This is a genomic window from Polynucleobacter sp. MWH-Adler-W8, from assembly GCF_001889925.1.
GTDB lineage: Bacteria > Pseudomonadota > Gammaproteobacteria > Burkholderiales > Burkholderiaceae > Polynucleobacter.
This window is the reverse complement of sequence record NZ_LZFI01000006.1, coordinates 1-115343: the sequence shown is the minus strand read 5'-3', so window position 1 is coordinate 115343 and position 115343 is coordinate 1. Positions and strand designations below refer to the sequence as shown.

At 45.7% G+C, this 115343-nt stretch carries 112 protein-coding genes and 3 tRNA genes (1 of these 115 running past the window's edge); 41 read left to right on the top strand and 74 right to left on the bottom strand.

Annotated features, from left to right (window positions below):
* From AOC28_RS08540 to acs, 7 genes are all read right to left on the bottom strand, one after another.
* Nucleotides 1–291 carry the 5' portion of a hypothetical protein gene (locus tag AOC28_RS08540; RefSeq protein WP_202816842.1) on the bottom strand. 156 nt of this gene lie to the left of the window's left edge, so the window shows 291 of its 447 coding nt (coding positions 1–291); the start codon lies at nt 289–291; its stop codon lies beyond the left edge, outside the window.
* A gap of 20 nt (nt 292–311) precedes the next feature.
* A complete protein-coding gene (locus AOC28_RS08535) occupies nt 312–641 on the bottom strand; it encodes a hypothetical protein (protein ID WP_072583555.1) in 330 nt (109 codons plus the stop codon).
* Nucleotides 642–660: 19 nt separating this feature from the next.
* On the bottom strand, nt 661–3528 hold the full coding sequence (locus AOC28_RS08530; RefSeq protein WP_072583554.1) for a type I restriction endonuclease subunit R: 2868 nt from the start codon (nt 3526–3528) through the stop codon (nt 661–663).
* 1 nt (nt 3529) lies between these two features.
* Nucleotides 3530–4708 (bottom strand): restriction endonuclease subunit S, encoded by a 1179-nt coding sequence (locus AOC28_RS08525; protein ID WP_072583553.1) that lies wholly within the window; start codon nt 4706–4708, stop codon nt 3530–3532.
* Nucleotides 4705–6291, bottom strand: coding sequence for a type I restriction-modification system subunit M (locus AOC28_RS08520; RefSeq protein ID WP_072583552.1), 1587 nt, complete (start codon nt 6289–6291; stop codon nt 4705–4707). The genes AOC28_RS08525 and AOC28_RS08520 overlap by 4 nt, the downstream gene beginning before the upstream one ends.
* A gap of 320 nt (nt 6292–6611) precedes the next feature.
* Nucleotides 6612–6702, bottom strand: a tRNA-Ser gene (locus AOC28_RS08515).
* A 57-nt stretch (nt 6703–6759) separates the two neighbouring features.
* Entirely contained in the window at nt 6760–8733 is a 1974-nt protein-coding gene (gene acs, locus AOC28_RS08510) for an acetate--CoA ligase (protein ID WP_072583551.1), read from the bottom strand.
* A 187-nt stretch (nt 8734–8920) separates the two neighbouring features.
* On the opposite strand from acs, the gene AOC28_RS08505 reads away from it, so the two are divergent.
* The 5 genes from AOC28_RS08505 to AOC28_RS08485 are packed head-to-tail and all read left to right on the top strand — an operon-like array spanning nt 8921 to nt 13087.
* Nucleotides 8921–10444 (top strand): fumarate hydratase, encoded by a 1524-nt coding sequence (locus AOC28_RS08505; RefSeq protein ID WP_072583550.1) that lies wholly within the window; start codon nt 8921–8923, stop codon nt 10442–10444.
* 39 nt (nt 10445–10483) lie between these two features.
* Nucleotides 10484–11290: a glutamate racemase gene (murI, locus tag AOC28_RS08500; protein WP_072583549.1), complete on the top strand. Its 807-nt coding sequence runs from the start codon at nt 10484–10486 to the stop codon at nt 11288–11290.
* Nucleotides 11287–11973 carry an energy transducer TonB gene (locus tag AOC28_RS08495; protein WP_072583548.1) on the top strand — a complete coding sequence of 229 codons (687 nt, stop codon included), beginning with the start codon at nt 11287–11289 and terminating at the stop codon, nt 11971–11973. The genes murI and AOC28_RS08495 overlap by 4 nt, the downstream gene beginning before the upstream one ends.
* A 5-nt stretch (nt 11974–11978) precedes the next feature.
* On the top strand, nt 11979–12671 hold the full coding sequence (locus AOC28_RS08490; protein WP_072583547.1) for a MotA/TolQ/ExbB proton channel family protein: 693 nt from the start codon (nt 11979–11981) through the stop codon (nt 12669–12671).
* A gap of 2 nt (nt 12672–12673) precedes the next feature.
* Nucleotides 12674–13087, top strand: a complete 414-nt coding sequence (locus AOC28_RS08485) for a biopolymer transporter ExbD (RefSeq protein WP_072583546.1) — start codon at nt 12674–12676, stop codon at nt 13085–13087.
* 3 nt (nt 13088–13090) lie between these two features.
* On the opposite strand, the gene AOC28_RS08480 is transcribed toward AOC28_RS08485, so the two are convergent.
* Nucleotides 13091–13555, bottom strand: coding sequence for a hypothetical protein (locus tag AOC28_RS08480; RefSeq protein WP_237767778.1), 465 nt, complete (start codon nt 13553–13555; stop codon nt 13091–13093).
* A gap of 20 nt (nt 13556–13575) precedes the next feature.
* Nucleotides 13576–13664 (bottom strand) — tRNA-Leu (locus tag AOC28_RS08475).
* 135 nt (nt 13665–13799) lie between these two features.
* On the opposite strand from AOC28_RS08475, the gene AOC28_RS08470 reads away from it, so the two are divergent.
* From AOC28_RS08470 to purU, 4 genes are all read left to right on the top strand, one after another.
* A complete protein-coding gene (locus AOC28_RS08470) occupies nt 13800–16259 on the top strand; it encodes a penicillin acylase family protein (RefSeq protein WP_072583545.1) in 2460 nt (819 codons plus the stop codon).
* Nucleotides 16260–16326: 67 nt separating this feature from the next.
* Entirely contained in the window at nt 16327–16731 is a 405-nt protein-coding gene (locus AOC28_RS08465; protein WP_072583544.1) for a surface-adhesin E family protein, read from the top strand.
* Nucleotides 16709–17092: a hypothetical protein gene (locus AOC28_RS08460; RefSeq protein WP_072583543.1), complete on the top strand. Its 384-nt coding sequence runs from the start codon at nt 16709–16711 to the stop codon at nt 17090–17092. The genes AOC28_RS08465 and AOC28_RS08460 overlap by 23 nt, the downstream gene beginning before the upstream one ends.
* A 75-nt stretch (nt 17093–17167) precedes the next feature.
* Complete coding sequence (gene purU / locus AOC28_RS08455) at nt 17168–18022, top strand: formyltetrahydrofolate deformylase (RefSeq protein WP_072583542.1); 855 nt, start codon at nt 17168–17170, stop codon at nt 18020–18022.
* A gap of 17 nt (nt 18023–18039) precedes the next feature.
* Here the strand turns inward: purU and soxA are convergent, their stop codons facing one another.
* From soxA to AOC28_RS08395, 12 genes are all read right to left on the bottom strand, one after another.
* On the bottom strand, nt 18040–18822 hold the full coding sequence (gene soxA, locus AOC28_RS08450) for a sulfur oxidation c-type cytochrome SoxA (protein WP_237767777.1): 783 nt from the start codon (nt 18820–18822) through the stop codon (nt 18040–18042).
* Nucleotides 18819–19148 (bottom strand): thiosulfate oxidation carrier complex protein SoxZ, encoded by a 330-nt coding sequence (locus AOC28_RS08445; protein ID WP_072583540.1) that lies wholly within the window; start codon nt 19146–19148, stop codon nt 18819–18821. Before AOC28_RS08445 ends, soxA begins: the two co-directional genes overlap by 4 nt.
* Nucleotides 19145–19618, bottom strand: coding sequence for a SoxY-related AACIE arm protein (locus AOC28_RS08440; protein WP_072583539.1), 474 nt, complete (start codon nt 19616–19618; stop codon nt 19145–19147). The genes AOC28_RS08445 and AOC28_RS08440 overlap by 4 nt, the downstream gene beginning before the upstream one ends.
* Before the next feature lie 11 nt (nt 19619–19629).
* Nucleotides 19630–20070, bottom strand: coding sequence for a sulfur oxidation c-type cytochrome SoxX (gene soxX, locus AOC28_RS08435; RefSeq protein WP_072583538.1), 441 nt, complete (start codon nt 20068–20070; stop codon nt 19630–19632).
* Between the two features lie 27 nt (nt 20071–20097).
* On the bottom strand, nt 20098–22314 hold the full coding sequence (locus tag AOC28_RS08430) for a molybdopterin cofactor-binding domain-containing protein (protein WP_072583537.1): 2217 nt from the start codon (nt 22312–22314) through the stop codon (nt 20098–20100).
* A 10-nt stretch (nt 22315–22324) separates the two neighbouring features.
* Nucleotides 22325–22774: a (2Fe-2S)-binding protein gene (locus tag AOC28_RS08425; RefSeq protein WP_072583536.1), complete on the bottom strand. Its 450-nt coding sequence runs from the start codon at nt 22772–22774 to the stop codon at nt 22325–22327.
* A gap of 122 nt (nt 22775–22896) precedes the next feature.
* Complete coding sequence (locus tag AOC28_RS08420) at nt 22897–24042, bottom strand: M20 family metallopeptidase (RefSeq protein WP_072583535.1); 1146 nt, start codon at nt 24040–24042, stop codon at nt 22897–22899.
* Between the two features lie 6 nt (nt 24043–24048).
* Nucleotides 24049–24756 (bottom strand): ABC transporter ATP-binding protein, encoded by a 708-nt coding sequence (locus tag AOC28_RS08415; protein WP_072583534.1) that lies wholly within the window; start codon nt 24754–24756, stop codon nt 24049–24051.
* Between the two features lie 2 nt (nt 24757–24758).
* Nucleotides 24759–25553, bottom strand: coding sequence for an ABC transporter ATP-binding protein (locus tag AOC28_RS08410; protein ID WP_072583533.1), 795 nt, complete (start codon nt 25551–25553; stop codon nt 24759–24761).
* The gene (locus AOC28_RS08405) at nt 25550–26692 is read right to left on the bottom strand and encodes a branched-chain amino acid ABC transporter permease (RefSeq protein WP_072583532.1); all 1143 of its coding nucleotides are present in this window, start codon (nt 26690–26692) and stop codon (nt 25550–25552) included. The genes AOC28_RS08410 and AOC28_RS08405 overlap by 4 nt, the downstream gene beginning before the upstream one ends.
* A 2-nt stretch (nt 26693–26694) precedes the next feature.
* Complete coding sequence (locus AOC28_RS08400) at nt 26695–27627, bottom strand: branched-chain amino acid ABC transporter permease (RefSeq protein ID WP_072583531.1); 933 nt, start codon at nt 27625–27627, stop codon at nt 26695–26697.
* 31 nt (nt 27628–27658) lie between these two features.
* A complete protein-coding gene (locus tag AOC28_RS08395) occupies nt 27659–28810 on the bottom strand; it encodes a branched-chain amino acid ABC transporter substrate-binding protein (RefSeq protein WP_072583530.1) in 1152 nt (383 codons plus the stop codon).
* Nucleotides 28811–29027: 217 nt separating this feature from the next.
* Between AOC28_RS08395 and AOC28_RS08390 the strand changes: the two genes are divergently transcribed.
* Both AOC28_RS08390 and AOC28_RS08385 read left to right on the top strand, forming a co-directional pair.
* Entirely contained in the window at nt 29028–29375 is a 348-nt protein-coding gene (locus AOC28_RS08390) for a CidA/LrgA family protein (RefSeq protein WP_072583529.1), read from the top strand.
* On the top strand, nt 29368–30096 hold the full coding sequence (locus tag AOC28_RS08385; RefSeq protein WP_072583528.1) for an LrgB family protein: 729 nt from the start codon (nt 29368–29370) through the stop codon (nt 30094–30096). Before AOC28_RS08390 ends, AOC28_RS08385 begins: the two co-directional genes overlap by 8 nt.
* A gap of 23 nt (nt 30097–30119) precedes the next feature.
* Here the strand turns inward: AOC28_RS08385 and AOC28_RS08380 are convergent, their stop codons facing one another.
* A complete protein-coding gene (locus AOC28_RS08380) occupies nt 30120–31460 on the bottom strand; it encodes an aspartate aminotransferase family protein (protein WP_202816846.1) in 1341 nt (446 codons plus the stop codon).
* Nucleotides 31461–31549: 89 nt separating this feature from the next.
* Between AOC28_RS08380 and AOC28_RS08375 the strand changes: the two genes are divergently transcribed.
* Together AOC28_RS08375 and AOC28_RS08370 are read left to right on the top strand one after the other, a co-directional pair.
* Nucleotides 31550–32530 (top strand): tripartite tricarboxylate transporter substrate binding protein, encoded by a 981-nt coding sequence (locus tag AOC28_RS08375; protein WP_072583526.1) that lies wholly within the window; start codon nt 31550–31552, stop codon nt 32528–32530.
* Between the two features lie 22 nt (nt 32531–32552).
* On the top strand, nt 32553–34139 hold the full coding sequence (locus AOC28_RS08370; RefSeq protein WP_072583525.1) for a gamma-glutamyltransferase family protein: 1587 nt from the start codon (nt 32553–32555) through the stop codon (nt 34137–34139).
* Nucleotides 34140–34146: 7 nt separating this feature from the next.
* Here AOC28_RS08370 and AOC28_RS08365 read toward each other — a convergent pair whose 3' ends face one another.
* From AOC28_RS08365 to AOC28_RS08310, 12 genes are all read right to left on the bottom strand, one after another.
* Nucleotides 34147–34467 carry a type II toxin-antitoxin system PemK/MazF family toxin gene (locus tag AOC28_RS08365; protein WP_072583596.1) on the bottom strand — a complete coding sequence of 107 codons (321 nt, stop codon included), beginning with the start codon at nt 34465–34467 and terminating at the stop codon, nt 34147–34149.
* A 5-nt stretch (nt 34468–34472) separates the two neighbouring features.
* Nucleotides 34473–34763, bottom strand: coding sequence for an AbrB/MazE/SpoVT family DNA-binding domain-containing protein (locus tag AOC28_RS08360; protein WP_072583524.1), 291 nt, complete (start codon nt 34761–34763; stop codon nt 34473–34475).
* A gap of 55 nt (nt 34764–34818) precedes the next feature.
* Nucleotides 34819–36147 carry an AAA family ATPase gene (locus AOC28_RS11615; protein WP_072583523.1) on the bottom strand — a complete coding sequence of 443 codons (1329 nt, stop codon included), beginning with the start codon at nt 36145–36147 and terminating at the stop codon, nt 34819–34821.
* Between the two features lie 611 nt (nt 36148–36758).
* Complete coding sequence (locus AOC28_RS08350; RefSeq protein ID WP_072583522.1) at nt 36759–37793, bottom strand: XdhC family protein; 1035 nt, start codon at nt 37791–37793, stop codon at nt 36759–36761.
* A 26-nt stretch (nt 37794–37819) separates the two neighbouring features.
* Nucleotides 37820–38422 carry a TIGR02466 family protein gene (locus AOC28_RS08345; protein ID WP_237767776.1) on the bottom strand — a complete coding sequence of 201 codons (603 nt, stop codon included), beginning with the start codon at nt 38420–38422 and terminating at the stop codon, nt 37820–37822.
* 89 nt (nt 38423–38511) lie between these two features.
* A complete protein-coding gene (locus AOC28_RS08340; protein ID WP_072583520.1) occupies nt 38512–39246 on the bottom strand; it encodes a nucleotidyltransferase family protein in 735 nt (244 codons plus the stop codon).
* The gene (locus AOC28_RS08335) at nt 39246–40463 is read right to left on the bottom strand and encodes a VWA domain-containing protein (protein WP_083564277.1); all 1218 of its coding nucleotides are present in this window, start codon (nt 40461–40463) and stop codon (nt 39246–39248) included. The genes AOC28_RS08340 and AOC28_RS08335 overlap by 1 nt, the downstream gene beginning before the upstream one ends.
* A 21-nt stretch (nt 40464–40484) precedes the next feature.
* On the bottom strand, nt 40485–41399 hold the full coding sequence (locus tag AOC28_RS08330; RefSeq protein ID WP_072583518.1) for a MoxR family ATPase: 915 nt from the start codon (nt 41397–41399) through the stop codon (nt 40485–40487).
* Entirely contained in the window at nt 41399–42025 is a 627-nt protein-coding gene (locus tag AOC28_RS08325) for an SRPBCC family protein (RefSeq protein WP_072583517.1), read from the bottom strand. Before AOC28_RS08325 ends, AOC28_RS08330 begins: the two co-directional genes overlap by 1 nt.
* A 20-nt stretch (nt 42026–42045) precedes the next feature.
* Nucleotides 42046–44451, bottom strand: a complete 2406-nt coding sequence (locus tag AOC28_RS08320; protein WP_072583516.1) for an aerobic carbon-monoxide dehydrogenase large subunit — start codon at nt 44449–44451, stop codon at nt 42046–42048.
* A gap of 62 nt (nt 44452–44513) precedes the next feature.
* Entirely contained in the window at nt 44514–44999 is a 486-nt protein-coding gene (locus tag AOC28_RS08315; RefSeq protein WP_071539220.1) for a (2Fe-2S)-binding protein, read from the bottom strand.
* Nucleotides 45000–45027: 28 nt separating this feature from the next.
* On the bottom strand, nt 45028–45891 hold the full coding sequence (locus AOC28_RS08310) for a xanthine dehydrogenase family protein subunit M (protein ID WP_072583515.1): 864 nt from the start codon (nt 45889–45891) through the stop codon (nt 45028–45030).
* Nucleotides 45892–46094: 203 nt separating this feature from the next.
* Here AOC28_RS08310 and AOC28_RS08305 point away from each other — a divergent pair, with 203 nt between their 5' ends.
* Nucleotides 46095–46781, top strand: coding sequence for a hypothetical protein (locus AOC28_RS08305; protein ID WP_072583514.1), 687 nt, complete (start codon nt 46095–46097; stop codon nt 46779–46781).
* 555 nt (nt 46782–47336) lie between these two features.
* Here the strand turns inward: AOC28_RS08305 and AOC28_RS08300 are convergent.
* Together AOC28_RS08300 and dusA are read right to left on the bottom strand one after the other, a co-directional pair.
* Nucleotides 47337–47412, bottom strand: a tRNA-His gene (locus AOC28_RS08300).
* Between the two features lie 67 nt (nt 47413–47479).
* Nucleotides 47480–48574, bottom strand: a complete 1095-nt coding sequence (dusA, locus tag AOC28_RS08295; protein ID WP_072583513.1) for a tRNA dihydrouridine(20/20a) synthase DusA — start codon at nt 48572–48574, stop codon at nt 47480–47482.
* A gap of 96 nt (nt 48575–48670) precedes the next feature.
* On the opposite strand from dusA, the gene AOC28_RS08290 reads away from it, so the two are divergent.
* The 11 genes from AOC28_RS08290 to AOC28_RS11395 all read left to right on the top strand — a co-directional run bounded on the left by AOC28_RS08290 (nt 48671) and on the right by AOC28_RS11395 (nt 56245).
* On the top strand, nt 48671–49696 hold the full coding sequence (locus AOC28_RS08290) for a site-specific integrase (protein WP_072583512.1): 1026 nt from the start codon (nt 48671–48673) through the stop codon (nt 49694–49696).
* Nucleotides 49693–50073, top strand: coding sequence for a hypothetical protein (locus tag AOC28_RS08285; protein WP_072583511.1), 381 nt, complete (start codon nt 49693–49695; stop codon nt 50071–50073). Before AOC28_RS08290 ends, AOC28_RS08285 begins: the two co-directional genes overlap by 4 nt.
* 146 nt (nt 50074–50219) lie before the next feature.
* On the top strand, nt 50220–50465 hold the full coding sequence (locus AOC28_RS08280) for a hypothetical protein (protein ID WP_072583510.1): 246 nt from the start codon (nt 50220–50222) through the stop codon (nt 50463–50465).
* The gene (locus AOC28_RS08275; RefSeq protein WP_072583509.1) at nt 50462–50644 is read left to right on the top strand and encodes a hypothetical protein; all 183 of its coding nucleotides are present in this window, start codon (nt 50462–50464) and stop codon (nt 50642–50644) included. Before AOC28_RS08280 ends, AOC28_RS08275 begins: the two co-directional genes overlap by 4 nt.
* On the top strand, nt 50644–51510 hold the full coding sequence (locus AOC28_RS08270) for an HNH endonuclease (RefSeq protein ID WP_072583508.1): 867 nt from the start codon (nt 50644–50646) through the stop codon (nt 51508–51510). The genes AOC28_RS08275 and AOC28_RS08270 overlap by 1 nt, the downstream gene beginning before the upstream one ends.
* A 353-nt stretch (nt 51511–51863) precedes the next feature.
* Nucleotides 51864–52466, top strand: a complete 603-nt coding sequence (locus AOC28_RS08265) for a hypothetical protein (protein WP_158009050.1) — start codon at nt 51864–51866, stop codon at nt 52464–52466.
* Between the two features lie 92 nt (nt 52467–52558).
* Nucleotides 52559–52870 carry a hypothetical protein gene (locus tag AOC28_RS08260; RefSeq protein ID WP_072583506.1) on the top strand — a complete coding sequence of 104 codons (312 nt, stop codon included), beginning with the start codon at nt 52559–52561 and terminating at the stop codon, nt 52868–52870.
* 244 nt (nt 52871–53114) lie between these two features.
* A complete protein-coding gene (locus tag AOC28_RS08255; protein WP_072583505.1) occupies nt 53115–53459 on the top strand; it encodes a hypothetical protein in 345 nt (114 codons plus the stop codon).
* Between the two features lie 267 nt (nt 53460–53726).
* Complete coding sequence (locus tag AOC28_RS08250; RefSeq protein WP_072583504.1) at nt 53727–54755, top strand: phage major capsid protein; 1029 nt, start codon at nt 53727–53729, stop codon at nt 54753–54755.
* Nucleotides 54756–55331: 576 nt separating this feature from the next.
* On the top strand, nt 55332–55613 hold the full coding sequence (locus AOC28_RS08245) for an HNH endonuclease signature motif containing protein (protein WP_158009049.1): 282 nt from the start codon (nt 55332–55334) through the stop codon (nt 55611–55613).
* Nucleotides 55614–56098: 485 nt separating this feature from the next.
* The gene (locus tag AOC28_RS11395) at nt 56099–56245 is read left to right on the top strand and encodes a hypothetical protein (protein WP_158009048.1); all 147 of its coding nucleotides are present in this window, start codon (nt 56099–56101) and stop codon (nt 56243–56245) included.
* Nucleotides 56246–56342: 97 nt separating this feature from the next.
* On the opposite strand, the gene AOC28_RS11305 is transcribed toward AOC28_RS11395, so the two are convergent.
* The 3 genes from AOC28_RS11305 to AOC28_RS08235 form a co-directional block, all read right to left on the bottom strand.
* Entirely contained in the window at nt 56343–56537 is a 195-nt protein-coding gene (locus AOC28_RS11305) for a hypothetical protein (RefSeq protein WP_143143915.1), read from the bottom strand.
* A 239-nt stretch (nt 56538–56776) separates the two neighbouring features.
* Entirely contained in the window at nt 56777–57037 is a 261-nt protein-coding gene (locus tag AOC28_RS08240) for a hypothetical protein (RefSeq protein ID WP_072583502.1), read from the bottom strand.
* Between the two features lie 25 nt (nt 57038–57062).
* Nucleotides 57063–57446 carry a translational machinery protein gene (locus AOC28_RS08235; RefSeq protein ID WP_072583501.1) on the bottom strand — a complete coding sequence of 128 codons (384 nt, stop codon included), beginning with the start codon at nt 57444–57446 and terminating at the stop codon, nt 57063–57065.
* Between the two features lie 162 nt (nt 57447–57608).
* Here AOC28_RS08235 and AOC28_RS08230 point away from each other — a divergent pair, with 162 nt between their 5' ends.
* Nucleotides 57609–59249, top strand: a complete 1641-nt coding sequence (locus AOC28_RS08230) for an FMN-binding glutamate synthase family protein (protein ID WP_072583500.1) — start codon at nt 57609–57611, stop codon at nt 59247–59249.
* 26 nt (nt 59250–59275) lie between these two features.
* Here AOC28_RS08230 and AOC28_RS11590 read toward each other — a convergent pair whose 3' ends face one another.
* The 10 genes from AOC28_RS11590 to AOC28_RS08185 form a co-directional block, all read right to left on the bottom strand.
* Nucleotides 59276–59512, bottom strand: a complete 237-nt coding sequence (locus AOC28_RS11590; RefSeq protein WP_072583499.1) for a diguanylate cyclase — start codon at nt 59510–59512, stop codon at nt 59276–59278.
* Nucleotides 59513–59567: 55 nt separating this feature from the next.
* Nucleotides 59568–60113, bottom strand: coding sequence for a diguanylate cyclase (locus AOC28_RS11585; RefSeq protein ID WP_072583498.1), 546 nt, complete (start codon nt 60111–60113; stop codon nt 59568–59570).
* Entirely contained in the window at nt 60110–60427 is a 318-nt protein-coding gene (locus AOC28_RS11300; protein ID WP_143143914.1) for a hypothetical protein, read from the bottom strand. The genes AOC28_RS11585 and AOC28_RS11300 overlap by 4 nt, the downstream gene beginning before the upstream one ends.
* Nucleotides 60428–60525: 98 nt before the next feature.
* A complete protein-coding gene (locus AOC28_RS08215) occupies nt 60526–61428 on the bottom strand; it encodes a pseudouridine synthase (protein ID WP_072583497.1) in 903 nt (300 codons plus the stop codon).
* 59 nt (nt 61429–61487) lie between these two features.
* The gene (gene scpB / locus AOC28_RS08210) at nt 61488–62276 is read right to left on the bottom strand and encodes a methylmalonyl-CoA decarboxylase (protein WP_202816840.1); all 789 of its coding nucleotides are present in this window, start codon (nt 62274–62276) and stop codon (nt 61488–61490) included.
* 34 nt (nt 62277–62310) lie between these two features.
* Nucleotides 62311–62526: a hypothetical protein gene (locus AOC28_RS08205; protein WP_072583496.1), complete on the bottom strand. Its 216-nt coding sequence runs from the start codon at nt 62524–62526 to the stop codon at nt 62311–62313.
* Nucleotides 62527–62538: 12 nt separating this feature from the next.
* A complete protein-coding gene (phaZ, locus tag AOC28_RS08200) occupies nt 62539–63756 on the bottom strand; it encodes a polyhydroxyalkanoate depolymerase (RefSeq protein ID WP_072583495.1) in 1218 nt (405 codons plus the stop codon).
* A complete protein-coding gene (locus tag AOC28_RS08195; RefSeq protein WP_072583494.1) occupies nt 63753–64091 on the bottom strand; it encodes a hypothetical protein in 339 nt (112 codons plus the stop codon). The genes phaZ and AOC28_RS08195 overlap by 4 nt, the downstream gene beginning before the upstream one ends.
* Nucleotides 64082–64519, bottom strand: coding sequence for a cupin domain-containing protein (locus tag AOC28_RS08190; RefSeq protein ID WP_072583493.1), 438 nt, complete (start codon nt 64517–64519; stop codon nt 64082–64084). Before AOC28_RS08190 ends, AOC28_RS08195 begins: the two co-directional genes overlap by 10 nt.
* Nucleotides 64520–64521: 2 nt before the next feature.
* Nucleotides 64522–65181 carry a glutathione S-transferase family protein gene (locus AOC28_RS08185; RefSeq protein ID WP_072583492.1) on the bottom strand — a complete coding sequence of 220 codons (660 nt, stop codon included), beginning with the start codon at nt 65179–65181 and terminating at the stop codon, nt 64522–64524.
* A 173-nt stretch (nt 65182–65354) separates the two neighbouring features.
* Here AOC28_RS08185 and AOC28_RS08180 point away from each other — a divergent pair, with 173 nt between their 5' ends.
* The 3 genes from AOC28_RS08180 to AOC28_RS08170 are packed head-to-tail and all read left to right on the top strand — an operon-like array spanning nt 65355 to nt 72305.
* Nucleotides 65355–68750: a transglutaminase family protein gene (locus tag AOC28_RS08180; protein ID WP_072583491.1), complete on the top strand. Its 3396-nt coding sequence runs from the start codon at nt 65355–65357 to the stop codon at nt 68748–68750.
* Between the two features lie 11 nt (nt 68751–68761).
* A complete protein-coding gene (locus AOC28_RS08175) occupies nt 68762–71374 on the top strand; it encodes a circularly permuted type 2 ATP-grasp protein (RefSeq protein ID WP_072583490.1) in 2613 nt (870 codons plus the stop codon).
* A complete protein-coding gene (locus AOC28_RS08170) occupies nt 71352–72305 on the top strand; it encodes a transglutaminase family protein (protein WP_237767775.1) in 954 nt (317 codons plus the stop codon). Before AOC28_RS08175 ends, AOC28_RS08170 begins: the two co-directional genes overlap by 23 nt.
* A gap of 48 nt (nt 72306–72353) precedes the next feature.
* Here AOC28_RS08170 and AOC28_RS08165 read toward each other — a convergent pair whose 3' ends face one another.
* From AOC28_RS08165 to scpB (AOC28_RS08125), 9 genes are all read right to left on the bottom strand, one after another.
* Nucleotides 72354–74717: a Tex family protein gene (locus AOC28_RS08165; RefSeq protein ID WP_072583489.1), complete on the bottom strand. Its 2364-nt coding sequence runs from the start codon at nt 74715–74717 to the stop codon at nt 72354–72356.
* A 110-nt stretch (nt 74718–74827) separates the two neighbouring features.
* A complete protein-coding gene (typA, locus tag AOC28_RS08160) occupies nt 74828–76645 on the bottom strand; it encodes a translational GTPase TypA (RefSeq protein WP_072583488.1) in 1818 nt (605 codons plus the stop codon).
* A 51-nt stretch (nt 76646–76696) separates the two neighbouring features.
* Nucleotides 76697–77608 carry a tRNA pseudouridine(55) synthase TruB gene (gene truB, locus AOC28_RS08155; protein ID WP_072583487.1) on the bottom strand — a complete coding sequence of 304 codons (912 nt, stop codon included), beginning with the start codon at nt 77606–77608 and terminating at the stop codon, nt 76697–76699.
* A 3-nt stretch (nt 77609–77611) separates the two neighbouring features.
* Nucleotides 77612–77992 (bottom strand): 30S ribosome-binding factor RbfA, encoded by a 381-nt coding sequence (gene rbfA / locus AOC28_RS08150; RefSeq protein ID WP_072583486.1) that lies wholly within the window; start codon nt 77990–77992, stop codon nt 77612–77614.
* Between the two features lie 5 nt (nt 77993–77997).
* Nucleotides 77998–80757 (bottom strand): translation initiation factor IF-2, encoded by a 2760-nt coding sequence (gene infB / locus AOC28_RS08145; RefSeq protein WP_072583485.1) that lies wholly within the window; start codon nt 80755–80757, stop codon nt 77998–78000.
* Nucleotides 80758–80770: 13 nt separating this feature from the next.
* Nucleotides 80771–82252 carry a transcription termination factor NusA gene (gene nusA / locus AOC28_RS08140; protein ID WP_072583484.1) on the bottom strand — a complete coding sequence of 494 codons (1482 nt, stop codon included), beginning with the start codon at nt 82250–82252 and terminating at the stop codon, nt 80771–80773.
* Entirely contained in the window at nt 82249–82740 is a 492-nt protein-coding gene (gene rimP, locus AOC28_RS08135; protein ID WP_072583483.1) for a ribosome maturation factor RimP, read from the bottom strand. The genes nusA and rimP overlap by 4 nt, the downstream gene beginning before the upstream one ends.
* Nucleotides 82741–82913: 173 nt before the next feature.
* On the bottom strand, nt 82914–84710 hold the full coding sequence (locus AOC28_RS08130) for a pseudouridine synthase (RefSeq protein WP_072583482.1): 1797 nt from the start codon (nt 84708–84710) through the stop codon (nt 82914–82916).
* Between the two features lie 6 nt (nt 84711–84716).
* A complete protein-coding gene (gene scpB / locus AOC28_RS08125) occupies nt 84717–85445 on the bottom strand; it encodes an SMC-Scp complex subunit ScpB (RefSeq protein WP_072583481.1) in 729 nt (242 codons plus the stop codon).
* 276 nt (nt 85446–85721) lie between these two features.
* Here scpB (AOC28_RS08125) and AOC28_RS08120 point away from each other — a divergent pair, with 276 nt between their 5' ends.
* Nucleotides 85722–86555, top strand: coding sequence for a patatin-like phospholipase family protein (locus AOC28_RS08120; RefSeq protein ID WP_072583480.1), 834 nt, complete (start codon nt 85722–85724; stop codon nt 86553–86555).
* 26 nt (nt 86556–86581) lie between these two features.
* On the opposite strand, the gene AOC28_RS08115 is transcribed toward AOC28_RS08120, so the two are convergent.
* From AOC28_RS08115 to AOC28_RS08095, 5 genes are all read right to left on the bottom strand, one after another.
* Nucleotides 86582–87229 carry a C40 family peptidase gene (locus tag AOC28_RS08115; RefSeq protein WP_072583479.1) on the bottom strand — a complete coding sequence of 216 codons (648 nt, stop codon included), beginning with the start codon at nt 87227–87229 and terminating at the stop codon, nt 86582–86584.
* 137 nt (nt 87230–87366) lie between these two features.
* Nucleotides 87367–89004 (bottom strand): dipeptide ABC transporter ATP-binding protein, encoded by a 1638-nt coding sequence (locus AOC28_RS08110; RefSeq protein ID WP_072583478.1) that lies wholly within the window; start codon nt 89002–89004, stop codon nt 87367–87369.
* Entirely contained in the window at nt 89001–90026 is a 1026-nt protein-coding gene (locus tag AOC28_RS08105; protein ID WP_072583477.1) for an ABC transporter permease, read from the bottom strand. Before AOC28_RS08105 ends, AOC28_RS08110 begins: the two co-directional genes overlap by 4 nt.
* Nucleotides 90023–91087, bottom strand: a complete 1065-nt coding sequence (yejB, locus tag AOC28_RS08100) for a microcin C ABC transporter permease YejB (RefSeq protein ID WP_192846863.1) — start codon at nt 91085–91087, stop codon at nt 90023–90025. Before yejB ends, AOC28_RS08105 begins: the two co-directional genes overlap by 4 nt.
* A gap of 11 nt (nt 91088–91098) precedes the next feature.
* A complete protein-coding gene (locus tag AOC28_RS08095; RefSeq protein WP_072583475.1) occupies nt 91099–92967 on the bottom strand; it encodes an extracellular solute-binding protein in 1869 nt (622 codons plus the stop codon).
* Between the two features lie 50 nt (nt 92968–93017).
* On the opposite strand from AOC28_RS08095, the gene fabI reads away from it, so the two are divergent.
* From fabI to AOC28_RS08065, 6 genes are all read left to right on the top strand, one after another.
* Complete coding sequence (fabI, locus tag AOC28_RS08090) at nt 93018–93803, top strand: enoyl-ACP reductase FabI (protein ID WP_072583474.1); 786 nt, start codon at nt 93018–93020, stop codon at nt 93801–93803.
* A gap of 8 nt (nt 93804–93811) precedes the next feature.
* A complete protein-coding gene (gene chrA, locus AOC28_RS08085) occupies nt 93812–95128 on the top strand; it encodes a chromate efflux transporter (protein WP_083564276.1) in 1317 nt (438 codons plus the stop codon).
* 22 nt (nt 95129–95150) lie between these two features.
* Nucleotides 95151–96035, top strand: coding sequence for a MaoC family dehydratase N-terminal domain-containing protein (locus tag AOC28_RS08080; protein ID WP_072583472.1), 885 nt, complete (start codon nt 95151–95153; stop codon nt 96033–96035).
* An 18-nt stretch (nt 96036–96053) separates the two neighbouring features.
* Nucleotides 96054–97430: an MmgE/PrpD family protein gene (locus AOC28_RS08075; protein WP_072583471.1), complete on the top strand. Its 1377-nt coding sequence runs from the start codon at nt 96054–96056 to the stop codon at nt 97428–97430.
* 38 nt (nt 97431–97468) lie between these two features.
* On the top strand, nt 97469–98314 hold the full coding sequence (locus AOC28_RS08070; RefSeq protein ID WP_072583470.1) for a CoA ester lyase: 846 nt from the start codon (nt 97469–97471) through the stop codon (nt 98312–98314).
* Between the two features lie 94 nt (nt 98315–98408).
* Entirely contained in the window at nt 98409–99398 is a 990-nt protein-coding gene (locus tag AOC28_RS08065) for a tripartite tricarboxylate transporter substrate binding protein BugD (RefSeq protein WP_072583469.1), read from the top strand.
* A 60-nt stretch (nt 99399–99458) separates the two neighbouring features.
* On the opposite strand, the gene AOC28_RS08060 is transcribed toward AOC28_RS08065, so the two are convergent.
* The 5 genes from AOC28_RS08060 to AOC28_RS08040 form a co-directional block, all read right to left on the bottom strand.
* A complete protein-coding gene (locus tag AOC28_RS08060; protein WP_072583468.1) occupies nt 99459–99827 on the bottom strand; it encodes a Rap1a/Tai family immunity protein in 369 nt (122 codons plus the stop codon).
* A gap of 22 nt (nt 99828–99849) precedes the next feature.
* On the bottom strand, nt 99850–101034 hold the full coding sequence (locus AOC28_RS08055; protein WP_072583467.1) for a DUF3300 domain-containing protein: 1185 nt from the start codon (nt 101032–101034) through the stop codon (nt 99850–99852).
* Between the two features lie 181 nt (nt 101035–101215).
* Nucleotides 101216–101818: a hypothetical protein gene (locus AOC28_RS08050; RefSeq protein WP_237767774.1), complete on the bottom strand. Its 603-nt coding sequence runs from the start codon at nt 101816–101818 to the stop codon at nt 101216–101218.
* 8 nt (nt 101819–101826) lie between these two features.
* Nucleotides 101827–103065: a sialidase family protein gene (locus AOC28_RS08045; RefSeq protein ID WP_072583465.1), complete on the bottom strand. Its 1239-nt coding sequence runs from the start codon at nt 103063–103065 to the stop codon at nt 101827–101829.
* Nucleotides 103062–104783 (bottom strand): phospholipid carrier-dependent glycosyltransferase, encoded by a 1722-nt coding sequence (locus AOC28_RS08040; RefSeq protein ID WP_072583464.1) that lies wholly within the window; start codon nt 104781–104783, stop codon nt 103062–103064. Before AOC28_RS08040 ends, AOC28_RS08045 begins: the two co-directional genes overlap by 4 nt.
* 165 nt (nt 104784–104948) lie before the next feature.
* On the opposite strand from AOC28_RS08040, the gene AOC28_RS08035 reads away from it, so the two are divergent.
* The 3 genes from AOC28_RS08035 to AOC28_RS08025 all read left to right on the top strand — a co-directional run bounded on the left by AOC28_RS08035 (nt 104949) and on the right by AOC28_RS08025 (nt 107152).
* Nucleotides 104949–105296 (top strand): c-type cytochrome, encoded by a 348-nt coding sequence (locus AOC28_RS08035; protein ID WP_237767773.1) that lies wholly within the window; start codon nt 104949–104951, stop codon nt 105294–105296.
* Between the two features lie 14 nt (nt 105297–105310).
* A complete protein-coding gene (locus tag AOC28_RS08030) occupies nt 105311–106585 on the top strand; it encodes an NAD(P)/FAD-dependent oxidoreductase (protein WP_072583463.1) in 1275 nt (424 codons plus the stop codon).
* 108 nt (nt 106586–106693) lie between these two features.
* A complete protein-coding gene (locus tag AOC28_RS08025; protein ID WP_143143912.1) occupies nt 106694–107152 on the top strand; it encodes a phosphate-starvation-inducible PsiE family protein in 459 nt (152 codons plus the stop codon).
* 4 nt (nt 107153–107156) lie between these two features.
* Here AOC28_RS08025 and AOC28_RS08020 read toward each other — a convergent pair whose 3' ends face one another.
* Complete coding sequence (locus AOC28_RS08020; RefSeq protein ID WP_072583462.1) at nt 107157–108566, bottom strand: TAXI family TRAP transporter solute-binding subunit; 1410 nt, start codon at nt 108564–108566, stop codon at nt 107157–107159.
* An 85-nt stretch (nt 108567–108651) separates the two neighbouring features.
* Between AOC28_RS08020 and AOC28_RS08015 the strand changes: the two genes are divergently transcribed.
* Complete coding sequence (locus AOC28_RS08015) at nt 108652–109353, top strand: pirin family protein (protein WP_072583461.1); 702 nt, start codon at nt 108652–108654, stop codon at nt 109351–109353.
* 21 nt (nt 109354–109374) lie between these two features.
* On the opposite strand, the gene AOC28_RS08010 is transcribed toward AOC28_RS08015, so the two are convergent.
* The 4 genes from AOC28_RS08010 to AOC28_RS07995 are packed head-to-tail and all read right to left on the bottom strand — an operon-like array spanning nt 109375 to nt 113111.
* Entirely contained in the window at nt 109375–110358 is a 984-nt protein-coding gene (locus AOC28_RS08010; protein WP_072583460.1) for a tripartite tricarboxylate transporter substrate binding protein, read from the bottom strand.
* Nucleotides 110359–110386: 28 nt separating this feature from the next.
* The gene (locus tag AOC28_RS08005; RefSeq protein WP_072583459.1) at nt 110387–111436 is read right to left on the bottom strand and encodes an Ldh family oxidoreductase; all 1050 of its coding nucleotides are present in this window, start codon (nt 111434–111436) and stop codon (nt 110387–110389) included.
* A gap of 6 nt (nt 111437–111442) precedes the next feature.
* Nucleotides 111443–112177, bottom strand: coding sequence for a GntR family transcriptional regulator (locus AOC28_RS08000; RefSeq protein WP_158009046.1), 735 nt, complete (start codon nt 112175–112177; stop codon nt 111443–111445).
* 1 nt (nt 112178) lies between these two features.
* Nucleotides 112179–113111 carry an SMP-30/gluconolactonase/LRE family protein gene (locus AOC28_RS07995; protein ID WP_072583457.1) on the bottom strand — a complete coding sequence of 311 codons (933 nt, stop codon included), beginning with the start codon at nt 113109–113111 and terminating at the stop codon, nt 112179–112181.
* A gap of 141 nt (nt 113112–113252) precedes the next feature.
* Here AOC28_RS07995 and AOC28_RS07990 point away from each other — a divergent pair, with 141 nt between their 5' ends.
* Nucleotides 113253–114188, top strand: a complete 936-nt coding sequence (locus tag AOC28_RS07990) for a 3-hydroxyacyl-CoA dehydrogenase NAD-binding domain-containing protein (RefSeq protein WP_072583456.1) — start codon at nt 113253–113255, stop codon at nt 114186–114188.
* Here AOC28_RS07990 and AOC28_RS07985 read toward each other — a convergent pair.
* A complete protein-coding gene (locus tag AOC28_RS07985) occupies nt 114175–115320 on the bottom strand; it encodes an enolase C-terminal domain-like protein (RefSeq protein ID WP_072583455.1) in 1146 nt (381 codons plus the stop codon). The genes AOC28_RS07990 and AOC28_RS07985 overlap by 14 nt on opposite strands.
* Nucleotides 115321–115343: the final 23 nt, after the last annotated feature.

Here is a 115343-nt window from a genome sequence, read left to right as displayed (position 1 = left end):
GATTAAGCGTTTATATGCTGGCTTACCTAGATAGTCTTTCACCCATAGCAACTTATCAGACCAAGCGCTTGGATTGCCCCATGGGGCTGTTGAAAGGATATAGGTGTCGAACATGGTAGCCAACTCTTCATATGCGGCAATTGCCCCTGGAATTGGATCCATCAAATAGAAGATGCCTGGAACTTCATCCAATCTATCTTCGTACTGGTCTTGTATATGTTCAGGGGTTCTTGCGATTCCTGATGGGAAATCCACCAGGACGTTATCCATATCTATGTAGAGTATTTTCACTATCTAAATCCTTTTAAGAACTACCCAATCCTATCAAGAACGTTGCGCTCGATACCATCAATACCAATCGTCATTTGACTTACTGACTCCTTGTACCTAAGCCAACTCTGAGGGTTAGCAAAGCGACGGTGTACGTGCATATGACATTTACGACAAAGGTGAAATTGATCGGTTTTTCCTGCCTCAAATGGCTCCGAATAATCCTCAGCATGGGCATCAATCAAACCCTCGGTCTGGCCGCAGGCACAGCATTTAGCTGGTCTAGCCAATGTACCATTTGCCCATTGCTTATTAAGCCAATTCTGAGCCTTAACTCTTTGACTCGGGGTAAATCCGTTATAGCTATTCATTTTTAAAATGAGGTCTGCCTCAACCCATACCTTCTATAAACGTATCAATAAATCGAGCAATAGCATCACCAACTCTCACTAAAGTTGATTTACGCTCCAATATTTTTGGCTTTTGTTCCAGAACCTCAATTAACTCCTCAGACCTTGGGGCTTGATTTGTAAATTCATAGCCCTCTAGTAAAGCTTGAAGCTTCGGCCCATTAACCCCCTCAGACTGACAAAGCGCATCAAAGGCTGCCTTCTTCTTCCTGGCCCAAAAGACCTCAAATTCTTCTGCAACTCCATCAGGAGATAGGCCGCTGAGGCTCTCTTCAATAAATTGCTCAATAAGGGTCCTCTTAGAGCGCAATTGAATCTCGCCAGACAGATAGTCATCAATCTGCTTTTTGATTCCCTCGCCCTTTTTGCCTTTACCACCATTCTTTAACCATTCGGTTAATAACAGAATAATGTACGCAACATTAATTTGATCCCGATGAATGAGAACAATCTCAAAGTCCACGTCATTCAGAATGGAATCTTTCTCTTTGGCATTCTCATGTTTGACGCGTTCGTAGATATCGAGGTACTTAGACTTGTAATCTTCAAAACCTTGCTCAGTAAGTGCAAGATCCCCCTCTTTATAGTCAGTAAACGAAGTGATTACGTTCTTTAATTTAAGAAGTTCTCTAAAGCGCGTTACAAATAGCAGCTGCTCATTCTCATCTTGCAAATCATCCACTGATGAAACGGTTGGAGTTAAGGCAAGGAGTGCCTCAACCGCTAGGTTATATTTCTCAACGTAATTCTCATAAGGCTCTAGCAGTACTGTTTCTTTGGCGTCCTTATTGGAGAATAAGGCAATCGCTTCATCTGTCTTTTCCTTCAGATTCCTAAAGCAAATTATATTGCCCTGTGATTTCTTATCGTTCAGGATGCGATTGGTTCTAGAGAATGCCTGAATTAAGCCATGGTACTTTAAGTTCTTATCTACGTAAAGCGTATTGAGCCTTGGACTATCAAAACCAGTGAGGAACATATTGACAACCAATAGGATGTCCACTTGCCCCTGACGCACGCGCTTAGCAATATCTTTGTAGTAGTTGTAGTAGTCCTGGCTATCTTTAGTCGAGAATTTAGTGCTAAACATCTCGTTATAGTCATTGATGTATTGATCTAGCTTGTCTCGGCTATAGGTCACCTTTTCAGGCGTCACGCCATCATCCTCAGGAATTACGCCACCGGTACCATCAGCCTCAGGATTGGCCTCATTCTGCTGATAGCTGAAGATGGTGGCAATCTTTAAGTCTGAGCCCGTTTCTGCGATTTTCTGTTTGAATAAGTCGCAGTAGCGAATCAATGAATCTACACTGTCAACGCAGAACATCGCAGTGAAATCTGGATGCTTTGTCTTTTGACGATGATGATCAATGATGTAATCAGTGATCTTATTAAGCCGGTCGTCAGCCTCCATCAACTCCTTGGTATCGATCGACTCGACGTCGATATCCAGATGGCTGCCAGATTCTTTTTTCTTATAACGCCCGACATACTCTACAGAAAAACGTAGGACGTTCTCATCCCGTATCGCATCAACAATAAGGTATTTATGCAGACAAGTGCCAAACAGATCGGCGGTTGTTTGCTTGCGTCCACCATGCGAAGATGCGTTCTTCTCCAGAATCGGCGTTCCAGTAAAGCCAAACATTTGGCAGTTACTGAAATACTGCTTAATGTTTTTGTGGTTCTCGCCAAACTGGCTACGATGACACTCATCAAATATGAAGATCACCCTCTTGTCTTTTAGGCCGTCCATCTTGATGGCATGCCTATCTCGGGTGATTGCGTTATTCAGCTTCTGGATGGTGGTGAGAACAATCCTAGAGGTTGGGTCATTCAGCTTTTTAACCAACTCTGAGGTATTTGGCGCACTGTCGACTGAACCCTCTTCGAAGTGGTTAAACTCCCTCTCCGTTTGGTAGTCCAAGTCTTTTCTATCCACAACAAAGACCACCTTATCAACCTCGGGCAATTCAGCAATGATTTGACTGGTCTTAAACGAGGTTAAGGTCTTGCCAGAGCCGGTTGTATGCCAGATATAAGCATTGGACTTACTCGTTTTTACCTTTTCAATTAGGGCCTCTACTGCGTAGTACTGGTAAGGGCGCATTACTAAAAGCAATTTGTCTACCGTCAGAACCATGTAGCGAGAAATCATCTTCGCTATATGGCAAGGCTTTAAGAATTCAGCACTAAAGTCATGCAGGTCTGAGATGCGCTTATTTTCTTTGGTAGACCAGAAGAAGGTCTGCTTGAAGGTGAACTCTTTAATACTCTTATTGTTAGAGAAATACTTGGTATTGACTCCATTGCTAATGACAAAGAGCTGAACATACTGAAACAAGCCGTAGCCCGCATCATAGGATTCATGCTTATATCGGATGATCTGATCAAAGGCGACCTTTAGATCCATACCGCGACGCTTGAGCTCTATCTGAACCAAAGGTAGGCCATTGATCAGGATCGTAACGTCATAACGATTCTTACGCTTACCTTCGGTTGATATTTGGTTGGTGACCTGAAACTCATTCTGGCACCAGTCAACATGATTTAAGAAGGTAATCCATATAACATCGCCGTTATCACGCTTTAAGGCAAATTTATCTCGAAGGATTTCAGCGCGGTCAAAGACGTTACCGGTGTTTAGCTTATTGAGAATCTGCTCATATTCCTTATCGCTAAAGCGAAGGTTGGGAATATGATGGGTGTTTTCGTTATGGACCTCAAGTTGGCGCCTCAAGTTAGCCAGCATGGCAGATTCATCCAGAATCTCTACGCGGGAGTACTCCATTGACTGGAGTTGCTTGATTAGCGCTTCTTCTAGAGCGGCTTCAGATTGGATGGCCATATTAGATAAACATCTGCTGTAAAAGGCCCTGCTTGTATTGCTTGGTTAACTCAAGCTTGGATTGCACTGAATTAATCTTCAAATCTAGCGAATCCAAGAATTTAGCAATTTCCACCTGCTCCTCAAGACATGGAAATTCAACTTTTAGACTGCGAATATCACCTCCGCTAATTGCCGTGAAGGTACTACCTTGTTCAATTGATTTCCATTTGAATGATTCAAACCAAAACAAGAGTTGATATAAAAAATCTCGGCTGGTATTTTCTTTTGGAGACATAGAGCAGACCCCTCTACCGATACAAGCTCTAGTCGTAGATTTACCGACCGAGCCAACGGGAGCTCTGACCGTAAGGATCAAATCCCCAGAATCACATGTTTTTGTGGGCTGAGAAGTCCAAATTCTCGGTACAGTTAAGCGATTGGAAATATCTGCGTTACCCTGGATAAGTGGCACCCCAACTGAATCTTCGTTATAACTGGATGATTCTGGCGATTGCCCCATATTAACAATACAGACATCATCAAATGTCTGCGATTGCCACTCCGGAAAATCCTGTCCGGCCTTATCTTTAAAACGTATTTCCTGATTAAAGATTTTTTGCATAACCCCCTTTTTGTATTGAAAAAGGAGCTCATGCTTTTTGGCCAGGAGGGATATTTTTTGATCTATTCTCGAGAGAAAATTTCCTACTTTTACCTGCTCCTTTGCGGATGGAAATTCAATTGGAATGGAGTTGCAGGCGGCCTTGTTCATATATAGAACTGCTGTCTTAGTTGCAATCTTTTCCATGTATAATTTTTTAGTTGACATGGCGTAAAGCAAAAAACTCGGAATTATTTTTTCGCAGGGAACAAATGCATGTAATTGTTGGTTAATTACTATTTCTCGACCTGCAATTCCAACAAGCCCCAAATCACCCACGCATGAGATAACTATTGAATCTTTTGGGACAATTTTTGAGCCAATATTGTTAGCTTCTTTACGGCTAATGTTTAGGCCTTTTTTTGATTCAGAAATTACCCCATTTTGCTGGATATCTGGCGTTGTTACCCAGGGGATGTCTCCATTAAAGTGGACCGGCTTATTTCGGCCAGGAACTATGGAGTCACATACATCTCCAATGGGTAACCGAGTCCATCCCTCAAAATATTGAGGAAACCTTAAATTAGGGAGGTTCATTGCGGTCTACTCCTACTAAACGGGGGCTCAATACCAAGCTCTTCGCAAAAACTAGAAATTTCCTTGTCAATATCAATGGATTCTTTATCTAACTCGACCAATTGAGCAGAAACTAAATTTAAATCAATCTCCTCTTCAGCCTCAAAGCTATCCACATACCTTGAGATATTGAGATTCCAGTCATTTTCTTTGACTTGCTCAATAGTGGCTATGGCACTGTACTTATCTTCTGCTTTACGCGCTCTGTATGTCTGAACAATCTTGGAAATATGCTCGGGGCGCATCACATTTGTTGTTTTGACTTTCTCAAAGTGCTTGCTGGCATCTATGAATAAAATATTGTCATTCTTCTTGCGGCACTTACGCATTACCAAGATACAAGTTGGAATACCGGTGCCGAAGAAGATGTTGGATGGCAAACCAATAACGACATCTAAGCAGTTCATCTTTTCTATAAGGTACTGCCGAATATGCCCCTCTGCCCCACCTCGGAACAGTGCACCATGAGACAAAACGACTGCCATGGTACCTTCTTCAGATAAGTGGTAAACCATGTGCTGTACGAAGGCCAGGTCAGCTTTACTGCTTGGCGCTAGCTTGCCATATGAGCTAAAGCGGTCATCGCTCATAAACATCGGATTGGCAGACCATTGCGTTGAAAATGGTGGATTGGCCACAATCGCATCAAACTTCATTTCTAAATGCTGAGGCTTTTCTAGTGTGTCTTCATTCTTGATATCGAACTTACTAAAGTGCACGTCATGCAAAATCATATTCATGCGGGCTAAGTTGTAAGTCGTTGGATTTCTTTCTTGCCCATAGATGTGGCCAACAAACTCTGCTTGTCGTTTTACGCGTAGTAGGAGTGAGCCGGACCCACAGGTTGGGTCATAGACATTTCTGAGTTTTGGGTTATTCAGAGTTACCAGTTCAGCAAGAAGTTGTGAGACTGGTTGTGGGGTGTAAAACTCACCCGCCTTTTTTCCTGCGCCACTGGCAAATTGACCAATTAGGTACTCATAGGCATCGCCAAGGACATCAGCCGTAGCATCGCGCAATTGGAAATTAATTTCATTTAGATGAACCAGCACCTTGGCAATAAGATCGTTTTTCTCATCCTCGGATTTGCCCAGCTTGGCTGAGGTAAGATCAATATCATCAAATAGGTGCTCAAATTCTTCAGCACTCTCGGTACCTAAAGTACTTTGCTCGATATTTTTGAGGACCTTAGTTAAGTCACTAAGAATGAAGGTATTGGAGCCTAGTTCGCCGTTTCCTTTTTTAGCCAGATGATCAAACATTTCGCTAGGCGCAAGGTAGTAGCCAAGCTCTTCTTTGCAGGCCTCCTCAATGGCCTCTAGGTATTTTTTACCTTCTGTAGATTTTTCATCAAGAGTTTCAAATGTCAGCTCTTCACCCTCTAACTGATCATTGGCAAAGTTGGCAATTTTTTCCGATAGGTACTTGTAGAAGATGAAGCCAAGGATGTAATCCCGGAAGTCGTCTGCGGACATCTTGCCTCGCAATGTATTGGCAATATTCCATAGCTGTTGCTGTAATTGACGACGCTGCTCTTCTGACATCTATTTCCCTTGATTTTGGGCTTAAAACCCAGATAACTGAATTATCAAAATGCCATTACTAGCGCTAATAATGATATTTTTTAGTTTAACTTAGCCCCAACCCTCCTTGGCTCGGCATTAGCCTGCCTACACAGGGGATTAATGGTGATTTCAAGGCGCCAATCAAAGATTTTTCTGGAATCCAGTTATTTACCCAGAATGCTCCCTCCCGATCCATCCAGAACAGCAAATTCAGACAATGTTTTAGTGGTGGGTAGAGTGGTGGGTAGAAAGCCCTCAAAAAGAAAGAGCCCCATGGATAGGGGCTCTCAGGGTGCTACTGGCGGAAGAGGCGGGATTCGAACCCGCGGTAGGCTATTAACCTACGCACGCTTTCCAGGCGTGTGACTTAAACCGCTCATCCACCCTTCCGGAACCGATGATTATACGATTCCCGAAGGGGTTTGGTCTAAATCTTGATTTAGCTTATTACAGAGACTCTTTGAGCTGGTCCAAGATATGTGGATTTTCCAGGGTTGAGGTGTCTTGAGTTACTTCCTCGCCTTTAGCAATCACACGTAAGAGACGACGCATGATCTTGCCAGAACGGGTCTTAGGCAAGTTATCACCAAAACGAACATCCTTAGGCTTAGCGATCGGGCCGATCTCCTTACCTACCCAGTTACGTAGCTCAGTAGCAAGCTTCTTGGCTTCATCACCAGTTGGGCGTCCGCCCTTCAGAACAACAAATACGCAAATGGCTTCACCAGTCAGCTCGTCAGGACGACCTACAACTGCTGCCTCAGCAACTAAAGGATTAGCCACTAAGCAAGATTCAATTTCCATGGTTCCCATACGGTGACCAGAAACATTCAATACATCATCGATACGACCAGTAATCGTGAAGTAGCCAGTCTCTTTGTTACGGATTGCACCGTCACCTGCCAGATACAAGGTACCGCCCAATTCTTCTGGGAAATAGGATTTCACGAAACGATCTGCATCATTCCAAATCGTACGAATCATAGAAGGCCATGGACGCTTCACAACCAAGATACCGCCTTGACCGTTAGGAACATCTACACCAGCCTCATCCACAATCGCCGCCTGAATACCTGGCAATGGCAATGTGCATGAACCAGGAATCATTGGGGTTGCGCCTGGCAATGGTGAAATCATGTGACCACCAGTTTCTGTTTGCCAGAACGTATCTGCGATTGGGCACTTTGAATTACCAACATGCTCGTAGTACCACATCCATGCCTCTGGATTGATTGGCTCCCCTACAGAACCTAGAAGGCGCAGTGATGACAAATCGTAGCTCTTTGGATGCACTGCTTCATCATTGCTGGATGCTTTGATCAATGAACGAATTGCAGTTGGTGCTGTGTAGAAAATAGAGGCTTTATGTTTTTGGATCATGTCCCAAAAACGGCCAGCATTTGGATAGGTTGGCACGCCTTCAAATACGATCTCAGTAGCGCCAACTGCGAGTGGGCCATAAGTAATATAAGAGTGACCCGTTACCCAACCAATGTCGGCAGTACACCAGAACACGTCATTAGGCTTAATGTCGAAAGTCCACTTCATTGTGAGAATGGCCCACAAAAGGTAGCCACCTGTTGAGTGCTGCACGCCCTTTGGCTTACCGGTTGAACCGGATGTATAAAGAATAAATAATGGATGCTCAGCGCTTACCCACTCTGGCTCACAAGTTGTCGCTTCATTGGCTACGATCTCCTGCATCCAAACGTCACGCCCTGCTTGCATCGTGATATCAGTACCAGTACGCTTGCTCACGATGACATGCCTAACCTTAGGGCACTCGCCCGTAGAAAGCGCTTCATCACAAATTGCTTTGAGTGGCAATGCTTTGCCACCGCGGAACTGGCCATCAGCAGTAATCACTGCAACTGCGCCCACGTCCATAATGCGGTCACGCAATGCTTGGGCAGAGAAACCGCCAAACACTACAGAATGAATTGCGCCAATACGCGCACATGCCTGCATAGCAACAATGCCTTCAATCGTCATTGCCATGTAAATGATGACGCTGTCGCCAGACTTAACACCCATCTTGCGCAATGCGTTTGCCATTTTGCAAACACGCTCGAGCATCTCTTTGTAAGTTACTTTAGTAACTGTGCCGTCATCTGCTTCAAAAATGATGGCAGTCTTGTCACCTAAGCCGGCCTCGACTTGGCGATCTAAACAGTTGTATGAAGCATTAGTGGTGCCATCTTCAAACCATTTGTAGAAAGGCGCCTTGGATTCATCTAAAACCTTGGTAAAAGGCTTTTTCCAATAGAGGTTCTCTTTTGCAAGACGACCCCAAAAACCGTCGTAATCTGAATTGGCTTCAGCACAGAGCTTGTTATAAGCCTCCATACCTGGAATTGCCGCACCCTTTACAAAGTCTGCAGGTGGGTTAAAAACGCGGTTTTCTTGCTTTAATGGTTCCATGCTTCACAGCCCTCTATCTAATAATCAATAATCTAAAATCAACAACAAATGCGAGAAAATGTCGCAAAATGGCATATTTAGAGTCTCAAGACCTTAGAAGATAAGTGAAAACACTGGGGATTTGCTCTATGGCAAACCCTTAAAATAGGGCAAACCTTACTAATAATGTGGAAATAAGCAGATAACCATGACCAATATCAAACAAAACGACCTGATTCAAAGCGTTGCGGACGCATTTCAATTCATCTCCTACTACCATCCCAAGGACTTTATTACCGCCATGGGCAAGGCTTATGAATTGGAACAAGGTCATGGTGCCAAAGATGCGATTGCTCAAATTTTGACCAACAGCCGTATGTGCGCCGAAGGTCATAGACCGATGTGCCAAGATACCGGCATTGCTGTGGTCTTTCTCAAAATCGGCATGAATGTTCAATGGCCTGATGCAACCATGAGCGTCACAGATATGGTGAATGAAGGCGTGCGTCGCGCATACCTTAACCCTGACAATATGTTGCGCGCTTCAGTGTTGGCAGATCCAGCAGGCAAACGAAAAAATACCGGTGATAACACCCCAGCCGTGATCCACTATGAAATCGTCCCGGGCGATGATGTTGAAGTGATTTGTGCGGCTAAAGGTGGTGGCTCAGAAAACAAAGCCAAGATGGTCATGCTCAACCCTTCTGATTCCATTGTGGATTGGGTTCTCAAGACCGTTCCTACAATGGGCGCAGGTTGGTGCCCTCCAGGCATCCTCGGCATTGGTATTGGCGGCACACCAGAAAAAGCCATGCTCATGGCTAAAGAAGCACTGATGGGTCCCGTAGATATTCAAGAACTCATTGAGCGTGGACCTAAAAATCGCGTTGATGAACTACGACTCGAACTCTATGAAAAAGTAAACAAACTCGGCATCGGCGCTCAAGGCCTAGGTGGTTTAGCCACTGTGCTCGATATCAAGATCTTGGATTACCCAACGCATGCTGCTTCATTGCCAGTAGCCATGATTCCGAATTGCGCGGCGACTCGTCACATTCATTTCCACTTACATGGCGATGGTCCTGCGAAACTCGAAGCCCCTTCACTCTCAGATTGGCCAGATGTAACTTGGACACCAGACGTTCAAAAATCCAAGCGTGTGAATTTAGACACCCTCACTGCTGAAGAAGTAGCTAGTTGGAAACTTGGTGAAACACTATTACTGAACGGCAAGATTTTGACTGGTCGTGATGCCGCTCATAAGCGCATTCAAGACATGCTCGCTAAAGGCGAAGAGTTGCCAGTGAGCTTTAAAAACCGCGTGATCTATTACGTTGGACCAGTTGATCCAGTACGTGATGAGGCAGTTGGTCCAGCAGGCCCTACTACTGCAACTCGTATGGATAAATTTACTGAGATGATGCTTGCCAAAACTGGCTTGATCTCGATGATTGGTAAAGCTGAGCGAGGACCAGAGGCGATTGAAGCCATCAAGAAACATAAGTCAGCTTACTTAATGGCTGTTGGCGGCGCTGCGTACTTGGTATCTAAAGCCATTCAAACTTCTAAAGTAGTTGGCTTTGCCGATTTAGGCATGGAAGCCATTTACGAGTTTGATGTCAAAGACATGCCAGTAACTGTTGCAGTGAACTCAGAAGGCATCTCGATGCACAATGAAGGTCCCCGTGAATGGCAAGCGAAGATTGCCGGCATTCCAGTGAAGATTGCTTAACACCCTAACAACTTCATTACAGAGCAAGCATAGTCCACATTGGCACTCATCGGGGTTTTCGATTCTGGCGTTGGAGGCTTATCCATATTGGATGAGGCTCTGCGTCAGCTGCCCCAGCATGACTATATTTATCTTGCTGATTCAGCCAACGCGCCTTACGGCGAAAAATCAAGCGAGTGGATTGCAAAGCGCAGCCTCGCTCTTTGCAACTATCTAGCTAGCAAAGGATGTGACGCCATCGTAGTTGCTTGCAACACTGCAACCGCTGAAGCGATTAAACAAATTCGGGAGTCAACCTCTGTTCTGATCATTGGGGTTGAGCCAGGCATTAAGCCAGCAGCCATGCAATCGCAAAACAATATAGTCGGCATCCTTGCTACTGAGGCGACTCTCAAGAGCGATAAGTTCAATGCGTTAATAAATACCCTGCCAAATGATTGTCAGTTCATCAAACAAGCTGGCCCAGGATTGGTGCCGTTGATAGAGTCTGGTAAAGCGGATAGCGAAGAAACCTTAGAGTTGCTAGCAAAACATCTTGAGCCCATTCAAGATGCAGGCGCTGATACCTTGGTCTTAGGCTGCACGCACTACCCTTTTTTAAGAAATGCCATTCGCAAGCTCCTCGGAGAATCAATTATAATAATTGATACTAGTGATGCCGTAGTAAGGCAACTGAAGAGACAGCTAGAGTCTCTCAATATAAAGAGCGGTGGCAAAGAACATGGATCGATGTTGTTTATCAGCAGCAAAGATGAGGCTATTCTGATGTCGATGGCGCAAGATCTCATGTCTGCCGATTTAACTTTGCATTCCATAGAAGCAAATATCCTAGGTGAAGTGCGATGAGCACTTTCCTGAAAAAATTAGATGGTTATATTCCGTTCAACAAAACTGAACGAATCATTATTGGCATCGTGGTGCTCTTGCATGCACTCCCTGCTCTCGAGTTTTTGCACTTTAGTCAGCGCCCGCCGCAAATGGATGATGAGCGCGTCATGGCAAATTTAGTTAGTCCTGAAGCCTCTAAAACTCAACAACCACCTGCTGCCACTCCGCCTAAACCAAAAGAAGAGAAGAAAGCGGTTAAAGAAACGCCAAAGGATAAGCCCTCAGAAAAGCCTAGCCCCACACAGGCACAGCCGCCAACGCCTGCGAACCAAGTTCAAAGCAAATCCGATGCACCACAACAAAATGCTGCTGTAGCCCCTGCTACTAGTGGGGGTGCTAGCGGTACACCTATTCAGACTGACATTGGTAAACTGATTGTGGTTTATCAGCCTGATGCAGATGCTTACTATCCGTCATTCTCTAAACGCTCTGGGGAACAAGGTACAGTAGTAGTGCGTTTAATTATTGATGAGGGCGGCAACGTAGAGGATGTGGCATTACTGCAATCTAGCAACCTCCCCAGACTAGATCGCGCTGCAACTGACATCGGTAGACGTTATCGCTTTAAACCTTTTTTAGTAAATGGCTCACCCCAAAGAATTTCCACCAATCTTTTAATCAAATTTAATCTCAAGAATTAATCAATATGAATACACCATTTGGCATAGCAAATCTCTGGCTTGAAGGCGATGCGATTACTCGATTTGTGGCAATTGCCCTACTGACCTGCTCTATAGTGACTTGGGTCATTTTCCTAACTCGACTTTGGGATTTACGCAATCTACGTAAACTCAAAACTGAGCTTGAGCAATTCTGGCGCGCTACTTCGTTTGATCAAGGCCTACAAGCATTTAGCAACCATGCTATGAACCCTTACTACCAAATTGCGAAGTCAGCAACCAAAGCATCTGCGCACCACCAAAGTCAATCCACCAATCACCGTGAATTACTGCAAACACTGAACTATTCAGAGTGGATGGCAAGAAGCCTTAAGAACAGCGTTGACAGCATTGCAGCGGGATTACAGAAGGGCTTAACCTTTTTAGGATCTACTGGCGCTATTGCTCCATTTATTGGTTTGTTTGGCACCGTGTGGGGCATCTACCATGCCCTGATTGCCATCAGCAGCTCAGGAAGCGCACAACTGGATCAAGTGGCTGGGCCGATTGGCGAAGCACTCATCATGACCGCACTTGGATTAGCGGTAGCGATCCCCGCAGTTCTTGCCTTTAACGCCATCAATCGCGCCAATAAATTATTTGTTGCCGACCTCAATCGTTTTGGCAATGATCTTTTGGCCTACTTCGTTACAGGTGCCCGCGTTAACTCCGGAGAATAGTCATGTCTTTTCATATGCAAGACGACCAAAACGACGACAACATCATGTCGGAAATCAACATGACGCCGATGGTGGACGTCATGTTGGTACTGTTGATTATTTTCATCATCACCCTGCCTGTGATTCAGCAAGCAGTAAAGGTTGAGCTTCCAAAGGCTAATAGCGTTCGCAATGAAGTAAAGCCTGAGTCAGTTCAGCTATCAATTGATGCCAATGGTCAAATCTTTTGGAACAGTACCCCCATTGATTTAAAGACCTTTGATGGCTATGCAGAAAAAGCGGCTCAGAAAGATCCTCAACCAGAGATCAATCTGCGAGCTGATAAATCCGTGAAGTATGAATATGTTGCGCAGGTTTTGGCTGCATCGCGCCGTGCTGGCTTAACCAAGCTCGGGTTTGTAACCGAGCCAAACTAAGTTTTATTTAGTTCTGTAGGGCGCTTTCGAGGGAAAACAAGTCTCTTCACTAGTGTGGGTGCCGTTTCCAATAGTTGCACCCAAGATACCACCCTGTATTTTCTCGACCTTCTTGAACTTACCGGTTACTGGGTCAAGCGTAATGTTGGTGATGACATTACCTGCAGGATAAGAAACCCCCATAATTTCTTCAGGCTGAAAATTCGCCTCGATCAATATCAAGATATTGGGGCGGGCCAAGGTGATACTCTTGACGTCTTGTGTTCCATACATATCTGACTGATCTAGGTCACGACCATCTAAAAAGATCTTGGCCTTTTGAGCGCCCGAGGAGAGCATCAATTTCATCTCATACTCTTCGGTGTAGCCCTTTTCCGAGCGCTTGCAATTAAATTCGAGAACATCAACGCCCCATGCAAGAGATGAAAAGATCAAGCTAGAGCAAATGAGAAGTTTAGGTAAATTCATAGATGAGGGATGAGTGTCTTTGGTGCCCGAGGCCGGAATCGAACCGGCACGACTTTTTTGAGTCGGCAGATTTTAAATCTGCTGTGTCTACCGATTTCACCACTCGGGCTCGCATCAACAATAAAGCCGTGCTAAATAAATCAAGACAAGCGAAATTTTAGCACGCAAGCCACTAATAAGACCCTGGAGCCCCTTTTGCCCCGCAATCCAAGGGCGTGACGAATAAAGCATCTAAAATATCTCCATGAATTTACCGGCTAAATCATCGGGGCTCGCCAAGCTTTTACGGGCTGGACTGTGGCTTATAGGGCTATGTCTCATTACTGGCCTAGCAGTCACTCTTGCCTATTTATATTCTGCCCAATCCAATATCTCCGGGAAACGCACAATTAAAAGTCTGGGTGATTCTGTTGCCATCACCTTTGATGAGTCTGATGTTCCGCATATTAATGCAAAAAGCCAGGCAGACGCCTACTTTGCCTTAGGCTACCTACATGCCAGTGAACGCTCCTGGCAAATGGAAATGAATCGACGCATTGCAAGTGGTCGACTTTCCGAAATCCTGGGTCATGACACTGTAAAAATTGATCGCTTTGTGCGCACCCTCGGTATCAAACGTGCAGCTGAGCGTCAATTTGATCGCTACCCTGTTTCTGCCAAACGTCTATTGCAAGCCTATGCCGATGGTGTCAATGCTGGCAATGCACAATTGGGTTGGGCTCTCCCGGTTGAATATTTCTTAACAGGTTCAAAACCAGGCCATTGGTCTCCGACGGATAGCGTTGCTTGGATGCTGATGATGGCTTATGACCTAGGTGGAAATTGGCAGAAAGAATTACAAAGGCTTGAGTTATCCCAATACCTCACAACAAAACAAGTTTGGGAGGTGATTGAGCCATATGAAAATGATGAGCCTGTCAGCAATATGGATTTTTCCAAGCTCTATAGAGATCTGCAGGTCTTTCATCCCGCTCCAGGTCCAATTGAGAGTAAGCCCAAGAACTTACCCGCAACCGAGTTGAGCCAGTTAGATCAAATGGGAGCAAGAGATGGTATTGGCTCCAATAATTGGGCTGTGGGCGGCAAGTTAAGCGCTTCTGGTAAGCCCTTATTGGCTAACGACCCTCATCTGGGACTTTCCGCACCGGCTATTTGGTACTTTGCCCATCTAGAGGCCCCTGGATTAAATGTGATCGGCGGCACTCTCCCCGGAATACCTGCAGTGGTTTTGGGTAGAACGGATAAATTTGCATGGAGCTTTACCAATACCGGAGCCGATGTTCAAGATTTATATATTGAGCAAATTGACCCAAAGAATCCAGGCATGTATCGAGGTCCTGATGGACCACTCCCATTTAAAGTGCATCAAGAGATTATTGATATCAAAGGATCCCCGTCACTGACTTTCTTGGTAAAAGAAACACGACATGGGCCTGTTATCTCTGATTCCTATGCAAAGGCCAAACGTACGATTGACACGGATCGCTTTGCTCTTGCCTTACGCTGGACAGCACTTGATCTTGAAAACCAATCAGTCATCGGATTATTGGATATGAATCATGCGGCTGATCTTGATCAATTTAAACAAGCCCTACGGAAAAATTACGCCCCGATGCAAAACGTCGTGATGGCGGATGCCGAAGGCAATATTGCTTATCAGGCAGCTGGGGTCGCCCCCAAAAGGATCTTGCACCAAGGCCTCTATGGCGTAGCCCCAGCACCAGGCTGGGAGCGTCAGTATGACTGGAACGACTATGTGCCTTTTGAGCAGCTCCCCTCTATCAATAATCCCGAACAGGGCTGGATAGCAACCGCTAATCAAAAAATTATTGCAGTCAATGATCCCAATCCTTTAACGGGCGACTGGGAATTGCCAACACGTTATGACCGAATTGTTGATCTCATCAAATCCAAAAGCATTCATTCGACTGACGATATGAAGGCTATGCAAGGCGATACCCTATCGCTTGGGGCGACACCATTATTAGAACTATTTAAGGCCAGCCAAAGCTCTCATCCCTTAAGTGCGCAAGCAATGGAAATTGGTAAAAGCTTTGATGGCAATATGAAAGTAGATAGCGTAGGCGCACTTATCTTTAACGCTTGGGCAGACCAATTGACCCGCAATCTCTTCTCTAGATTAAGTTATCTGTTTACTGAAAATTATGGAGCACGCAACTACCGCGCCCCACTAATACGCCAAGTAAAAAATCCCAATAGCCCCTGGTGTGATGATCCTAAAACCGAGAAGATTGAATCTTGTCAGGAGTCATCCAATAAGGCGCTTGATAAAGCCTTAGATTACTTAAGTAAAAAGTATGGTGACGATCCCAAGACTTGGGTCTGGGGTAAGGCCCATATCGCCATCTCTGAACATCGTCCACTGAGTAAGGTGCCGCTACTAGGAAGCTTGTTTAATATCCAAACCCCCTTCCCTGGGGATGGCTTTTCCGTCAATATGGGACGACTTGAGCTGATTCAGACGGAGAATCCCTATCAGACATTGCAAGCGTCAAGCTTACGGACAATTTATGATTTATCGGATCTTGAGAAATCACTTTTTGTATATCAGACAGGTCAATCAGGATGGGTACAAAGCAAGCTGTATCGCAATATGAACTCATTGTGGGCAAACAATGAGTACCTTCCCCTGCAGATGAGGCCAGAAAAGACTGGTCGCCAGCTAGAATTAGTTAACAAGTAGCCTCCATGCCATAGGCGTTTAAAATACCGTATACACATCACAAGCAATTACTAAGGACTGAATTCTCATGAAATCCATCACCACCCTACTCGCAATTTCAGCCTCATTACTGGTAAGCAGCAATGCTATGGCTGCCTGGCAAGATATTGGCAAAAATGATCAATCCACTGTGTATGTGGATACCGCTACCCTGCAAACTCAGGGAAATTTAGCGCAGATTATGTCGATGCTAGACTTTAAAAAGCCTGGCCAAGACCCACAAACTAAAGAGAATGTGAATTCGATTATTGGTTTAAACGAATACGATTGCAGCTCTGGAAAATATCGTCCGATTGAATTCAAAGTATTCACTGGCAATCGCGGTAAAGGCAAAGTAGTTGTAGATCAAAAAACCCCTGATAGCATTTTTGAAGCCATTCCAAACGGCTCATGGGCTGCAGGTGTATTTAATGTTGCGTGTCGTAGCAAATAATTTTCCGTATTTGCGCTTAATCCATATCCTCTGGATTGGCTTAATCTGCTTACTAGGATTTTTGAGTGCCTGCGCTGCGCCATTGGTAGCGCTTAGCAGCTCCGGTACAGCCGCAGCGAGTACGGTTGGAACCGCTGCCGTAGCAAATCCTGGAACAGCAGTTAGCCTTGCCTCAACTGTAGCAACAGGTAAATCCCCCTTAGAGCACGCCGCATCTGCTGCCACCAAAAAAGAATGTAGCTTCTTTAATGTGATTGACTCAAAGCCCATCTGTATTGAAGTTGTGCTACCCACTGTTACGGATAAAAGTGAGCCCTTCTTAGGGTCTGGAGATACGACCAAGAGTTCCACCCAGCAATAACTAGGCCACTTAGCCCCAATCAGGGGGATAAGCGTCTAAAATTAGTACTTACAAGCAATCTAATAACGAATTAATATGGCCACTGAAAACTATTACCTTACTCTTACCTGCCCGAATAAACCCGGCATTGTTGCTGCGGTCTCCACTTATATATTTGAACTAGGTGGCGACATTGAAGAAGCTCAACAGTTTGATGACAAAGCGTCAAAGCGCTTTTTTATGCGCGTCAGCTTTAGCTGTCCTGCGAATGTAGAGTCACTTAGAGCGGGCTTTGTGGAAATTGCAAAGCGTTTTGAACTTACTTGGGATTTGCGTGCAGTAAAGGATCTTAAGCGCGTATTAATCATGGCCTCCAAGTTAGACCATTGCCTGGTAGACCTCCTCTATCGCTGGCGCATTGGTGAATTGCCAATGATCATCTGCGGCATCGTCTCCAACCATCCTCGTGACGTCTATGCCAGCATTGATTTTGCGGACATCCCTTTCTACCACTTACCAGTCACGCCTGAAACCAAGCCAGCGCAAGAGGCGAGACTTCTTGAAATTGTTGCAGAGTCTAAGGTAGACATGGTGATTTTGGCGCGCTACATGCAAATCTTGTCGGATGATTTATCAACCAAGCTATCTGGCCGCTGCATTAACGTGCACCACTCATTCTTACCTAGCTTTAAGGGTGCCAAACCTTACCATCAAGCACATGCGCGCGGCATCAAACTGATTGGTGCTACCGCCCATTTTGTGACCAGCGATCTGGATGAGGGTCCGATCATTGAACAAGACGTGACCCGCGTTACCCATGGCGATACACCAGATGATTTAGTACGTAAGGGTCGAGATTTAGAGCGCGCAGTTCTCTCAAGGGCTTTACGCTACTACCTACACGATCGCGTCCTCATTAATGGAGCTACTTCAGTAGTCTTTTCTGATTAACTGAGGAAAAACCTTTGCTAAGGCCTCACCCCTGGAGATTCTAGGGGAAGGCCTCTGGCTCGCCACATCAGAAATAGCTCTAACTGCGCCATCTCTGGCGAACCATACTCAAATTGTTGCGCCCTAACTCCGCTCATGCAGTTGCGCAAACGTCTTTGCAAAGAGCCCAGGGTTTGCCACTCTAAGCGATATATGGGATAAGCGTTGGGGTGTCCTTGCGGTATTGAGCTTCCGCCAAGCTTTAGACCCGCCCTATCCTCGTGACATTGCGCACAAGATAAATTGAGCTGTCCCATGCGCTCATTGAATGACCGCCTACCCTTTTTTAAGAAAGGTGCGTTAGCAGAGTTTTCATTAACTACAATTGGCATGCCCTTGGACTGAAATGCAATAAAGGCAGTTAAGGCTAAGAGATCTTTGCTCTCGTAGACTAAGGCGGGGGCTGATTGGGTGCCGACTCTACACTGGTTGATTTGGCCTTCCAGTGTCTGGAGTTTGCCTTTTATCACTTTCGGATATTGTGTCGCTACACCCCGCATGGATTTTTTTGCATCGCCATGGCAGGTGCTACAAGAATTATTTTGTGGGCCAAGCTTCTGTTGCCATAAACTTTCACCATCACCAACCCAGAACATTGCCGGATTGAGTGAAGGATCATCCTGCATTGCCTTGTTCTCGGCAGACATTAATTCATAACTCGATTGTTGTGATGGCGGGATTGCTTTAGCCACACCCATGCATATGAAGCCAACAAGCGTGAGATAAAGACTGCTCAGAAAAAGAGATGTCTTTTTTTTCACGAAACAGTAATGTGAGACTGGTTTACCGCCTCGTACCCATCATCCCCAACCCACCTGAATTCAAGGGTTCCTGACTCAACGGCGATAGTGGTAAAGATGATTAAGGGATTAGCCCCAATTCCTGAATAGAAATCCGCTTTAAACACTTCCACAGTGTTGTAGGTGCAGGTAAAGGTACGAATGATGTCGCGAGGAATGGGCTTACCACCCTCGGTATATCGAAAACCTGACTCCATATCATGCTGCGCAATTGCGCGAATCTCAATAATGGAATCTTTTTTGGCCGTCGTCGGCATCGTGATGGATGTACGGGAAGTTTTACTCATACCACCTCCGTACATGCAGAAAGGGTTACTAAGGTTTCGGCGGAACCCTGCCAAAAACTACCATTACTCATTTGCGCAATAGCCCATACCTTCTGACTATCAGCCAAACGGACGCGCGTCGTAATATTGGCAGTTCCTGAGCGAGGGGTAAGGTACACGGTAAAGATATTCGGCAAAGGATTGCCTTCGGCAATCACATGGATGGTCTTAACGTAATCATTGGCGGTCATGGAGCTATCAACACTCACCTTCAAAACCACTAGATTACCGTTCTCCACAAGTGGAGGAATAGTTAAGGTTACCTTACCCTCCTGAATAGTGGCTCCACCAACAATCTTTTTAATAGCCTCATCAGCCTCTTGTTTTTTAGCAAAGGCTGTTAAAGGATTTGCTAGTAAGCCTAGGGCTATCAGCCCAAGACCTTGAGCTTGCTTAAGCCATTGCCGTCGATACTGACTAATATTTTTCATCTAGAGTTCAGTTAGTTTTGATTATTCAAAGTCATTAAAAAAGCGACCACATCTTCGATCTCTTGGCCATTCAGGATGGTTTGACCAACAAATTTAGGGGCTACACGATTGAGATGCCCTATTTGATAATAGGCCGGCATGATTGTTTGGGGGTTGAAGTGTGCTGCATTCACAATACGCGCTCTTAATTGAGGCGCACTTAACCTTGCTACGCTCGCCTTCAATTCAGGAGCTAAGTTCCCTTGAAAGCGCTCTTCTGGAAAGGGACCGCTATGACACAACAAGCACAAACCCGTTTGACGACTTGCCACGATTGCCCTGCCACGTAGTGGATTGCCCGCCTCAGAAGAAAGGGATTCGAAAATCGAATCCCCCGTAATCACTTGAGCGTGCACAACATTGAGATTGAGAATGACTAGCAATGAAAATGCTAGTGCAATCCTCTTTCTCATCGACACAATTTCACTATGAACTAACTCTTAGACCAACTTAATGCCGCTGTTTTTCAAGGGCACTGTGCGCAAGCGTTTGCCTGTTGCCCGGTAGAATGCATTAAGTACTGCTGGTGCAGCTACCGCAATAGTTGGTTCACCAACACCGCCCCACTCTTTACCGCCACCTTGAATGATGATGGTTTCCACTTTTGGCATTTGAGATAGGCGAATCGAGTTAAAGGTGTCAAAGTTCTTCTGTACAACTGCGCCATTCTCAATGGTAATTTCTTCTTCAAATAAAGCAGACAAGCCATAAACAAATGAGCCAGCAACCTGACGCTCGATTTGAGCTGGATTCACTGCATAACCTGGATCAGTTGCCGCTACGATACGATGAATTTTCACATCAGTACCATTGATCACTGAGAGTTCGCAAGCGGCAGCGACATAGCTTCCATAAGAATGCATCTGTGCGACGCCACGAAATACTCCAGGCGCAGCTGGCTTAGTCCAGCCAATGCCATCAGCCACCGCATTGAGAACTGCAATCGCACGCGGATAATCCTGCATGTGCTGACGACGGAAATCAATGGCATCTACACCGGTAGCTTCTGCTAACTCATCCATAAACGTTTCTAAGAAAATGGCATTTTGATTCACATTCACGCCACGCCAAAAACCTGGCGGGACATGAGTGTTACGCATAGCGTGATCAATATTTAAATTTGGGAATTTATAAGTAATGCCATGCTCACCGGTCTCATCTACACCCTGAAAGGCTGCAGGATCCTTACCTTTATTCGAGGCTACCACTGCTGGGCGAACTGCGGCTAAGATGGATTGGCCTGATAAACGCATATTTAAACCGGTAACGTTTTTCTTATCATCGATGGACGCAGACATCTTACACATCATCACTGGGTGATAGTGATCATGTGTCATATCTTCTTCTCGAGTCCAAATCAACTTGATAGGTGTTCCCGGCATTTGCTTTGCAATATTTACCGCTTGAGTTGTGAAGTCCTGAAAGGCACCACGACGGCCAAAGCCTCCACCAAGGTTGACTTTATAGACATTACATTTTTCAGCGGGCAACCCAGCAGCCGCTATCAATGCTGCTAATGATGCCTCACCATCTTGGGTTGGAACCCATGCCTCACACATCTCTGGAGTCCACTTCGCTGTAGCAGTTTGTGGCTCTAAGGTTGCGTGACTCAAAAATGGATAGAAATAAGTCGCCTCCATTGTTTTAGACGCACTAGCAAAGGCAGCTTTCACATCACCGTTAGCGCTTCCGACAAAAGCGTCATTTGCGGTCAAACCTTCTTCTAGGTTTTTCTTAATAGATGCGCTCGAAACGGCAGCATTTGCTCCCTCATCCCAAGTAATATTTACCTGCTCAAGACCAGTTTTAGCATGCCAAAACGTATCAGCAATAACGGCAACAGCATTATCGCCGACTTGAACCACTTTCTTAACGCCCTTCACATTCATGGCTTTTGCAGAATCGTAGGCCTTAACCTTGCCACCAAATACTGGGCACTGTTTGATAGTTGCGACCAACATATCAGGCATCTTCAAATCAATTGCGTAAACCTGACGGCCCGTAACCTTATCAGCAACACCATCAATACGATTGACTGGCTTACCAATGAGCTTCCACTCTTTTGGATCCTTTAATGGAATCTCTTTAGGAACTTCCAACTGGGATGCGGCAACAGAAACTTTTCCAAAAGTCGTTTTCTTACCGGATGGTGTGTGTGTAATAACGCTGTTCATGGCAACACACTCAGAGGCTGGTACATTCCATTGAGTAGCGGCAGCCTGAATAAGCATCATGCGGGCGGCGGCACCCCCTTTACGAACATACTGCTCAGAGGTACGAATACCACGACTTCCGCCAGTAGAATAACTGCCCCAAGCCGCCTTACGCACCAAGCTTTCAGCAGGCGATGGATATTCATAACTTACTTTTTTCCAGTCGCATTGAAGTTCTTCAGCAACCATCTGCGCCAAACCGGTAATGGTTCCCTGGCCCATTTCTGAGCGAACGATCCGGACAACAACATCATCGTTTGGCTTAACTACAACCCAGATACCGATTTCTGGGGTTGATAACGGGGCCATAGCGGTTGTACCGGTGCCCATTGCAGCATTTGCAGTAGATATAAAAGAAAAATCAAAGCCAATGGCCAAGCCAGCCGCAACAGCGCTAGAGCCAATAACAAAATGACGACGGGAAATATTTGTATTTGTAGTCATGTCTTTCCCCTTAAGCCTTGCTAGCCGCATGAATTGCTGCGCGTACTTGCTGGAATGTGCCACAGCGGCAGATATTAGTAATGGACTCGTCGATTTGTGCATCGGTAGGTTTTGGATTGTTTCTTAACAAAGCAGTGGTCGCCATTACCATGCCGGACTGACAGTAACCACACTGAGGCACTTGATTGTCGACCCACGCTTTTTGAACTTTAGAAAGCTGACCACTCCTCTCTAAACTTTCAATAGTCTCGATTTTTTTACCTTCAGCTGCAGCTACTGGAATAGAGCAGCTACGCATGGCTTGACCCTCAAACAAAACTGTACAAGCACCACATTGACCCACTCCACATCCATACTTAGTGCCGGTTAATCCTACTTGTTCGCGGATCACCCAAAGCAATGGGGTTTCTGGATCTACGTCCACCTTATATTTTTTGCCATTGACATTCAATTCAGCCATCAGTGCTCTCCTAAAAATTCTTTTTATGGTTCCAGAGGTAACTTCATTACCCCTTCTTATCTTGTGCTTATCTTAACTAAGAATCAATATATTGCAATGCAACATATATTGGGGACAAAGGTCTAGTGAGTCTGCCAATCAAGGATTAATTCAGAAAATAACTGGGTCGCATCTGTAATCTTGTCGACATAACAAAATTCGTCGGTTTGATGAGCCATTTCTGGCTGGCCTGGCCCTAGAATCACCGTGGGGGGATTGCCGATTGCGGGCTTTAAGGCTGATGCATCGGTAAAGTAAGACACGGTCTTTTCAACCGGGCGAACCCCATTAATCTTTTCACAAAAATCAAATACGCTTGCCATCCAGGGATCTGTAGCGGGCGTGAACACACCTTCGATATCAATAATAGTGTCCAGGCGAACTGCAGGGCCAAGCGCTTTGCATAGGCAGCCGTAAATATATTGGTGGCTTTGGCCTGCAACCGTACGAATATCCAGCGTCATTTCTGCTGCATCAGGAACCGAGTTGATATTAATGCCTGATTTAGCAGTACCAACATTAAGAGTGCCCTGCCCCATCAACTCATGAACCGGAGTATCAAAGGTAAATTTCTCTAGTGTTAATGCTGCCTTAGCTAGCTTATAGAACGCATTGTCGCCACGCTCGGGCATCGAGCCATGTGCGGTGACGCCATCGGTAGAAGCTTTCAGCCAGTAGGCACCCTTATGGCCCAGCAAAGGTTCATTGGCGGTAGGTTCAGCCACAATAAAGCATCCAGCAGGGCCCAGAAAATCCAATATTTCCTGGTTAGCTGCCAAATGAAATGCGCCTTCACAACCCGTCTCTTCTCCTGCGGTAATGATCATGCTCACACCGCCTCCCTGCTTTGCCGAGTCAGCCATTTTCATAGCCGCAACAACAAAAGCAGCTACGCCACTCTTCATATCACTAGAGCCACGCCCATATAGCTTGCCATCTTCAATAATGCCGGCAAAGGGATCATATTTCCAAGTACGAGCACCCAAAGGGACAATGTCTACATGCCCAGTAAAACAAATGCTTGGTTTTTGATCGGAGCAGGCGCCAATTTTGGCAACTAAACTCATTCGATGCGGAGCAAATTCAATCTTGCGACATTCGTAGCCGACTGACTCTAAAAGCTTGGCTAAATAGTTGCAAACTTGATCTTCATTACCCGGGGGATTAATCGTATTGAAGCGAATTAGAGCTTGAGTTAATTCAATTGGATCGGGAATGCTATTAGTCATCTTGAGTTATCCAAAATAAGCCGCTTGAACTTCGGCGTTCTCAGCCAATTCAGCAGCACTTCCCTTAGCCACCACTTGACCCTTGGTAATGACATACCCACGATGGGCGATTGCCAAGGTTTGACGAACATTCTGCTCAACCAATAAAACTGTGGTCCCCATTTGATTGATTTCTTTAATGATCTTAAAGTTTTCTTTTACAAACAGCGGTGATAAGCCCAGCGAAGGCTCATCGAATATCAGCAACTCAGGCGAACTCATTAAGCTGCGACTAATAGCAAGCATGGCCTGCTCACCACCCGACATGGTGCCTGCTAGCTGATTGGAACGCTCTGCAAGACGCGGAAACAAATGCTTAACATGCTCACGACGCTCTTCAATGACCTTTTTGTCGGTCACCAAATAAGCTCCGGCGGATAGATTTTCATCCACCGTCATACGTGGAAACACACGACGCCCCTCAGGAACGCATGCAATCCCCGCCTCAATAATGCGATGTGTTGGTAAATGGGCAATATCCACGCCATTAAAAATAATTTTTCCACGATTGGCTGGAGTCAAGCCCAGGATGGAGCGAATTAAAGTGGATTTACCAGCACCATTAGCGCCGAGTATGCAGGTGATTTCACCCTTCTCGACTTTGATGGATACATCTTCAAGTACATCAATCCGATCGTACGCGGTATAGATGTGTTCAATTTCTAATAAGGCCATGATTATTCTTGCCCCAAATAAGCGACTTGCACTTCGCGGTTATTCACAATCTCATCGTAAGTGCCCTCAGCAATCTTCTTGCCATAGTTCAAAACAATGCAACGCTCAGTCATCCGCTGAATTAAACCCATTTCATGCTCAATCAAAATAATGGTGAATGGCTTAATCTTGCTGCGTACCTGCAAAATATCATCCATTACTTCAGCGGTCTCATCGTGAGTCATGCCAGCTGAAGGCTCATCTAAAAGCAGTAAATCAGGTTGACTGATCAAGGCTCTGCAGATTTCAATACGGCGGCGATCAATCATGGGGAGGCTAGCAACTGGCTCAAATATTTTGTCTGCTAACTTAGGGTTAAATGTGAGAAGCAACTGTCTCACCTGCTCAACCAAGCCTTCGTATTCTTGTTTGAACTTCTCTCGTTGAAACAAATTGAAGAAAAGCCCGGTATTTAATCGACGGTTATCACCAATGGCGATGTTGTCAAAGACAGTCAGCGGTAAAGATAAGCGTGAGCGCTGAAACGTACGAGTAATCGCATGCAAATACACTTGCTGAGCAGTGGCATCAGTCAAATTCTCACCGCGGAATGCGACACTTCCTGAACTTGCCCGGTACAGACCGGTAATCACGTTAAAAAAGGTGGTCTTGCCAGAACCATTGGGGCCCAACAATCCCAATACCTCACCCTCGTTCACATGAAGATCTAATGAATCTAATGCTGTCACACCACCAAAACGCATGGTGAGTTTTTCTGCGACCAGAATCTGCTTCTTGGATGATGGTAATGAGCTCATTTTTGACCTCCCGCTTTGTTACCCGGGAAATACTCACGAATCCGCCTTGGCAGTAAACCATCGGGACGGAATAGCAAGATCAAGATCACCACGATGGCATATAGCAAGAAGCGGTATTCCTGAATAAACTGAAGCTTCTCAGGAAGAATCACCACAATGGCTGCCGCAGGAATGATTCCCCATGGATTACCAATGCCGCCCAAAATCACAATCGATACCAAAATCAAAGAGTCGGCAAAGGTAAAGTTATTGGGGGCAACATAGGCAGTCATCATTCCATAGAGCGCTCCCGCCATACCAGCAATGAAGTTACCCAATGTAAATGCCACCACCTTCCAGTGCGCAATATTCACACCAAAAGTAGAAGCTGCAATTTCATCAGTACGGACCATATCCATACTTAAGCCTATCCATGAGCGCTCTAAGTTCCGGGTAATTCTGAAACTAGCGATTAATAAGATTAATGCGATCAGTAGATAAGGGATGTAAAAAGACAGCTCAAAACCAGCAATGTCCAAACCATCCGATAAATTCCAGCCAAAAATAGTGAGCGGAGGAATCTTTAATCCCTGTGGACCTCCCAGAGTGTCATTTACTTCCAAGAAATTACGGAACAGGATGCCAAATGCAATAGTCACTAATGCAGCATAGTGCCCGCGAGTTCTCAATACAGGATAAATCAAAATAGAACCAATTAAGGCGGAGATGCTAGCAGCGATAAATAGAACCAGCAAATGCGGGATCGCTGTGTGCGTCGCCAATATTGCAGCGGTATAACTGCCGATACCAAAGAAAGCGGCGCCTGCAAAGTTCACGATGCCGACATAACCAAATTGAATGTTTAAGCCAAGGCAAACAATGGAATAGATCAGCACTGTAGCGAGCATCAACAGCGCAAAGTGTGAGTTGTGGAACACCAACATAGTTATCAGCACGCCTGCAATCGAGGCATAAGCAGGAAACTGCGGATGCTCTCTTACGGCAAGCGCAAGCTTATCCATCAACCCTAATTTTTTACCAACCAAACTAGTTGCAAATGCAAGGATTACGAGAGCGCCAACTTCTAACTGGTTTTCAGAGCCCAACAATAAAATGCAATAGACCAGGCAGGCAATGAAGGCAGATATTAATAACTTCATACTTAAACTCGCTCGCTGGATTTTTCAGAAATCAAGCCTGTAGGCTTTAATCCCATGATGATGATAATTACTGCAAATGCAAAGACATCCTTATAGGCGCTAGGAACGCTCGGCATGATGGCGGGTAACAAAACAGCGCCAATCGTTTGGAGTCCTGCAAATAAAAACCCTCCCACAATCGCTCCATAGAAATTTCCCAAGCCGCCAACTACCGCAGCCGAGAAGCCAATCACACCTAGCAATAAACCCATGCTGAAATTGACTTCGTTGTAATACAGGCCGTTCATTAAGCCAGCTAATGCAGCCAAGGCTGAACCCAACATGAATGTGATCAAGACAATTCGATGGAAGTTAATGCCCATAATGCGTGCTGTTTCGCTATCTTGTGCAACCGCACGAATAGCCAAACCAATCTTGCTCTTGGTAATCAGGCGTTGAACCGCAACAATGATTAAAACTCCGGTAATGAGTAGGATGAGGCTATCGGAGCGTAAAGTAAATTCGCCGAGAGCAATACCGTCTACAGGCAGTAACTTTGGAAAAGGTTTTGGATTCGATCCATTTGGATAAAACAAACGGACTAATTCACGCAGCGCTAGGCCCAACATCAAAGTTACCAATAAGGTGTTGATTGGGGGCGCTTTCTGTAAAGGCAGAATCAGATAACGCGCAATGACTGCGCCAAGAAAGGCTGCAACAGCCAGACTCACTACTATTAACACTAGAAGCTGTAGCCAAGGAGAAGTAAAGGTCTCGGCTATACCGATATAAGCAGTGAGGCCAGCAAAGGCCCCCACCATGAGGATGTCACCATGAGAAAACTTAATGACATCTAAAACACCGAAGTAGAGGGTAAATCCAACTGCCACGATTGCATAAATTACACCCAACATCAAACCATTGAGCAAGTACTGCAAAAAAATATCAAATGACATGCAAAATTACCCTCTTCTACTACGATTTCAATTACTGACCTAACTTACGCTGCTTCTTAGCATAGAGACTATCTTCCCAGAGAACCCATTTGCCATCTTGCGCAACATACTTAGAGATCAAAGGAACAATGTTTTGACGATGATCATCAAAACTGACTTTGCCAATAATCGTTTCTACGTTTTGGGTATTGTTTAAAACTTCCATTACCTTCTTACGATTAGGGCCTGCCTTTTCAATTGCAGCCATGATCAAATTAGTAGCGGTATAGGCAAAAGGACCGTAGGCTTCAGGCGCATCCGGATACTTTTGTTGTGAATACTTGGCAATGAACTCAAGTCCACCTGGGAGTTTTTCCCATGGCGCGCCTTCGATGAAAGACAAAGAGCCTTCAGATAATTTACCCAGGCCCTCGATGTAAGCATCAGACTTAATTCCAGAGGTTCCTTCAAATACGGCCTTGATACCCAAGCGATCCATTTGTGTGCGGATACGAATACCAATTGGTGTGAGACCGCCAAAGTAAACCACTTCAGGATTCAACTGCTTGATTTTGGTTAATTCAGCCGTGAAATCTTGTTGATCGGCAGTGACACCAAAGGTGCCCAAGATCTGACCGCCATTTTTAGTGAGGAACTGAGAGAAATACTTATTGTGACCTTTGCCGTAATCGGTAGTGTCATGAATGATGACCCACTTCTTGTAGCCTAAGCCCGTTAAAAATTTAGCTGCAACTTCATTTTGATTAATCATCGTGCCGTTAACGCGATGAATCTCTTTATAGTCATTACCATAAGTGATTTCAGGGAGAACAGCGCCCCACACCATGACTGGCAAACCAAACTTATGATAAACATCGACAGTACTCATGGCGACTGCTGAACAGTAATGGGTTACACCTGCGATGATGGAGCTATCTGATGCAATTTTGGTAGCGACTTGAACACCCACGTTAGGCTTGCACTCATCATCAGCAGTAACCAATTCATACTTATATTTAGCATTCGGGTCTTGGTTTTTAAGGCGAACCGCTAGATCAGCAGAATTTCGTCCTCCAATACCATTTGCAGAAACACCTCCGGTCAACGGCCCAATGTAGGCAATCTTGACCGTATCTTTAGCCGATACAGAAAAAGAAAGGCTGGAACACAAAGCAAGAAGCAAGCCAGATACCAGTGACTTCATGTTGAATCTCCTGTTTATTAATATGAACTGCTATTTTCAGACCAGTGTAGCAAGGTTTTGTATACAAGATATTGGCTGGAATCCTCAGGACATCCCTGAATAGTTCAAATCTAACTTAGATAGCCATGGGGCAGCTTCAGAAAACCCCTTCTTTGGTGCCTCAGGCACTGAGATGGTTATCCGGGCACTCTATTCACGCAGGCGGTAAGATAGATAGATGATTTTTGGTCTTGTACAAATCCTTCTCTTTCAAAGCTTGGGCGAACTCGTTTCCAAGTTCCTTTTGCCGACCCTCCCTGGACCGGTCATTGGATTAGTTCTCTTGGTGCTGTGGCTTGTTTTGCGCAAAGGAATTAATGCCGACTTAGCTATGGTGGGTGATGGCTTTAGTCAGTACCTTGGACTTCTCTTTGTTCCAGCCGCTGTTGGCGTGGTGCTTTTCTTGCCCCAGCTCAAGGCAAATGCATGGGCCATTATTAGCGCCCTCATTGGTAGCGTCATCCTCACTATTGCCTCTAGCGCGTTAGTCGCCCGTTTATTGAGCAGGAAAGAATCTCATGAGTGAAAAGCACTCCATCGTTGAGATTTGGGTTTACCTATCAGGAAGCCCGCTTTTTGCCCTGTTTATTACGCTAGCGGCCTATCAAATTGGGCTCAGCATTTATAAGGCTAGTCATCAGAATCCATTGGCCAATCCAGTAGCAATTGCCATCTTGATTGTGGCAAGTACGATTCAATTTATTGAAATGCCCTACTCAACCTATTTTGAGGGTGCGCAATTTATTCACTTTCTATTAGGCTCCGCGACAGTTTCTTTGGCTATCCCCATCTACAGAGGATTGGGCAGCCTTAAGGGGAGATCGCTCCCTTTGATTGCTTCGCTATGCACGGGCGGATTAGTGTCAATCATTAGCGCGGTAGGTATTGCTACTGTGCTCGGGGCAGACTCCAGCATCACTGGTGCCATGTACCCCAAATCTGTTACCGCACCAATTGCCATGGGTATTGCAGAGCGTATTGGCGTCTCGCCCACCCTGACAGCCATCTTTGCAGTGAGCACCGGAATACTAGGCGCTATTTTGGCGCCCTTTGTCCTAAATGCATTGGGTATGAAGGCTTGGTGGCAAAGAGGCTTTGCGATTGGTATTGGCGCGCATGGCATTGGCACCTCACGTGCGTTTAGCATTCATCCTGAAGCAGGAACGTATGCAAGCCTAGCAATGGGCATGAATGGCGTGGTGAGCGCTATTGCTATCCCAGTGATTTATCACCTATTTAATAAGTGATAGGTCTCTGTTTTTTAATCCACTTATTTAATCTGCATCGCTACGTCAATAGCATCACTTAAAACGCTACACATAAACTCGATCTCTTCAGGCTTAGAGATAAATGGAGGCCCAACGGCAATAGCGTCACCCGCTACTCTCACTAAAGTGCCTCTTTCGATACAGGCCTCAAGCACCTTCATGGAACGAAGACCAGGCTTTCCTGGCACAGGGTCAAGCTCAACAGCGCCAGATAAACCAAAGTTACGAATATCCAAAATGCCTGACTTGCCTTTTAGGGCATGAAGTCCATTTTCTAAAACAGGTTCAAGAGATCGAGCCCGATTGACCAAATCATCAGACTCAAAGATATCGAGCACTGCATGGCCTGCAGCTGCCGGTATTGGATGACCTGAGTAGGTATAGCCATGGAAAAATTCAATCGCCTGCTCTTGACCACCATTCGCAATAATGTTGTCGTAAATATCGCCACGCACAATCACCCCGCCCATGGGAATAACACCATTGGTAATTCCTTTAGCAAACGTAATCATGTCGGGCGTTACACCAAAACGATCGGCGCCGAAGTTTGCGCCTAAGCGCCCAAAGCCAGTAATCACCTCATCAAAGATCAGCAAAATACCGTGCTTAGTACAGATCTCACGAATCTTTTGTAAATAGCCATCCGGTGGAACTATTACTCCGGTTGATCCCTGTACAGGCTCCATGATGACAGCGGCAATCGTATTGGCATCATGAAGAGCCACAATCTTTTCTAACTCTTCTGCCAAATGGGCGCCCCACTTAGGCTGCCCTTTTGAGAAAGCCATCTGCGAAAGATTTAACGTGTGTGGCAAATGATCTACGCCGGGCATCATCATGCTGGCAAACATTTTGCGATTGGCGACCATGCCGCCTACGGATATACCGGCAATACCAACACCGTGATAAGCGCGATCTCGACCAATCAGTCGAATACGGGATGCATTACCCATAACACGGTGATAACCAATGGCAATCTTCAATGCAGTATCAACCGCCTCAGAACCAGAGTTGGTGAAAAATACTTTGTCCAATCCTTCTGGTGCCATCTTCGCAATTCGACTAGCCAAGCTAAAAGTTGTTTCACTGGCCATCTGAAATGCAGGGCAATAATCCATCGTTTCAAACTGCTTTTGAATAGCTGCACCAATACATGGATCAGCATGCCCCAATGGAGAGCACCACAGCCCAGATAAGCCATCAAATAGCTTACGACCCTGATCATCAAAGTAGTAAGCTCCCTTAGCTGACTGCATGATCTTCGGATGGTGCTGAAAGTAGCGGTTAGGTGTAAATGGCAGCCAATAAGCTGACATATCAATTCCGCTGCTTGTTTTATTCATTGTTGTCATGCGTTTCTCTATTTGATCTTTTTAAAACTAGATTCTGAATTTCCAATACTATATTACTCATCTCACTCTCGGATCATTAAATGCGCTATTTCAAATCCCTCATCCTTGGCTCCTTAGGACTGTTGACTTTCAGTAACTTGGCGCTTGCCGCCTCCGATACAGATTGGCCTAAAAAACCGATTGTTGCGATTGTGTCCTTTCCTGCAGGCGGATCTACTGATATTTTTGCGCGTAGTGTGACTGCGCCTTTAGCCGAAGCATTGGGTCAATCCATCGTTGTCGAAAATAAACCTGGTGCCGGTGGAATGATTGGCTTACAAGCCGCCGCTAAATCTGCTCCTGATGGTTACACCATCAACATTAGTGCGCTGACAAATCAATCGATTTCTTCAGCCCTATTTAAAAATCCGCCGGCTGATTTGCAGAAAGATTTTGTTCCGGTGGCATTAATTGGAACAATTCCTCATTTAATTGTGGTGAACCCAAGCGTTCCAGCAAAGAATCTCCCGGAGCTTATTGCATTTATCAAATCTAAAAAGGGTGACTTTAATTACGCATCTCAAGGTAATGGCAGTCTCTCCCACTTAGAGTCCACTTTGTTTATGCAACGTATCGGCGCAACAGGAACCCATATCCCCTATAAGGGCAGCAGTTTTGCTTTGCCAGATTTGATTGCGGGCAACACCCTGATGATGTTTGATAGTGTGACTGCCTCATTGCCCCATATCCAGAGTGGTAAGCTACGCCCGATTGCGATCGCCGCAGCAGAACGCTCCCCTTTATTGCCCAATGTTCCCACTCTCGGACAAGATGGTATGAAGCAGTTTGATGTGGAAAACTTCTATGCGGTATATGTTCCCAAAGGAACTTCTCCAGTAATCATTGCAAAATTAGAAAAAGAAATTCGTAAAATTCTCACGAATCCTGATTTCAAAGCGCGTATGGCAGCCCAAGGTATTCATCCTCAGTTTGCAAACTCCGAAAAATTGTCTGAAATCACCGCAAGTGAAGCCAGCAAATGGGATAAGGCTGTAAAGTCAGCGAATGTTAAAGTAGATTAAGTCGTTAAATAGATAAGCTCTTATGTTGATATCCCCTCCTTTTGGAAGTCGTGCCCCTGTTCTAGCTAAAAACACTGTTGCGAGCTCTCAACCACTCGCCACTCAAGCAGGCATCGAGGCTCTGCAGAGTGGTGGCAACGCAGTGGATGCAGCACTTGCAACTGCAATCACACTGACTGTAGTTGAGCCTACGATGAATGGGATAGGCGGAGATGGTTTTGCAATCCTCTGGGATGGTAAGAAGATCCATGGCTTAAATGCCTCTGGCCGAGCCCCTGCTGCTTGGAAGCCAGAGTATTTTTCTGGTAAATCTGCGATGGATCTCATTGGCTGGAATACAGTCACCGTCCCCGGCATGGTTGCTGGCTGGATTGAACTCTCCAGAAAGTTTGGCAAGCTTCCGTTTGCACAATTGTTTAAACGTGCGATTGACTATGCGGAAAATGGTTTTCCGGTTTCACCTGTTATCGCTCGTCAATGGCGTGAGGCTATTCCGATTCTAAAAAACCAACCGGGATTTACAGAATCCTTCTTAGTTGATGGCAAAGCACCTCAAGCCGGACAAATCTGGAAATACTCCGCACAAGCCAAAACTCTCAAAGAAATTGCCGCTACAGAAGGCGACTCTTTTTATAAAGGCCCCCTTGCAAAGAGTATGGTGGATTTTGCGCAAGCTACTGGTGGTTGCTTCACTATGCAAGACTTCGCCGATAACCAGCCGGAGTGGGTCGAGCCTTTAGCTTTCGATTATGGTGATTACACTCTTCATGAAATTCCGCCAAACGGATCTGGTATCGCCGCTCAAATTGCCTTAGGTATTCTGCAAGCAGCCAATGTGAAGCAATACCCTGCTAACTCAGCGCAACGCATTCATTTGCAAATTGAAGCCATGCGGATGGCGTTTGCTGATGTTTATGCCTACGTTTCTGATGCACGCTCCATGCAAATGCCAGTGAGCTCCCTATTAGATCGGAATTACTTAGCTAGTCGCGCAGCCATGATTGATCACAATAATGCTGGTAGCTATGAGCCTGGAGATCCTCATTCTGGTGGCACTGTTTACCTATGCGCCGCCGATGAATCCGGCATGATGATTTCGTATATTCAATCTAACTTCAAAGGTTTTGGTTCTGGGGTGGTAGCCCCGGGCGGTATTGCTTTTCATAATCGTGGCATGAGCTTCAGATTAGAAGATGGACACCCTAACCAAGTTGCGCCAGGCAAGCGCCCTTTCCACACTATTCTTCCCGCCTTCCTCACCAAGAATGGCAAACCTACTATGGCATTTGGCGTAATGGGTGGCAATATGCAGCCGCAGGGTCATATTCAATTCGTGATGCGCTTTGTGGATGAATACCTCAATCCACAAGCCTGTTCTGATGCGCCTCGCTGGCGTATTGATGATGTAGGCAAGCTCACTGTGGAAGCGGCAATGCCCCAGAGCGTGGTTGATGGATTGAAAGCGCTAGGACATGAGGTTGCTGTACAACCAGCAAACAGCTTGGACTTTGGTAGCGCACAAGCAATTGCCAAGCTCTCAGAAGATGCCGACTCTGCTTTTATTGCTGGCAGTGATCACCGTAGAGATGGATTGGCAGCTGGCTTCTAATAAAGAACTAAATAGCAAAAGCCTCTTGTAGCACGCCAAGACTGGCAGATAGGGTTTTTGGATTGCTCTTGCCCACTTTCTTGACCAAGCGCGCTTTATCAACAGCTCTGATTTGATCTAAAAGAATCAGCCCCTTCTTGCCATCGTGCGTAATGGGTACCCGAAAGCCCGCAGGTCTACCCTTGCTAGTCATAGGCGCAACAATGATGGTACGCAAATGATCATTTAAATCTTGAGGTGATACCACAATACAAGGAAGTGTTTTTTTAATTTCACTTCCGATCGTAGGATCTGAATTGATAAGCCAAATTTCTCCACGAGAAACAATGCTCTTTACCAAGCCCAATCTCCATTATCTTCGTTTGCAAAATCTCCAAGCACCAAATTATCCTCGCCAACCTTAGCAAGGCTTTGGGCATCTTGAGCCCAATGCTCTCTCACAGTATTTTTGGACTTACTTAGAATAATTTTTTCTCCGTCGACCGACATCTCAACAATCTCCTTTAATCCAGATTGATCAAGAATAATCTTTGGGATAACCACGCCTTTAGAGTTGCCAATAGCTCGAATAGCTACCTGTAGTGGTGCTCTAGTTTTAGCATTAGATTTATGGCTCTTATTCATAGTAATAACAATGTTTTTACATTACTCGGCAGACGTCAAATAAGGGAATATATCCCTACTTGGACGGCAAGCAATTTAGATAGAAGCGCTTGATCTCCTGATCGCAACTGACATCTCTGGGCTCAATCGGCCTCTGTAAAGAAATGCCTTCAATCGTTTTACAACGGCTTAGGGCAACATAGACTTGTCCCGAGGCAAACGCTCCTGATGAGAGGTCAACTTTCACTTTATCAAGCGTTTTGCCCTGGCTCTTATGAATCGTTACAGCCCAAGCCAGCATGAGCGGTATCTGAACATAAGTGCCGATGATGCTGGGAGATATCTTTCCTGACATCATGTCGTGATCGTAATGATAAGACTCCCACTGATGGCCTGTTACCTCTACCGTATTTGCGTAAGGCCCGTTTTGCACCATCACCTTCACCTTATCTGGCAGTAACTCACGCACTACACCGATCGTACCGTTGACCCAGCGCTTAGGAAATCCAGGATCCGTTGCAGTGAACATTACTTTGGCGCCAACCTTAAGTACTAAATTATTAGGTGACGGTAGGTTACGCTCATCAATATTAAATTTTCCAGTCGACGAACCTGAGTAGACTTTGCCCTCAACGGAAATTGCCCGCAAGCCTGCTCCATTTATTTGATCTGCTCGTACATTCGTAGTGGTCAGAGTGATGGTCTGCTCATCTATCTCGACATCCTTCCGATAGCACTGGGCATTCAGAGTATCAAGAGCCTCATCAATGTCATGATTAATCCGAATGCGATTTAATAAGCCTGCGAAGTGCTCATCCTTTTGACGGAAGATCTTAGAGAGCTCAACCATAGTGACGTCTTTGCGATGTAAGGCCATGGCACAAAAGAAATAAGGTCCTTCGTAACCACGCTCTGCTAGGACTTGCATATCAGAACTAGAGACTACTGGTGGCAGCTGGAATAAATCCCCCACAAACATTACCTGAATGCCGCCAAAGGGCTTGCCTTTTTGCGGACCGTTCTCGCGCAGAAACAAATCCATTGCGTCCACGACATCCGCACGCACCATCGAGATCTCATCAATGATGAGTAAGCGGATATCTTTATAAAGACGCTTGTCGCGCAGGGGCTTAATATCTTCTTCTGGAAAAATGAGTCGTGGAGGCAACCTAAAAAAGGAATGAATGGTCACTCCTTTAACCTGGAGCGCGGCAACCCCTGTTGGTGCAACTACTACAACGTTACCGGGAATGGTTTCTCGTAAGTAGCCGATGAGGGTCGTTTTTCCAGTGCCCGCTTTACCGCTAACGAAGATGTAAGGATCGTGACGCTCAATAGCCTCAATTACCGCTTGGTAATCGGGGGTAATTTCAATTTCGGAGGAATCTACAACAGGATTAGTCATTCCCTATTATTTCACGGCATCGGCTACACACGGATGGCGGAAAGTAAAAAAGGGTCACAATGAGGAGTTTTTTACTTTAATTCTGTGGGGCGAACGACGGGGCTCGAACCCGCGACAACCAGAATCACAATCTGGTTATGCAAGTCAGATTCTATATGGCTCTGCGGGCTTTTTTGGGAATTAATTTGAGGATTAGGCCCCTTATAGAGCAAGGGTCCTACGTCGGCCGTTCCCAAAAAATAAGCAGCTATTGAGAACTTCTATCCTGCAATAAGGTGGCTGGTTTACAACTGTCACTAGAGCCTGTTTGACTATATTACTCGGAAGGTAGCTATAAGGTGTAGAGCGGTCATTCGCATTACTTAACCGCCGCTGGCAGAGTCCGACCCAAAGCAGTCATTAGTGAATCACTTCTATCATCCTACCATCCATGGATTATCAGTTTCCATGGTCTGTGCTTAAGAATGAATTGGGGTTAATGCTGCTAACGTTAACGCCAGAACAACAAGTCTAATTTTCATGATTAGTCTCCATTCATTTATTTATAGTAAGAAAAATAAGTCGATAAAACCACCTCACACTGCTACTGGTTAACTGCCACTGCTTGATATCTAAATTCCACAAACAGTTCCGCCTGGATTATTATGGACAACTGCTAGGTCTTTTTTGGCAACTCCCACTTGCATATCTCTAGGTAGTTGAACGCCATTTTTTACTGCCAAAATTTCCGCCATAACACTGACAGCTATTTCGGAAGGTGTTTTACTGCCAATATAAATACCGATGGGGCCTCTCAGTGACTTAATAGATTCCTCGGTATATCCAAAATACTCAATTAAGCGTTGATGACGAGCTTCACTATTTCTTCGAGAGCCTATAGCGCCAATATAAAAGGCATCTGTTCCTAGAGCATCTAGCAAAGCAAGATCATCTAATTTGGGGTCGTGTGTTAATGCCACCACACAACTACGACTATCTAATTTCATTTCAATAACAACATCGTCCGGCATTTCAGAAGTCAAAGTAACGCCAGCAACCTTCCAGCTACCGCGGTATTCTTCGCGTGGATCACATACGGTGACATTAAAACCATTAAACAAAGCCATTGTTGCCAGATACTCAGAAAGCTGACCCGCTCCTATAATCAACATTCGATATTCGGGACCAAATGTATTGATTAACACCCCATTCTTCAACTCTAATTCTGATGGGGCTTTGACCTTAATGAGATTTACCCTTCCATCTTTTAACTGAGTTATTCGCTGCATTAAATGTCCCAGCGATAACTGCACTACGAGCTCCTCCAAAAGACTCAAATCAACATTAAATTCAAGCAATACCTCTAAGGTACCCCCGCAAGGAAGACCAAAACGGTGAGCTTCATCGGCTGTCACACCATATTTTAAAAATTCAGGAGGCCCAAATGGAAATTCTGCTTTGCTGCTATAGGCTCGAATAAGATCGTCCTCAATACACCCTCCAGAGATACTACCTACAACGCTGCCATCCTCACAAAGTGCCATGATCGAGCCAATGGGGCGTGGCGATGATCCCCAGGTACGCACTACGGTAGCTAGTAAAGCTTTCTTGCCAGCTTTTCTCCAGCTTAGTAAAGTGCGCAAAACAATTAGGTCTACATTTTCCATATAAGTAATGTGCAGTCTATCCGAGCCTATTTAGAATCAAATCCATAAATCTGATCTCCTTGAGCGGAGTGAATTTGTGCATTAAATGAAACAATAATTCGATCCTTCTCGCCTATATAAGGCATTGCCATATGCGGAAGAAAAGAAGGAAATAAGATCAATTTACCCTCCTCAGGGTAAATATCCAGGCTATTCTTTTGTAGATAAGCGTTTCCGATATCCATGTGAGCACCAGCTTGCCACTGACTATAGGGGCCGTAAAACCTAGTCACTCCGTTCGCCTCACCCATATCCGCATGATTTACCCTCCCAATAGTGTCATCGACCTGAACGTAATACACCCCCGACCAAGAACAATTTCCATGAGTATGAACATCATGAAATGCCATACCATTTTGGATTTGAAACCAACATCCCATAATCTCTAATTGCAATGACATTTTTCCGGGTGGCCAGACTCCTGCGTTTACAGTACTAACTGTTTTTTGGATTGAATCAGCAAAAAACTGTACTAATTTAGTAAATTCTGGAAGGTCGATACGTCTTAGTAATTGATCATCACTTGCGTAAAAACGTTTGGGGAAACTCTGCTCAGATTTTTCTTCCAGCAAAGAATCAGCAGCTTTCATCGCCTGAAAAACTCGTGACAAGACAGAGTTAACCTCGGTAGCATCATCATAGATATGGCTTGCTATGGGTACAGACCAATGATTTCCTATCATTTGCAAACTAACCTTTGTAACGCCATATAAGCAGGTTCAGTATTTGGTAGGCGTTGCTTCGCCTTATCGGACAAGTTGGGAAGCTGCAGATGCCAACCTGTTTTTTCTTCAAATTTTTCCAAGTCCTCGAGGGAATCAACGTCCATAGTGAAATGCTCATTATCAGAATGAAATAATTCCACCATTTCTGGATGTTGATCCATAAATTTTCGGCAAACCATATTGGTACCAGACTCCAGCATTTGATCTAATGCAATCCTACCTATCACTATAGGATTACCTCGATTGCCATCAACCATAGGCAAAATAATTTCACCCGATTTACGTTTTTTAAAGGCAGCTATTAACTGGGCAATATCAACCGCATTAATGAGGGGCTGGTCACATAAAGCCATAATGACCGCGTCAAAATTAGCGCCTAAGGCCTCTAACCCCAATCGAACAGAAGAAGCTTGCCCTGTTTCCGGATTCAAATTACGAGCGATTCGAACCGGGAACTGCTCAACCAAAGGCTCGACTAAGGCATGGTGATACCCAGTTACAACAACAACCTCATCCACTCCCGCGCCACTCAAAGCGATTAATTGGCGGTTGATTAATGGAACACCTTGCAACTCAATCAGTGCTTTTGGTACGCCACCCATCCGACTGCCCTGTCCTGCTGCTAATAGGATTGCCCCTACCCTTACACGGCTATACAGTCCACCGCCTTGTTTCATAATGCAACCCATTACAACCCCATTTCCATCATATTTTGATTGCGTTGAGGCTTGTGCTTTAAAGTTAAATCGACAAGCCCATTTAAACTATTTAAGTGACTAACTGCCATAAATCCAGATATTGCCTCTTTGCTCATTTGAATTGCTTCAGATTGAGGCTGCCCGATAGTTGGATGAAGCCAAAAGAGTTCAGCCCCTTTTTGACGAATGGATGAAATAGCTTCAAGCGTTTTCTTAGGGGGATCAGTGTCGTAGCCATCACTTAGTACATAAACAATATCCCGCTTACCAACACCCTTAATTTTGCTACCAGAAGGGCCTAACTTGCTTTGCTCTAAAAAGGACTGTAGGTTAGTCGCAATCCTCGTTCCCCCACCAAAACCAAAAGCTACTGCATTGATTTTTTCTTGGACACGACCACTATCACGTTTCATGAGAGCGCTTACTTCAATCAGACTTGTGTGAAATACAAAAACTCTTGCGTTCAAAACTTGACAAAAAGATCTGGCCATTCTTAAAAAGAATTGTGCATGAGATTCCATTGACTTACTAACATCAACCAAGATAAATATCTTTGGTGGAATTGTTTTACGTTCTTTCATTCTCAAGCAAATAAGCTCTCCTGCAGTACTGGATGCCTTACGAATTGACTCTCGCAAATCGAGACGACGAGCTTGTGGATTTTGTCGATAATGTCGTAAAAGCTTGCGCTTTAATCGTGCCTGTAATGGCGCAATTAAAGCATCAAGTTGCTGACTATCCTGTGGCAACCAGTCACCCAATGGTTTTTCTGCTAAAGGCTCCACTCTGCTAGCGCCGCCTTGACCTTTGTCTTCGGCACTTGAATTCATCTCATTTTCTGCGGAACCTAAACCAACAGTTCGGCCACCATTACCAGGCTTAGAAGACTTAGAATCCCCTTTAATTTCCTGAATCAGCTCAGGAAGTGATTTACCCTTCTTCTTTTGACCGGTTGACTTGGTACTGCCCTTCATCTTTTTTGGAAACCAAAATGATTCGAAGAGACTTGGAAATTGCTCCCATTGTTGATGCGTCGAAGCGGCAAGACCTCGCCAACATTTCTCAATACGTTTGGAATCTTGGATTCCGGCTAGTTGAACAGTGCTGATCATTGCTTTAAATTCAGACAAACCAATGACAAATCCATTGTCTCGAAGATAAGCAACAAATTGACGAATCTCATGGGTGGGCATTGGTGAACTAAGCATTAGGATTTAGGCCAGCTTTTATCAGTTACGAGACGCTACCACTCCAGCATCGATGCCGACCCTCTTATTTGAGCCCATAAGCTTATTGAGTGTTTGATCAGATATTTGCCACTGATCACTACGTGTTTTTAAAAGCGCAGAAAGCGTGCTTAATAGCTCAGCTGGATCCTCTGGCAATTTTGTTAAGTCTTTAGCGCACAGGACTCTGATCCAATCTAAAGTTTCAGCAATACCCGGTGTTTTATCCAGATCTTCTTTACGCAACTGGTGAACAAATAGCACTGCCTGCTGAACAAGCTCTAAGTTTGCATTTGGAAGAAGCGCTTTAACAATATTTAATTCACGGGGAACCGTCGGATAGTCCACATAGTGATAAAGGCAACGACGCCTTAAAGCATCTGATAAGTCACGCGTCCCGTTGCTTGTTAAGATTACCAGTGGATGGCTTTTTGCCTTAATTGTGCCTAACTCAGGAACCGTTATTTGAAATTCGCCTAATACTTCAAGAAGGTAGGCCTCAAAGGCTTCATCTGCACGATCAATTTCATCAATCAAAAGAACGGCAGGTGATAAAGAGGTGATAGCCTGCATTAAAGGGCGTTGAAGTAAGAATTCCTGGCTAAATAGGTCGTCTCGAAGACTTGATTTATCGCCACCTTCGGCCTCTCTTAGACGAATCTCAAGAAGCTGACGGCTATAGTTCCACTCATATACCGCCTGATTTAAGTCCAAACTTTCATGGCACTGCAATCTTAATAAAGGTCTATTTAAACCAGTAGCGCAAGCTTGGGCAATAGCTGTTTTTCCAACACCAGCCTCACCCTCTAAAAGAAGAGGTCGATCGATTGTGAGTCCCATCCAAACCATCTCAGCCAAACTATCATCAGCTACATAGGAGGACTTAGTTAGAAGGGCTGAGATTTCCTGAACATTCATTAGCTTTTTATACCAACTAAGCCTTTGAAGAAATTCTTAATTAGCATCCAAGCTATTGCCAATCCATTTAATTCAGTATGGGGAGCTTTTGGAGTAGCTGAAGATTTTGAAGCCGAATCTATCGAAGAGGCTGATGATGACTCACTGCTTTGAGAAACATTTTGGATTCCACCTAATGCCTGCGCTTTAATGGAAAAATTATCAGCAAATTGCTGCAGGATCATATCGGATACAGAGTTCATCATACGACCGCCAAATTGTGCAAACTTGCCGTTAACAATCACGTCTGCTTTACCAACTAAATTCGTAGAGCCATCTGGTTGGGCAATTAAGCTAGCAGTTAATTGCATCGAGGCTGATGAGCCCCCTCTATCAGCACCTTTACCAAGCATTCGCATTTGCTTTAACGCAGCATCAACACCTTGAACCTCAATGTCTCCAGCAAACGCTGCAGCAGCCGGCCCTACTTTTACCTTAACACTACCTTTGTAATGTGTGTCATCTAACTTTTCAGTTATGGATGCGCCTGGCATACAGGTTGCCAAATCAGTCACATTCGACAAAACCTGCCAGCAACTTTCAATGCTGGCAGGAATTGGGTACTGCTTATCAATAGTTACTTCCATTGCCAAATTCCTAACTTTAATTAATTGAGGTTTAGTCCGTGCTTTTTGAGCTCTTTCCAAATGCGGTAAGAGGTATGAGGCATATCGATGTGAGTTACTCCAGTATGCGCAAAAGCGTCCACTACAGCAGATGTGAATGTTGGAATACTGCCGACGTGAGGTGACTCTGCAACTCCCTTAGCACCAATCGGATGGTGTGGCGATGGCGTAACAGTAAAGTCAGTTTCCCAATGCGGAGTCTCAACTGCGGTTGGTAAGAAGTAATCCATCAAAGAATTACCTTGAATGTTTCCTTGCGTATCAAATGAGAGAAGTTGACCCATTGCGACGGCATAACCTTCAGTTAAACCCCCGTGAATTTGGCCTTCGATAATCATTGGATTGATACGGGTTCCGCAGTCATCTAAGGCGTAAAAACGTCTTACCTTAGTTTCTCCAGTTGCACGGTCAATATCAACTACGGCCAAGTAAATTCCGAATGGGAAAGTAAAGTTTGGCGGATCATAGTAATGAACAGCCTCTAAACCTGGCTCTAATCCATCAGGCGGCTGATGATAGGCGGCCCATGAAATATCTTTCATTGTCTTGAACTTGTCATCATTACCGCGGACCTTAAAGCGATCGACTTCCCACTCCAAGTCATTCTCGCTTACCTCAAGCAAAGATGCTGCGATCTTTTTTGCCTTTGCATGAATTTTGCGAGCAGCCATGGCAATTGCAGCTCCAGCTACTGGGGTAGAGCGTGAGCCGTAAGTACCTAAACCATAAGGTGCTGTATCAGTATCCCCCTCTTCCACTTTAATGACATCAGAAGCAATTCCTAATTCTGTTGCAATAATTTGAGCATAGGTAGTTTGGTGCCCTTGACCCTGAGAAATAGTGCCCATTCTAGCGATAGCACTGCCAGTTGGGTCAACACGAATTTCGCAAGAATCGAACATACCGATACCAAGAATGTCACAGATTTTACTTGGCCCAGCACCCACAATTTCAGTAAAGGTAACTAAGCCAATACCCATGAGCGTTTTGCTATTAGGGTCAGCACGTTTTGCAGCCTGCTCAGCTCTTAGGCCCTTGTAATCCACAGCATTTAAAACTTGATCTAGCGCTGTATGGTAATCGCCGGAATCATATTCAAATCCAAATGCAGATTTATACGGAAATTGTTCTTTGCGGATGAAATTCTTTTTACGAATTTCAGATTTATCCATATTCAATTTTTGAGCAAGAACATCGACCATGCGCTCGATTAAATAGACCGCTTCTGTGACTCGGAATGAACAACGATAAGCCACCCCTCCAGGAGCCTTATTTGTATAGACTCCCCTTACGGTACAGTGTGCTGCTGGAATATCATATGATCCCGAACAAATATGAAATAAACCTGCAGGGAACTTAGTAGGATCGGCACAGGCATCAAATGCGCCGTGATCTGCAAGAACGTTAACTCGTAACCCCTGAATTTTTCCGTCTGCTGTAGCTGCTAATTCACCAGTCATATGGTAGTCACGCGCAAAAGCAGTCGATGAGAGATTCTCAATACGGTCTTCGATCCATTTGACTGGACGGCCTAAGACAATGGATGAGACGATTGCGCAAACATATCCTGGATAAATGCCGACCTTATTGCCAAATCCACCACCAATATCAGGTGAAATAATTCTCACCTTTGATTCTGGAATGCCTGAAAGCATGGACACCACAGTTCGAACCACGTGGGGGGCTTGACTGGTGATGTAGGTAGTCAAATCACCGCGAATTGGATCAAAAGAGGCCACGCATCCACATGTTTCAAGTGGGCACGGATGAACCCGTGGGTAAAGTAAATCTTCTTTTACAACTACTTCAGCACTTGCAAATGCAGCATCAGCGGCAGCTGCATCTCCTGCCTGCCATGTAAAAATATCATTAGGATGATGACGCGTTCCGTGAGCACCTTCCATCTTTTCAACCAAATCCTCACGCAAAATTGGAGCATCATCCTTTAAAGCATCAAACGGATTAATCACCACTGGAAGCTCTTCGTACTCAACTTGAACAGCCTCTTTGCCATCTGCGGCAGCATAGCGAGTTTCCGCCAATACAACAGCAACTTCTTGCATTTGGAAGTGCACCTTCTCATCAGCCAAGACAGCGGCTACGTCGCCAGCCAGAGTGGGCATCCAATGCAATTTCAAAGGCTTCAAGTCCTCAGCAGTAAGAACCGCAATAACACCTGGAATTTTTAATGCATCTTCTTTGTTGATTTTCTTAATACGAGCATGCGCTAAAGGGGATCGGACAATATCCATATAAACCATATTAGGAAGCTTAATATCGTCAACGTAATTACCTTTACCTTGGATAAAGCGAGCGTCTTCCTTGCGTAGACGTGAATCTCCCATACCCATCAATGCTGCTTCGCGATCTTTTAACGGTGCATTCATCTAAATCTCCTATGGAGCCTTGGAGGCTTCAAAAATTTGTATTTATGAAAATAATTGTGGTTTTATGCAGTAGCAGTTTCTTGTAATTTTTTAGCTGCATACTGAACCGCTTTAACAATATTTTGGTAGCCAGTACAACGGCATAGATTGCCAGAAATGCCTGCACGAATTTCTGCTTCAGTAGGGTTTGGATTTTCTTGCAGCAGTCGATAAGAGCGCACTAACATCCCAGGGGTACAAAAGCCACACTGCAATCCATGCTCCTGATGAAATCCTTCTTGAACAGCACTCAGAATTCCATTTTTTGCCAAACCTTCAACCGTCAAAATATCAGCACCTTCACACTGTACGGCTAACTCAGTGCAAGACTTAACGGATTTACCATCAATATCAACAGTACAGGCGCCACAGTGACTTGTTTCACATCCAATGTGAGCACCAGTCAGATTCAGATTCTCGCGTAAAAAATGAATTAAAAGTAGTCTCGGCTCAACAGCCTCCTCTACCTTTTTGCCATTAATTGTCATGCTAACTAATTTTTTGCTCATTATCTATTGCTCCGTATTGGGTCTAGAGTTAACTAATTTGTGAGGCAGCGTCAAGCAAAGCACGCTTGGTCATTTCACCAGCCATAGCAGTCTTATATTCAGCATCGCCTCGAAGGTCTTCGGCTGGACTACAAGCTGCTTGGACAGCGCTTGCTACTTGACTTAATGTTTCATCCGTAAGCGCTTTCCCTAGCAATAATTCTTCAGCCTTGGTAGCACGAATGGCAGTGTCTGCCACATTGGTTAAACCAATGCGAACCAGCGAAACCTTACCTTGGCTCATCTGAAGCACAACAGCCGCTGCGGCCGTAGCCCAGTCACCTGTTTTGCGCTTTAGCTTGACATATGCACAACCAGTATTTTTGGCTAGAGGAGCAAACTGAATCTCTGTCAATATTTCGTTAGGCGCCATATCAGTCATGTAGGTACCTTGGAAAAAGTCTACCGCCTTAACTTTTCGCTCACCCCCTGGGCCATGAAGCACGAATGTTGCATCCAAGGCCATAGCGATTGCAGGATGATCATTAGCAGGATCACCGTGAGCAATATCACCGCCGATAGTTCCGCGGTTACGAACCTGGGGATCGGCAATCCATTTGACAGCCTTAGGCAATAAAGATGCTTTTTCTTTTAAGAGGTCTGAATCCAAGATGGCATTTTCTACCGTCATTGCGCCTATCTTGATTAGACCGCCCTCCTCACGGATACCTCTAAGCTGTGGAATGCGATTAAGGTCAACTAAATGAGCTGGCTCGGCAAATCGTAGCTTCATCATGGGCAAAAGACTGTGTCCGCCGGCTAAAATTTTTGCATCATCACCCAACTGCGAAAGCAATGCAACCGCATCATTTAACGTAGTGGGTGCATGGTAATCAAACTCCGGAGGAATCATTTTTGTCTCCTGTTTTAAGTCTATTTATAAAAATGGTTTTGAATCAAATATGTTTATAAACTAAAAAATAATTCTATGTTTTTAATGCATTGCAGCATTAGGGTTAGTCGAATTCTTATTAGTAATAACCCTTAAAAAACCTAGAGCAAGGTTTAATTTTTTGAAACATAATCCACCAGATATTAAATAAATCATGATCAATCTTGAAAAATACTCTTCTAGATAAAAATATCAACCTGTTGGTTGCTCTCGGCTTAGTGGCGGCCGTGGGAATTACTTTGATGTTGATCACAATAACTTCTGCAGAAAATATTTGGTCCTTGCAGTGGCTCTCTTTGGTAGGGATAGCCTTAGGGTGTCTGACGCTCTCCAGATTAAGGCCACAGCGTCTGGGCCTTTCTCCGCCAAGCGTGATGCTCTCACTGGGTTTTGGGGGGATGTTAATTGGCCTATTTATCGATACACGTGTGACACCCATCTACATAATTGCAACGATTTGCACATCTAGCCATAGCCTCTCAGGAATCGAATCAATTAAATTACATATGCTATTAATGCCATATATGTACGTAGGTATGCTACTAGGTGGAATGGCAGCCATTCCCAGCCTGAGATATCTTAGACCTCAATGCAGAAAGCTATGCTCGATGCTCACTCAGAATCTTTTATGTTCAGGCTGGATGTTGCTTGGAATGACTTTAGGTTCAGTCATATTTACTCAGGCATTACAAAGTAGTGATGTTGTTTCGCTCAACTTTAGCCTAATGCTTGCCGGCATGTTCACCGGCATGGTTTGGGGAATGGTATTAAGTGTTTTTCTTTATCGCCAATACTTTAACTGGCGGGATCGTTTACAAGCTATTCAAGTGGGGTCGCAAGATAGACTTTAAGCCGATTTAATCACATCAAAGTCAAAGCACTAAATCTAGTTCTGGTAAAAATTTACCTCCTATCTAACTGTCTCTTACTGGCCGTTCTCTGACGGTCAAACACCTAAAAATACTCTATTTTGAGTGTCCGCAGATCATCTAATAACAGCCACTTAGACCCCATTACTTCTACTTAAATTTATGACAGATTAACGGCGGTAAATAGAGTCTCTTTAGAAGAGTTGTTCCCAATTTGGGAATTTTTTTCACTCTCATAAAACACGGCAGTAGACAGCAGAGCTATATTCCATATAGATTAAATGACTAGGCCTAAACCCGCGACAACCAGATGAACATTCTATATAGAACATCAAAAAGACAGATGGGCCTGCGGTAGTTTTTGGGGATCTTAAAACCAGTAACCCATATAGAACGGGGCTTTGCGGGGATATGCTCTCACCAATTTGAGGGATCAAGAAACGGTGATTTAGGCGCAAGAAACGACAAGAAATTCCCAAATTTCATACTAAAAGCTGTTGATTTTGACAGTAACGGACAGGAAGTCCTTATGCTATATGGGGCGAACGACGGGGCTCGAACCCGCGACAACCAGAATCACAATCTGGGACTCTACCAACTGAGCTACGTCCGCCACTGAAGACCTAGATTATAGCTTTTTGCTCAAAAACCTGTCAAAAACATCCCCTCAAGACCTGTTTCTAGGCACTGTCGAACTCAAAAGCTGCCCAATCCCCAAGACACAGGCTTGCATCTATAAAGAAATCCAAGATGGCGGCTTTACTCTGAACTTTAGCTAAAGCGTGATGATCAGAGAGGCGTTGGCGCCAATACCGTGATCCTGCCCTGCCATGAGCTAAGCCGAGAATGTGTCTGGTGAATGCGCCGATATAAAAAGGTTTGCCTTTGGCTTGGCACTCGTCAAACCAATCTTGTACTTGCTTGACTAAGGCAATTTGAATGCGATGCCACTCGGTTTCGCTAAATAGGTAGCCAGCTGCGTCACCATCCGTATTAATCATGTCATCCCAGCCTAAAAGTAGCGCCGGGAAATGATATGCAGCCCTTCCCACCATGAAACCATCAAAGTCATCCCAGTGGCCAGCAATTTGTTCATTAGTTTCCAAACCACCATTAAGCAATACTTTGAGATTCGGAAATTGCTTCTGCGCATCTACTCTGAGCTTTGCAGCTACTTCATAACGCAACGGTGGTTTGCTGCGATTCTCTTTTGGCGATAAACCTTTAAGCACTGCATTACGTGCATGAATGGTTACCTGACTGGCACCAGCATCGGCAACAGCAAGAATAAAGTTCAGCGCAAATTGGTAATCAGCTTCAGAATTTGCGGCATCCATCGAGTCCAAGCCCAGACGATGCTTTACGGAGATCGGAATATCAACCGCTCCCCTCATAGAGCGCACACAGTCTGCAACTAAATTAGGCTCAGCCATTAAGCAGGCGCCAAAGGCACCACGTTGCACGCGCTCTGAGGGGCAACCGCAATTGAGATCGATTTCATCGTAAACCCACTGTTGAGCTAGTTCGGCAGACCTTGCTAAGTCGCCGGGCTCTGAGCCGCCTAATTGCAAAACAACAGGATGTTGCTCTTGTGAATAATCTAAATGACGTGGCACATCCCCATGCATGAGCGCACCAGAAGTGACCATCTCTGTATAAAGAACAGCCTCTTTAGTGAGCGTGCGATGAAACGAACGGCAATGGCGGTCCGTCCACTCCATCATGGGCGCTACCGCTAGTATCTTGTTGATTTTATTAGGTTTTTTATCTGTCATTTTGGCTATGCACACGATTACGCGCACACGTAATGCACACGAAACTACGATTAAGTTATCATTCCAATATCTAAACAGAGTTCATAAATTGCACACGTGGCTACATTCACTCAACTACCTAGTGGTAAATGGCGGGTTCAGGTACGCATCAAAGACTATTATAAGTCGGCTACCTACCCCCTAAAACGGGATGCTCAGGCGTGGGCAACTCAGGTAGAGGCGCAAGTCGGCTCGATGCAGATTACGGGCTATCAGGCGATACCTCAGGGCTACACGATTGGCAAGCTAATCGAGACCTATCTCGAGGACGTTGCCCCCAAGGGTCGCAGTAAACTTTTTACGGTGCAGATGCTTAAAGACAAGCTCGGCGCAAACCAACTTAAAAACCTCTCGCCGATTATGTTGCGCGACTTTGTTAATGACCGCCTCAAAACTGCGGGCGGCGTAACTGTAGGGGGCGACCTCTCAGCGCTTGGCACAATTCTTAAATACGGTAGGCACGTATTAAAGGTCGACATTAACCCCGACATAGCTAAGACTGCACGCGCAGACCTAGGGGCGCGAAATGTAGACACTCGAGGGCAAGAGCGCGACCGCGTAGCAACCGACGACGAAATTAAGCGCTTGTGCGACGAATGGAAAAGTAACAAGCTACTTACCCTACCAATGGTTGCTCTTACGAGATTCGCCTTAGCTACGACTATGCGGCAATCCGAAATATGCAGCCTAACCGTAGAGGATATAGACGCTAAAAATAAAACGGCTCTCATTCACGACCGTAAAGACCCACGCCGCAAGATTGGCAACCACCAAACCATACCGCTACTACCCGACGCTTGGGCAATCGTTGAGCCCATCATAAAGAAAAAGAAAGAAGGCTCACTCTTTGGCGCTAATAGTCGCTCTGTATCGGCTCGCTTTACGCGTACGTGCACCAAGTTAAATATTAAAGACCTACATTTTCACGACCTACGCCATACCGCGATTACCAACCTATTTAAAGCGGGCTTGCAGATTCAGCAAGTCGCCCTACTAAGTGGGCACAAAGATTGGAAGATGCTAGCGCGCTATACCCACGTTAAAGCCGCAGACGTGCACAAGAGTTTCGAGGGCTTGAAGTGAGCAAGCTAAAGGTTTTTAGCGAGCAAGACGGTATCTATACATTGGGTATAGACAAGCCTAAGCGCCCCGACTTGGTTAAGCGCAACACCGAAAGGCAGACTCGCACCGTTAAAAATAAGCAAGTACCCAACGGCAAGCGCAAGGTAATTAACACCCTTGACGAATCATTGGTTATGGCTTGTTGGAATTACCTAGAAATTACTCATAACTTTTACTATGCTGACGAAGCATTAGACCAAATGGTAGCCGACCACCTTAACGAAAAACTCAAAACAAAAGAGCGTAAAAAGGCACAAATTAAAGTCTCAGCTATAAGAGCGATTCGTAAAAAGTTGCAAACAAAAGACGACCCATATAGCGACCCACGCTACGAATAATAAAAATAATTCCCGACAATTTTATCGACCGCTAACCCATAATGGTATTGACTTAGCGGGTTTATGGTCTACAAAATAAGTAATATACAGAGTAGTTTTTTTTAGAAATACTGCAAGCCTGTTTAACAAAAACGAGGTAATGCAGTATGGAAAACCAAAGCAATACAAATATCAAAGAGATAGCACGCTCGCTCGATTGCATTACAGAGCAAGAGTTTTGCGAGCTCTTAAAAATCTCACCCCTCACCGCAGTAGGTTGGAGGCAACGCTCGCAAGCGCCCCTACCTATCCTGATTGGTAATAACTACTTTTACCCACTAGCGGCAATCAAAGAAGAAATGGCATTACGGGTACGTACGCCACGTCGTAAGAAAGCGGCGGTGCTCGCATGATTAACACCAACCAACTACAAGCCGAGCTCTTAAGCGATATTCAGCGCCTATTGCTTGAGGGCGGAGGAAACATGAGCATAGTTGGCGCGGATGGTCGCAAGTACCAACTCAATATCTCGCCGCTACCTATCGTTGGCACTTCGCCGCGTATGGATGACTACTTCGATGAGCGCGAGTAATGGCTAAGGCTAAGGGAATTTCAAACCCATTGCCCACGCCTGATAGGTTACGTGAGCTATTTTTCTACCCATCGGCGATGGGAAAGCTCTACAACCTTAAAACTAGGAGCCCAAACGCTTACAGGCTAGAGGAGGCGGGCACGCTTCACCATACAGGGTATCTATATGTCAGCATAGATAAAAAGTCATACGGCGTGCACCGAATCATATGGGTTATGCGTCATGGTAAAGATATTCCTAAGGGCTATGAGATTGACCATATAGACGGTAACAAGAGTAATAACCATATTGATAATTTGCGACTTGCTACTCGTGCTGAGAATATGCAAAACAAGTCTAAGAGAATTGATGGCAACAATTCCTACAAAGGTGTGCATCATCGAAAAATAAGCGGGCGATATTCTGCGTCAATTACATATAACGGAGAACAAATAGCACTCGGTAATTACGATAGCGCTCTCGAAGCCGCCGCGTTTTATGATGCCGCCGCTATTAAGTTCCACGGTAAGTTTGCGAGACATAACAATACGGGAATAGACCGCAGTAAAGAGTTAGAGGACTTCTTAGCCAACCCTCTTACGACTAGAAATAAAAGCGGCTATCGAGGTGTTAGTTGGTCTAGTAGGAGAAATATATGGCGGGCTCAGTTTAAGCGGAAGGGGCTCGGTTACTTCGCCACCAAAGAAGAAGCCGCACTCGCCTACAACGAAGCCGCCAAACGCTTACACGGCGAATTCGCGTGCCTAAACGTAATCCCCGAAACGCCGCGCTTAGGTAGGTCGCTAGGTGAGCAGTTGACGCTATTCGATTCACCAAAAGAAAAAGCCCAAACGTGGGGTATGGGCTTTCTCAGTAATACATATTAACGAGGGTCGATTTTCAAACCGTTGATTGAATAAAAACCAAACCGCGTACTAATTTTAGCGCGGTTAACTGAAATTAGGAAAGTATTTTTATGAGCACAAAACTTAAGCCGCTACCGTACTACGCATTTTTTTGGGAAGCATACCGAGCCTCTAGGCGCGTACAGAAAATGAACTACATAGAGCGCGGGCTATACCGACACCTTTTAGATGAGTGTTGGGTAGAGGGTGGATTCCCCTCTAGCTTTCCCACAATCTGCGAAATATTGGACTGCCCTATCGAAGTTTTGCATACGGCATGGACAAAATTAGCCCCATGTTTTTATCTTGACGGCGACCTCTTTCGTAATGAAGAAATGGAAGAATTACGTACCACCAAAGATAAAGAGCGAGTTATTAAATCTATCTCAGGAAAAATAGGCGGGCAACGTAGAACCCATACAGATAGGGGCTCACAAGCAAGTGCTAAGCAAGTGCTAAGCAGTTGCCATATAGAAGAGAAGAGAAAAGAAGAGAATAGAAAAGAAGAGAATAGAAAAGAAAAGTCATACGATAGCCAAAACTCTACCGAGTTTGCGGCTATAGCTTGCCCTTATGAAAAGATTAAAAACCTTTGGCATGAAAAGTTACCGACTTTAAACAAAGTTCAGGCAATGACCGATAAGCGAGAGAACACGCTTAAAAGGCTTTGGCGAAAAGCCTTCGTTGAAGCAAAACTAAAAACTGAGGAAGAAGGGCTAGAGTGGTTTGCTCAGTTTTTTCAACACATCAGCGAATCTAAATTCCTCATGGGTAGAACTCATACAGAGGGAAGAGCCCCCTTTAACTGCACCTTTGATTACGTTATCGACCCTAATAACGCAGTAAAGATTATCGAGGGCAACTATCACAAGAACCCATCTAAGAGCTACGTAGACGGCAGAGGAAGACTTGTTGTAGACGGCGTGGTCTGTATGTAAACCCAAAGTCAAAAGCGAGTTTTTAGGGAAAAGCATTTAAAGACATCGAATTACCTATTACAAACCGCAGTAACTTTTAAAAAGGAAGCACCATGCAACAAAAAGAAAAGAAAGCCTACCTACTTATCGACATGAAGTCGGGAGCTATGGACGGCGTGTATCACAACTACAACGATACAGAGTTAGCAGAGGTGTATGAGGGCATTAAGCGGGCATACCCTAATGGTGAATGGATAGCAGTAGAGGTGGTCAACCAACCCGATAGCGGCTTTGAGTTGAGAGACAACCTATTCCACGTCTACAAGATTGGTAGCTTTCGCGATTCAGAGGAAGGCGCTAAGGCTAGAGCCGTTACTCAGTTTTATGAGAACCAACCAAACATAACTACTACTAACCACGCTTGATTAGAGCCGTTTTAATTCGTGGACATGGTAAGTAGTCAACTTTCCACGAACGCCTCGCTATGGCTCTCTATTCAAGCCGCAGATACCTTGGGGAATGGTTGGGGGGTATTGAAAGTCAAACACTTTTAAGTCTCGCGATACGGCTCCCTAAAGTTTTGCTCATTTTTTGCTTAATCGACCGAAAATTAGTGCTCACTAACTTAGTAGTAATAGCTAAAACTATAGAAAAGAAAGAATTAACAACATGAAAACAGATTTCACTAACGACCAAGAGTTTTTACAACACGTACCCGATGATGCAACCATTAACGCCCGCGCTTTGATGGGGGTATTTTGGAATATTTACTCATTTACTGACCGCGATTACTTGCTAACCGTGCCCGATGACGTAGCTCTAGCAATTGCTCAGCTAAACGAGCAACTAACACCTAAGGATTTTGAGAGCGTCGGCGAATACCTTGCAAGAGCGTCGGGACTAATCTCACCTAATGACACGCCCGTTACCTTTCACCGTCTCGGCATGAGTACTACCAAAATGCTTTTGGATGTTTTCAAGCAGAAATTAGGGACTACTTTTACGAAACACTAACTATAGTCAAGGCTATATGGAATATGGGTTTGCGGGTTGTGCTACCATATTTTTATTGAATCGTTTTTGTACTTTCGCGAAGAAAATCACTAGCGATACTTTCAAGGCGAACGAGCCCTTTCTGCGGTGATGTAGATGGGCTCTATAAGCAAGTGTTAGGTACGTGAGAGGCTCAGCGTGAGGCTGAGGTTTCGCAAGCGACGCGATGAACACCTACCGCCCGCAATATTGCGAGGCTTACAACTTATTTAAAGAAGGTATCAAATCATGGACATCAAAAATTTATCAGAAATGATTGAGATTAAATCCTCAGCTATTCAAGCAGAACAAAAAGAACTCGCAGAGAGAGTATTCGGACTAGAACAAGCTCACGCAAACTCTAAAGGCTTTGGCGCTACTTCAATCGAAGCTAACGACATTGGCGCAGAATTCGCTAAACACTTTGAGCGCGATACGTTTGCGCGTACAGGCTCTAGCGGCAAGATTGAAATTAAAGCGGCGGCATTAACTACCGCAACCGTTGGCACTACTGCTAGTCCACAAAGCGGCGCTATCTACACTTACAAGCCACGTCTTATCGACTTATTTAAGAATGTAGCGTTTAACGCCTCTACCGCGTCCTATGCTCGAGTTATATCTATTGATAACCAAGCCGCCCAAGTCGCTGAATTGGCTCAAAAACCTCAAAGCGGTATTACCGCCGAGAAGATTAGCGCCGACATTCCTACTTATGCTCATTGGATTCAATCATCTTTACAAGCCGTGGAAGATTCCACCGCCTTGCAAGGCTTGATTAACTCAGTACTCGTAAGTGGCTTGGCTCGTAAGATTGACGCGCAATTTTCTGCCGACTTAATGGCTTTGTCTAACGCTATTGCCGCTCCTAAGGGCGCTAACTTAGCTGATTCAATCCTCTACGGTGCGGCGGCTTTAGAAGACTTAGGACGTACTGCTAATTTCGCGTGCTTAAACACACTTGACGCAGTAGCCCTAATGACCTCTAAGAACGCTAACGGCGATTACATTTTCGACGCGGCTCAGGATTCATTGAAGCGCTACGGCTTAACAGTCGTAACAGGCGGCTCGATTCCACAAGGTCAAGTTTTGGTAGGCGATTCCTCTGCGGGTCAAATCCTCAACCGTCAATCTATTGGTATTGAAATGAGCCGCGAGAACGGTACGAACTTCACTACGAACCAAGTAACAATTTTGGGCGAAGCTCGTATGTTGTTGGCACTCTACGACGCAAACGCGTTCGTAACAGTTACACCAACACTAACGGCAACCCCTAAGTAAGAAATTCACCGTCGATTGCTACGCTTGGTAATCGGTGAATAGTCGTGCAAGGGGACTTTAAACCCTTGCAAGAATTATCGGTGCTCGCTTAGGCGAGGGCTTTTAATGCGCAAATGATTTTTGCGTTTTCCAAGTGGTACGCCTAGACGCGACGGCGGTAAAGGGGAGATAGATACCCCGATACGAATCACGGCGTAGCTTTTCCGAGCGAACTAATTAGAGACCGCCACAAGGCAAGCGAAAGCGCTCTAATGCAAACGATTAACAGGCTAAGCCCTACTCAAAAGGTGGGGCTTTTTGCCAAATAGAGGATTACATGCAATACCCGAAAAATATTTGCGAGTGGAAGATAGCCCGCTTACGTGAAAGTAAGACCGAGAGCTATTGCGCCAAGTGCCTAAAGCTCGAATCGCTCGACACTCACCAAGGCGCGCCCGAACTCTGCCAACCGTGCCAAGAGCGCTATAGCCAATTCTTAGAGGGGCAAAAATAATGCCGATGGCTTGCCCCAAAAATTGTGCCCGAGGTGGGTGCTATAAGGTATCCATTTACGGTAAATCGTATTGCCAAGAGCATATGCGGCAAAAGTACCGTACAGACCAACAAATTTATAAGACCACCGAGAGCAACGCAATCTATAAAACGAAGCCATGGGCGAATATTCGTAAAGACATATTGCACCATGAGCCATTCTGTAGAGAGTGCGCCAAATCAGGGATAAAGACCGTAGCGGTCGAGATTGACCATATAAAGCCAATTGCTGAGGGCGGCGAGAAGTGGGATAGACAGAATATGCAACCACTTTGTAAGCCTTGCCATGCCCGCAAAACCGCTAGGGAAGTACTACATAAGGATTAGTAATAGCCCCTAAGCCGTTAGCGGCTAACCCATACCTCACACTCGGGATACTCTTTAAGCATTTTTTTAATTGGCGTCCGAACGCCGCTTAACTGATACTCGGGCATCGGTTAACCGTGCCCCGAAGCATAGTTAACGTCCGCTCGAGCGGACGATAAATACGCCGCCTCACTTAATCGTTGTTTTGCTAAATCCCCTAAGCCGTTAGCGGCTAACCATCGCCTGAACGATAGTTACCTCGCACTCGGGATACTCTTTAAGCATTTTTTTAACCTCACCCCGTAGTGAGGTTAGCTTAGTTGCTTGGCTTAAGTTATTGGGGTGAATATCCCCCAAGCCGTTAGCGGCTAACCGTACCAACCCTAGCGCTAGAGAGTAAGGCTAAGACCTACGACGGCAAGCGTAAAGCGAGCCTAAAACAAGAATCGGATGCCCCTTGGCGGGCATCCGATTCTCATAACCAAATAGCTAGCGATTTAGAGGTTATGCGAGAGCCAACCTTAGCACTAGAGAGTAAGGCGACTACTGCAAACGGTCAACGCCGCGCTAAATCTAAGAGTGCGGGGGATGCCTGCCAAGAGGCATCCGACGCACGCCCACCTAGCGAATGGATAGCTAGCACTAGAGAGTAAGGGTACAAGTCGCGCCCAACTTTATAAAGTTAAAGCCAAAGTCTCATCGGATGCCCACCAAGGGGCAACCGACGAGACAAACCAAATAGCTAGCGATTTAGAGGTTATGCGAGAGCCAACCCCTAAAGACTTGCTCGAGGTCGGTAGGTGGTGGGATATAACCTACAGGCTCAGTAATGCGTATTAGGTATTGCTTGCGGTAAGTGGGGTTTTCGGGCTCGCCGACCATAGTTAACAGAATGATATTTCTAGCCGCTACTTCTTTGCGCCTATCTTTGATTGATTTAAGCACTATTCCCGCTCCCCTATCGTTGATAGAGGAATAATAAAACGATTGTGCACGTGGCGCACACGGGTAACGGCAAACCCTTATAAAACCTACCTAATTCGTCCCATCCATCATGGGGGCGACTGCTAAGCGTTTCTTTGGAGTATTGGTCATGAACTTCGATTAAATGGCGATTGACCGCCATTTTAAATGCATAAGGGCAACCGAAGCTGCCCTTACTGAAGATGCACTTGATAGCTAGCTTATTTAGATAGCTTCGCCTCTAACTCAACCGCAAGATCTAAAGCGCCCATATATCCGGACTTCAGATGATTCGGTAGATCGGGGTCACCAACCATGGCGCCCAAGGTTTCTACAAGGCTAAAAACTAAACCTTTAGCAGCGCCCGCGGCAATCGTATTGGTTGCTACTGCTTGATCAATATGATTTACCGCATCCAGAAAATAATCATGCCCTGGGAGGCCATCTGGCCCTAAAGCTTCTTTGTTTAACTCTTTAGTCATTTGTGTCGTCCTATGAAGTCTTTATTTATAGCATTTGATCCACTTTATAGAAAAACTTGCGTGCATAGGCAAGAATTTCTTTATCAGTAGGATGATCAACCGTTTCTACGCCAACAATCTTTTCTGCAATATTGGCATCATGTTTGTGCGCGTGTTTGATGAGCTCTAATTTTGCAGAACCTGGACCAAGAATCAAAATTTCTTTGGACTCATTCACGGCATTGATAACTGAATGTAAATATTTTGAATCTAAAGCGACTTTACCGCTACCGACTTCATTGGCTTTGTGATGCAGATGAGTGTGGGTACTTTTACTGCGAATCACTTCGGCTTCGCTAGCCTCTTCGCTCAAGAACATGACGTGAGCTTCTTTATGGTCGATCCAAATTACCGCATGATTTAGTGACATATTCTTCCTATGATTAGTATTAACTACCCTTTCAGAATACTCCTGCAATGCTTGGTAATTACTGGAAAATCATTACTAAAGGGCTTTTGGGGTTGATTTAAGTCAAATTGTTTGCATTAGTATTAAATTCGTATACTCAGACCATCCACATTTAAGCTCATTATGGCCATGTCCCCCAATAAATACATACCTATTCGATTTATTCCATTTAGCCTTTGTATCTTGGGAGCTGTTGTGAGTTTTGCCTTTTTACAACTACACCCACAGGCTTGGAATTTTTTCCTACTCTTTGGCATTTTGTCATTCGTGGGCATGTATGACGTCTCGCAAACTAAAGTAGCCATTCTTCGCAACTACCCCGTTATTGGACATTTGCGTTTCATGCTTGAATTTATCCGCCCAGAAATTCGCCAGTACTTTATCGAGGGCGACAATGATGAAACCCCTTTTTCAAAAGAACAGCGCACATTAGTCTATTCACGCGCTAAAGCTGTACCGGATCAAATTCCTTTTGGCACCACTCTGGATGTCATGGCCCCTGGCTACCAATGGATTAATCAATCATTAGCCCCTACCCGCCTGCCCAGCCATGATTTCCGAGTCGAGATTGGCGGCAAAGATTGCAAACAAAAATATTCAGCCAGCATCTTTAATATCTCAGCCATGAGCTTTGGGTCCCTTAGTGCTAACGCTATTTTGGCTTTAAATCTTGGTGCCAAAAAGGGTGGCTTTGCTCATGACACTGGCGAAGGCTCGATCTCTCAATACCACCGCATACATGGTGGCGATCTCATTTGGGAAATTGGCTCTGGTTACTTTGGCTGCCGCAATACCGACGGTAGTTTTAATGAGAAAAAGTATGAGGAGAATGCTTTAGATCCTCAGGTCAAGATGATCGAGATCAAATTGAGCCAAGGCGCTAAACCTGGCCATGGAGGCATCTTACCGGGCTCTAAGGTGACGGCTGAAATAGCTGCAGCACGTGGCGTCAAGGAAGGGGAAGCCTGCATCTCCCCTGCTTCGCATAGCGCTTTCTCGACACCGCTTGAGCTGATTCATTTTGTGAAGAAGTTGCGTGATCTATCTGGCGGTAAGCCGGTTGGCTTTAAGTTCTGCGTTGGCCATCCATGGGAATGGTTTGGCATTGTCAAAGCCATGCTAGAGACTGGCATTCATCCGGACTTCATCGTAGTGGATGGCTCTGAAGGCGGGACAGGTGCATCGCCAGTGGAATTTACTAATCACGTGGGCACACCACTACAAGAAGGCCTGCGCCTGGTTCATAACACCCTTGTGGGTGTAAACCTAAGAAATCAAATCAAAATTGGTTGTGCCGGAAAGATCATTAGCGCCTTTGATATGGCTGTAGCTTTTGCTTTAGGTGCCGATTGGTGTAATAGTGCGCGTGGCTTTATGTTCTCCATTGGCTGTATTCAGGCGCAGGTTTGCAATACGGGCAATTGCCCTACTGGCGTCACTACACAGAATCCATTGCGCCAGAAAGCATTGGTGGTGCCGAATAAAGCTGAGCGCGTATACAACTTTCACAATGAAACCCTGAAGACTTTAAAAGAACTGGTGGAGGCCGCTGGATTACATCACCCTGGTGAAATTGACGCTCCTCACATCATCCGGCGTATTAACAAGCATGAAGTACGTCTTTTATCCTTCCTGCTCCCTGAGATGCCTGCTGGTCTGCTACTCAACGCTGAACACATAGATCCAGGGTTGAACCTACCAAGAGTATTTGAGCTGTATTGGCATCGCTCCCAAGCACAAAGCTTTTCTGCTCTGAACGCTTAGGTTTATAGGATCTCTACAGAAGAGTTTTATTGAGTCTTTTTACCTTCAGTTTTATGGCGATACATCTCTAGATCTACTTCATGCAGAATTTCTGAGACGGATCTGGCTGTATCGCTATATGTAGCCATGCCAATACTTAAGCTAATTGGGTATCCGGAGTCAATCATCGTCTGATCAACTGTTTTAACGATGTCGCCACACATCTGATGCATTTGCTGCTCATTTACCCTTGATGCAACAATCAAAAACTCATCGCCACCCAAGCGGAAAACATAACATTCTCAACTGTAAATTTCATCAAGGTGTGTGCGATCTATGTCAGAGCTTGATCACCCACCAAATGTCCTCGAACATCATTAATTTTTTGAAGTCGTTTACGTCAATCAGCGCAACAGAAAATACCTCCCGGGCCTCTTCTAGCCTTGCAATCGCCTGCTCTATCATGACGCGAGCCCAGCGCCTATTCCATAAACCCGTTAATGAATCGGTATTCGCTAGAAGATTTACACGCAGTTGACTACGTCTGAGCGACCTGGCAAGCCACATAATTAATAGGGTTGCCAGAAAACGAATCAAAATATTTAAAATCTCTATCGTCGTAAAGTAGAAAGGGAAATAACCATCCCTAAAGAGAAAATAATTTTCAAATAAGGTAGCGATAATCAGAGCTGCGATCACCATCTTCATTGACTTTGCATTTAATGCAATGATTGCCGCAGGAAATAAATAGAGCAAAACCAATCGGTAATCATCGGGCGATAAGACATCGATCATTACAATCAATAGCAGCAAACCAAATCCAAGCAGCACGGCAATTTTTGGCTTGACCCCGAACAGACTTTCGACGTTGTTCACTTGCATCATTCCCGATCAACCCAAGTGAGTGAATTTGCAGCCACAGGCGTTAATCGATAAACATAGGTCGATCTTGGAGACACCATAAATCCGTTGAGGTCGTAAAGAAAAGATCTTCTTCGGGCTGCCAAGTTATGTTTGACGAGCTTACTAAAGTCACGACTTAATTGTGGGCAGCGTGGATATTCGTTGGAACGATAAAATACTTTTGCACCAGTTGCTTTTGCATATTCCACGATGAGGTCGGGGCTGCACTCCTCCAGGCCGGCTGGCTGGTGTCTCAATCGATTTAATAGCCAGCGGTAACGGGGCTTAGACGTCATGGGCATCATATTAGCTTAAGAGCTAATATCGTGCTAGGTTTTATGCCTATTTTTAGTGCCGAAAACACTCCCAACACCCAACATCAAGGGATATAGGACTAAAGCTCTAGGTCTTGAAGACTATTAAAAGCTCTTTTTGACCCATCCATAGGATCAATAAACCCCATCTCTTTGGCCAGCAGTTGTAATGGCTTTGAAAAGTCCAAGTCATATTCTTGGTAAGGCGTAATTATGGGGTAGATCTGATCATGCTTCATGGGGATATTGAGGGCATTGAGATGGCAACGCAGTTGATGCTTTTTGCCGCTACCCGGGGTAAGTCGATACTTAGCCCATGGCTTGTTTGTTGCTATGAGCTCAATCAAGGTATCTGAGTTTGGCTCACCTTCAACTTCTTGCATTTGCAGAAAATGTTCCGATTCTTGAATGCGGCTTTGATAAGTGATTGGCAGTTGTTTTTCTAATTCTTCAGAGTATGGTGCTATTGCTTCGTACATCTTTTTGACTGCCCTATCCCTGAATAAATTTTGGTATTGAGCTCTTTCACTTGGGTTTACTGAAAAGATAACCAATCCTGCTGTATCACGATCAATTCGATGTATCGGGCTGAGTGTTTGGATGCCTGTTTTTTTCTTGAGTCGATTTAATAAGGTTTGATGTAGATAAAGTCCGCTTGGTGTTACTGGCAAGAAATGGGGTTTATCTGCAACCAGAATATGTTCATCTTGATAGAGGATCTGCTCTTCAAATGGGATCTCTGGCTCGCGAGCCAGACGCCTGAAGTACGACAAGTGAGTATTGGGCATATAGGCGCCACTTGCTTTAAGGGCATGGCCTTCTTGGTCGAGAATAAGCCCTTCATGAAAGCGATCGATCCACTCGACTTCGCTAATGTGCGGAAACTGAGCAACAAAAAATGCCAGTAAATTCAGATGAGTTTGATCTGCAGGCAAATACACCCGCGATGCTGAGACTCCTTCTGAATTAACTTGTGTGCCCATAGCGCCCCATAGATAGGAGCCCTATTTTATGCTTTTCCCCGAGCGTTATTGGCGTCGCTTTACTTGGCCTGACCAAATACTGGGTCGCGCTTTTCTAGGAAGGCGGTAATACCCTCTCGGTAATCACTTCCCATATACACATTCTTGCGCAAGGATTGCAGGTGCTCAAATACGGCGGGATTCATAACTGCGGCATCAGAGAGCATTTGCGCCTGGGCTTTGAGCACAGAGTTAGCCTGAGGTGAACGCGAAGCAATGGTTCGAGCCATTTGGTAAGTTTTTAGCTCTAATTCACCAGAGACGTAGAGATGATTCAGGATGCCAATCTGCAAGGCGCGATCAGCACCAATAGGGTCAGCAGTCAAGAACATCTCTTTGACGACGTTCAAGGGCATGCGTGACATGAAATGCAAAATTCCGCTCGCGGTATAAGGGAGCCCTAACTTGGCCGGTGTAATTGCAAAGGTGGAGTCATGATCACCAATGGCAATATCGCAACTCATAATTAAATCGGTCGAAGCACCCCATACCGAACCATCAACCATGGCTATCACCGGCGCTCTAAAGGCTCTGATGGATTGAAGCAAGACCATAACTGGGTCATCAGCGGGCAAGGGATCCCGTTCTGATCTAGGTAATTCCATCACATCATGGCCTGCAGACCAAACTTTATTCTTTTGATCTGATCTCAGCACCAAGACCCGCACATCTTGCTTACCAAACTCTTCTAAAGCATGATGCATCTCTTCTATCAAGCACTCACTTAATGCATTACGCTTATCGTAGTGATTAAACCGAATTGTGGCGATTAAATCAGCCTGCTCTGTTTTGATGTATTGATAGTTCAATGCGCTGCCTCTTAATATATTTTTTAATCTTTCATTACGCTGCTATCAAAATATCACCTAACTCCATCTTTTCCCACCAGATAAAGGGTAAAAGATAGACCGGCTCATCAGCATCCTGAAGAATTTCCAGCGCCCCATCATTGGTCTTGTTGGCCTCATACTTTCCAGGATTGAGAGGTTTGCAGCCATTATCCGTACCATCATTGCGACGCATTCTGGCAATGATATTTCGAGTGATATAGACGACCATATTTCCTCCTGATTAAAGTGCTGACTGAATGTGGTTGCGAACTACTGGATAAATCTGGCTTTCCCAGCGCTTGCCATTAAATACTCCGTAATGACCGACACCCGCTTGTAAGTGATGTGACTTCCTGTATCCAGGCAGGCCAGAACAGAGACCTTGCGCCGCTAAAGTTTGTCCAATGCCACAGATATCGTCTCGCTCACCTTCAACGGTGAGCAAAAAGGTTTTCTTAATCAGCTTTGGATTCACTAACCTACCTTGGTATGTCAAAGTTCCATTAGCTAGATCGCGATCCATAAATACTTTTTTAATGGTTTCCAAGTAGAAAGGCCCCGACAAATCCATAATTGCAAAATATTCTTCATAAAAATCATGAATCACATCCGCCTTCTCATCGTCACCATTAACGCGATACTCATATAGCTTTCTGAAGGATTCTGCATGGCGATCAGGATTCATACTCATAAATGCCATAAGCTGCAAGAAACCTGGATAGACTTTCCGTCCAGTGCCATTGAATTGATTTGGAATAACCCCGATGAGCTTTTCTTCAAACCAAGACATGGGTTTGCTGGTAGCTAATTCATTGACCTTTGTTGGACTTTGACTGACATCAATCGGCCCAGCCATCAAGGTCAAGCTTGCCGGGACATAGGGACTCTTGTCTTCAGACATGATGGCTGTGGCTGCTAAGCAGGCTACTGTTGGCTGACATACCGCCATCAGGTGGGTTTGCGGTCCGATCACCTGCAAGAAGTTAATGATATGCTCGACATAAGCATCAAAGTCAAAGTCACCACAGCTCAATGGAATGTCACGAATGTTCAACCAATCAGTTACATAAACTTCATGATCAGTTAGAAGTGTCTTAATGGTTCCCGCTAACAAAGTAGCAAAGTGTCCTGACATTGGAGCGACTAAGAGGATTTTCGGTTGACCAGAAATGTTGGGCTTTGAAAATCGAATCAAGTTACAAAAATGCGTTGAGTAAATTAATTCCTCTGTAACAGGCTGCTCCACCCCAAATGAATCCATGACAGATTGAATTTTAAAATCAGGTCTTGTGTGCGTAAACCCAAGCAAAGAAATCTGCTCATAGTGTGCGGCTAATCGCTGCATAGGATTTAGGGAAAAGTTTCCAAACCAATTAGTAGAGACGCGCTCTGACGCTTTTGCAAACATCCGAACCGGATTATGCAAATTAGCAAAGGTTTGATAAGCTTTGTACATCATCTATGGGCACCGCTTTCTATATGACGCAATGCTCGTTCTGTAGTTTTGAGTGCTGGGTCAAATACCCTACTCAAAGACACATCATTGGCAATAATGGCTGCGGTTTGTGCTGCACGTGCTGCAACGATGGATAAATTCACGAAACCAGCAACATTAAAAGTTTTGAGAAGGTCTGGCAACTCTTCGTCCTCTGAGGCAACTTCGCCAGCCTCTATCTTTTGATAAAGCTCGCGGTAGTAACTCTTCATACCATCGAGCTCCTCAGCAATCGTCATAATCCGCTGAAACAAGACCGCAAAGTCTGATGCCAGCACATTGTTTTTGACTACTTCCATGGGGTTACCCCTGGCACCTCGGCTGGAGCAACAGAAACTGGGATGGTTCCAAAGTCCGCAGGGCCCACTATCTCGAGATATTCCATATCGGGCGAATAGTCAAAGAGGAAATGGGTGATGCCCGGCATTTGATGAACAACATCACCCGCCTCAACTAAGGTGACCTTATCTTCATACATAAACTTGGCCCAACCTTTAGTCATAATGACAATTTGGAACTCTGCTACGTGATAGTGCCAACCAGTACCATTCTCTGGTGGCTTATTGGCCTTCACGAGATGAGCAATAACCTTGCCCTTAGTGGCCTTAGCGACACCCAAATCTTTATAGAGAAAAAAATCTCTTAGGCCGCCTGGTAAAAACTGAGTATCAGCGGGTTTTACATGAGAAAACTCGGTATCACTTTTAAAATTTACGGGTGCGTTCATTTTTAAAACTCCACTTCAAGTTCTTCAATGTCATCGGGTTCTTCGAGGGCGCCCATCACCCATTCCTTCATCTCAGGCATCGCCATGATGTGCGTGCAGTAATCCCTGCTCGCCTTGTCCAGCTCTATGTGATATGTCAAGAATCTTGTGACCACTGGCGCAAACATGGCGTCAGCTAATGTGGGCTCCTGGCCAAATAAGAAAGGCCCGCCGTATGTTGTTAAGCAGTCCTGCCAGATAACTAGAACGCGATTAATATCAATTTGCGCTTTTGACCAAACCTTGAATGACTCAAACTTTGCTTTGACATTCATGGGTAAAGAAGCGCGCAAAGCAGAGAAGCCGGAATGCATCTCGCCACAGATAGATCGACAATGCGCCCTTGCTACCGGATCCTTGGGTAACAAATGGGCTTTAGGGTTTAATTCATTGAGATACTCGCCAATGGCCATGGTGTCCCATACTTTGCAGCCGTCATGATCTAAACGAGGAACCAGAATGGATGGCGACAAGAGTAAGAGTTCTGCCCGGTTATCTACATCATCCGGATGCACCTGCACTTCCTGGAAAGGGAGGCCAGAAAGCTTGAGCATCAGCCAACCGCGCAATGACCATGAAGAGTAATTTTTGCTACTAATCGTCAAGGTAGTCTGCTTAGACATAAGAGCTTTCAAATGAGGTACAACTACAACTTATTCCTCCTAAAACAGCGATAGTTAGCTAAATGCCCTGTTTTTGACGGGTTCTGCCCAAATCTGGGCATGCTTGGCTTTTACGCACCCATCTTGTGCGCCGCAATAATGCACCCTTGTGGTGAACTTATAGACTTTGAGTCATGTCTATACACGCCGCCCTACACCACGTCACCGAATATATATATGACCGCCCAGTAAAACTGGGACCGCAGGTAATTCGTCTACGACCGGCACCTCATTGCCGCAGCCATATTCTTTCTTACTCTCTCAAGATTGAGCCTGAGGGTCATTTTATTAACTGGCAACAGGATCCATTTTCAAACTATCAAGCTCGTTTGGTTTTTCCTGAACCAACGACACGCTTTAAAGTAACGGTCGATCTTGTTACGGAAATGGCCGTATACAACCCATTTGATTTCTTTTTAGAGCCAGATGCTGAAGACTACCCCTTTACCTACAGCCAAGATCTGAAGAAAGAGTTGCGCCCTTACCTAGGTAAAAAGCGCAATGACGGCATCAACAAATACTTCAAAACGGTTGATCGCAGCAATATGCGCACGATCGATTTTTTAGTTGCGCTCAATCAAAAAGTTCACAAGGATATTAGCTATACCATTCGAATGGAGCCTGGAGTACAGACCCCAGATGAGACTTTAAAACTTCGCAGTGGTTCTTGTCGTGATTCTGCTTGGTTAATGGTGAATCTCTTGCGCCTTTGCGGACTCGCGTCTCGCTTTGTTTCGGGCTATCTCATTCAGCTCAAGCCAGATGTCAAAGCACTTGATGGACCGAGTGGAACAGAGGTAGATTTCACGGACTTACACGCCTGGTGCGAGGTGTATTTGCCAGGCGCGGGATGGATTGGCTTAGACCCGACTTCCGGCCTATTTGCTGGTGAGGGGCATATCCCTGTTGCCTGCACACCTGAACCTTCAGGTGCAGCCCCGATTGAAGGTGGTGTTGACGAATGTGAAGTGCAATTTGCTCACTCCATGGAAGTCACTCGCATTTATGAAGCGCCCCGAGTAACCAAACCATATACCGAAGAACAGTGGCAAGCGATTGTCGATCTGGGCCATCAAGTTGATAAGCAATTGGTTGCAGGCGACGTTCGCTTGACCATGGGTGGTGAGCCTACTTTTGTATCCGTTAATGGTCGCGATGAACGTGAATGGAATGTAGATGCATTAGGACCAACGAAGCGGGGTTACGCAACCGATTTAGTAGAAAAACTTCGCAAAGAATATGGCGATGGTGGCTTCCTTCATTTTGGTCAAGGCAAATGGTATCCAGGAGAACAACTCCCTCGCTGGGCTTTGTCAATCTACTGGAGGGCTGATGGACAACCTATTTGGAAAAATCCCAAACTCTTCGCCGATGAACGTCACCCTACTAACTACACCAGTAAAGATGCTGAAAAATTTGTCTACACACTTTCCAAAAAATTAGGTTTAGCGGATAAATTTATCGAACCCGCTTATGAGGATGTTTTTTATTACCTCTGGCGGGAATCTAAGCTACCAGTCAACGTTGATCCCTTCAAATCAAACCTAGACGATGAGATGGAGCGCACTCGTTTAAAGCGGGTCTTCACGCAGAAATTAGATTCCGTGGTGGGCTATGTCCTCCCTATCGAAGCGAATGAAGGAAAGAATTACCTAGATACCGCTTGGAAGACGGGTCCTTGGGAATATCGTGATGATCGCCTATATCTGCTACCAGGCGACTCGCCAATGGGCTATCGACTCCCCCTGGAGTCCCTACCCTGGGTGAGTAAAGCAGACTACCCCTATCTCATTGAGCAAGATCCATTTGCTCCTAGACCGCCATTAAATAGTCAAGCGTCAATTGTTCACCAACAACAACCAACTCGTAAAGAATTTACAGCGTCTGGCAAAACGATTTGGAGTCAGTCGCAAGAAGTAAGACATCCAAAACGTCAAGAATCAGCCGCATGGGTTACCAGAACAGCGATGTGCGTAGAAGCGCGTGATCCAATGCGCTCCAATGGACCCAAGGCTGAGAATGAGCATGGTGGTAAGTCAGGCGTGCTGTATGTCTTTATGCCCCCACTCGCCCGTCTTGAAGACTATCTCAATTTACTGGAGGCGGTAGAAGCTACTGCTGAAGAGCTGCAGTTTCAAATTGTGCTGGAGGGATACACCCCACCACGCGACCCACGCTTGAAGTTGTTACAGGTGACACCAGATCCAGGCGTTATTGAAGTCAATATTCATCCAGCCCATAACTGGGGCGAGCTAGTTGAGCATACGGAATTCTTATATCAAGCTGCTTTTGAATCTCGTCTTTCTGCTGAGAAATTTATGGCAGATGGCCGTCATACCGGCACAGGTGGTGGCAATCACTTTGTGATGGGTGGCGCAACACCGATTGATAGTCCGTTCTTACGTAAACCTGAGCTCTTGGCCAGCCTGATTTTGTATTGGCACAACCATCCGAGCTTGAGCTATCTCTTTAGTGGTATGTTTATTGGACCAACCAGTCAAGCACCTCGCGTGGATGAAGCACGCAATGACCAAATCTACGAATTAGAAATCGCATTGAAAGAAATTCATGAGAATCGCAAGAAGTTTGGCAAAAGCATGCCGCCGTGGCTGGTGGATAGAACGCTACGCAATATCCTGATTGACGTCACCGGTAATACGCATCGCAGCGAGTTCTGTATTGATAAGATGTATTCACCAGATAGTCAAACGGGTCGCTTAGGCCTACTAGAATTACGTGCTTTTGAGATGCCTCCACATGCGCATATGAGCATTGTTCAGCAATTACTCATTCGCGCCTTGATAGCTCGTTTCTGGGATAAGCCTTATGAGGCACCAATGACGCGCTGGGGAACTGAACTCCATGACCGCTGTCTCTTGCCAACATTTATCAAAATGGACTTTGATGATGTCATTCAAGAGATGCAAAGGCATGGTTACGACTTTAAGCCGGAGTGGTTTGCACCTCACCTCGAGTTCCGCTTCCCTCTCATTGGACAAGTGCAAACGATGGGAACAGAAATTACCTTACGCAATGCACTTGAACCATGGCATGTTATGGGCGAGGAAAATGCTGCAGGAGGTACTGCACGCTATGTTGACTCCTCACTAGAGAGAATAGAATTACGTGTTACCGGCTTAAATCAAAGTCGCTACACCATCACCTGCAATGGCGAGCCTTTGCCACTCCAACCAACAGGTGTTGCGGGAGAGTATGTAGCAGGCGTTCGTTATAAGGCCTGGAATCCTCCATCCAGTCTGCACCCGAGTATTGGTATTCATGTTCCATTGATTTTTGATGTGATTGATACCTGGAATAAACGCTCTGTTGGAGGTTGCCAATATCACGTTGCCCACCCTGGTGGCCGAAACTACGACAACTTCCCTATCAATGCCTATGAGGCTGAGAGTCGCCGCCTTTCTCGCTTCTTTAGGATGGGTCATACCCCTGGAACTGTTGAAGGGGCTCTGGCGAACATTGACCTCCCGGCTAGTAAGGAATTTCCATTTACGCTGGATATGCGGCGGTGAGACAATAGTTTGTGGATAACGCTCAGACTTATTCTTTGAAAGACGCCAGCAACCCTTCGCTGTTGGAGGATATCAACCGCCTATCACCCACACCCAAAGAGGGACACTTTGATGAGTTACGAGGGAAATCGGGGGCGCTACTGCCCGAATGGCAAACTTTTTTTGAATCCCTTGGCCCCTCTGGGTTAAGCGATCTTGATCAACGCACCCAAGAGCTCAACAGGCAGATTCGGGATAACGGAATTACATATAACGTCTATGCCGATGAGTTTGGTCCGCAGCGCCCTTGGTCAGTAGATTTATTTCCGCTCCTCATTAACCCTGAGTCTTGGCAAAAAATTCAGTCTGGGGTTTTGCAGCGAGCACGTTTACTCGAAGCGATTATGGCGGATGTATATGGGCCGCAAAATTTGTTGAAAGAAGGATGGATTCCTCCAGCATTAATTCACGGGCATCCTGGTTACTTGCGTTCCATGCATGGTGTCGATCTTAAGAATAGAAAATATCTTCATATCATGGCTTTTGATTTAGCCAGAGCGCCTGATGGATCATGGTCAGTTCTGTCGCAACGTACCCAAGCACCTTCTGGTCTTGGGTATCTTTTGGAAAATCGCAATCTGATTGCAAGGCAATTTCCCAAAGCATATGAGCTCATGCAGATTGCCCCACTAGCCAATGCCTATAGAGACTTAATCGATGCATTAAAGCTTGAAAGTCCGGCAGGTGCTAATGCCCATATTGCCCTCCTTACCCCGGGACCTTATAACGAGACCTACTTTGAGCACGCCTATCTCGCTCGTTATCTCGGCCTAACTTTGGTTGAGGGTGGTGACTTAACCGTACGCGACCAACATTTGTTTTTGAAAACGGTACGCGGTTTAGAGCCTGTACATATTTTGCTTAAGCGTTTGGATGATGAGTTTTTAGATCCATTAGAACTGCGCTCTGATTCCACTCTAGGCGTCCCCGGTCTATTGCAAGTGATACGCGCTGGTAATGTTGTACTGGCAAATGCTCCTGGCTCAGCTTTCCTAGAATCCCCCGCTCTACTGGGATTCTTGCCGTCGATTAGCGAGAGACTTTTAAATGAAAAAGTGCAGCTTCCAGCAATGGATACCTGGTGGTGTGGTGAACGCGCTGCACTTGAGGCTGCCATTCCGAATTTAGGGCATAGCGCCATTAAGCCGACCTTTCCGAATGGCACAGGTCATCAAAGTTACGAATCCGCTTTAGGCTGCGATCTAAATCAGGCTCAGTTAGATGAATGGGTTGGGCGTATTACCAGACAGCCTGATGAGCACACTGTGCAAACCTACATTCCCTTGGCACAAATGCCAACCTGGTTAAATGCCTTTAACCTCAATGATGCGTCTTTGATTGAGCCCCACTCATATATGTTGCGAGTCTTTGCCCTGAGTGATGGTTCTAATAGCTGGCAAGTATTGCCTGGTGGACTTGCCCGTATTGCAAGTACTGATTCAGGTATTGCTTCTATGCAACGAGGCGGCAGTAGTGCTGACGTATGGGTTCAAAGCCCGCAGCCCTCACAAGAGCAAGGACAACATTTACAGCATCCGATTCAAGCCCCTGAAAAAATGATGCGTAAGCGCTTAGTGACCAGTCGCGCCGCTGAGAATCTCTATTGGTTTGGGCGCTATACCGAGCGCAGTGAAAATATTCTGCGCTTGGCTAAGCTTTATCTTGAAAAGATTAACAGCGAATACACCCCTTCCCGTGCATTGTGGTCTTGGCTGGAAAACCTATGTCACTACTACGGACTTGTGCCTGAAGGTGTACCAAGTACTTTTGACCAGAGTGATATGCGTCACCGAATTTTTGAGCGCACTTTAATTAGCTCTCTCAATGCCAGCGACAGCGTCACCAGCGTGGGCTATAACCTGAATGCCATGAAACGCACGGCTTCTAATGTAAGAGAACGACTCCCCCCGGAGCAATGGAGCACTATCAATCATTGCATTGAGCAATTTCAAGCTGATTGCCATAAAGCCAATACCTTTAATGATTTTTCTGCCTCGCTCGCTATCGACGCTTTAAATGGTGCAAGTAGTTGCTTAGCGGCGATCACTGGCGCTCAAACTGACCGTATGACACGTGATGATGGCTGGCAACTACTTTCTATTGGAAGGCATATCGAGAGACTCGCCTTTCTGACAAACGCATTAGATTCAGCTATCGTTTCTGGCTTACTTAATAATCCAAATGCAGACAGCTCAGGTTATACCGCGCTACTCAATTTATTTGATAGCACGATCACTTTCCATGCGCAGCACCAACAAAGCCGTGAGATAGCCCCTTTAATTAGCTTACTGGTGATGGATGATGAAAACCCACGCTCCCTGGCCTGGGTTAGCAAAGCGCTCCGCGCCAGACTCTCTAAACTTGCGGGCACCGAGCGAAATAACCCGGATGAGTTAACTCGTAGTGTCATTAATCTCCTAGATTACGACTTATACACCTTGTCGACTGCCGATGGGTTCGGCAATCTCTCTAACCTGAGAAATTGTTTGAGCAATTGCTCGCAATCTGCCTGGAATGTTTCAGATGCAATTAGCGCACGCTATTTCAATCTGATTCACTCTAATGAATACAGTATCCAAATGTAATGCGCCAATTATGTTGCTAGAAATTACCCACGATACCCGTTACGCTTATGATCCTGATGTTGAGATTGCGCAGCATTTTGCTCACCTTAAACCAGCAGATCTAGAGACGCAACGAGTACTAAATTCCGAAGTTCAGGTGAGCCCAAGGCCTTCTTGGAGCGAAGAGAACATAGATAGCCATGGAAATGTTTGTACCTTCTTTTCTTTGCAGAATAGGCACAGTGAATTACTCATCACAGCCAAGTCGCTGATCGAGACTACAGCTACTGAATATGGCCCTAAGCCCCAGGAAACTGCACCCTGGGAGCTGGTACGCGAATACTTCCGCTATCACTCCAATACTCAATGGGATCCTGCCTCAGAATTTCTATTTACATCTCCATTCATTACTTTGAGACCAGAGTTCGCAGAATTTGCGAGGGCTAATTTCACGGTTGGTAGACCGATACTAGATGCAGCAATTGATTTGATGAAGCGTATCTATAGCGAATTCCATTACGTTAGTAAAAGTACCGATATCAACACCCCTGCACTAGAGGCGCTAAATAAGCGTGAAGGTGTTTGCCAGGACTTTGCACATATTTTGATTGCGTCGCTCCGCAGTATCGGCATTCCAGCAAAATATATGAGCGGCTATATTCTGACGAATCCTGCGCCTGGTCAAGCAAGACTGATTGGCGGCGATGCTTCACATGCTTGGGTCTCAGTTTATGTTCCCAGCATGAATGAAAACGGTATTTTAGGTAAGGGCATTTGGTGTGATCTAGACCCAACTAATAATCGCTGGGGCTACGGAACTCCTGGGGAAGATTATGTTCACTTGGCCCAGGGAAGAGATTACTCCGACGTCTCCCCTATCCGTGGCGTCATTCATGGCGGAGCAGACCATACGCTTGATGTAGCTGTAACGGTAATGCCTATCAATCCCTAAGGATCGATAGAACCTTCAGGCTTCTGCACCCATACAAAAAATAAGCTGCTATTTTTTTAACTTAGCTAATGCCATAGCCATGGCGTTATTAATGGGCGCAGCCGACCTTCTATCTTCCTGTGGTTTTCTGTTTTCTGTTGACCTAGGGCGATTGGGGGCTCTTTGCTCAGTTTTGGCTGCCGCCTTAGCGCTTTCCTTTAGGGCTTCATCACTTAAGCGCATCGTTAATGCAATACGCTTACGCTTTTCGTCTACCTCTAGCACTTTGACTTTCACAACCTGCCCCGCTTTAACAACGCTATGCGGATCTTTTACGAAGGTATTAGATAAAGCAGAGATATGCACCAAGCCATCTTGATGTACACCAATGTCAACAAAGGCACCAAAGGCGGCAACGTTAGTCACTACGCCTTCTAAAATCATATCCGTTTTGAGGTCGCTAATTTTCTCGACACCATCTTTAAAAGTTGCAGTAGTAAATTCAGGGCGTGGATCTCGACCAGGCTTTTCCAATTCTTTAATAATGTCAGTAACAGTAGGCAGACCAAATTGGCCATCAGCATACTTTTCTGGTGAAAGTGACTTCAGCAAACTAGCATCACCAATCACTTCTTTAACGCCTTTCTTAATATCCTTCAGAATCTTTTCTACCAAAGGATAAGATTCAGGATGAACTGCAGAAGCATCTAATGGATCATCGCCATTCATGATGCGCAAGAATCCAGCAGCTTGCTCATAGGTTTTATCGCCGAGTCGCGGAACGCTCTTGAGATCCGCCCTCGATTTAAATGCACCCTTGCTATCGCGATAGGCCACTATTCCCTCAGCCACTGTTGAGCTTAAACCGGAAACCCGTGCTAGCAATGGGGCTGAAGCCGTGTTCACATCAACACCGACAGCATTCACGCAATCCTCAACTACTGCGACTAATGATTTAGCCAACTGGGTTTGCATCACATCATGCTGGTACTGACCCACACCAATTGATTTAGGATCGATCTTTACCAGTTCGGCTAATGGATCTTGCAGGCGACGTGCAATCGATACTGCGCCACGGAGCGATACATCCATCCCGGGCAATTCTTTTGAGGCATATTCAGATGCAGAGTAAACAGAAGCACCCGCTTCAGAAACAACAATCTTGGTGAGTTTGAGTTCTGGCTTAGCCTTAATCAGTTCTTGGGCTAATTTATCAGTCTCGCGAGATGCAGTACCGTTACCAATCGAGATTAAGGTGGCATTGTGCTTCTCAGCTAATTTAGCCAAAACATGTAATGAACCAGCCCAATCATTTTTTGGTTGATGCGGGTAAATTACTTCAGTGTCCACTACTTTTCCAGTAGCATCCACTACGGCCACTTTCACACCAGTGCGCATGCCGGGGTCGAGACCGATAGTTACCCTTGGGCCAGCAGGCGCTGCCAGCAAGAGGGCTTTAAGGTTGCGAGCAAATACATTAATCGCTTCAGTTTCTGAGCGCTCACGTAACGCTGTCATCAGCTCAGACTCTAAATGCAGTGAGCACTTAATACGCCAAGTCCAGCGAACAGTATCGGCTAACCAAGCATCGGCAGGTCGCCCCTCGTTTTTAATCTTGAAATGATTGGCTATCCGGTTTTCACAAGGATTGTGAGGAGAATCCCATTTTGGCTTTTCTTCTTCAGTATCTAGACGCAGGTTGACCATTAACATCTGTTCCCGACGACCCCTGAATAAAGCTAAGGCACGATGAGATGGAATGGCTTTAATCGGCTCAGAGTAATCAAAGTAATCAGCGAACTTCTCTCCCTCTTGCTCTTTACCAGCAATCACTTTGGATTCGACTACACCGTGATCTTGTAAATACTCTCTAAGAGATTGCACCAATGCTGCATCTTCTGCAAAGCGCTCCATCAAAATTTGACGTGCTCCTTCAAGCGCAGCCTTGGTATCCGCAACGCCAGGATTATCTGTCCCATCGACCTGGAACGCCTCCTTCAGATACTTTGCAGCTTCTGTTTCAGGATCGAGCTTGGGATTATTGAGGAGGTCATTTGCCAAGGGCTCTAAGCCAGCCTCTAAAGCAATTTGTGCCTTAGTCCTTCTCTTAGGTTTATACGGCAGGTAAAGATCCTCCAAGCGAGTCTTATCCTCTGCCAACATTATGGCTTTCAGCAACTCTGGCGCCATCTTGCCCTGCTCCTCAATGGAGGCAACGATTGTCTTGCGGCGATCCTCTAGTTCACGAAGATAGCTAAGACGTTCTTCCAATAAACGTAACTGCGTATCATCCAAGCCACCGGTAGCTTCTTTGCGGTAACGAGCGATAAATGGCACGGTAGCCCCCTCATCCATCAGGGCTATAGCAGCAGCTACTTGAGCAGGTTTAGCAGCAAGTTCTTGGGCAAGGCGTTGTTCAATTGATGGCAGCATGTATATCTAGTTTTATTTATTTAACTTATAAATGATTAATTTATAGTTTTGATTTCAATGAAGAACAAAAGCCACCCGGAGGTGACTTTTGTTGTGTAGCTGGAAAGAGCTTACTCGCGGGATGCTTTCTTACGATCGTGCTCTTTCAGGTGACGCTTACGGATACGTACGCTTTTCGGCGTTACTTCAACCAACTCATCATCGCTAATGAATTCAACCGCATATTCCAAGGTCAAATCAATTGGTGTTACCAAGCGAACTGCTTCGTCAGTACCTGAAGAGCGAACGTTGGTTAATTGCTTACCCTTGATTGGGTTAACAACCAAGTCATTGTCACGACTATGGATACCAATAACCATTCCCTCGTATACAGGATCACCATGGCTAACAAACATACGACCACGATCTTGTAACTTCCAAATAGCATAGGCAACTGCTTCGCCATCATCTTGACTGATCAATACGCCATTATGGCGTTCACCCAAAATGCCATCTTTCGCTGGAGCATAAGAATCAAATGTGTGACTCATCAAACCATTACCGCGAGTCATGGTCATGAAGTCACCCTGGAAGCCGATCAGACCACGTGCAGGAATGCGGTACTCAAGACGGGTGCGGCCTTTGCCGTCACTCACCATATCTTGCAACTCACCCTTACGCTTACCCAAGTCTTCCATCACAGAACCTTGAGTGGCATCTTCTACGTCAACCGTTAAGTTCTCATACGGCTCCATTTTGACGCCATTCTCTTCATGAAAGACAACGCGTGGACGGGAAACGGCCATCTCATAGCCTTCACGACGCATGGTCTCTACCAAGATAGTGAGATGCAACTCGCCGCGACCTGATACCTCAAATACGGTGTCATCATCAGTCTCTTTTACGCGCAGAGCCATATTGGCCTTCAATTCGCGGTCTAAACGTTCACGAATTTGACGGCTAGTTACAAACTTGCCTTCACGACCAGCCAATGGACTAGTGTTCACCATAAAGTTCATGGTCAAGGTTGGCTCATCAATCTTGAGCATTGGCAATGGATCTGGCTTATCAACCGCACATACTGTTGTACCAATGGCCAAATCTTCAATACCATTGATGAGGGCGATATCACCAGCAACCGCCTCGTCAACGATTTCTCGCTCGAGACCTTTAAATTTTAATACTTGGTTGATACGGCCTTTGAATGGCGTGCCATCAGGACCATTCATGCAGACCACTTCCATGCCTGACTTCACGCGGCCCCGGCTAATACGGCCAACACCGATCTTGCCAACATAGCTGTTGTAGTCAATTGAAGAAATCTGGAATTGCAAGGGGCCTTCTGCGTCGTCATCACGCACAGGAACGTGCTTCAGAACAGCATCAAACAAGGGGCGCATAGTACCTTCACGCACATCTTCTGACTCTCCTGCATAACCATTCAAGCCTGATGCATAGATCACCGGGAAATCTAACTGCTCTTCAGTGGCGCCTAGTTTGTCAAACAATTCAAAAGTTGCGTTGATCACGTAGTCGCAACGTGCGCCTGGACGGTCAACCTTATTAATCACAACGATTGGCTTCAAACCTAATGCCAAGGCTTTCTTGGTAACGAAGCGGGTCTGTGGCATTGGACCTTCAACCGCATCAACCAAGAGCAATACACCGTCAACCATCGAGAGTACGCGCTCTACTTCACCACCGAAGTCCGCGTGTCCTGGTGTATCAACGATATTAATATGTGTACCGTCATACTCTACTGCACAGTTCTTGGACAAAATAGTAATGCCACGCTCTTTTTCCAAGTCGTTTGAGTCCATGACGCGTTCAGTCATTTTTTCATTTGAGCGGAATGTGCCAGATTGGCGCAAGAGTTGGTCAACCAAGGTAGTTTTTCCGTGGTCAACGTGGGCGATGATGGCGATGTTACGAAGTGCGCGTTTAGTCATGTGAAGCTTCTTGAGTTAAAGATAAGTAAAAGGGTTATAAATAATGATTAATTAATGAGCCTGCGAAATTAAGCGCTTTGGATGCAAAACACCAGAACGCCAATCAGCAGTACCAATAAAGTTATGAGGAGCAGCAGTCGCACGATAAATACGTACCAATGCTTCAATGGAAGGTAAGTTCAGCGGAACACGCTGCCCCATTTCAAGACGTTTCGCTTGTTGCTCATCCACTGTTAAGTGTGGCAATGTTTGTAGCAAGGCATCAACAGGCAATATGTAGTCAGCACTATTTTGCAGGCCGCTTTGTATCGCTTCAATCGTAAAGGACTGCTCAAGATTGAGATGCCCTACTTCGGTACGACGCAAGCCAACTAAATGGGCGCCACATCCTAGGGCATTACCAATATCTTCTGCCAGAGCACGAATATAAGTTCCTTTGCTACAGCTGACTTCTAACGTAGCTTCGGGCCAAGCAATGTCAGTCCAGCGAATGACGTGAATGGTGATATCTCGTGGAGTGCGCTCTAACTCAACACCTGCGCGAGCGTATTCATATAAAGGTTTGCCATCACGCTTGAGTGCGGAATACATTGGCGGCACTTGAGATATCGGCCCCGTAAATTTTGGAAGTAAAGCATCTAATGCAGATTTGATTGCAACTGTGCTTGCATAAACAGGTAAAGGCAACTCTTCAATGATGAGACCTTCAGCATCGCCGGTATCAGTGCGTGAGCCGAACTTTACTCGAGCGATATAAGACTTATCTGCTTCAAGCAAATCTTGTGAATACTTGGTTGCTTCGCCTAAGCAGATAGGCAGTAAGCCGGTCGCCATTGGATCCAAAGTACCAGTATGGCCAGCCTTGTCAGCATTAAAGGCGCGCTTGACTGCAGTAACGGCACCCTGTGAACTCATTCCAGCAGGTTTATCTAGCAGCACTACGCCGTCGATCCGTATTGACATGAACTATTTAGTCTCGTCTTTGTGGTCGCTGCTGCGATCACTATCAACGGCTTGATCGATCAATCGAGACATTTCTATGCCATGCTCTACTGAGCTGTCATAGTGAAAATGTAAGGTAGGAACAGTATGAATATGCAAACGCTTAAACAAGAGTGAGTGCAAATACCCTGCTTTTTCTTGAAGCGCTTTTAAAGCATGCTCAGGCTCAGCACCCAAAACCGTAAAGAACACTTTGGCATGGGCCAGATCCGGTGTGAGCTCAATACTTTGTAAAGTAATCAAGCCCAAACTCGGGCTGCGCAATTCACGAGGAATAAGTTCGGCCAGGTCTCGCTGAATTTGATCGGCGAGACGCTGGTTACGATGCGGGCTAGTTTTATGCATATTGCTTAGAGTGAACGTGCAACTTCAGTAACTTCAAATACCTCAAGCTGGTCGCCCTCTTTAATGTCGTTATAGCCTTTTAATGACAGGCCGCACTCAACACCGGCACGAACTTCTTTAGCGTCATCTTTGAAGCGCTTGAGAGAGTCCAGTTCACCAGTCCAAACAACGACGTTGTCACGCAAGAGACGAACACTAGATGTGCGTTTGATGATTCCATCAACCACCAAGCAACCCGCGATAGCGCCAACCTTAGATACCAAGAAGACTTGACGAATCTCAACGAGACCAGTGATTTCTTCTTTCTTATCTGGAGTCAACATGCCGCTCAGCGCCAACTTCACTTCATCCACTGCGTCATAAATAATGTTGTGATAACGAATATCCACACCATTGTTTTCAGCCAGCTTACGAGCCGCTGCATCAGCGCGGGAATTGAATCCAAAAATAACCGCTTTAGAGGCAACTGCCAAGTTCACGTCAGTTTCAGTAATACCACCAACACCTGCGTGAACAATTTGCACCTTCACCTCGGGTGTAGATAACTTCATTAATGACTGTGCCAAAGCTTCTTGAGAACCTTGTACGTCAGCCTTGATGATCAACGGCAATAACTTGGCTTCAATGGCGCCTTCTTCCATGTTTTCCATCATGGTTTCAAGTTTGAATGCCTGCTGTTTAGCCAACTTCACATCACGGAACTTACCTTGACGGAAAAGTGCAATCTCACGAGCCTTACGCTCATCAGGAACCACTTGTACTGACTCACCAGCTGCAGGAACATCTCCTAAACCTTGAATCTCAACTGGGATAGATGGGCCGGCTTCGTTACATGGCTTACCGTTTTCATCCAACATAGCGCGTACGCGTCCGTAGGTTGAACCTGCCAACAACATATCTCCACGCTTGAGCGTGCCTGATTGAACCAATATGGTTGCTACAGGGCCCTTACCTTTATCCAAACGAGCTTCAATGACTAAGCCTTGAGCTGGCGCATCTTTAGGTGCTTTCAATTCCAAGATTTCAGCTTGCAAGAGCACGTTCTCTAGCAAGGCATCAATGCCCTCACCAGTTTTTGCGGATACCGGAATAAATGGCACATCGCCACCGTATTCTTCAGGAACCACTTGCTCTGCCACCAACTCAGTTTTGACGCGCTCAGAATTGGCTTCTGGTTTATCAATCTTGTTAATTGCCACAACAATTGGAACGCCGCCTGCAAGTGCATGGTGAATCGCTTCTTTTGTTTGCGGCATCACACCGTCATCAGCAGCAACTACCAAGATCACAATATCGGTCGCCTTAGCACCACGAGCACGCATTGCCGTAAAAGCTTCGTGACCCGGGGTATCCAAGAAGGTAATCATGCCACGCGGAGTTTCCACATGGTAAGCACCGATATGCTGAGTAATGCCGCCGGCCTCACCAGTAGCTACTTTGGCTGCACGAATCTTATCGAGCAAGGAAGTTTTACCGTGGTCAACGTGACCCATCACCGTTACAACTGGAGGACGCGGCAACAACTCCGCATCATGACCATCTGTACCAAGATCTAAATCTGGATCATCCAATTTTGCAGCAAAGGCTTTGTGACCCATTTCTTCAACAAGAATCATTGCGGTATCTTGGTCAAGCACTTGATTGATGGTGACCATTTGGCCCATACCCATCAAGAGCTTAATCACTTCTGCACTCTTCACCGCCATTGCATGAGCTAACTCAGCAACAGTAATGGTTTCTGGTACATGAACATCACGCACTATAGCTTCTGTTGGCACCTGGAAGTTGGTATCTACGTTCGCTTCAGCAATTTGACGTTGCTTCTTACGACCACCGCCTGAACGCCAACCACCAACACCACCAGAAGAATCTCCGCGCGTCTTTAGGCCACCAGGTTTCTTAGCGCCTTCTTCTTGCCAAGTCGATGATGTCTCGGAAGATTTAATAGTCTTTCCGCCAACTTTAGCAGCAGCCTTCTTCTTATCATCAGCACCTTCAACTTTTGCAGGTTTGTGCAAAGTACCTTTTTTCGCTTCTTCAGCAGCAATTTCACTTGGCGCTTTGAGAACACGTGCAGGAGCGCTCATCATGTCGCGGATTGCTAAAGCCTCAGCTTCAGCAGCAGCACGACGAACACGAATATCTGCTAATTCTTTTTCTTTGCTAGCCGCTAAATCTTTAGCGGCTTTATCTGTTGCTGCCTTTTTCTCTGCTGCCGCTGCGGCAGCAGCCGGCGCTGCATCTACAGGCGCTTCTTCTTTAGCAATTACTGGAGCCGCAACTTCTTTTTGACGTGCTTCTTCGGCGGCCTTCATTTCTGCTTCTTGACGCGCCAATAACTCAGCCTGGCGCGTTGCTTCAGCTGCGCGTTTCTCTAATTCTTCTTCAGAAATTATGGGTTTAGCTGGTGCTGCTGGAGCAACTTCTTTAGCCACTGGAATCGGAGTCTCTTCAGGCGCCTTATCACCGGCCTTAACGAGCACACGTTTTTTACGAACTTCAACTTGTACCGTGCGAGTGCGTCCAGCAGAATCCGCTTGACGAATTTCTGAACTCTCACGCTTGATTAAAGTAATCTTTTTGCGAGCGCCAGAATCTGCACTGCCATGTTCTTTTTGCAAATGCTCAAGCAGGACAGTTTTGTCCTTTTCGGTAATGCTATCGTCCTCAGAACCTTTTTCAATACCGGCCGCCTTCAACTGCTCCAAGAGGTCTGGCGCGGTACGTTTTAATTCTTTAGCGAGTACTTTTACTGTTGTTGCCATGCACTACTTCCTCTCATGAAGTAAACCAATGTTCGCGCGCTTTCATGATGAGCGTTTTCGCAGTTTCTTCGTCAATTTGTGTCGCCTCAACTAGCTCATCAACAGCTAATTCAGCAAGGTCGTCACGGGTATGTACTTGATTGTCAGCAAGCTTAGCAATCAGCTCTGTAGTCATTCCTTCCAGGGAGCGTAAATCTTGTGAAACCTCACCAATACGCTCTTCCTTTGCCAACTCCATGGTCAACAAAGAGTCACGAGCGCGGGTACGCAACTCATTCACAGTATCTTCATCAAATGAATCAATCTCTAACATTTCAGACAATGGTACGTAGGCCACTTCTTCTAATGTGTTGAAACCTTCTTCAATCAAAATATCAGCCACTTCTTGGTCTACGTCCAACTTGTCCATGAACAATTGACGTACAGAAGAAGCTTCTTTTTCAGTTTTCTCAGCAGACTCTTCAGGAGTCATGATGTTGATCTGCCAACCAGTCAAATCACTCGCCAAACGAACGTTCTGTCCACTACGGCCAATAGCGATTGCCAAATTCTCTTCGTCAACCACTACATCCATCGCATGACGCTCTTCATCAACCACGATTGATGAAACTTGAGCTGGAGCCAAAGCACCAATCACAAATTGCGCTGGATCTTCAGACCACAATACGATGTCGACCGCTTCGCCGGCTACTTCGTTACGGACAGCAGTTACGCGTGTACCACGTACGCCAACGCAAGTGCCAATTGGATCGATGCGCTTGTCATAAGTAATCACAGCAATCTTTGCGCGCACACCAGGATCACGGGCAGCGCCCTTAATCTCCAGTAAGCCCTGTTCCATTTCTGGAACCTCGTTCTCAAACAACTTAATCAAGAAGTCTGGGCAAGTACGTGAGAGTTCGATTTGTGGGCCACGTGCTTCGCGATCCACCTTAAGAATATAGGCGCGAACACGATCACCAGAGCGTAAGTTCTCTTTTGGGATCATTTGATCACGACGCAGCAAGGCTTCAACACGACCGGATTCAATGATCAGGCCATTCTTGTCGGCACGCTTGACGGTACCGGTCATGACTTTTTCGCCACGCTCAAGGTAGTCGTTCAAAATCTGTTCGCGTTCAGCGTCACGAATGCGCTGCAAGATGACTTGCTTAGCAGCTTGTGCGCCGATACGACCAAATGCTAAAGATTCAATTTCCTCTTCGATGTAGTCACCAACTTCCATGTCGGCGAGTTGCTCTTGGGCTTCAAATTGCAGAATCTCTTTGTCCGGCTCTTGCAAACCAGCTTCATTGGGCACAACCAACCAGCGACGGAAGGTTTCGTATTCACCAGTTTCACGATCAATTGAAACGCGGATATCCACGTCTTCTGTAGCGTAGCGCTTCTTGGTCGCAGAGGCCAAAGCCATCTCCAACGCCTCGAACACAATTGCTTGATCAACGTTCTTTTCACGCGCTAACGCGTCTGCCAACATGAGAACTTCTCGGCTCATGACTTTCTTCCTTTGAAATCAATAACAGGGACCAACCGAGTCTTATCGACCTCGGCTAAAGAGAACTCCAATTGAGAAGGCTGACCATCAGCACCCTCAAATACCAAACCAAACTTTGCATCCGGTGAATTCAATTCACCACTCAGCAAACCTTGTAACTCACCACGAAAATTCTTGCGACCGCCAACTGCCACGCGCAATTTCAAATCCACTTGCATTCCAGCGAAGCGCTCATAATCAGCGGCACTTTTCACTGGACGATCCAATCCTGGAGATGAAATTTCTAAACGCTCATAAGGAATGTTTTCAACTGGCAAGGTGTAGCTCAATTGATGGCTCACCTTCTCGCAATCCAAAACAGAAATCAAGCGTTCGTAATCTGGGTTTTCAATCGTGACGCGCAGCAATCCTCCGGCTTCACGCTCTATCTCCACTAGCGTGTAACCCAAGTTTTCCAGCTCTGCAGAAATAACCTGCTGATCCTTCACGACATCCCCTCATACCAAAATGGCAAAAAAAAATGGGCTTCAAAGCCCATATTCTTGAAATTCAGAACAGGCCGACTTACGTTGATCGCAACATCAGTCGGTAACTACTAAATACAGCAGAAACCTGCTGTAAGACCAAAATTATAGCCTATTTGGCATAAAACTGATACAAATCAGAAGCTTTCGCCGGGATTACGGGGTTTTCTAGGTCCTTTATTGAAGGGTTTGCGCCCTTTTGGCGCGCTACGTTTAGGCCCATTTCCAGGACTCTGGGGGTTGCCCGTCACAAAAGCAGACTGCCCGTGGTGAACTTTGCTGCCTTTACTGCGGTTTTGGCCCTGACCACCTTGACCACCCTGTCCGCCTTGCCCACTTCGACCGCCTTGACCACCCTGTCCAGGTCTGCCACCTTGAGTACGACCACGGAAAGGTCCACGCCCTTCGCCAGAACCACTGCCGCCACCAGGTTTTCCACCTCTACCCTGATGCGTTAGGCCGTTATGGCCACTAGCAAGGGTTAGAGCATCACGGGATCCCCAGTAGGAAACGGAGGTTTGCATTGGATCCGGCTGGAAATCTTCTCCAACTGGACGACGATCTCGATTATTAGGGTTAGGGCCACGGCCCTTATCTTGAGGCTGTGGCATTTTTAAACCAGCAGACTTCATCAAGTTATAGATGCCGCCAGCCTCAATCTCTTCCCATTTGCCACGTCGGAGGCGTGGAGGTAATAAGAAAATGCCGTAACGAGTTCTAATCAAGCGAGAGACTGTATGACCAACTACTTCGAACATACGACGCACTTCGCGATTACGACCCTCACTTAATGCAACGTGATACCAACGGTTCGCGCCTTCGCCGCCGCCCATCGCTAGGCGCAAGAATTTAGCTTGGCCATCATCGAGCGTAATGCCACTCTTTAAGAGCGAAGTATTTTCTTGACTCAAGTCGCCCAAGATGCGCACGGCGTATTCACGCTCGACACCGTAACGGGGATGCATTAAGCGATTTGCTAACTCACCAGAAGTGGTGAACAACAAAAGACCTTCGGTATTAAAGTCCAATCGACCTACCGCGATCCAGCGTCCTTGACGCGGTTTAGGTAAACGATCAAATACGGTTGGACGACCCTCTGGGTCTGACTGGCTAACGATCTCACCTGCCGGCTTGTGATACATGATCACGCGCGGCGGCTTAGTCTGAATCTTGCGATGTACAGGTTTGCCATTGATACGCACTTGATCTGTTGGTCCAATACGCTGACCAATATGCGCTGGTAATCCGTTAACTGATACGCGCCCTTGAATAATCAAGTCTTCCATATCGCGACGGGATCCCATACCAACATCAGCTAATACCTTGTGCAACTTAACGGTATCTTCATCATCAGCATCGTCATCTAAACCATCGAGGTCAGACCAAACTTCATCACGCAAACTGAGTGGGAGATCATCAACGTTCGCAAACTGCAGACTACTCATTTCCTCATCCGTTGGCGCATCTGAATCCTCATCTTCGCGTGAGCGTTGTGCACGCTGCGCGCGACGCTCTGCACCAGTTTGATGAGATACCTCATTCTCATTCACACTATCAGGATTTTTTAATTCCTCAACTTCAGGAGCATCTAAAGCAGCGTCAAACTCACCAGAGACAACTGAGGCAAACAAAGCCTCACTCTCAGCTGGATTGGGAGCTAATTTAGAAGATTGGTTATTGCCTTGATTATTACCGCCTTCGCGCGGACCATTGGAATCAGTACCTTCACGGCGTGGCCGATCTTTATTAAATGGGCGCTTCTTATTAAATGGGTGTTTACTACCTCCGGCACCTTGGCGGCGCGGGCGACGTTCACCATGCTCTCCGCCTTCAGACTTTTGGCCATCCGAGTTCGATGGTGCAGCATCTGCATTAGAAGGGGTTGCCGATGGATTTACTACCGGGGATGAATCGTTTTCGTTAGGGCTTGTCATTAATTATTATTTTGTTTCGTCTGGGTTGTCTTCAGACTCAGGGGTAACTTCATTAGCCTCTTCTTCAGAAACCTCAATGCTGGCTTCTTCTAAAGTGGCTTCGGTTGTCTCTTCGTCAATCTCGCTCACCTCTTGAGCATCCGCATCAATCACTACTGTCTCAACAGTGGCAGATGGATCAAACTCCATCACCGCTTGACCTAATTGCGCTGCAGCAGCCATTGGCGCCGCATCTTCCAAAATCGGCAAGCTTTGTAAATTGGTCAGACTGAGATCATCTAAAAATTGTTTGGTGGTGGCATACAAGCCTGGGCGACCAATAGTTTCTTTATGACCAATTACCTCAACCCAACCACGATCTTCTAATTGCTTCATTACGTTACTACTCACAGCAACACCACGGATTTCCTCGATCTCACCACGGGTTACAGGTTGGCGGTAAGCGATGATGGCTAAAGTTTCCATAACAGCACGTGAATACTTCGGCGGCTTTTCTGGAGTCAGGCGATCAAGGTACTCACGCATCGAAAGACGGCTTTGAAAACGCCAGCCAGTTGCGATATGCACCAATTCCATACCCTTGTCATCCCAAGCGCGTTGCAGCTCGACTAATGCTTCATCGATATCTGCCGTAGTGATGTCTTCTATAAATAAGCGAGACAAATCAGCAACGGTGAGTGGTTCCTGTGCGCACAGGAGGGCTGTTTCAATGACGCGCTTATTGTGATCGTCCATAAAATTCGGGCTACCAGGAGTAATCCTGACTAGGCTTTAAAAGGTATTTAGTAATGGGTTTTGGTGTTCTCAAGCTACTACGGACAATCCATCTCATCAATTCTTCTTGGGATATGCCCGCGCTGAAACGAAGTACTTTTCGTTCACCTTGCGCCCATTATAAGGTAGGCTCAATACAATAGCCATATGCATAAGAATTCCACAAAACCCCCTTTATCCAGGCCTCAGGCCATCCATTCCTTGGAGCGCCGTCGACTCCTTGGCCTCGGAATTGGCATGGGCGCCCTCCTTGGGGGCGTAGGTTTGAGCTCTTGCAGCCTTGTTGGGAGTAAAAAACCTGTGGTTGGCCTAGTTCTAGGCGCTGGAGCAGCTCGAGGTTTTGCTCACGTGGGCGTCATCAAGGCATTAGAAGCCCAAGGCATCAGACCCGATATTGTTGTTGGTAGTAGCGCTGGTAGCGTGATTGCCACCCTACTCGCATCAGGCGCCACTGGGAATGATCTCAATCGCTTAGCCCTCAATCTAGATGAGGCCACGATTGCCGACTGGGGCCTCCCATTTGCTGGCCGATTTGGCGGACTCATCAAGGGTGATGCCCTGCAAAATATGGTGAATCGAGAAGTGCAAAACAAATCGATTGAACAAATGCGCATCCCCTTAGGAATTGTTGCTACTGAATTGCAATCTGGCCAAGGGGTTCTATTTAGAACAGGCAATACAGGCTTAGCCGTTCGCGCATCTTGCAGCGTACCCGGAGTATTTCAGCCGGCAGTGATCAGCGGCAAAGAATATGTCGATGGCGGTTTAGTGGCACCAGTACCAGTCAGCTATGCAAGACAGATGGGGGCAACCTTAGTCATTGCAGTAAATATTTCTTCCGAGCCGGCTCATCAAGATGCCAGCGGAACCTTAGGTGTTTTGCAACAAACCATCTCTATCATGCAGAGAAGCATCAATCAGTACGAACTCAAGAGCGCTGATATCGTGATTCAGCCGCAGTTAAAGCAAATGGGTAGCGGTGATTTCAAATCCAGAAATGCCGCCATACTCGCCGGTGAAGCTGCGGCGCAAGAGCAAATGGGTTTGATTAAAGAGAAGCTGAAAGGCTAGCAACCATCAGGCTGCAGAGGGCTTGATTAAAGGCTGCGTGAATTACGCTTAAGATTTTTGACTTCGTTAAGAAGCTCTTGACGCTCAGAGTCATCGAGATTGTCGCTACCGTCTAAACGACGTGCCCCGTCAAAACGTTTATCCCAATAGAGGCTACCGAGATCATCCACTCGAACATTGGTGCCTTTGGAAGGTGAGTGAATGAATTTGTTATCGCCCACATAAATTCCGACGTGAGAAAAAGTGAGGCGCATCGTATTAAAAAATACGAGATCTCCTGGCTGCAATTCTTCACGGGTAATCGGCTTACCAACACGACTCATTTGCGTTGACTTGCGTGGCAATAAGAATCCCAACTTATCTTTGAAGACGTAGCCAACAAAGCTACTGCCATCTAATCCAGACTGCGGTAATTCTGTATCCCAGCGATAGCGCACGCCAATGACTTCCATAGCGCGGTTAATTAATTCGTCTGACTTGCCAGTCACGGTATCGGCCAAGCGGTCCGATACTCGGGCAATGTAGGAGCGCCCTGCTTGGAACATGCTTTCTTTGGGAACTACAGCATCCGCAGATGCCTCTACCGCCGTATCAACCGCATAGGCAGATACAGAGATGATGGCGCCTAAACCTAGGCCCAGCAGTTTTAAAAGAAGTGCTTTTTTCAATGACATCGGATCAGTTTAACAAAGAACCCTCAATTAACCAAGTCTTCACTCTATGCTTAAGTCTTTGTTTATAATGATAAAATTGCTTTATATCAGGGCGCATGCACCAAATTAGCCCATTCAAAGGGGGTTTGATCCGCCATCTAAGTCAACTCTGCAGCTGCAAATAGTTCCCTGGTATAGATCTGACGGGGATGCTTAATGAGGGTTTCGGTATCACCAAATTCCACCACCTTGCCCCCTTTGAGAACCATCACTTCGTGAGACATTGCTCTAATGACTGCTAGATCGTGACTAATCATGAGATAGGCTAAGTTGTACTTTTTTTGCAGCTCGGTCAATAAGGCAAGCACCTGCTTTTGAATAGAGACATCCAATGCCGAGGTGGGCTCATCTAATACCAAAATTTGTGGGCGCAAAATTAAGGCACGCGCAATCGCAATTCTTTGGCGCTGTCCTCCAGAAAATTCATGGGGGTAGCGCAGAAGCGCAGAACGATCTAAACCCACCTCTTTAAGCATATCCACTACACGTGTCTCACGTTCTGCAGTAGATAGTTTCGGAAAATGCACATCCAATCCCTCAGAAATAATCTGCAATACGTTCATGCGCGGTGACAGCGAGCCAAAGGGATCTTGAAAGATCACCTGCAAGCTAGAACGCATCGCACGTCGCTCCATAGGCATGAGTTTTTGCCAATCGCTGCCAAGCACATCAACATTGCCAGTCACTTCTGCCATTGAATCACCTAGCAAACCGAGCACAGCCATACCTAGGGTGGTTTTGCCAGAGCCAGATTCTCCAATCACACCAATGGTCTGTCCTTGCTTTAATGCAAAGCTGACTTTTTTCAACACTTTATGTGATGGCGCTTTTTTAAACCAAGAGACTGATTCTTCGCTCGGGTAAGCAACCGAGAGATCCTCTGTTTTCAACAACACTGGAGCTAATGGCATCAGAGGTGCCGGGTCGCGTACCGGCTCACTATTGACCAAGGTGCGCGTATAAGGATCCTCTGGATGTTCAAACACTTGTTTGGTTGGCCCAGCCTCCATCAAGTTACCTTGATTGAGCACAGCGACACGTTGTGCAAAATGCTTCACCAAATTGAGATCGTGGGTGATCAACAGAATGCCCATACCGCCATGATCTTTAGATTCTTCTTGGAGCTCTTTGAGTAAATCCAAGATTTGCAAACGCAAGCTCACATCTAAAGCTGTCGTAGGCTCATCGGCAATCAGTAGCCGAGGCTTACATGCCAAAGCCATCGCAATCATGGCGCGTTGTCTTTGGCCGCCTGAGAGTTGATGTGGATAAGAATGAAAGCGGCGCTCAGGCTCAGGTATTCCCGTCTTACGAAGCAAATCAATCGCGGCATCAATCGAATCCGCTTTAGATATCAAAGGTTGATAGATCTGCACTGCTTCAATAATTTGATTGCCCACAGTAAAGAGCGGGTTCAAGGCCGTCATCGGCTCCTGAAACACCATCGCAATTTCACGACCGCGAATCTCCCGAATATCTTGGATAGACATCGAGAGCAAATCTACCGTGCCCTTCCCATCTTTTTTATTCCACAGAATCTTTCCAGAGACTTTGGCGCCCTCGGGCTCTAAACGTAATGGCGCCAATGCAGTCAGCGTCTTACCTGAGCCGGATTCCCCAACCAATGCCACACGCTCACCAATGCCGATTTCTAAATCAAGATGATTGACTGCAAACTTTTCCCGACGACCCGTTCCAAATGAAATGCACAGATCTTCATAACGAAGCAAACTCATGAGCGACCTCCGCTCATTACGCCAGCCTTACGAGAATCAAAAGCATTACGCAATGCTTCACCCATAAAAGTTAATAGCAACAGAGTTGCGACCAAGACAACAAAGGTTGATAGAGAGATCCACCAGGCATCGAGATTGCTTTTGCCTTGAGAGAGCAGTTCGCCCAAGCTTGGAGTGCCCGGGGGTACGCCCAAGCCTAAAAAGTCCAAACTGGTTAAGGACAAAATGGCGGCACTCATGCGAAATGGCAAAAAGGTAATCACTGGGGTCAAGCTATTAGGCAGGATGTGACGCCACATGATTTGTAAATTGGTTAAACCTAATGCTCTTGCTGCACGCACATATTCCAGGGCGCGATTGCGGAAAAATTCTGCACGGACGTAATCTGATAGACCCATCCAACCAAAAGCGGCTAACAAAATAATCAGCAGGGAAACGCTAGGATTAAAGATCGAGGCAAAAATGATGAGCAAGTACAGCTCTGGCATAGCTGACCAGATTTCTATGAGGCGCTGAGAGACTAGGTCAAACTTTCCTCCAAAGAAGCCCATTAAGGATCCAGTGATGATGCCCACACTCACGCCAACAATCGTTAGTGCAAGACCAAAAAGAATCGATAAGCGGAAACCATAGATCAGACGAGCCAAAACATCGCGCCCACGATCATCAGTCCCCAACCAGTTCTCCCATGAAGGTGGTGCTGGATTAGGCACTTGTGAAAAATAATTGAGCGTCTCATAGCTATAGTGAATCGGCGGGTAGATTGCCCAGTTTCCATTACTAGTAATGTTCTGACGAATATCGGGATCTAAGAAATCAGTTGGAGTCGCAAAGTCACCACCAAAGACAGTTTCTGGCTGACTCTTCACAATCGGAAAATAGAAATGGCCTTCATAGCGCACCACTAAAGGCTTGTCATTCGCAATCAATTCGGCGCACATCGATAAACCAAACAGGACCATAAAGATCCATAAGCTTGCATAACCCATGCGACTATTCTTGAAGCGCTGCCAACGACTCATGAGCCGCCTCCTGCACCAAACTGAATGCGTGGGTCTACATAAACGTAACAAAGATCGGAGATTAACTTGGTAAACAAGCCAATCAGGGTGAATAAATACAGAGTGCCGAAGACTACTGGGTAGTCACGACGCATTACGGACTCGTATGAAAGCAAACCGAGCCCGTCTAATGAGAATAATGTTTCGATCAACAGTGAGCCAGTAAAGAATGCGCCGATAAATGCTGCCGGGAAACCCGTTACTAAAGGCAAGAGTGCATTACGGAACACATGTTTCCACAACACTTGCTTTTCGGTAAGACCCTTTGCTCGTGCAGTCAGAACATACTGTTTACGAATCTCTTCTAGAAAAGAATTCTTGGTCAGCATAGTCACTACTGCAAAACTACCCAAAACAGAGGCGGTAATCGGCAACACTAAATGCCACAAGTAATCCATGACTTTGCCAAACAAACTCAGATCACTCCAATTATCCGAAGTAAGGCCTCGTAGCGGAAATAACTGTAAGAAACTGCCTCCACCAAACAGCACCAGCAATAAGACACCCAGCACAAAACCAGGAATGGCATAACCCACCAAGATCATGCTGCTGGTGACGGCATCAAAGCGAGAGCCATCGCGTACTGCTTTAGCTATTCCTAAGGGTATGGAAACTAAATATGTAATAAAGAAGGTCCACAGTCCAATACTGATCGAGACTGGCAACTTAGAGACCACTAAAGTCCAAACGCTTTCGTGTTGGTAGTAGCTTTCACCCAAGTCAAATCTGGCAAAGCGGCCCAACATCATGAAATAGCGTTCGAGTGGCGGCTTATCGAAACCGTATAAGGCTTTAACTTCCTCTAGACGCTGTGCATCGACACCTTGACGGCCGCGATAGGTTGATCCGGATCCGGAGGACTCGGAGCCGCCTGTTGCAGCACCGCCCTTCCCTTTTAACTCCAATACCATTTGCTCTACTGGACCACCTGGAACAAATTGCACTACTGCAAAGGTAAGAGTTAGGACCCCCAAGATTGTCGGAATCATTAGAAGCAAACGTTTAAAAATATAGGCGCGCATTTGACCTTGCATTATTTAGCCTCTTCTTTCCACCAGTTTTGCATGATCCATGCCTCGGCCGAGTAATACAAAGGAGGCTCTGGATAACGCATCTCGTGGCGAAAGGCAACGCGATGGGTTGGGTTGTACCACTGCGGCACAACGTAGTAACTATTCCACAGAACTCTATCTAGAGCTCTCGTTGCGGTTCTTAGCTGTTCCCGATTTTGTGCTTTGGTAATTTCATCAATCAAAGCATCCACCACGGGAGACTGCACGCCAATCACATTATCAGAGCCTTTTTCTTTAGCGGCCTGACTGCCAAAGCGGTCCCAGAGTTCATTTCCTGGATTTTGGGAGTCCTGAAATCTGACGGTGGTCATATCAAAGTCGTATTCATTCATACGCTTTTGATGCAAAGCAAAATCGCTGGTCCGAATATCTACTTGCACTCCCAGCTTTTCTAAGTTGCGTACATAAGCAGAAATCACTCTCAAGAAAAATCCACCATCTTCAACTATCTCAAAACGAAATGGCTCACCCTTTTCATTGCGCAATGCACCGTCACGATATTGCCAGCCCGCATGAAGAAGGAGTTCACGGGCTTTCTTCAAATTCTGGCGTAGGCTGCCAGGCGACTTAGTTGATGGCGCCGCAGGCATCGGGCCAAAGACTGCATCCGGAACCCACTGTGGGTATTTTGCTTTTAAGGGCTTGAGTAGCTTTAGCTCTGACTCTGTAGGTTTGCGAGGGCCATCAAAGTTGGCACTCAAATCACTGTTGGTGAAATAACTATTGATACGGCTGTACTGATCAAAAAATATTTGGCGATTGAGCCATTCAAAATCAAGTGCATAGCCTAAGGCTTCGCGCACACGCGCATCTTTAAAAATAGGCCGTCGCACATTCATAGCGAAACCTTGCATGCCAGCGCCATTATGATTTAGGAATGCTTTCTTTAAGAGAACGCCTTGATCAAACTTAGAGCCCACATACCCTTTAGCCCAGATCTTGGCGCGATATTCAACCAGAGCATCAAACTCCCCCGCTTTAAAGGCTTCCAGCCTAACAGCATCATCGCTGTAAAGCTTATAAAGGACTCGATCAAAGTTATAAAAGCCAACGCGGATATTTAACGGTTTTCCGAGTTGATCAGCCCAATAGTTTGGGTTCTTTTTAAAAACAATCGATTTACCTGCTTTGAAAGATTCAATCAAATAAGGCCCACTACCGATTGGCGTTTCAAAGGCAAGACTCTCAAATGGAATCACCGTTCCATCTGCTTGCTTGCCCCAGTTCCGCGAGAACACTGGGAATGTTCCCGCCAGGATAGGTAGTTCAGTATTGTCATTCTTAAAGTCGAAGCGGATGGATCGATCAGACAAAACAACCGCTTCTTTAATATCCGCAAAGGTAGTTTTATAACGCGGATGCGCTTTACCGCTCATCAAGGTATCAAAGCTATATTTAACATCAGCAGCCAAGACTGGACTGCCATCTGAAAATTTTGCCTCAGATCGAAGATGGAAGGTGACCGATTTGTGATCTTTGGCTACCTGAATATCATCTGCTAATAAACCGTAAATACTGGAGACCTCATCAGCACTTCCCTCGGCCAATGACTCAAACATCAATTCGATACCGGGAGCGGTGATACCTCTCAGGGTAAATGGGTTGAATTTATCAAAGCTCGTTCTTTGCCCTGGGTTTGGCAAGACCAGGGTTCCACCGCGGGGAGCATTGGGATTTACGTAATCAAAATGGGCAAATCCATCGGGATATTTAGGCTTGCCGTATTGTGCAATCCCTTGTCCTGCCAGAGCTATATTGGCCCCTAGCCCCGCTAGCAGGGCTAGCAGCAATAAATAGGCAATTTGTCGAATGAGCTTTAAGGTGGGCATATATGCAACAATTGTAGATAGCTAATCATATTTGAAGTAAAGGACACAACATGGGCTTTCTCACCGGCAAAAAAATCCTCATTACCGGCCTCCTCTCCAACCGTTCTATTGCCTATGGCATAGCCAAGGCCTGCCACCGCGAAGGTGCTGAACTAGCCTTTACCTATGTAGGTGAGCGCTTTAAGGACCGCATCGTTGATTTTGCAAAAGAATTCAATACCGAACTGATTTTTGACTGCGATGTGGGCAGCGACGAACAAATCAGCGCCCTTTTTAAGGATTTAGCCAAATCCTGGCCCCAATTTGATGGTTTTGTACACGCGATTGGCTTTGCGCCACGCGAAGCAATTGCCGGCGATTTCTTGGAAGGTCTTTCTCGTGAAGGCTTCAAGATTGCTCACGACATTTCTGCTTACAGCTTCCCAGCGATGGCAAAAGAAGCGCTCCCAATGTTGCGTGATAAATCTTCATTGCTCACATTGACTTATTTAGGATCCATGAAGAATGTTCCTAACTACAACACTATGGGTTTAGCAAAAGCATCGCTTGAAGCATCCGTTCGCTACCTCGCTGGCTCAGTTGGCCCTAAAGGCATTCGCGCTAACGGCATCTCTGCTGGCCCAATTAAAACTTTGGCCGCTTCTGGCATAAAAGGCTTTGGCAAGATTTTGCAAGCGGTTGAGGAAACTGCTCCACTGCGCCGTAATGTGACGATTGATGATGTAGGCAATACTGCTGCATTCTTATTGTCTGACTTAGCCAATGGCATCACCGCTGAAATCATTTACGTTGACAACGGCTTTAGTCAAGTGGTTGGCGGAATGGATGAAGTTTGAGCATTCCAATGCGCGAGGCCCTGAAGTTTTGGGCTAAGCTAGGCTTCATCAGTTTTGGTGGGCCAGCAGGACAGATTGCCGTTCTACACCAGGAGTTAGTTGAAAAGCGTCGCTGGATTTCTGAGCGGCGCTTTTTACATGCGCTGAACTACTGCATGCTATTACCAGGGCCAGAGGCCCAACAGCTAGTGACCTATATTGGCTGGCTCATGCACCGCAGCTGGGGCGGTATCCTAGCGGGTACGCTCTTTGTGCTGCCTTCCCTGTTCATTTTGATTGGGTTGTCGTGGGTATATCTCACCTTCGGACAAGTCCCCTGGATTGCCGCCATCTTTTTTGGCATCAAACCTGCAGTGACTGCAATCGTGTTGCACGCTGCCGTGCGAATTGGTAAACGCACAATTCATAACCAAGCACTCCAATGGATCGCTCTTGGATCTTTTCTCGCCATCTTTATTCTGAATCTCGCTTTTCCCATCATCGTACTGATTGCAGCAGCAATCGGATATTGGGGTGGTAAACGCTATCCAGAATATTTCCAACAAGCTGGTGGGCATAGCACGAAAGAAGCAAAACAATTTGGTAGCGCCATCATTGATGACGACACTCCTACTCCCGAACACGCCAGATTTACTTATTCAAAAGCGGTCCGTCATAGCCTTGTCGCATTTACTTGCTGGCTCCTTCCTATTGGTGTATTAATAGCCATCTTTGACTGGAAGACCTTGTACCCAAATATCGCGTGGTTCTTTACCAAAGCCGCCTTGATGACTTTTGGTGGTGCGTACGCAGTTCTACCCTACGTATACCAAGGAGCAGTCGAACACTTTCATTGGCTCAGCGCCAACCAAATGATTGATGGTTTAGCGCTAGGCGAGGCTACGCCAGGACCACTCATCATGGTAGTGGCTTTTGTTGGCTATCTTGCAGGACATATCCAACATCTCATTGGCAATACCAATCCATTTTGGTTTGGGGTGTTGGGTGCTTGTGTTGCTACTTGGTTTACTTTTTTACCCTCCTTCTTTTTTATCTTAGTAGGCGGTCCGTTAATTGAGTCAACACATGGCAAGCTAGGATTTACAGCCCCGCTAACAGCAATCACAGCGGCAGTCGTTGGTGTCATTGCTAATCTAGGCCTCTTCTTTGCTTATCACGTCTTTCTACCAAGAGGCTTTGGCGGCTCGATCTCTTGGATCTCGATTTTGATCTGCGCTCTAGCTGGTTTAGCTTTATTTAAGTTTCAAAAGGGTGTTCTTTCGGTATTGGGCGGGTCAGCCTTAGCTGGATTACTCTTCTACTACATCTCTATTTTGATAGGGTGAGTTTTTTCACAAGATTGGCATAATGGAACTTATGCGAATCGAACCTCAAACTATCACCCACCTGCAAGAATGGCTTGGTAAAACAGAGTCTCTGCAGGACACCGTCACAGCAGCCCCCGTGCGCGCACTATCCGCAACCTTGGATCGCGATGATGCTGCACCAAGTAAGGGGACTTTTTTACCTGAGCTGTGGCACTGGTTGTATTTTCTGCCCCACGCCCGCGAATCCGAAATCGGATCTGATGGTCATCCAAAACGTGGTGGCTTTCTTCCGCCGGTTCCACTACCTCGTCGCATGTGGGCAGGTAGCCGCATTGAATGGTTAAAACCACTTGCTGTTGGCGACGAGATTGAACGCGTTTCCACGATTGAGTCAGTAACCCATAAAGCAGGTCGCACCGGTGATTTAATTTTCGTATTGGTCAATCACAAAATCTCCAACCAGAACGGTCTAGCGATTATTGAAGAGCATGACATTGTGTATCGGGATGCGCCCGGGCCAGACGATAAACCTGTTGCCCCTACTGCCGCACCGACGGATGCTAAATGGAGTAAAACAATTACACCTGATGACGTACTTCTATTTCGTTATTCAGCATTAACTTTTAATGGCCATCGCATTCACTATGATCGCAAATATGTCACTGAAGTTGAAGGCTACCCCGGTTTAATCGTGCACGGCCCTTTGATTGCGACACTATTGGTAGATCTAGTGCGCCAAAGCATTCTAGGATGCAAGCTTAAAAGTTTTGAGTTCCGCGCTATACGCCCTACTTTTGATATCAACATCTTTAAAGTCAATGCCAAGCCGGATCTAGAAAAAGATCCGAGTGGAAAAACCATTTCCATTTGGGCGGAGGACCATGAAGGCTGGCTCACTATGCAAGCAACCGGTGTTCTAGCCTAAACACATGAAGGTTTACTGATGACCACTCAACACCTTTCTCTTGAGCTAGCTAGCTTTGCGGCCAATTTAAAAGCTGCAGATATTCCAAGCGACGTCATGAGCCGCGCCGAAGACCTATTGGTTGATTGGTTTGGTTCAGCTATTGCTGGCAAAGGCTCGCGCCCAGTGGAACTCATTACTCAGTTTGCCCAAAATATGGGTGGGTTTGATGCAAGACACGCTGGTCCCTCTGAAGTTTTAGTTTCTCGCAAAACCTCTAGCCCCTTTTTAGCGGCAATGGCTAATGCAGCAGCATCACATGTTGCAGAACAAGACGACGTCCACAATGGATCAGTCTTTCATCCAGCTACGGTGGTATTTCCTCCAGCATTAGCCTACGCGCAAGCCATTGGCGCTTCTGGTGAAGATTTATTGGTTGCTGCAGTGGCAGGCTACGAGGTAGGTATTCGGGTTGGGGAATTTTTAGGTCGCTCTCATTACAAAGTGTTTCATACCACCGGAACGGCCGGCACATTAGCTGCTGCTGCGGCAGTTGGTCGCCTACTCAAACTCAATTCAGAACAAATGCTCCATGCCTTTGGCTCTGCGGGGACTCAATCAGCCGGCCTTTGGGAGTTTCTGCGTGATGCCGCAGACTCCAAACAACTACATACCGCCCATGCGGCCTCCACTGGCTTAATGTCTGCCTATATTGCACAAGCTGGCTTTACAGGTGCTGAACATATCCTAGAAGGTAAGCAGGGATTAGCGGCAGGCATGTCAAGCGATAGTGACCCCAGTAAATTGGTTGATCGTTTAGGTACTCGCTGGGCTTTAGCAGAAACAAGCTTTAAGTATTACGCCTCCTGTCGTCATACTCACCCCGCTGCTGACGCCCTACTTCAAGTCATGTTGGTAAACAAACTAACGCCTAACGATATTGCGAAAATAGAAACCTTGGTTCACCAAGGTGCTATTGATGTATTAGGCCCGGTAACTGACCCTGCTACTGTGCATCAGTCTAAGTTTTCTATGGGAACGGTGCTCGCTTTGGTTGCACATTACCAATTTGCTGGCCTGCAAGAATTTGATCAGCACTTTCATGATGATGCAATCTGCACCTTCCGTGAGCGCGTCTCGATGATTCTCGATCCAGAGGTTGATAGTGCTTATCCGCAACGTTGGATTGGCAAAGTCAAAGTTCATCTGAACAATGGACAAATTCTGGAGGGTCGCGTAGACGAACCTAAAGGCGACCCTGGTAATACCCTATCTCGCGCAGAGATAACAGACAAGGCAATGCGCTTAGCTGCTTTTAGCGGGGGTGCCAGCCCAACAGAGATGAGTAAAGCAATTGATCTCTTGTGGAATATCCGCAAACAAGCCAAGATAGGCTTTCTACTGCCATCCGCATAAGTAAACCCACCACTCGCTCCCTTATTTTCTAGATTGATATGAACCCACTTGATACACCACTAGGCTTTAGTACTAACTTTCTATTTGTACCAGGCACTCGTCCTGAACGTTTTATGAAAGCCCTCGATAGTGGTGCTAGCGGCGTTGTCTTGGATTTAGAAGATGCCGTTGCGGAGGAAGATAAAGAGAGTGCGCGTGACGCCATTCGCACTGCATGGCCTAGCTTTAGTCCTGAGCAAAAGAAGCGTCTAGTCATTCGTACAAACTCACCTGGTAGTAAATTTTATTCAGGCGATTTAATTCTCGCGCAACAACTTGAAGTTGCCTGTCTATTGATTCCCAAAAGCGAATCGCTCGACCAAATTAATGGTGCCGCCCTCATACTCCCCAATACTGCAATCATTCCCATGATTGAAACGGCAATTGGCCTGGATAAACTGAAAGAAATTGCATACTCCAACCAAGTGATTCGCCTTGCTTTGGGTAATTTAGATTTACAAGCGGATCTGGGCATGGTCTGCGACCGCCAAGAGATCGAATTACAAACAGCTCGGTTTCAGATCGTTTTAGCATCACGACTTGCACAGATTGCCCCTCCTATTGATGGGGTTACACCATCTACTGACGACATTGAGCGCATTACCGATGACTCAGAACGCGCAAAGCGTATGGGTTTTGGCGGAAAACTCTGTATTCACCCAAAACAAGTGGCTATCGTCATCAAGGCATTTACGCCAACCGAAGAAGAACTAGCCTGGGCCCAACGGGTCGTTGAGGCAGATGTGGCCTCCAAGGGCAGCGCTGTAAAGCTAGATGGCCGTATGATTGATCGACCCGTGGTGCTACTAGCCAAAAGAACCCTGGCAATTGCTGGTAAACACTAAGAGTTTCCTATGTCTAAGGAGTTGCAAAACTGGCAAAATAACCCAGAGTTGTTTTGCACTCATATAATTTTTATAACTACTACTAGAGACTAAAATGAAATTACGTAAATCACTATTTGCCGGTTTCTATGCAATCACTACCCTAGGATTTATTGCAGGTAATGTGTTAGCTGCAGATCCCTATCCAAATAAGCCCATCACCTTGGTTGTACCTTTTGCTGCCGGCGGACCTACAGACGCTGTTGCCCGTCTGATTGCTGTGCCGATGGGTAAAGAATTGGGTCAAACCGTTATTGTTGAGAATACTGTTGGCGCAGGCGGCACCATTGCAGCCACCCGAGTTGCGCGTTCCGCTCCAGATGGCTACATGATTTTTATTCATCACATGGGCATGGCTACTGCGCCGGCTTTGTATAAAAAATTGAACTTTGACCCGATGAAGGACTTTGAATACATCGGCCAAGTCGTGGATGTACCAATGGTGCTTTTGGGTCGCAAGAATTTCCCACCAAACAACTTTAAAGAATTAGAGACCTACATCAAGGCCAATAAGGATAAAGTGACGCTAGCTAACGCTGGTCCTGGTGCGGTGTCTCAGTTGTGCGGCCTTTTATTTATGTCGCGTGAAGGCGTGGAATTAACAACCGTTCCCTACAAAGGAACCGGCCCTGCATTAACCGATTTGCTTGGTGGCCAGGTTGACCTACTCTGCGATCAGACCACGCAGACTGTTCCTTATATTAAAGATGGTTTAGTAAAAGCCTATGGTGTTACCACACCAAAACGCCTGCCAGCCTTACCGAACATACCCACCTTGGATGAACAAGGCTTGAAAGGTTTTGAAGTAAAAGTTTGGCACGGTATGTATGTCTCTAAAGGCACGCCTCCAGCAGTTGTCAATAAAATCAATAAGGCGCTTAACGTTGCTTTGAATGACCCTGAAGTAAAGGCTCGTTTAGCAGAGTCCAATATTGAAATTGTTCCACCAGCTAAGAGAACTCCAAAAGGCTTGCAAGAACATCTTGAGGCTGAGATTAATAAATGGGGTCCTGTAATTCGCAAGGCTGGAGCCTATGCTGATTAAGGACTTACCTTAGAAATAAAAAAGCCAGCATCTCGCTGGCTTTTTTATTGTGCTGAGTTCTTATTTACAGGGGTAATTATCAGCAAAGAAACGCATTAAAGTTTTAGCTGCTTTCTCTTTATTAAACTGAGGGTTTGTCTTGGTCCATACCAGGAACTTTTGCAAGACCTCATTACGAGTCTCGCTCTTATTTACAAAGCAAATGGCTGGCTCGGCATCTGGACGACGATTCGCCAAGTATCCCTGATAGACTCCTTCGCCAAAACCAAAACAAAAACTGCGACCTTGATCATCATCAGGATTTTTGCAGAGCTCAACAAATGCAGTAGTACTAGCATCATCCGCTGGGAGATCCTTCTGCGCAAATGCACTTGGAGCAGAGGAAAGGATGGATACAATAAGTACAAATGTTGCTGTGAATGTTTTCATGATTCTTTTCTCTCAGTAAATGTTAACGCCTAAAACCGCTCATGTGCCCACCGCCAAAGCCACTCATATGGCCACCACCGCCTCCACCGCCACCAAATCCGCCCATATGTCCGCCACCACCACCGGCAAATCCACCCATATGGCCGCCGCCAAATCCTCCATCTCGCCCACCCTCATCAAAGCTACGTGAGCGATCTTGATTACCATCAAAGCGCGCTTGATCTCGCAAAGCGTTTTCTTGAGCGGCCTCGCGATAGATATTGGGATTAGATCTATCCATCTGGGCATCATTGCGCGCTTCTTGATTTAATCGCGCTGCCTGACTTCTTTCTTCAGGAGTTGCATCTTTCTGAAAAGCATTATTAGCGCGCTGACCATCCATTCTGGCCGCCTGCCTCTCCTCTGGAGTAGCTTTATTTTTCCAGTCGTTCAGCAAGCGCTGCTGGTTAGCAACATTTGCTGGTCCGATAATTGCACGAGAGGGTATGCGCCCAGATGCATTGATGTTCGTAGAATTAATCGTGCCATTATTCCAATTGGGTTGCGTCCAAAAATCATCGCCGATCATAAATCCCGCACCAAAAGTCATCAGACCCCAAGCTGGGTTGTAGATAGGATACGGAGGGTACTCTGGATATGGCCAGGGCCCATAAACAACCGTGGGGTTATAGGTTGGGATGTAAACTACTTTTGTATTGGCTGGGCTGATCAAGACGTTCCCGTCCGCATCAGCTGTTACGGTAATTTGCTTATTAGTCTTTAGGGTACCGGCCTTAACAGCCATTTTTCTGAGAGCTTGAACTGCTTTCATGGTATCTGCGGCTTGGAGCTTATAAGCATTACCTAAATTCTGGGTCCACTGCAATTTATTGCCCATCATATTGAATGCTTTTGGAAACGACATTAAAGATTTAACACTATCGTTCCAAGATTGGGCCTTGAGTGCATTTTGCAGATCATCACCCGCCAATGAAGCATTGCTAGCTCGCCAATTATGAGCTTCTGCTACCTCTAACGGGTAGGTTGAGGCCAGCAGCATCAGCGACAGCAAAGAATCGGGATACAGCGCAATTGGCGAGACCAATGACTGTAATTGCTCTGAAGAAATAGTTTGCGGGCCAGCGTTGTAGCCGGATCCAGCGTATCCTCCGCCTTGCACATAACCTTGAGGGTAATATCCGCTAGATTGATAAGGATCAGGGCTCATAACGCATCCATTGAGAAGGGATCCAAAAGTGATCATTACTAACGTTAGCAACCTCACTTTCTTACTCAACACAGAAATACTTTGTTGGCTTGTCTGCTTCATATCTGCCTCAGCATTGATCTATATAAATTCAATAACTCACTAGATGCATATTACTTTACAACCTTGCGTTTGATGAGTCCTAACCCGGTCTAAACAAATATCCAGAGCGGGCTTTGTCCCTTTTCCTTCTATACATCATGCCAATACAGGCGCATATAGCCCAGATGGTCAAGAATGGATCCAGCAAGTAATCCCAAAGATTGGCAGACTCATGCCAATGGACTGTCCAAGCAAGAATGGCGATAGCAATAATCCATACACCCTTCATCCAATTTGCCAAGCCACAGACTAGGGCAAAAAATAGGACCGGAATTAAGAATGGTATGGATCCGTAACCCCATACATAAGGATCGACCATTCCCAAGCCCAGGGCAAATGGATAAAAACATAATGCGATGATTGTCACCACAAATTTAAAAACAATCGGTGCAGGCTTATTGGCTGGTAGCAATGAGCTCCACAACAATAAAGTCAGCACGATGCTCAGATCACCAGTCAAGCCACGCACATAGGCAACCAAAGGTAAATTCATACCAAATGGCCAAAACAGAATATTTCCCATCAGAAGGACAAAAAATACTTTGATAGCGAATGGAAAAGCATTTGGAGAAAACTTTTGCAAGATCCAAATACCCACTACCGCACAGGAAATGGATAATTCAATCAAAGCTATGATTTGCATGAACTGATTCATTGCCGCACCTCCTGATGAGCCGGATCTGCTTCAGCACTGTTTATTTGCTGATAGGCATGTCTTAGCCAAGCACCAGAAAAATAACGATGTCGGATCTTCTTGCGATCCCAGGTATAGACTAAATGTGCATCATCACCGTCTACAGTGATTAAGTAAGGGTATGAGAACTCTTTACGTTGAGCTTCAGGTATAGCTTCATCGTCCTCCAATACCTCAACGGTTTGCCATTGCTCAGATTTAACATCGCTCATCAATAAGACCAAACGATAGCGCCCATTTTCAATATTGTTTAAAACCAAAATGCGAGCGCCGCTTTTGAGAACAAGCCCAGCAACTGCAGAATTGGGATTGGCAATATCCAAATCTTCTGCCTGCTGCCATGTTTGACCCGCATTTTCTGTATGACTAACCGGGATTTTCTTTGGTAACCCAGAGCTCCGTGTTTGCCGGAAATATGCACTGGCATATTGCGCGTCATTTACAAATACGAGTGGCTGAATCGCACCGCGCCCAGAACTCATACGACGCTTATCAATTACCTGCCCTGCATCCAACCTTAAGAACTCGCCAAAACGCCCTATCCACTCATGATAGGCAGGCAAGCCTAGTAGACCATCGGTGAACATCACATTAGGGGATTTCACGAGAGTGCTTAAATTCAGTAACGGGGAGCTGATGAGGCGTTGCGGCTTACTCCATGTCAAACCTTCATCATCCGAAGTCATTGCAGAAATTGAACTACCCGCCCAACCGCCAATAGAGACGGTGACGAAGAACAATTGCAGACGTCCATCAGCCAATCTGGCTGGCACAGGATTGCCTAACTTAGCGATATAACGTGAAAGCCCCTTCTCCGCACTAATGCGATCCATCACAACAATGGGCGCACTCCAGCTAGAAGACTTCGGGTCATATACGGAGCTGTAGATCGATACATCAGCAGCACCTTCGCGACTACCGGCAAACCAAAACGCTCTCACTGCACCATCCTTGAGGGCAATCATTGAAGCTGCATGGACTGAGGCAGCGCCAGTATCAGGAAGCCAACGTGATTGCGGTACGGAAATATTAATCTTGATGAGATCTTTTGTCTTCATTACTACAGGCTCATCCAGAACATCATCTACTTGGAAAGAAGGAGTAGCAAATGGCGCCCACACTGGGCGACTATCAATATGCAGAAAGCCAATCACTGCAGCAAGCAACAAAAAACAAAGAGCAATGACACGACTCATCTACAAACATCCTTTAAGTTGGATAAATCTGGGGTCGCCACCGGTGTAAAAATCAGGTATTCATTAACAAATAAATATTTACCAATATGCCCCATCAACATTTCCTGAATTTCTTCATTAGAGTGACGGGCCCTCATCTCCATTCTTTGTCCAACAATCTGACAAGAATCACATAGTGCAGGCTGAGTACCCAAAGAAGTGTGCACCGCAACTAGAGAGTAGACGGATGTCAGAGTTGCGACATCACTAGCATCTTTCGCTAAATAGCCATGCAGCTTTGCACCTGGTAGCAACAATCGATACTCCTCATCCTTGGCTCGATAGTCACAAGGAATCCAAACATCCCTGCCTGCCAACCGAGCAATCGTTTCTACCGAGTAGCGCCCTAAGCGCCCTTCTAATGGAGCAAGACTACTAGTCAACCCGCAATAAACCAAAAAGCAGGCTGCCAAAGAAATGGTTTTAGTGAAACGCCGATTCAGCAAGCCAAGCAAGACCAGCAATATTCCTGCCGCCATGAGAATCCAATGACAATAGGAATAAGTCCATGCGCCAGCATCACCCATAAATTGTGAGAACTGAAGATTGATACCAATCCAAAACAAGAGTGATAACACCAGTAATTGCAAGAGCAAGGCAATGCGGAAGCCCCATAAAGGCAACTTATCCCAATATAAGGCAATCAGCGCCGCAAAGGCTGGCATCACTGGCAAAAGATAACGACCTGAACGCTGACTAGGTAAGCTGAACACAATAAAGAACGCTGCTATCAAAAGCAGTAATAGCACCTCTTCTAAATTCAGAAAGCGACGTGTACGCCAGCATTGCATCAAACTTGATATCAATACAAAGCTAAATAGGCCTGCATTAGCAATCGTCGTCAAAATTAAAAGCCAAATGCTATCTCCACCGCGCAGCAAATCCATAAAATAACTAGACTGACGAGCGGCAAACTTACCGGCATTCTCGCCCAGTACAAATTCGCTCCAAACAGCTTCTGGATATGGGTCCATGGCAAACCACAAGGCAAATACGCCGAGGGCAAGTACAGTAATCAGGATCAACTTATATAGGTCGCGGATGAGTACCTGAGGAATACTCCACTGCCGCCAGCGCCAGTAATAGAGCCCCAAAGCAAAATTAGCAGGAACGATGTAGGCAAAAGATTTTGCAAATAGCGCAAGACCAAAACACACCCCCGCCATCAATGGGAAAAAGAATTTAGATTCAAATGCACTTTTACCCCAATACAAAATCGCCATAAATGGTAGCGATACCCAAAATACTTCTGGGGGGTCCGCTAAGAATGGTCGACCGTAGCGATAGGTTGCAAAAAAGGAGAGCCATACTAATGATGCCAATATTCCAGTTTGCGTTTTGCCACTGAAACGTCGGACTGCTAAAAATAAGAAAAATGCCGTTAGTGCGGTATATAAAACACTAGGCCAACGCAAATTTGCCAAACTCCATTCGCTTGCCCAATGCGTACTAGCAATACCCTGCCAAAATATCAGTGGCGGCTTAGTGTTTTTAATGCCATCCATTTCAGACTGCAGTGGCAGCCATTGGGCCGAGTCCGCCGTCATGCGCACAATATGCATATAGGGATACTCATCACCGTTTTTTGGCGCAAATCGGCTATCCAAACCATAAAGGTAGGTAAATACACCTAAAAGGAGTATCAATAAGGCGGAACGGTAAGAAAATGAAATTCTCATACCCGTAGTTTATAGGGCTTATAGGAAATTCCAACAAAATACATCAGGCCCGCATTTTCGAATGAGCTTATGAAAAATGAATCTGAGGTAAGCGCTACTTTTTATGGATTTCTTGATTAAGATACTCATAAAGCAATACACCTATGAGTCAAAAAAATAATTCGAATGGAGAAAGGCCGCATGCGAGCACTGTTTTCAAGACCCGGAATCGTAGTATCGACATATATTGGATTGTGTCTATGGAGCAGTCTTTCTTTAGCGCAAAATCCAGATGCAAGCAATTTATATAAACGTAGTCTTGCAGCAACCTGCGCAAATTGTCATGGCACTGACGGAAACGGTGTTGTTGATGGCAACATCCCACTCATCAACAATCTTACTCACGCGCAAATATTAGAAAAATTGATGGCTTATAAATCTGGGTCATTGGACGGCACTATCATGCCGCAGCTTACCAAGGGCTATACCGAAGAACAGCTTAATACCATCGCCAATCAACTTGGCAAGAACTAACAAGGAAGCCCACCATGGATCGTCGACACTTTATAGGTCAGAGCACCGCCGCACTTGGTTTGCTGGCAGGCTTTTCTGGTCAAGCCCACGCTAATTTACAAAAGGCAGAAATCCTTGTGATTGGCGGAGGATATGGTGGCGCTACCGCTGCTAAATATTTACGCTTGTTCTCTAACAACACTGCTAAGGTGACATTGATTGAGCCCAATGCAGCCTTTGTTTCCTGCCCACTATCTAATTTAGTTGTAGGTGGCTCACGCACAATATCTGAAATTACGACCCCTTATGACAATCTGAGTAAGCGTCATGGCGTGAAGATCATTCGGGACAGCGTCTCCAGCATCGACCCCGATAAAAAAACAGTCAAGCTTGCCTCTGGGAAAACCTTACGCTATGACAAAGCGATCGTTTCACCCGGTGTTGCCTTAATGATGAACAGTATTGAAGGACTGGCTCAAGCCAATAAAGCAGGCGTTACCCTCCAGGCCTGGAAAGCGGGTCCTGAAACTACCGCCTTACATAAACAACTCGCCTCTATGCGTGATGGTGGCACTTTTGCCATTAGTATTCCAGAAGCCCCCTATCGCTGCCCTCCAGGACCTTACGAGCGAGCCTGCCAGGTAGCAAACTATCTTAAGCACCACAAGCCTAAGTCTAAAGTTCTCATTTTGGATGCTAACCAAGATGTCACTTCAAAAGGTGCGCTCTTTAAGAAGGTGTGGGCAGAACAGTACCCAGGATTCATTGAGTATTTGCCCAAATACAATGTCACCGCCGTGGATGCAAAAACAAAAACTTTGAAATTTGAAGTGCAAGAAGATATTAAAGCAGATGTTTTAAATCTTCTACCGGCGATGAGCGCCGGTGAGATTGCCGTCAAAACTGGTTTAGCAAATGCTAACGGCCGCTGGGTTAATGTGAATTATCTCAACTTTGAATCTACTGCACAAAAAGACATTCATGTCTTGGGTGACTCGATTCAAGTAGCGCCAGCAATGCCTAAGTCAGGGCACATGGCCAATCAACATGCCAAAGTGGCGGCTGCCGCGATTGTGGCTGAACTCAGTAACTGGGAAGTTAATCCAGCGCCAGTAGTGAACAATACTTGCTACAGTTTTGTGAACGAACGAGAAGTAATTCACGTGGCTAGCGTTCATCAATACAGTGTCGCTAAGAAAACTTTTGAGCCTGTTCATGGTGCAGGCGGACTATCTCCGGCACCCTCAACTCTTGAAGGGGTATATGCCTGGGGCTGGGCTCATAATATTTGGGCGGACAGCCTGGGTTGATCTAAGTCAATACTTCCAAAAAAAGGGGGCTTGGCGCCTCTTTTTTTGTTTACATGGCCGCATAGATACCTATACTAAACAAAACAGATTAAAAAACTCGGAGGCTTAATGAATATGACCCCTACCTCACCAAAAGATGCATCCAAATTAGAAGATGCCATTGAAAGATGGACCGTTCCCATTGGAAACTTATTTGTCTCTTTATTTCATCGGATTGCATTATTTGGAATCGGTGCCGCAACCGTTTGGTCAGCAGCTGTTGCATTCCTGGGTATGGTTAATAAAGGATCGGCTTCAATCGAAGACCTGCTCTTGCTATTTATCTATCTCGAAATTGGCGCCATGGTCGGGATTTATTTCAAAACCAATCATATGCCAGTTCGCTTTTTGATTTATGTAGCGATTACTGCGGTAACTCGTCTCATCATTGACTTAGTTAACACCAAGCACGAGGCTGATATGGCCATCCTCTTTATGGGGCTTACCATTCTCATTTTGGCTCTGGCTAATGCAGTCGTTCGTTACGCTTCATTTAAATTCCCCAGCAGAAATGGTGATAGCGAATAAAGCCCTATAAGTCAGGATCAATGCCTTCATCAAATTGATAGGGGTGTACGCCCCTATTCAAGCAATTACGCACGTAATCAATGCTAGCTCGCAAGGCATAGTAGTCGCCAGACAGGCGCTTAGAAACTTTAATATTTAAAGCTTGATACTCAAGTAAATTAAGCCTCTTTAGATATTCATCCCGCTGTTGATCGTCAAACCCATTCAGTAATTCTTGCTCCAAGGATTTTAAAGAACCATATAAGCGATTGATCTTATTTTGCATGCGCTTAGCGCGATATCCTGGCAGAGCCTGTAAAAGCGGATAGCTCAATACACAGAAGGGCAGGAATACAAAAATGAGGCGATTAATAAGCTCGGCCACCCAGAACGGGAAATAGGCTACCAATAAGGGGTAATTATTTTTCTCATAATGAATTGCGACGGGACTTTCAGGCAACATGGAATCTTTAAAGGATGGAAACTCTCCGCGCTCAGCAAAGAAAGATTCTTTGCCATTAATCTGTCTGGCAGCTTCTAAAAATAGAAATTGAATCGCCGGATGCATGCGATCATCAATCAATAGATTTGTTGTTGTTGCCAACAGCTTCATATCCGTTGGTGGAAAGTTGCGTGGCAAATTAAAAGCCCCTTGGGGGACATCCAAAATATTGAGATAAGGCATTAATTTGACATAGGCTGCTGCACGTTTAAAAGTGACTAAATGCAATGACTTATCGTTTAACAAGGTCTGTACATTGGGAGCATCATAGGAATCCACAATAAAGGCTCCATCTATCTCGCCCGCCTGGAGCGCCTTCACCGCATCATATCCAGCAAGATTGAGAATTTGTACCCCTTTTTTATAGCCTGCGGCCTTCAGTATTTTGGTTGACTGAGCGTAGGTACCGCTGCCCTCAATTCCCACAGAAATCTTTTTATTGGCAAAATGTTGAAATACGACGCCAACTGAATCGGACTCGGTAGACTTTAGCTCCGAACCTCGATAAAAAAACCAAATAGGATCATAGGCAATTGCACCCAAGGACTGAATACCAGTTACTTCCTTGGTGTGGTCTACTCCAGCCTGAACAAAAGCAACTTGTACGGGGTCATCACGATCTGCTAAGCGATCAATGTTTTCTTGCGCGCCTGTTGTGGCTACCAACTCTAAAGTAATACCCTTTGCCTTGAAAAACTCTACATACTTTTTCCCAAGAGCTTCGTATGAACCGCCTGATGATCCGGTGGCCATAAGGACATGTCTTGGGGGCGGTGGATCCGCATACAACCAGATGCCCATCAGTATTGCCAGCAAGAGAATAAGGAGCGGCCAAGCCTCCTGTAGGAACTGGGTAAAGTCATCCCACTTCTCCCGAACGCTCTCAGAAAGCCCTAGATACGTTTCTTGAATGTCTTGTTTAAAGCTTCCCATTTGCTACCGATCGACAAATATCATTAAAGCTAATGATAATAGGCTTATTCTGAATCCTTCAACTAGTCCTTTAACGCCCTAAAACATGATAAATCTTAGAAAATCCCAGGATCGTGGCTATGCTGACCATGGCTGGCTTAAAAGCTTTCACTCCTTCTCATTTGCGGGCTACCATGACCCCCGCTTTATGGGCTGGGGGAATCTGCGCGTCATTAACGAAGATCGCGTAGCTGCAGGAATGGGTTTTGGCAAGCATAGCCATCGCAATATGGAAATTATCAGTTACGTACTATCTGGAGAGTTGGCGCACGAAGATAGTATGGGCAATATCAAAGGAATCCCACCGGGGGATGTCCAACGCATGAGCGCCGGTAGTGGAGTTACTCATAGCGAGTTCAATCACGCCAGAGATCAAACTACTCATTTTTTACAGATCTGGATAGAGCCCAATGTATTAGAAATTGAGCCGAGCTATGAACAAAAATCCATTCCAGAAATAGAAAAAGATGGCAAGTTGCGCATCATTGCCTCCCCTACCGGAACTGATGGTGCTGTGAAAATTAATGCAGATGCCAAGGTATATGCTGGGCTCTTTGATCAGGGTCAATCATTCGAGCTAGCATTAGACCCCAATAGAAAGTTCTACGTTCACCTTATTCGTGGTTCACTTGATGTGAATGGCCACGTTTTAAATGGCGGTGATGCCCTCCTAATGCAGGAGGAAAACCAACTAGCACTCTCTGATGGAAAAAGCGCCGAAGTCTTGGTATTCGACCTCAGCGCTTAGCGTATTTCTGAAGCGCCAGAGTTAATCTAACTTAATTTTGGCCTTTTCAATCACCGTTTTCCAGCGAGCAATGTCTGAAAAATACAGGTCCGAGAATTGCTGAGTATTCATCGGGGCAATTTGTACTCCAGCCTTTTGAAAGCGGTCCTTCATCTCAGGGGTTTCTAGGATCTTCAAAATAGAGTTATTTAACTCCTTGATGATTCCTTGAGGCGTTTTGGCAGGAACAAATACTCCCTGCCACAAAGCCATCTCGTAACCCTTAACGCCCGCCTCTTGAATCGTTACTAATTCTGGGGCGCCACTAAAACGATTTTTACTGGTGACAGCCAATGCCCTTACCTTGTCGCCTTTATACAAAGGGAGGCCTACTGGCATGCCTGCGAAATAAAAGTCGATCTGCCCGCCCATTAAGTCTGTAGCAGCGGGTGAGCCACCCTTATAGGGAATATGAATCGCTTGTAATCCAGTAGTGGCTAAAAATAATTCGCCAGCCATATGATCGGAGTTACCAATTCCTGAAGAGCCAAAACTCAATTTACCTGGCTCGGCCTTAAGCATTGCTATTAAATCTGCAACACTCTTGGCTGGTGAGTTGTTATTGACAATCAGAATATGAGGAGTTGCCGCGACCCCAACGACCGGCAATAAATCTTTTTGGCCATTGAACGGCAGTTTTGGATTGGCTGCCACATTAATAGCCAGGCCATTTTGTGCGAACAAGATGGTGTAGCCATCGGGGGCGCTTTTTGCCACCGCATCTGCTGCTAGGCTTCCTGCTGCGCCGCCACGATTCTCAACAATAATGGGCTGCTTTAAAGCAAGACTGAGATCATTGGCAATCATCCTGCCGACAATATCAGTAGAGCTTCCTGGCGCATAGCCAATCATCATTTTGATGGGTTTATCTGGGTAGGCAGCCCAGGCTGCCCCTGCAAATACTGGAACAACCGCCGGAACAACTACCGCACTTATTACTATGTTTTTTATTAGTTTTTTAAACATATGTCTCCTCCAGTAATTTAGTATTTTTTTAAAACGTTAAAGCGGGGATGCCGCATTCCTGGGCGCAAGCATTCAATGCCTCTAGCAGCTCGGGCGAGACAGGGATACCCCTTTCACCTCTCTCTGCCATTGTTTTTGCTGCGCCTTCACCTGGCACACGAATATCTTTAACGCCAGGCAATGTTGATGAATTTTTCAAATCATTCACTAAAGCAATTACCCTGTTAATAAACTCTTCCGTGTTTCCAAACGCACTTGGATCGACTGCAATAATCGTTTGCCCCGTGTTTGTAACTAAGTCATGGTGAGCATTGAAATCAATTGTTCCTTTGCCAACTGCTGCATTATTAAGTGCGCCTGCAAGCAAGCCAATCATGACTGCTAAGCCATAACCCTTATATCCACCAATGGGCAATAAAGATCCTTCGGCAGATTTTTTAGGGTCTGTAATTGGCTTACCCTGGCGATCAATCATCCAATCATCTGGAATGGACTCCCCCTTTTGCGCAGCTACTTTTACTTTGCCGTAGGCCGCTACAGTAGTTGCAATATCCAAAAGCACTGTTGGCCCATCGCCTGCTGGAACTGCAATTGCAATTGGGTTGGTTGATAACAATAAGTCAATGCCGCCCCATGGCGCCATATGATTTGCATTACCAACAGCCATATAAATACCGATATAACCCTGCTCCGCTAACTTACGAACATATACCGAAGCAGCTCCTGAATGATTGCCGTAATGACTACCAATCCAACATACGCTGTGCTGCTTCACTTTTTCGATAGCGAGGTCTACAGCTCTATTCATCACCAAATGCCCTAAGGCATTGTCACCATTAATCAACGCAGTTGCACCCTGCTCGCGCTCAATATGAATATTGGGATTTAAATTCACGCCGCCAGCCCGAATTCTTTTTAAATAAGCCGGCAAACGGAAAATACCATGACCATCAGCGCCAACGAGATCAGACTGCACCATCAGACTGGCAATAATGTCTGCATCACTTGCAGGAACTTTCTCTGCTTGGAGTGCGCTCGAGACAAAATGCTCTGCATCAGTTATAGATAAATAGTTCACTGTGATTTAAGCCTCTGAGCTCGCTTTAAATTCCATGCTGTAAACATATTTTTTCTCCGGATGATGCGTTACCGTCACTTCAAATAATTTATCCTGATCATCAAAATAGCGGCGAATAATGACCAGACATGCAGTGTCAGGCTTGATGTGGAGTTTTCCCGCAATTTCTGGCGACACTTGAGAGGCATATACATCTACCTCCGCCCTCTCGATACGGGCGCCATATTTTTCCTCAATCTGCTCGTACACCATTACCTGGGTATGTTCTGGATCTTTTGTCAACGAAGCAAACTGGGGCAATATATAAATATCCGTCCAGGCAATGACCTCCTCTGCCTGTTGACGCTTTCGAATTCCGCCAATGTGATACCAAGATGATCCAATCGGTGCGCCAACAATCTGACTTAGAGACTTATCTAGCTCAATGAATTCTTCGACTATGTTCTGACGATAGGTATCCCGTGAATAACTCAGAATATCAATTGGAGAGTTATAGCTTTGGGTGAAACGGCGTAAGCGCTGTCTAGACACCACTTTTGTAGGCGCGCCTTGATGGCGATAAATAAGGCCATTAGCCTCTAGAATTTGCAATGCATGCCGCAATGTATGCCGACTAGACTGAAAATCCCGACAAAGATCCGCCTCGGCAGGCAAGACGGATCCCACTGGCCAATCACCGTTATAAATACGCTGCTCTAGCGTTTTGGCTAGAGACTTATATAACGGTGATCGTTCACTCAATTTAAGAAAGTCCAAACATTTTTTTACCAGCAACTGGCAGACGTGCTTTCAGAATATCGCCAGATAAAGACTCGGTAATGTAGAGATCTTTTCCGTCTGCCCCACCAAAACACATATTAGCCAAATGATGGTGATGTGGGTTCTCAGAGTAGATCAAGTGGGTTGGCAGCATATTGTTATCAAATCTCCAGATTCCAATACCAAGGTGACATACCAACAAACCATTTTCTGAGTCCATTTCAATACCATCTGGACCCGCAACGCCACCTGTTAACTGTATCGCTACACCTGTCTTGGAAACGGAGCCGTCAGCCATCAAAGGCAATCTCCAAATTTGCTGAGATCTAGTGGCCGCTACGAATACATGCTTTTCTTGAGTATTCAAAGTAATGCCGTTTGGGCTTGGCACATTAAGCGCCAAACGATCCAGTTGCCCATTGGCACGCAATCTAAACACGCGACCAGTTGGGTCAGCAATACCGGTCTGACCTTGATCTGTGAAATACAAATCGCCATTCGAGGCAAAGTGTAGATCGTTCAAACCTTTAAAGTTTTCGCTATACATTGATCCTAAGATAGTTTCAATTTTTCCAGTCTTTGGATCTAGTGCCAACAACCCTGCTTTGTAGTCACAAATAAAAGCGCGCCCATCTTTATGAAATTTCATGCCGTTTGGCCAACCATCATATTGAGTAATCAGCTCCCACTCACCCTTGGTGTCAATGCGGAAAATGCGACCAAAGGGAATATCGACAAACCACAAATTGCCTTCACGATCGAATGAAGGCCCCTCTAAAAAGCACTCAACCTCTGCACCTTGACGATTAGGATCGGACCATCCAGTACGGGATTTTTTGCGAAACTTCTCTGGCATGGTTGAAAACACTTCCGTTTTAATTTTCTCAACGGGCTGGAAAGGGTTATGCATCGTCATGGGGAGATCTCCTAGGGTAAGTTATACGGATAAGTACGTTTTATTATTAAACAATTAAACCATAAATAATGATAACCTTAAGTTGTTGTTGATCAAAATTAATTTAAGCTGTTTATAACTTAACCGAATAAGTTGAAAAATATGAAATCTGTAGCTGTTATTGGAACCGGAATCATGGGCGCTGGCATTGCAGCTGGATTTATTGCTCAAAACATACCCGTAGTCATATTGGGCAGAACAAAAGATAAGGCTGACGCTTGCTTGGACAAAGCCATCAGCCTTGCAAAAAAAATAGGTATGGTTGGAGACAACGCCACTAAAGATGACGCTGACATTAAGAAGCAGCAATTCATTGGCGTCCTAGAGGATTGGCAGGACTGGAATCAATTCTCCTGGGTGATTGAGACTGTTGCCGAGAACTTAGAACTAAAACAAAAAGTTTTCCAATACCTTGATCAAGTAGTGCCAGCAGACATTCCTATTGGCAGCAATAGCTCAGGCTTCCCCATCAGTAAAATTGCAGAAGGCCTCAAAAGCGCAAACCGTATGATGGGTGCGCACTATTTCATGCCTGCAGAAGTTGTTCCTCTGGTTGAAATTGTTATGGGACAAAAAACAGAGCTTAAATATGCGGAGCAAGCTTGCGAACTGTATAGGGCTATTGAAAAGAAGCCTGTCCTGGTAAAGAAGGATATTCCTGGATTTTTAGCGAACCGTATTCAACATGCCTTGATGAGAGAGGCACTCTCGCTCGTTCAAGAAGGGATTGCTACGCCAGCCGATATTGATGATGCCGTGAGATATAGCTTTGGCTTCCGTTATGCCGCTGTAGGCCCAATGACACAAAAAGAAATTTCAGGCTGGGATGGAATGGCGAATGCCGCTAAGGAGATTTATCCTTCACTCTCCAATATCACTGCCCTGCCTCCAAAAGTAGTTCAACTTATGGCCGATGGGAAAACAGGTATGAAAGCTGGGGAAGGATTTAGAAAGTGGACCCCAGAAGAAATCAAAACTGTTTCCGACTCCTACTCTCGTAGGCTGAAGGCGGCTTTTGACGTTCTCAATATTGAATGATTGGGCAACCTTGAGCTACAGCATCTTTCACACGATCAAGGTTGGGAGTAATCCCGACGCCAATAGAGCCCAATTGAGCAACATCAAGATGGCCACGCGTTGCCGTTAATGGACGATCGCAGATATCAAAGCGTAGATATTGATTTGACATGCTAAATCCCCAAGGCACATCTCCTATTGCAAAACCGATGGATGCTGTTGCAGCCCCCGCTAGAGATGTTTCTGCTACTTTGCAAGCTAAGTTGAGCTTTAGATTATTTGCTCGCAAGGTTTGTGCACTTTTGCAGGCCGCCATTACACCGCCAGTTTTAATGAGTTTTAGACTGGCGCCATCAAGGGCCTTAGCCTTCACAAATTCCTCTATCTCATCTGTGCCATGGATAGATTCATCTAAGCCAATTGGAATTGGAGATTGCTGCTTGAGCAAGACGAAATCAGCCATTGCAGAATCTGCGTTAATTAGCTGCTCAGCAAATGACAGCTTGCACGCCTGCTTTGAGGTGCAAAACTGTATAGCCCCTTCTAATGACATGGCACCGTTAGCATCCACCGAAATGACGTCACCCTCTAGCAGATCTGAGAGCACCTTGACTCGACGTAAATCCTCTTCAACCGATAAAGAGCCAATCTTTATTTTCCAATGTTTAAATCCTGCTTCGCGAAATAATTTAGCGTCAGCGATTTCTTTTTCTAGTGAACCGCCAAGCATTCGCAGCAAGGGAATCTCGGCCACTTCCGGTGAAGCAACACCTACAACAAATGAGCGCAAATATTTCCATAGCGCGATCGAATTTTTCTGTGTATACAGATCAAGTAATGCCATCTCCAAACAAGACTTAGCTGATGGATTGCCATACAAAATTGCATCAAACAGTTTAGAAAAATCCTTAGGATCGCCCCACTCAATTGCACGTGCTTTTTCTACCAAATACTTTACGCTCGCTAATAGGCTCTCGAGAGTCTCACCAGTCATGAGGGGTGCAACAGATGCCTCACCCCAACCTTGGCGACCCTCTTCATCAGTGAGGCAAAGCAATACAGTTTTGGCATCCACAATCACTTCTTTAGCCATCTTGATTGGCTCAATGAGTGGAATTGAAAGCGGGAAGATGGTTGCCTGAGTGATTTTCATTTTTTTACACAACATTTAAATAA

What these genes read in the sequence shown, in the direction of transcription:
- AOC28_RS11300 (WP_143143914.1), bottom strand. Translation starts at nt 60,427, where the DNA reads ATGACGTCTAAGCCCCGTTACCGCTGGCTATTAAATCGATTGAGACAC.
- AOC28_RS08335 (WP_083564277.1), bottom strand. Translation starts at nt 40,463, where the DNA reads ATGCTTAGTTCACCAATGCCCACCCATGAGATTCGTCAATTTGTTGCT.
- AOC28_RS08420 (WP_072583535.1), bottom strand. Translation starts at nt 24,042, where the DNA reads ATGACTAATAGCATTCCCGATCCAATTGAATTAACTCAAGCTCTAATT.
- AOC28_RS08260 (WP_072583506.1), top strand. Translation starts at nt 52,559, where the DNA reads ATGCAACAAAAAGAAAAGAAAGCCTACCTACTTATCGACATGAAGTCG.
- AOC28_RS08315 (WP_071539220.1), bottom strand. Translation starts at nt 44,999, where the DNA reads ATGAGCAAAAAATTAGTTAGCATGACAATTAATGGCAAAAAGGTAGAG.
- AOC28_RS08520 (WP_072583552.1), bottom strand. Translation starts at nt 6,291, where the DNA reads ATGTCAGAAGAGCAGCGTCGTCAATTACAGCAACAGCTATGGAATATT.
- AOC28_RS08345 (WP_237767776.1), bottom strand. Translation starts at nt 38,422, where the DNA reads ATGAAAGCTGCTGATTCTTTGCTGGAAGAAAAATCTGAGCAGAGTTTC.
- AOC28_RS08245 (WP_158009049.1), top strand. Translation starts at nt 55,332, where the DNA reads ATGCGGCAAAAGTACCGTACAGACCAACAAATTTATAAGACCACCGAG.
- AOC28_RS08115 (WP_072583479.1), bottom strand. Translation starts at nt 87,229, where the DNA reads ATGTCATTGAAAAAAGCACTTCTTTTAAAACTGCTGGGCCTAGGTTTA.
- AOC28_RS08380 (WP_202816846.1), bottom strand. Translation starts at nt 31,460, where the DNA reads ATGAATAAAACAAGCAGCGGAATTGATATGTCAGCTTATTGGCTGCCA.
- AOC28_RS11615 (WP_072583523.1), bottom strand. Translation starts at nt 36,147, where the DNA reads ATGACTAATCCTGTTGTAGATTCCTCCGAAATTGAAATTACCCCCGAT.
- AOC28_RS08445 (WP_072583540.1), bottom strand. Translation starts at nt 19,148, where the DNA reads ATGAGTAAAACTTCCCGTACATCCATCACGATGCCGACGACGGCCAAA.
- AOC28_RS08250 (WP_072583504.1), top strand. Translation starts at nt 53,727, where the DNA reads ATGGACATCAAAAATTTATCAGAAATGATTGAGATTAAATCCTCAGCT.
- dusA (WP_072583513.1), bottom strand. Translation starts at nt 48,574, where the DNA reads ATGACAGATAAAAAACCTAATAAAATCAACAAGATACTAGCGGTAGCG.
- AOC28_RS08180 (WP_072583491.1), top strand. Translation starts at nt 65,355, where the DNA reads ATGTCTATACACGCCGCCCTACACCACGTCACCGAATATATATATGAC.
- AOC28_RS08375 (WP_072583526.1), top strand. Translation starts at nt 31,550, where the DNA reads ATGCGCTATTTCAAATCCCTCATCCTTGGCTCCTTAGGACTGTTGACT.
- AOC28_RS08110 (WP_072583478.1), bottom strand. Translation starts at nt 89,004, where the DNA reads ATGAGTTTGCTTCGTTATGAAGATCTGTGCATTTCATTTGGAACGGGT.
- AOC28_RS08320 (WP_072583516.1), bottom strand. Translation starts at nt 44,451, where the DNA reads ATGAATGCACCGTTAAAAGATCGCGAAGCAGCATTGATGGGTATGGGA.
- AOC28_RS08190 (WP_072583493.1), bottom strand. Translation starts at nt 64,519, where the DNA reads ATGAACGCACCCGTAAATTTTAAAAGTGATACCGAGTTTTCTCATGTA.
- AOC28_RS08415 (WP_072583534.1), bottom strand. Translation starts at nt 24,756, where the DNA reads ATGGCCTTATTAGAAATTGAACACATCTATACCGCGTACGATCGGATT.
- AOC28_RS08185 (WP_072583492.1), bottom strand. Translation starts at nt 65,181, where the DNA reads ATGTCTAAGCAGACTACCTTGACGATTAGTAGCAAAAATTACTCTTCA.
- AOC28_RS08480 (WP_237767778.1), bottom strand. Translation starts at nt 13,555, where the DNA reads ATGAATTTACCTAAACTTCTCATTTGCTCTAGCTTGATCTTTTCATCT.
- AOC28_RS08060 (WP_072583468.1), bottom strand. Translation starts at nt 99,827, where the DNA reads ATGAAAACATTCACAGCAACATTTGTACTTATTGTATCCATCCTTTCC.
- AOC28_RS08325 (WP_072583517.1), bottom strand. Translation starts at nt 42,025, where the DNA reads ATGGAAGTAACTATTGATAAGCAGTACCCAATTCCTGCCAGCATTGAA.
- AOC28_RS08395 (WP_072583530.1), bottom strand. Translation starts at nt 28,810, where the DNA reads ATGAAGTCACTGGTATCTGGCTTGCTTCTTGCTTTGTGTTCCAGCCTT.
- AOC28_RS08095 (WP_072583475.1), bottom strand. Translation starts at nt 92,967, where the DNA reads ATGCCCACCTTAAAGCTCATTCGACAAATTGCCTATTTATTGCTGCTA.
- AOC28_RS08330 (WP_072583518.1), bottom strand. Translation starts at nt 41,399, where the DNA reads ATGAATGTTCAGGAAATCTCAGCCCTTCTAACTAAGTCCTCCTATGTA.
- AOC28_RS08045 (WP_072583465.1), bottom strand. Translation starts at nt 103,065, where the DNA reads ATGAGTCGTGTCATTGCTCTTTGTTTTTTGTTGCTTGCTGCAGTGATT.
- AOC28_RS11585 (WP_072583498.1), bottom strand. Translation starts at nt 60,113, where the DNA reads ATGATGCAAGTGAACAACGTCGAAAGTCTGTTCGGGGTCAAGCCAAAA.
- nusA (WP_072583484.1), bottom strand. Translation starts at nt 82,252, where the DNA reads ATGAGCCGAGAAGTTCTCATGTTGGCAGACGCGTTAGCGCGTGAAAAG.
- AOC28_RS08230 (WP_072583500.1), top strand. Translation starts at nt 57,609, where the DNA reads ATGGCCATGTCCCCCAATAAATACATACCTATTCGATTTATTCCATTT.
- AOC28_RS08535 (WP_072583555.1), bottom strand. Translation starts at nt 641, where the DNA reads ATGAATAGCTATAACGGATTTACCCCGAGTCAAAGAGTTAAGGCTCAG.
- AOC28_RS08370 (WP_072583525.1), top strand. Translation starts at nt 32,553, where the DNA reads ATGTTGATATCCCCTCCTTTTGGAAGTCGTGCCCCTGTTCTAGCTAAA.
- soxX (WP_072583538.1), bottom strand. Translation starts at nt 20,070, where the DNA reads ATGAGAAAGAGGATTGCACTAGCATTTTCATTGCTAGTCATTCTCAAT.
- AOC28_RS08400 (WP_072583531.1), bottom strand. Translation starts at nt 27,627, where the DNA reads ATGTCATTTGATATTTTTTTGCAGTACTTGCTCAATGGTTTGATGTTG.
- AOC28_RS08215 (WP_072583497.1), bottom strand. Translation starts at nt 61,428, where the DNA reads ATGGGCACACAAGTTAATTCAGAAGGAGTCTCAGCATCGCGGGTGTAT.
- AOC28_RS08460 (WP_072583543.1), top strand. Translation starts at nt 16,709, where the DNA reads ATGTTGCGTGTCGTAGCAAATAATTTTCCGTATTTGCGCTTAATCCAT.
- scpB (WP_072583481.1), bottom strand. Translation starts at nt 85,445, where the DNA reads ATGGACGATCACAATAAGCGCGTCATTGAAACAGCCCTCCTGTGCGCA.
- AOC28_RS08065 (WP_072583469.1), top strand. Translation starts at nt 98,409, where the DNA reads ATGAAATTACGTAAATCACTATTTGCCGGTTTCTATGCAATCACTACC.
- AOC28_RS08035 (WP_237767773.1), top strand. Translation starts at nt 104,949, where the DNA reads ATGGAGAAAGGCCGCATGCGAGCACTGTTTTCAAGACCCGGAATCGTA.
- AOC28_RS08240 (WP_072583502.1), bottom strand. Translation starts at nt 57,037, where the DNA reads ATGACTAAAGAGTTAAACAAAGAAGCTTTAGGGCCAGATGGCCTCCCA.
- AOC28_RS07985 (WP_072583455.1), bottom strand. Translation starts at nt 115,320, where the DNA reads ATGAAAATCACTCAGGCAACCATCTTCCCGCTTTCAATTCCACTCATT.
- AOC28_RS08075 (WP_072583471.1), top strand. Translation starts at nt 96,054, where the DNA reads ATGACCACTCAACACCTTTCTCTTGAGCTAGCTAGCTTTGCGGCCAAT.
- infB (WP_072583485.1), bottom strand. Translation starts at nt 80,757, where the DNA reads ATGGCAACAACAGTAAAAGTACTCGCTAAAGAATTAAAACGTACCGCG.
- AOC28_RS08490 (WP_072583547.1), top strand. Translation starts at nt 11,979, where the DNA reads ATGAATACACCATTTGGCATAGCAAATCTCTGGCTTGAAGGCGATGCG.
- AOC28_RS08275 (WP_072583509.1), top strand. Translation starts at nt 50,462, where the DNA reads ATGATTAACACCAACCAACTACAAGCCGAGCTCTTAAGCGATATTCAG.
- yejB (WP_192846863.1), bottom strand. Translation starts at nt 91,087, where the DNA reads ATGCGCGCCTATATTTTTAAACGTTTGCTTCTAATGATTCCGACAATC.
- AOC28_RS08255 (WP_072583505.1), top strand. Translation starts at nt 53,115, where the DNA reads ATGAAAACAGATTTCACTAACGACCAAGAGTTTTTACAACACGTACCC.
- AOC28_RS11395 (WP_158009048.1), top strand. Translation starts at nt 56,099, where the DNA reads ATGCGAGAGCCAACCTTAGCACTAGAGAGTAAGGCGACTACTGCAAAC.
- AOC28_RS08265 (WP_158009050.1), top strand. Translation starts at nt 51,864, where the DNA reads ATGGAAGAATTACGTACCACCAAAGATAAAGAGCGAGTTATTAAATCT.
- AOC28_RS08505 (WP_072583550.1), top strand. Translation starts at nt 8,921, where the DNA reads ATGACCAATATCAAACAAAACGACCTGATTCAAAGCGTTGCGGACGCA.
- AOC28_RS07995 (WP_072583457.1), bottom strand. Translation starts at nt 113,111, where the DNA reads ATGACGATGCATAACCCTTTCCAGCCCGTTGAGAAAATTAAAACGGAA.
- AOC28_RS08040 (WP_072583464.1), bottom strand. Translation starts at nt 104,783, where the DNA reads ATGAGAATTTCATTTTCTTACCGTTCCGCCTTATTGATACTCCTTTTA.
- AOC28_RS08485 (WP_072583546.1), top strand. Translation starts at nt 12,674, where the DNA reads ATGTCTTTTCATATGCAAGACGACCAAAACGACGACAACATCATGTCG.
- AOC28_RS08270 (WP_072583508.1), top strand. Translation starts at nt 50,644, where the DNA reads ATGGCTAAGGCTAAGGGAATTTCAAACCCATTGCCCACGCCTGATAGG.
- purU (WP_072583542.1), top strand. Translation starts at nt 17,168, where the DNA reads ATGGCCACTGAAAACTATTACCTTACTCTTACCTGCCCGAATAAACCC.
- AOC28_RS08465 (WP_072583544.1), top strand. Translation starts at nt 16,327, where the DNA reads ATGAAATCCATCACCACCCTACTCGCAATTTCAGCCTCATTACTGGTA.
- AOC28_RS08170 (WP_237767775.1), top strand. Translation starts at nt 71,352, where the DNA reads ATGAATACAGTATCCAAATGTAATGCGCCAATTATGTTGCTAGAAATT.
- AOC28_RS08055 (WP_072583467.1), bottom strand. Translation starts at nt 101,034, where the DNA reads ATGAGCCCTGATCCTTATCAATCTAGCGGATATTACCCTCAAGGTTAT.
- AOC28_RS08030 (WP_072583463.1), top strand. Translation starts at nt 105,311, where the DNA reads ATGGATCGTCGACACTTTATAGGTCAGAGCACCGCCGCACTTGGTTTG.
- AOC28_RS08165 (WP_072583489.1), bottom strand. Translation starts at nt 74,717, where the DNA reads ATGCTGCCATCAATTGAACAACGCCTTGCCCAAGAACTTGCTGCTAAA.
- AOC28_RS08130 (WP_072583482.1), bottom strand. Translation starts at nt 84,710, where the DNA reads ATGACAAGCCCTAACGAAAACGATTCATCCCCGGTAGTAAATCCATCG.
- AOC28_RS08530 (WP_072583554.1), bottom strand. Translation starts at nt 3,528, where the DNA reads ATGGCCATCCAATCTGAAGCCGCTCTAGAAGAAGCGCTAATCAAGCAA.
- AOC28_RS08495 (WP_072583548.1), top strand. Translation starts at nt 11,287, where the DNA reads ATGAGCACTTTCCTGAAAAAATTAGATGGTTATATTCCGTTCAACAAA.
- AOC28_RS08405 (WP_072583532.1), bottom strand. Translation starts at nt 26,692, where the DNA reads ATGAAGTTATTAATATCTGCCTTCATTGCCTGCCTGGTCTATTGCATT.
- AOC28_RS08350 (WP_072583522.1), bottom strand. Translation starts at nt 37,793, where the DNA reads ATGGAAAATGTAGACCTAATTGTTTTGCGCACTTTACTAAGCTGGAGA.
- truB (WP_072583487.1), bottom strand. Translation starts at nt 77,608, where the DNA reads ATGTCAATACGGATCGACGGCGTAGTGCTGCTAGATAAACCTGCTGGA.
- phaZ (WP_072583495.1), bottom strand. Translation starts at nt 63,756, where the DNA reads ATGATGTACAAAGCTTATCAAACCTTTGCTAATTTGCATAATCCGGTT.
- AOC28_RS08525 (WP_072583553.1), bottom strand. Translation starts at nt 4,708, where the DNA reads ATGAACCTCCCTAATTTAAGGTTTCCTCAATATTTTGAGGGATGGACT.
- AOC28_RS08280 (WP_072583510.1), top strand. Translation starts at nt 50,220, where the DNA reads ATGGAAAACCAAAGCAATACAAATATCAAAGAGATAGCACGCTCGCTC.
- AOC28_RS08020 (WP_072583462.1), bottom strand. Translation starts at nt 108,566, where the DNA reads ATGGGAAGCTTTAAACAAGACATTCAAGAAACGTATCTAGGGCTTTCT.
- rbfA (WP_072583486.1), bottom strand. Translation starts at nt 77,992, where the DNA reads ATGCATAAAACTAGCCCGCATCGTAACCAGCGTCTCGCCGATCAAATT.
- AOC28_RS08310 (WP_072583515.1), bottom strand. Translation starts at nt 45,891, where the DNA reads ATGATTCCTCCGGAGTTTGATTACCATGCACCCACTACGTTAAATGAT.
- AOC28_RS08440 (WP_072583539.1), bottom strand. Translation starts at nt 19,618, where the DNA reads ATGAAAAATATTAGTCAGTATCGACGGCAATGGCTTAAGCAAGCTCAA.
- AOC28_RS08050 (WP_237767774.1), bottom strand. Translation starts at nt 101,818, where the DNA reads ATGCAAATCATAGCTTTGATTGAATTATCCATTTCCTGTGCGGTAGTG.
- AOC28_RS08235 (WP_072583501.1), bottom strand. Translation starts at nt 57,446, where the DNA reads ATGTCACTAAATCATGCGGTAATTTGGATCGACCATAAAGAAGCTCAC.
- typA (WP_072583488.1), bottom strand. Translation starts at nt 76,645, where the DNA reads ATGACTAAACGCGCACTTCGTAACATCGCCATCATCGCCCACGTTGAC.
- AOC28_RS08410 (WP_072583533.1), bottom strand. Translation starts at nt 25,553, where the DNA reads ATGAGCTCATTACCATCATCCAAGAAGCAGATTCTGGTCGCAGAAAAA.
- chrA (WP_083564276.1), top strand. Translation starts at nt 93,812, where the DNA reads ATGCGCGAGGCCCTGAAGTTTTGGGCTAAGCTAGGCTTCATCAGTTTT.
- AOC28_RS08015 (WP_072583461.1), top strand. Translation starts at nt 108,652, where the DNA reads ATGATAAATCTTAGAAAATCCCAGGATCGTGGCTATGCTGACCATGGC.
- AOC28_RS08195 (WP_072583494.1), bottom strand. Translation starts at nt 64,091, where the DNA reads ATGGAAGTAGTCAAAAACAATGTGCTGGCATCAGACTTTGCGGTCTTG.
- AOC28_RS08385 (WP_072583528.1), top strand. Translation starts at nt 29,368, where the DNA reads ATGAGTGAAAAGCACTCCATCGTTGAGATTTGGGTTTACCTATCAGGA.
- AOC28_RS08360 (WP_072583524.1), bottom strand. Translation starts at nt 34,763, where the DNA reads ATGAATAAGAGCCATAAATCTAATGCTAAAACTAGAGCACCACTACAG.
- AOC28_RS08025 (WP_143143912.1), top strand. Translation starts at nt 106,694, where the DNA reads ATGAATATGACCCCTACCTCACCAAAAGATGCATCCAAATTAGAAGAT.
- AOC28_RS08205 (WP_072583496.1), bottom strand. Translation starts at nt 62,526, where the DNA reads ATGGTCGTCTATATCACTCGAAATATCATTGCCAGAATGCGTCGCAAT.
- AOC28_RS08120 (WP_072583480.1), top strand. Translation starts at nt 85,722, where the DNA reads ATGGGCGCCCTCCTTGGGGGCGTAGGTTTGAGCTCTTGCAGCCTTGTT.
- AOC28_RS08010 (WP_072583460.1), bottom strand. Translation starts at nt 110,358, where the DNA reads ATGTTTAAAAAACTAATAAAAAACATAGTAATAAGTGCGGTAGTTGTT.
- AOC28_RS08070 (WP_072583470.1), top strand. Translation starts at nt 97,469, where the DNA reads ATGAACCCACTTGATACACCACTAGGCTTTAGTACTAACTTTCTATTT.
- AOC28_RS08105 (WP_072583477.1), bottom strand. Translation starts at nt 90,026, where the DNA reads ATGAGTCGTTGGCAGCGCTTCAAGAATAGTCGCATGGGTTATGCAAGC.
- AOC28_RS08390 (WP_072583529.1), top strand. Translation starts at nt 29,028, where the DNA reads ATGATTTTTGGTCTTGTACAAATCCTTCTCTTTCAAAGCTTGGGCGAA.
- AOC28_RS07990 (WP_072583456.1), top strand. Translation starts at nt 113,253, where the DNA reads ATGAAATCTGTAGCTGTTATTGGAACCGGAATCATGGGCGCTGGCATT.
- acs (WP_072583551.1), bottom strand. Translation starts at nt 8,733, where the DNA reads ATGGAACCATTAAAGCAAGAAAACCGCGTTTTTAACCCACCTGCAGAC.
- AOC28_RS08430 (WP_072583537.1), bottom strand. Translation starts at nt 22,314, where the DNA reads ATGACTACAAATACAAATATTTCCCGTCGTCATTTTGTTATTGGCTCT.
- AOC28_RS08470 (WP_072583545.1), top strand. Translation starts at nt 13,800, where the DNA reads ATGAATTTACCGGCTAAATCATCGGGGCTCGCCAAGCTTTTACGGGCT.
- AOC28_RS08425 (WP_072583536.1), bottom strand. Translation starts at nt 22,774, where the DNA reads ATGGCTGAATTGAATGTCAATGGCAAAAAATATAAGGTGGACGTAGAT.
- AOC28_RS08340 (WP_072583520.1), bottom strand. Translation starts at nt 39,246, where the DNA reads ATGGGTTGCATTATGAAACAAGGCGGTGGACTGTATAGCCGTGTAAGG.
- AOC28_RS08080 (WP_072583472.1), top strand. Translation starts at nt 95,151, where the DNA reads ATGGAACTTATGCGAATCGAACCTCAAACTATCACCCACCTGCAAGAA.
- fabI (WP_072583474.1), top strand. Translation starts at nt 93,018, where the DNA reads ATGGGCTTTCTCACCGGCAAAAAAATCCTCATTACCGGCCTCCTCTCC.